This window comes from Apilactobacillus micheneri, from assembly GCF_006493595.1.
GTDB lineage: Bacteria > Bacillota > Bacilli > Lactobacillales > Lactobacillaceae > Apilactobacillus > Apilactobacillus micheneri.
The window spans coordinates 57672-173014 of record NZ_QUBI01000003.1 but is presented as its reverse complement, the minus strand read 5'-3'; the positions used below and the strand labels follow the sequence as shown (position 1 = coordinate 173014).

Below are 115343 nucleotides of genomic sequence, written 5' to 3'. Positions count from 1 at the left end.
TTTTTAAGTCTGCTTGGCTTTTTGATCCTAATAATTCTTTGAAATTACCCTGTTTTACCTGATTAATTTCATATTGAAAATTATGATTGGAATCATTATTTTTATAATGATTCCATGAAATAAACAGTATAAAAATCAAAATAACTGAAAATATTAATCTTTTCATATCAATATTCCTTTCTATTATTTAGAATAATTGCGATTATATATTAATTCAGCTATTTTTTAAATAAATAAGTTGTAAAAGAATGATGTAAGAAGTAAGATGTAAGAGAGGTGATTAATATGCTAAAGCACAACACAATTACTGCAAAAATGTCTAGTAAAGGACAAATAGTTATTCCTGCTGATATCAGAAAAAAATTAAACATTAATAATGGTGATACCGTATCTATTACTCAAAATAATGATGAAGTTCTTATTAAAAAGATGCCTTCATCATTAAGTTGGGACAATTTAATTAATGATATTCCCAATGAAAAAGTCGACATAGATAAAAATGGCAATTATGATCCCAAAAAATCTCCTAATTTTAATAACTGGATGAAAGAGAGATAAACTATATATGCAAGAAAAAATGGATATATATATTGCTAATGTCCCCTTTGATGATTCCAATAAAAGTAAAATTCGTCCTGCATTAGTTGTCTCTGTTGATAATAAATATGTATATGTTTTTAAAATAACTTCAAAATATAAAAATAAATCTAAAAATATTAAAAAAGTCTATTATCCTATTATGGATTGGTACAAAGCTGGTTTAAAAAAACAGTCTTTTGTTGATACTCACATAACATATGGTATTACTAAAGAAATAATTTTTCAGCATAATCCAATTGGAAAATTATCTAAAAACGACACTGTAAATTTGTTTGAATTTATATCAAAAAACAAATTAAATAAGTAACTTTATTGTATAAAAAATAGAGCAAAAACATTGAATGTTTTGCTCTATTTTTATTTCATATTTTATTTAATTTTTAAAGTTAAAGCATTCAAAGCAACAATCACTGTACTTAGTGACATGATAATAGCTCCAACCATTGGATCTAGCATAATACCAGCAAATGATAAGATTCCAGCAGCTAATGGTAAAGCTACAATATTGTAACCAGCACCCCACCATAAGTTTTGAATCATCTTAGTATGTGCTTTCTTAGCTAATTTCACTAAATTCACAACATCCAATGGATTACTATTAACTAAGACTACATCAGCTGAATCAACGGCAACGTCAGTTCCTGATCCGATTGCAATCCCCATATCAGATTGAGTTAGACTAGGTGCATCGTTGATTCCATCACCAATGAACATTACTTTGCCATCTTTTTGATAATTAATAACATTCTTTTGTTTATCTTCTGGAAGTAATTTTGCTTTTACTTCTGTAATTCCTAGTAATGAAGCTACTTTGTTAGCAGCTGATTCGTTATCACCAGTTAACATCACTGGAGTAATACCTTGGCTTTGTAGATATTGAATCATAGCTTTTGATCCAGATTTGATTGAATCACCTTCAGCAACAAAACCAATTACATTGTTGTTTTCAACCACATAGCTTAGTGAATTACCTTTTTCTAAATATTGTTTAGATACACTAGCATCATAATCAATGTTATTGGCATCTAAATAAGCAGCTGAAACAACTAGAAATTCATGATTATTAACAGTTCCACGCATTCCGTATCCAGTAATTTGATTATCATTATTTACTTCAGATAACGATAATGCTTTTTGTTTAGCAGTTTCCATAATTCCAGTCGCCAAAGGATGATTAGAATTTTGTTCAACGCTAGCAGCAATCTGCAAAATATCATCTTTGGAGTAACTATTATCTAGGCGATCGTAACCATTAACTTGGAATTTACCTTCAGTTAAAGTTCCAGTTTTATCCATTAATGCATATTTAATATCATTGATTTTTTCTAAAGAATTTTTATTTCTAATCAATAAACCATTAGTAGCAGCAATGGAAGTTGTTCTAGAAACAATTAGAGGAACAGCCAAACCTAATGCATGCGGACATGCAATAATTAATACAGTTACAGTTACTGGAATGGAGAAACTAACCCCTTTAATAAATGACCAAGCAACGAAAGCAATAATTGCGACCAGTAGTGCAGCATAGAATAAGTAACTTGCAACTTGGTTAGCCAAATTTTCAGTTTTGGATTTAGCTGATTGGGCTTCTTGGACCATGTTCATAACTTTTGATAAATAACCACTATTACCAGTTCCAGAAATCTTAACTTTAATCGTACCATCACCATTTACAGAACCACCGATAACTTTATCAGAAGCTTTCTTGTTAACACTTCTAGATTCACCAGTTACTAATGATTCATTCACTGCCGTTGAACCATCATAGATAGTACCATCAGCCGGAATCTTTTCCCCAGCTTGAATTAAAATTGAATCCCCAACTGATAATTCACTTGTGGAAACATCTTTAGTTTGATTATCAGTAATTAAATGTGCGTTATCAGGCAATAATTTAGATAATTTATTAATTGCAGAACCGGCATTCATCACTGAATTCATTTCAATCCAGTGTCCCAATAACATAATCACAATTAATGTGGATAACTCCCAAAAGAAATCATTAACCATTGGAGTCACATGTAAAATGTCATTAGCAATTACCGCGTAAATACTGTAAATATAAGCAACTGAAATTCCTAAGGTAATTAGCGACATCATTTCAGGTTTTTTATTTTTCATTTCACCTTTAGCACCGTTGAAAAATGGTGTACTGCAATAGAAGAATAAAATACTACCTAAAATTAATACAATAAAATCAGAACCACTGAAAGTTAATTGAAATGGTAATTTCATACCCATCATTGGTGACATCAGAATAATGGGAATCGTTAGGATTAATGAAATCCAAAACTTCTTTTTTAAGTCTCCCATGTCCATCATGTGGCCACCATGATTCATCATCATATGGCCATGATCATGGTTCATGCTCCCCATATCCATGTTGTGATCCATATGTCCCATGTGACTCATATCATGGTTCATGTGACCTTCATGATTATGTTCCATATTGCTCATGTCATGATGCATATCACCCATATCATGATCCATATGTTCTTGATCATCATGTTCCATATCACAATTCTTCATATCTTTATGATCATTATCACAGCAATCCATATTTTCATGGTTCATCTTACTATGATCCATGTCTTTCATATCTTTATGACTCATAAATCTTACCTCCTAAACAATGACATTCAACTTTTTCTGGTGCATCCACCATTTTTTTATCTAAGGTTTTAATCAACTTACTAATATCAGATTTGCTTAAATCAACATTATTGATTAAATAATCAAGGGTTGAACCATATTGCATACAACAAATTTCATCAAACAAGTGTTTAATTTTCATTTTGTAAGCATCTTGTTCATTAATTAAACAATAGTAATAATTTTTTTTATCAATTTTTTTAACGCCGATGATTTTTTTGTTCTTTAATCTGGTAATTAAAGTTTTAATTGTTGATTCACTCCAGTCACTTTTTTTAGAAAGCAAATCAATAATGGTCTTACTTCTTGAATCACCAATTGTCCACAAAACACGCATTAGTTCCCATTCAGCATCGGAAATATTACTAACTTTGTTATCGATGGTTACCACCTCTCAAATTTATTATTTATATTTAGTCTACACTTGTAGACTAAAAAATCAAATAAAAAGATTTTGTCTTAAGTTTTGTTTAAGATTTCATTGTTATATTATTAATAATCTTAAAGGAAAGAGGGGTTTACAATAATGAAAAAACATTTAGTTAAGAAAAATCAATCAAATATTAATCAGAATCATAAATATAGACTGAACTTATGTGTTAATCAGGATTGGAAAGCTGCATCTTTAAGATGGATCAATAATTGAAGTTAATAAATACTCCTGCAAATTAACTATCTCCTACACTCTACAAATAAATTTATAACAAAAAACAGCACTTAGAACAGAGCTTCTAAGTGCTGCTTTTTTAGTGTTAATTATATAAATATTAAAATATAATATAATTAATAAGAAGGAGAAATTTTTTATGAAGATAAAATATATAATGAAATTTTTATCAGATAGTCTAGCATTTATAATTTTTATAGTATTGGAATCAATTATTGAATTATTCATTATGAATTCGAATGAGACTCATATGTCATTATTGGGCATAAAATTGATTAAAAATATATTCAAAGATGGTGGTTTCAATTTTGGTATATCAATGCATTTCAACATTAAAATATTCATGCTTTACATAATCTTTTTATTAATTTGTGTCTTAATAAGATTTTGGAATAATAAAAGGAGTGCTAAAAATGCAATTTAGTTATGATCAAGAAAATATTTATTTAATAGATAATGATTATGCAATTGCTAAAGCTAATTTCACTGTCAAAAATAATATTTTATCTATTAATCACATTATTGTTGAAAAACAATATCGTGGTAAAGGGATTGCAAGGCAATTAATGTTAGAAGTAATAAAATATTCTGAAAAAAATAACTTATTGATTTGTCCTATTTGTGAATATGCAAAAATGTTTTTTAAACATAACAGTAAATATGATCATTTATTAAACAATTAAGTATAAAATATGTAAGCAACTCCAAATTTAAGAATTTATTATTAATGTTTGTTGCTTTATTATGAAAGCGCTTTTATAATATAAGAAGAAACAATATTAATAAACTCATTTTGCTCATTTAAGTATTATGATATTGCTCCTAAAAATTCATGATTTCAGAGGAGGAAGCATCTTGAATACTATTGCATTGTTAATTGGTTTATGTCCGTTAATAGGTTGGGGGTTATATCCAACGATTGCTTCAAAATTTGGAGGTAAACCTACCAATCAAATTGTTGGATCAACATTCGGAACTCTTATATTTGCCTATATATATTTCCTAATCACAGGACTTTCAATGCCAACCGGAATCAAATTTATTTTGTCATTATTATCTGGTGCTGGTTGGGCTTTTGGTCAGATTATGTCTTTCAAAGCTTTCAAATTAGTTGGTTCATCTAGAGTTATGCCCATTACAACTGCATTGCAATTAATCGTTACAGCATTATGGGGTGTATTTGCATTAGGTAACTGGAATGGAATTTCTAATAAAATAATTGGCTTCATTGCTTTAATTATTATTATAATTGGCGCCACAATGACCAGTTGGCAAGAACATTCAGACAAACAAGAATCATCTAAAATGAAAAAAGCAGTTTTATTTCTTGTTGTTGGTGTTATTGGATATTGGTTATATTCAGCCGCACCACAAGCAACCAATATTAGTGGTAAATATGCCTTCTTACCACAAGCATTAGGTATGTTTTTAACTGCTGTAATTTATTGCTTATTCCATATCAAAGAAAATAATGTTTTTAAACAAAAAGTTTCTTACTTACAAATCATTTCTGGATTTTTCTTTGCTTTTGCAGCCTTAACATATTTGATTTCTGCACAACCAAATATGAATGGTTTAGCTACTGGATTCGTTTTATCTCAAACATCAGTAGTTTTAGCAACCTTAACTGGAATTTACTTTTTAAATGAAAGAAAAACTAAAAAAGAAATGATTGTAACAATCTTAGGATTATTATTAATAATTTTAGCTGCTGCATTTACTGCCTTTTTATAATAAAAAGTTATAAACCTTATATAGAAAAGATATCCACGGATTTTTAAAATTTGTGGATATCTTTTTTAAATTTTTCCTTGCACGAAAAATTTTAATTCACTATAATTACAAACACTAATGTATTTTATAATACAAATTTTATAGGAGACGAAATATAATGACTATTTAATGAAAGAGAGAATATCAACAAACGTATTATTAGCAATAATTGCTGTCGGAGTTATGACATTCAGTGGGGTGACTGTTGAAACCTCGATGAATATCACATTTCCAACTTTAATTTCAGAATTCCATATTGGACTAAATGTAGTCCAGTGGATTACAACGATTTATCTATTGGTTTTATCAAGTGTGATTCCACTTTCCAAATTCCTAAAAGAAAGGTTTAAGACTAGTCATTTATTTATATGTGCTAGTATTTTATTCCTAATTGGTTTGGTTGTTGATGCGATGGCACCAGAATTCATTTTCTTATTACTAGGAAGACTGATTCAAGGAATTGGAACTGGAATTGCATTACCATTAATGTTCAACATTATTTTGGAAAATGTTCCAAAAAGTAGACTTGGTTTTATGATGGGCTTTGGCTCATTAATAACTGCTGCCGCATCAGCTGTGGGGCCTACATTCGGTGGAATTATTGTTAATACGCTAGGTTGGCGTTATATTTTTATCATTTTAATTCCAATTTTAGTTTTAGCTTTTATATTGGGAATTATATCAGTTCCAAAATTACCACAAAGTGAATTAAGCAATAATAAATTTGATGTGTTTAGCTTTATTTTAATTTTCTTAACCTTTGCTGGCTTAATTTTTGGAATTAGTAACATCAGTAGTAAACCACTACTTAGTGTTAATGTTATTTTACCAATCATAATTGGAATTATTGCTTTAACTATGTTTATAAAAATACAAAATCGAAAAGAAGAACCTATTCTAAACGTTAAGATTCTTAAGAATTTGGCTTATTCAAAATATGTAATTGCATTCTTTATAAATCAATTAATTATCTTAGGATTATCATTCATTGTTCCTAATTATGTCCAAATTATTAATCATAGTTCATCAAGTATTGCTGGATTAATATTATTACCTGGTGCTGTCGTTGGTGCTATCATTTCACCATTCTCAGGATCACTATTAGATCATCTAGGTGCTAAGAAACCAATTCTAACTGGAATTGGGGCTATTGTTATTTCATTACTTTATTTAGCAGCTACTTCTTATAATTTAAGTGATACCATTTTCACAATCTTCTACACAATTATTATGATTGGAATTGGATTATCATACGGAAACATTATGACCAAAGGTTTAGACTACTTAGCAGCTGATATTAAAGCAGATGGTAATGCGATCTTAACCACAGTTCAACAATTTGCTGGTGCAATTGGAACTGTCATTGTTTCCACAATTATTACTAAGATTACTGCTATTTCAGGAACAAATAATGTAATTGGTTATACTTTTGCAATCTTATTTTTAGCTATATTAAGTATCATTCAATTTTTAGTAGTTTTTTCAACAAAAGAATAATTAAAACTTTGAGAACAGAATTTATTTCTGTTCTCTTTTTTTAATATGTTAATATTAAATTATGGTTAAATTAAAATTATAAAATGATTGGAGTACGAAAATGAAAATATCTCTAAAAAAAATAAAGAAAATTGATTTGGAAGATTTCTGGAATGTTGCATATAAAGATAAAAATGCCGCATGGACAAAATTTAATGGTCCATATTTTAAAGATAAATTGCCTGAAAAAGAAGGTTTTATTCATGGAGAAGCTTCTAAAAAGCATTTAAATAACAATATGTATAAAGCAATTTGGTGTGACGGTGAAATTGTTGGATCAGTTTCAGCGTATTATGAAGATGGAAATTTAAAAAGATGGTTAGATGTCGGAATTTGTATTTATGATGACTCTAATTGGCATAAAGGCATTGGAAAAATTGCTTTAAAGAAGTGGATTGATGAAATGTTTGCGCTAGTTGATTTACCTCATATTGGATTAACAACTTGGTCTGGTAATCAAAGTATGATGCATTTAGCAAAAAAGATTGGTTTAAATAAAGAAGCTGAGATTCCAAAAGTAAGATATTGGGAAAATAAGTATTGGGATTCTATAAAATACGGAATTTTAAGAAATGATTGGAATAATTTAAAAGGGGGAGAGGAGAATATAATTTTATAAATAAAAACAGGGAGCATCTAGGTGCTCCCTGTTCAACGCATATCTATAATTGATAATTAATTTATCAACAACTTAAACATATAAAAGATTACAAAAATAATCAAGCTAGTAATTAAAAATAGACAAATATAAGGGTTACATTCATAAAAATATTTAATAGTAAAATGCTGTTATATCAATGTCTTGGCGTGTCTATAGACATGATTTTTAAATAATATCCACTACTATTTACCATTTCTATAGTTAGTTATGATGAAGAAGCTGGTTGTTAATATTAGTGAGTGAAAAAGAACACCTATATATAATGGCATTTCTTCAAAAAAATTAGAAAAGTTATATTGAAATTCCAAATTATTCATAATAATTATAAAGAAAATTACAAAGATAAAAAGATATAAGTATATTCCTTTACCTTTATTTTTTATTTTTATAAATACATTTATTTTATAACTTATACATAAAAAAGAAGTGAAAATAAATTGCAAAATAGATATTTTTGCTAATTTACCAGTATATAAGTTATATAAACAAAGAATAAATAATATTAAATTAATAAAATACATGACATTAAAATATTTATTGTTAGTTTCATGTTTATTTTGTGTATAATGTAATTGGAGATTGGTATCATATATGGAATTCAGTTGTTTCAAATATGTAGAATTAGGTTGTCCACGACCATTTTCCCAACTTGAAATAGTTTTTCTAGAAACATTAATTTTGTTAGCTACATATTCTTGGGTTAATTTTTTATCTTTCCTAACTTTTTTTAATTGACTAGATATTTTCATATTATTACCTTCTCTAAAAATAATTGGAGTGTGATTATGTTGAAAAAAATATTAACTGCTTTCGCAATCGTTGTCATGTCATTATCATTTAGTTATGGTTCATTTAATGTAATTAGTAATAGTAATAATGTTTACGCTGCAAGTAAACATCATAAAAAAAATGGCGATGATTTAACATTTTGGCAAAAAATTTATGCAGGGTTCAATGTCCAAGATTAATTATAAATGAAAATTAACCAATAAAAAACAGACACATTTTTGTGTCTGTTTTTTATTTTACTTGAATGCACCTTGGTAAATCCAACCCAAATATTTACCATTATAATAACATTGATAGTAATAACTATGCCAGCCATCTTTTTTAGCTTTGGCAGTTATCTTTAATTTTTTATTAGCATATTTATGCCCATGATAAGTCATTTTAATATTACTAAAATGACTATTGGTTACATGGTTGTAAAAATTATTGAGTGTGTTATGTTTAACCTTTTTATATTCGTTAGCTTTGCCATAATTAATATGGAGACCTAAAGTATCACTACTAATCCAACCTAATAATTTTCCTCGATAGTAACAACGATAAAATGTTTTACCATTAACAATTGCTCTACAATCTATATTAATAGTTTTAGCACGATATTTTGCTCCATAATTTTTTAATTTAAAATTATGTGCATACTTATTATCTAAAGCTACATGATCATAAAAGTTCTCGTTAAATTTACTTTTAGTAGTAAATTGTCCACTATCACGATAATATTTAGTATTCACAATTGGTTTTGGATTCCCAATAAACCAATTACTCTTTTTAGAGGTTAAAAGACTTGAATCAATATATTTACCTAATGCTGGTGAATAAAAATGATCAGTATATTGCCATAAAACATGTTCTCTTTCAGGTTCATTCGACTGGTATGCAGCCAACCAATAACCATCGTATGAACTAATCGCCTCTGCTGCATATTGCAACATAAAACTTTGGTATGAATAGAACAATATCTTTTTGTTTTTCGCTAATGGTCTAAGTTCATTTACCCATGATAAAGTCGCTGCATTAGTATCACCAGATTTAACAGTTTGATCTTCATAATCATTTACATAAAATTTGGCATTAGGAGCACGCTTATAGAGTGCTCTAGCTTCTCCTTTAGCATCGTTCACACTTTCATACTGACTAAATGAATAAACTCCATATGGAACCTTATACTTATCTAATAAATTTCGATTATGTTGAAAAGTTCGATCATAATAAGCACTTCCATATTGAACTCTTAAAATGACAAATGGCACTTCATTTTTTAACTGTTTAACTTGTGAATCAGTAAAATTACCTTGCCATTCGGACAAATCATAAACATTTCTTTGATTTGCATTTACATTAGTTATATTTATGTATATAAACGATACAAATATAGCAGCAATAATTATAAATAAATATTTAAATCTAAAATTTTTCAAAACAAATATCCTCCATTTACAATTACTTATTGTAGTAGAGTAATGTTTCATAAATGATATAGTTAAATTACAGTTTAAAATCAAATTATCACAGATAAATTACATGGGAGAATTTATGAAACAATTTTTAGAAGGATTCATATATGTAATATTGGGAATCATGTTATTCAAATTGCTGTATTATTTCATTGCGCAATTAAATTTAAACACCATAGTTTCAATATTATTAACTTTACTAGCTACTTCTATAGCAATAACTTTAGCGCTTATTTTAATAGTAAATATGAAAAAATTTATTTTTCACAAGCATAATACATGACATTAAATTCAAAGCGTGTTAATTTGTATCTTGTAAGATATAAATAAAATATTAAATGAATTTGGAGGTACAAGTATGACAGTAAAAATTGGTATTAACGGTTTTGGTCGTATTGGTCGTTTAGCATTCAAAAGAATTCATGAATTAAAATCTGATGGTATCGAAGTAGCAGCTATTAATGATTTAACTACTCCTTCAATGCTAGCTTACCTATTGAAATATGACTCAACACATGGCAAGTTCCCAGGTGAAGTTTCATCAACAGATAAGGGAATCGTGGTTGATGGTCATGAAATTCCAGTTTACGCTGAAAAAAATGCCGCTGACCTTCCATGGGTTAAAAATGATGGTGTTGACTTCGTACTAGAATGTACAGGTTTCTACACATCAAAAGAAAAGGCACAAGCTCACTTAGACGCTGGTGCAAAACGTGTTCTAATCTCAGCTCCTGCTGGTGATATGAAGACTGTTGTTCCTGGTGTTAACTTGGACACATTGAACTCAGATGATCAAATTGTTTCAGCTGGTTCATGTACAACTGGAAGTATTGCAGCTACTGCATACTTCTTAAACAAGGACTTTGGAATTAAAGTTGGTTCAATGACAACTATCCATGCCTTTACTTCTACTCAAGCTATCTTAGATGGCCCTCGTGGTAAGAAGTTCAGAAACAACCGTACTGCTTCAGTAAACACTATTCCTCACTCAACTGGTGCTGCTAAGGCCATTGGTTTAGTTGTTCCTGAATTAAACGGTAAATTAGATGGTGTTGCACAACGTGTTGGTATTATTGATGGTTCATTGACTGAATTGACAGCCATCGTTGACAAGAAGAATGTTACTGCTGACGAAATCAATGAAAAGATGAAGAGTCATGCGGACGAAACATTCGGTTACAATGATGAACCAATCGTATCAAGTGATATTATCGGTGATACTCACGGATCAGTATTTGATGCAACTCAAACTAATGTTTCAACTGTTGGTGATGACCAATTAGTTAAGGTTTGGAACTGGTATGATAACGAATGGGGCTTTACTTGCAACATGGTTCGTACTTTATTGAAGTTCTCACAACTATAAAATTAATTAAAAGTTCTTGGATAGTATTCAAGGACTTTTTTATTACATAACTTTTTGTTGTCATGATTTTATCCACATATAATTAAAATTATTCATGTTTTAATAAATTTAAGAACATATTTAGTATAATTTATCCACAATCTTATTAACAGGTCTTAAAAATCAATTTTTGGCTTTATTTAAATATATAAAAAGAGCACTGATTAAAAATATCAGTGCTCTTTTTATTCTCTATTATTTTTAAAATGTACGAACTGGTGTTATTAGTTCGACAAAGTTTTCTTGATCTTCTGAAGGAACCAATGTAAATGGTCTTAATGGTGATGTAAATGAAACATTAATCATCGTTTGACCAAATGCACGAAGCGCATCTTTCATATAATCAGGATTAAATGAAATCTCTAAATCTTCACCGCTAACTTCTTTAGTATCAAGTTCTTCTTCAACATTACCAACATCAGGTGAATTACCTGAAATAGTAACTTTTTTATCATTAGCATTAATTGTTAATTTAACAACGTTATTTCTAGATTCATGTGAAAGTAATGAAGCTCTTTCAATTGAACCTAATAATTCACGAGCATCAAATTGAACATTAGTTTCTGATTCTTTAGGAATCAAACGTGAAGTGTCAGGGTAAGCACCTTCTAGTAAACGAGAGTAGAAGTAAGTATTACCAATTGTGAATAAAACTTGGTTTTCTGAAATCTTCATTTTTACATCTTCATTATCATCAGAAATCATTTTTGATAATTCTGACAAACTGCTTCCTGGAATAATTACATCATATTCACCATTATTATCTGGTAAAGCAACTTTACGTTGACTTAAACGATGTGAATCAGTTGCAACAGCAAATAACATTTGATCTTTTAAAACAAAGTGTACACCAGTAAGAATAGGGCGACTTTCTTGTTTTGAAACTGCAATAACAGTTTGATTAATAATTTCTTTAAAGACATCACCAGATAATGAAATTTCATTTTCATTATCAATTTCTGGTAGGTGTGGATAATCATTAGCATCTAATCCATTAATCGTAAATGATGATGAACCAGAAGTAATTTCCGTTTGGAAGCCATTACTTACTGATAAAGTCATTTTATCGTTAGGAAGTTTTTTAACAATTCCACTGAAGAATCTTGCTGGTAGTACAATTCTACCAGTTTCACTGATTTCTAATTCATTATCTTCATCACTAGCTTGAATTTGAGTTTCAATTGAAACATCAGCATCACTACCTGTAAGAATAATTTCATTATCGGTTACAGTTAATTTTAAACCAGTAAGAATAGGGATAGTTGTTTTAGATGATATTGCTCTTGATACAGTATTAATTCCTTGAATAAATGATGATCTTTTAATTGAAAATTTCATTTTTAATTTCCCCCTGTTATTAATAATAATTAATATATAGTAAATATAGTAGTAGTAGGGCCTGTGGATATGTGTATAACTAAGCTAATCACTTGATATCATTGACTTTCGTCCTGTGGATAACCTGTGGATAACTTTGCCTTTTTTCCACAAACGATAAAATTACCTTTTTAGTTCTTCTTTTAATTCATCAACTTTATTTTGTAAATTGACGTTATCTTTTAGTGACTCGGATATTTTATCATAGGCGTGGATTACGGTGGTATGATCTTTTCCTCCAAATGCAACACCAATTTTAGGTAATGAATTATTAGTCATGATTCTTGCTAAGTACATTGCGATTTGCCTTGGAATGACAATTTTTTGGATTCTTTTTTTACCTTTAATATCGTCAATCGATAAATTAAAGTACGAAGAAACAGTTTCAATTATTTTATCAATGTTTACTTCGATTTTATTTTCACCTTTATTAAGTCCTTTTAATGCGTCTGATACTAAATCCGTTGTAATTTTAACATTTTTGAATTTAGCAAAGGCCTGAACTCTTGATAAAGCTCCCTCTAACTCACGGACATTTGAATCAATTTGTCCAGCAATATAATTTAATGTATCAGTTGGTACATCAATATTATCAGCTTCAGCTTTGGTTTTTAAAATAGCAATTCTAGTTTCTAAGTCGGGTGGAGTTATGTCAACTGATAAGCCCCATGCAAATCTTGAAACTAATCGATCTTGCAGTTTTGATATTTCATTTGGTAGCCGATCAGAAGTTAATACGATTTGTTTACGATTTTCATATAAATCATTAAATGTGTGGAAAAACTCTTCTTGGGTACCATCCTTGTCTGCAAAGAATTGGATATCATCCACAAGTAAAACATCCACATTCCGATATTCTTGTCGAAAACTTTCTGTTTTATGATTTTGAATAGCGTTTATAAAATCGTTCGTAAAAGATTCACTAGTAATGTATTTAATGTTTGCCTCAGGATTATCTTGAATAATCTTGTTACCAATTGCATGCATTAGATGTGTTTTACCTAATCCAACACCTCCGTACAATAGTAGAGGATTATACATCTTACCAGGGTCTTCTGATACAACTAATGCCGCAGCGTGCGCCATTTGGTTACCTTTACCAATAACAAATGATTCAAATGTATAGTTAGTATTTAAATGGGTATTCTTCATTAAATTGTTACTATTTTTTTGATCGTCGTTTATTGGTTCAAAACTACTTTGTTTTTCATTCCTTAATTCATCTTCTAAAACAAAATTAGGAATAATATCTTTTTTAGTTATTTTATAAGCATATTCGACTAATTGGTCAGCTAATTTATCTTTCCAATAGTCTCGATGAAGAGGGGAGGGGAGTTCTAAAGTTAGTTGATTGCCTTCTAGACTAACCGGTTTAACGGTTTCTATCCATGTTGAATAAGTCGTAGTTGAGACATTATCTTCAAAAGCATCACGGATTTTTTCCCATAATGTGTCTTTATTCATGAATTATTTCCTCCCACTTGAATTTCTTAAATAATTTTACCATTATGAAGTTAAGTTTTCCACAGATATTTATAACTAATATAAAATGTTCCACAGGCTGTGCATAAAGTTATCCACAGGGTGTAGATAACTTTATAAAATAATAATAATCTTTAGTTATTAACAGCCAAATGTGAATAAAAAACATTGTTTAATTATTGATATAATAGGATTTTAAAGTAGTTATGCACTGGTTGTGGATAACTTTATGCACACCCTGTGATTATGTGGATAAAATGTGGATAACTCTGTGAATTAATATTTTTTAGTCCACAAATTAATCCACAAAAATATGCATGAAACAAATTAAAATGTGGATAACTTTATAATTTGAATAACTCCCCTATTTTTAAATAGATGTTTCATGATTTTAGTTTTTATGGTATTATGTTTAAGAAATGTATTTAGCATAGAAAAGAAACATTTAAATAAGCAAGGAGGGTTAGTAATGAAAAGAACTTACCAACCAAAGAGACGTAAGCATGCTCGCGTACACGGTTTCCGTAAACGTATGGGTACAAACAACGGTCGTAAAATTTTAGCTAATCGCCGTAGAAAAGGCAGAAAGTCATTAACTGTCTAGTATACTAAAGACCACTGACCAATTAATCAGTGGTCTTTTTCATTATATTGATAGAAAATTAACGGAGATGGATTATGCGTAAGTCATATCGTGTGAAGAAAGAAGCAGAATTCCAAAAGGTTTTTGAAAAACATGATTCAGTAGCCAACCGGATGTTTGTTGTCTATCAAATGGATAAACCTGATCAAAAACATTTTCGTGTTGGAATTTCTGTGGGTAAAAAAGTCGGTAATGCTGTACACAGAAACTGGGTAAAAAGAAGAGTTAGACAAACTTTGCTAGAGTTAAAGCCTGATTTAAAACAAGATGTTGACTTCTTAGTTATTGCTCGTCCACGTGTCGATGGTCTTTCAATGAAAGAAGTTAAGCAAAACCTAGTTCATGTTTTGAAGTTAGCAAAATTACTTGATGAGGGAGAAGAATAAATGAAAAAATTCAAAAAATATTTTTCATTAGCTTCCATATTAGGTCTAGTATTCTTTTTAAGTGCATGTAGTAATAAACCTATTACTTCCCACAGTACTGGATTATGGGATGGAGTAATTGTTTTAAACTTCTCTAGAGCAATTATTTGGTTGTCAAAATTCTTTGGTAATAATTACGGAATGGGAATTATTATTTTTACCATTATCGTAAGAATCATTATCCTACCTTTGATGATTTACCAAACTAGGAGTATGAAGAAAACTCAAGAAATACAACCTGAGTTAAAGAAATTACAAAAGAAGTATTCATCTAAGGATACTGAAACAATGCAAAAATTGCGTACTGAACAACAAAAGTTATACTCAGAAGCAGGTGTTAATCCGGTTGCTGGATGTTTACCTTTAATTGTTCAATTACCAATTTTATGGGCTTTATATCAAGGAATTTGGCGTACTGATATTTTGAAATCAGGTCATTTTCTATGGTTACAATTAGGACATAAAGATCCTTACTTTATTATGCCTATTTTGGCGGCCCTATTTACTTTTATTAGTTCATGGTTAGCTACTAAATCGCAACCTGAACAAAATGGAATGACTAAGTCGATGACTTATGGAATGCCATTAATTATTTTCTTCATGGCATTAAATATTCCAGCCGCTATTTCCATTTATTGGGTAGTAACTAACTTGTTCCAAGCTGGACAAACTTTAGTATTACAAAATCCTTGGAAAATTCAAAAGGAACGTGAAGAAAAACAACTTGCTGAAAAGCAACGTAAACATGCTGTTCAAAAAGCAATTAGAAAAGCAAAACGTTCACGTCGTAAATAGTATAATAAAAAGACTGACTTTTAAGTCAGTCTTTTTTATCGTCTTAAATTAAGATATCCTTAAATTAGCTATCTTTATTATTAAAATTTATGATAATATAGGTGAATATGATTAAAAATAAAGGGAGAAAGCTTAATGTCAACATTTACTGCGAAAACAGTCGATGAAGCAATTAAAAAAGGATTATCAGAATTAAACCTTAATAAAGATAATTCAAAAATTAATATTGTTCAAAATAGTCGCAAGGGATTCCTTGGGATTGGTAAAAGAGATGCTATTGTTGAGATTGATAAAATTGTTACCTCTCAGCCTAAACAAGTTAATAATGATGAACAAACAAATAATAATTCAAAATCAGAAGCTCATTTTGATGAAGAAACTAAAGTAAAAACAAAATCTAGAAAGGATGCTAACGAAGAAGCAATTGAAGATTTGATTGCATATTTAGCACCAATTGTTAAAGAACTAGGAATTGAAGCAAAATTAGATTATGAAGTTATTAATCGTAAATTTGCACGAATTAATTTTCAAACTGATCAAGAAGGCATTTTGATTGGTAAACATGGTTTAACAATTAATGCATTACAATCATTAGCACAAATTTACTTAAATCATTTAGGCTTTAGTCGTTTATTGATTCAATTAGATACTGCTGACTATCGTCATCGTCGAGTTGAAACATTAAAAAAATTAGCTGAAAAAACCGCGCGTGAAGCGGTAGCGACTGGACTACCAGTTTATTTAGATCCAATGCCTTCATTTGAAAGAAAAGTTATCCACACACAATTAGAAAATAGTTCACACGTGGAAACCTACTCTTCAGGTCGTGATCCATATCGCTCAGTAGTGGTGGAAGCAAAAATTATTTAGTTTAAAAAATTGACAAATTTAAATAAAATTCTTATTATTATATTTAATAAGAAAAAACGAAAACTTAGATGAAGTAGTCAAAGTGCTTTGTCCATGCTTATTTATTGTGGCGTGGAGTGGGCACTTTTTTTGTGCGCATAGCTACGTTTTATTGACATAGAAAGGAAGAATAACATGGCAACAACGACAGATTTTGATACAATTGCCGCAATTTCAACCCCACCTGGTGAAGGTGGAATTTCAATTATTAGAATTAGTGGTGAAGATGCTTTACAAGTTATTTCCAAACTTTATCGTGGAAAAGATTTAAGTAAAGTGGCTTCTCATACTATTAATTATGGACACATTATGGATCCTGAAACTAAAGAAGACATTGATGAAGTAATGGTTTCTGTAATGCTAGCGCCTAAAACTTATACTTGTGAAGATGTAATTGAAATTAATTGTCACGGTGGAATTGTTGCTACAAATACAATTTTACAGCTAGTCCTTAGCTATGGTGCTCGTATGGCTGAACCGGGTGAATTTACTAAGCGTGCCTTTTTGAATGGTCGAATTGATTTATCACAATCTGAGGCCGTTATGGATATTATTGATGCCAAAACTAATCGTTCAATGAAAGCCGCCGAAGGTCAATTAGATGGTAATTTATCACGTCTAATTAGAACCCTTAGACAACAAATCCTTGATGTATTAGCTAACGTTGAAGTTAATATTGACTATCCAGAATATGATGATGCTGAAGTTGTTACTTCCAATTTATTGATGAAAAATGCTAAAGATATCAAAGAAAAAATTATTAAATTACTTAAAACTTCAAAACAAGGTCAAGTTTTACGTGACGGTTTAGCTACTTCCATTGTAGGTCGTCCTAATGTTGGGAAATCAAGTATTCTAAATCATTTACTACATCAAGATAAAGCAATTGTGACTGATGTTCCAGGAACAACTCGTGATGTTTTAGAAGAATATGTCAATGTACGTGGGGTACCTTTGAAATTAGTCGATACTGCTGGAATTAGAAAAACTGAAGATAAAGTTGAAAAAATTGGGGTCGACAGATCCAGAAAAGCAATTCAAAGTTCAGACTTAGTTCTACTAGTGTTGAATTCATCAGAAGCATTATCAGATGAAGATAAAAAGTTAATTGAATTAACTGATGATGCCAAAAGAATTGTTATTTTAAATAAAACCGATTTACCACAAAAAATTGATATTGATGAAATTAATCAATTAATTGGTAAAGAAAATGTAATCACCACTTCAGCTATTAAAGACGATGGAACTGAACCATTAGAAGAAATGATTGCTCATTTATTCTTTAATGAAGGGATTCAAAGCTCACAAGCTGATGTTATGGTTACTAATGCTCGTCATGTCAGTTTATTGCATAAAGCTAAAGAATCATTAAATAATGTCATTAGTGGCTTAGATGATGGAATGCCCGTTGATTTAGTTCAAATGGATATGCGTGATTGTTGGGAATCATTAGGTGAAATCACTGGTGATAGCTATAATGGTGAACTGTTAGATCAACTATTTAGCCAATTCTGTTTAGGTAAATAAATATTGTTTCACGTGAAACAATGATTAAAAATAAAATGTTTTACATGAAACATTTATGTTTATGGAGGAAAAACGAATGAGTGAAATCGTAAGCGAAGAAAACATCCAATACGATGCCGGCGATTATGACGTAATCGTTGTCGGAGCTGGACATGCTGGTAGTGAAGCTGCCTTAGCTTCAGCCAGAATGGGCAATAAAACAATGCTAATTACTATTAATGTTGATATGGTTGCATTTATGCCATGTAATCCATCATTAGGTGGCCCTGCCAAAGGAACCGTTGTCCGTGAAATTGATGCCCTTGGTGGTGAAATGGGTCGTAATATTGATAAAACTTACATTCAAATGAGAATGTTGAACACTGGTAAAGGCCCTGCTGTGCGTGCTTTACGTGCACAGGCGGATAAGCATGCTTACCATCGTGCGATGAAACAAACTATCGAAGAACAACCAAACTTAACCTTACGTCAAGGAATTGTTGATTCTTTAATCGTTGAAGACGGTGTATGTAAGGGAATCGTTACTTATACTGGTGCTAAATATAGTGCTAAATCAGTGGTTGTTTGTGCAGGAACTGCTGCCCGTGGTCGTATTATTATTGGTGAACTAAGATATTCATCTGGTCCTAATAATTCACAACCAGCTTTAAAATTATCAAAGAATTTAGAAGACTTAGGCTTTGATCTAAAACGTTTCAAAACTGGAACTCCACCTCGTGTTAATGGTCGCACTATTGATTTCAGTGAAACTGAAGAACAACCAGGTGACCCAGAAGTTAACCACTTTAGTTACGAAACACCTGATGAAGACTATATTCCTGTTAAAGACCAATTATCTTGTTGGCTAACTTATACTAATGAAACCACTCATCAAATTATTCGTGATAATCTAGACCGTGCTCCCATGTTTACTGGTGTAATCGAGGGAGTGGGTCCAAGATATTGTCCATCAATTGAGGATAAGATTGTGCGTTTCGCTGATAAGAATCGTCATCAAGTATTCTTAGAACCAGAAGGTCGCGATACTAATGAATACTATTGTGATAGTTTATCAACATCATTGCCTGAAGAAGTTCAACAAAAGATGTTGCATTCAGTTGAAGGGTTACACCATGCTGAAATGATGCGTCCTGGTTACGCAATTGAATATGATGTGGTAGCTCCTTATCAATTAAAACCAACTTTTGAAACTAAACTTGTTAAGAACTTGTATACTGCCGGTCAAACCAACGGAACTTCTGGTTATGAAGAAGCTGCTGGACAAGGATTATATGCGGGTATTAATGCTGCTTTGCGTGCACAAGGTAAAGATCAATTTACTTTAAAACGTGATGAAGCTTATATCGGGGTATTAGCTGATGACTTGGTAACTAAAGGTACTAATGAACCTTACCGTTTATTAACTAGTCGTGCTGAATACCGTCTATTGTTAAGAAATGATAATGCTGACTTTCGTTTAACTGAAAAGGGTCATGATTTAGGCCTTATTTCTGATGAAAGATATAACAAATTCTTAGACAAGAAAAAGGCAGTTATGGACGAATTAGCTCGTTTAGATAAAATTAGAATCAAACCTGGCGAAGAAGTTAACAAATTTGTTGAAGAACATGGTGATAAACCATTGAAAGATGGGATCTTAGCATCCATCTTCCTACGTCGTCCATATGTAACCTATCAAACATTATTACAATTTATCGAACCAGCACCTCATCCATTAGGTCGTCGTGTAATCGAACAAGTTGAAATTAGAACTAAATATGCTGGATACATTAAGAAAGCTGAACAAAACGTTGCTCGTATGAAGAAAATGGAAGCTAAAAAGATTCCAGAAGATATTGATTACAAAGCTATTGATAGTTTGGCTACTGAAGCTCGTCAAAAACTTGAAAAAATCAGACCACAAACTGTGGCTCAAGCTTCAAGAATTTCGGGTGTTAATCCATCTGATGTTGCTATTTTAGGTGTTTATATTCAACAAGGACACATTGCAAAAATTAATTCAGAAGAGAAATAATGAAAAAAGAGCTAAGTAATTAATGATTACTTAGCTCTTTTTGTTAGTTATTAATTATTTTAAATAATGTTATAATTTTGTTAATTGAAATTAGGAGAGCTAATTATGAATAATAGGCTATTGAAAAATTCTTTGTATCTTTTAGTATATATAGTTATTGGAGTTATTTTGTATTTTATTATAAGCCACTTTGTCACAACCGTAAAAGTTGAGGGAAACTCAATGTATCCCAATCTAGTAAATAAAGAACGAGTGATTTTATTTCCACAAGCAAAGGTTAAAAGAAATAGTGTAATCGTATTTGATGCACATAGTGAAGATTCTAAGGCAGTAAGTAATGATGATTATGTAAAACGAGTAATTGGGATGCCAGGCGATCATATTTCATTTAAAGACCATCAAATATATATCAATGGGAAAGACGTTAAACAAAACTATATTAGTAAATTCCAACAACAACAGGGTTCTGAATATAGTAATGACAATGGACATTTAAAGGATTGGAATATTGCAAAATTATCAGAAACTAAATGGGAATATAATAAAAATGCCACGGTTGTGCCTAAAGGTGAATATTTTGTAATGGGGGACAATCGAGCAATCTCAAATGATAGTCGTTATTGGGGCTTTGTGAAAAAAGATAAAATTTTAGGAGTTGCTCATACTTTACCATGGTCAACTAATAAAACTACTCGTCACAACATTAATGACTTAGCTGAATAATAATTAAAGCCATGTTTTAACTCATAACATGGCTTTTTTACATAGTTTTAATATTTAAAATTTTAAAATAGTGATACAATATTAATATAATTGTGAGGAGAATTAATTATGAGTAAGAGATTTTTTAAAGAAGCTTTAAGTATCTTAATATATATTGCAATTGGGGTACTTTTATTTTTGATTTTGAATCATTTTGTTACTAGAGCTAATGTTGATGGTGATTCAATGTATCCAAACTTGGAAAATAATGAAAGTATCCTTGTTTTTCGCCAAGCTCAAGTAAAAAGAAATAGTGTAATTATTTTTGATGCACATGGTGAAGATCCTACAGCAACTCAAAAAATTAATTATGTAAAACGTGTAATTGGGATGCCCGGAGATAAAATTTCCTTTAAAAATGAACAATTATACGTTAATGATAAGCCAGTTGAACAAAATTATATTAGTAAGGAACAGCAACAAAAAGGTTCTGAATATAATTACAACGGTGAAAACATGAAGAACTGGGATATTTCTAAATTGTCTAAAACAAAATGGACATATAATAAAAATGCTACAGTTGTGCCTAAAGGCGAATATTTTGTAATGGGGGATAACCGAGAAATTTCCAATGATAGTCGTTATTGGGGATTTGTTAAAAAAGACAAAATTCTAGGCGTTGCTCATACATTCCCATGGTCAACCAATAAAACTGCTCGTCATAATATTAATAATTTAGCCGAATAATAAAAAGGTTCACTTGGATTTACCAAGTGAACTTTTTTTAATAAATAGTTGGAGCAACTTTATATTTATTTACATTTTTAATGTGTTTATGTTTTTTAATCTTTTTCATTTGATTAAAGGGCACATAACCATTAACTTTTGGAATATAACAGAACATAACTCCATTAAAACTTACGGAACGACCGATTTTTGTCTTTCCCAGTCTTTTAAAATTGTGAAAATGAATCATTTTATTTCCACGATTAGAAGCGATGTATTTATAAACATTAGTATAGTCATTACGATTAGTATATCTACTATTTGCTGATGCTTGATTGTTAGTGAAAATCAAGCAAAATGTAAGTGCGGTAAACAGGGATAATGCAATTGCAAATCTCTTCATGATAATATTATTCCTCCAAAAAACTATAAGCATAACTAATTACTAATTTACCAGTAATATAAAAAATATCAATAAATTTTCAAAAATTTAATACAATGTTAATAAATTGAAATCATTTTTAAAGCAGATTGGTTTCAAATAATTTTTCTTGTGATAACCTAATAATTAAAGAAAATAATTGGAGGTCTACTTATGGCTGATTCAAAATTAACTAAACAAGATTTTGATGCAATGCGTGAACAATATGCAAAAAATAAACGTGCAAATGTAATTCAAAGATCCATTATTCAAAATGGAATTAATAATACCGCAAAAGATAATACCGTGCCTGCTAAATTAAATCGTAGCTTCTCTGTTGAAATTGATACCGGTAAAGTAACTGATCAAAAACGCTCAGGTCGTTGCTGGTTATTTGCCTTACTTAATACATTAAGACATGATTTTGCTAAACGTTATGATGTAAAAAATTTCGAATTATCACAAAGCTATCTATTTTTCTGGGACAAAATCGAACGTGCTAATATTTTCTTCGATAATATTATTGCGACTGCTGGCAAACCAGTTGATGATCGTGAAGTACGTACTTACTTAGATGGACCCGGTAGTGATGGTGGTGAATGGGCAATGGCGGTTGCTTTAGTGCAAAAATATGGAGTAATGCCTACCTATGCTTTTCCTGAAAGTAAAGTTACTGATGATACATCTGATCTAAACGATGTATTGGATCTTACCATGCGTCGTGATGCTAAAATCTTGCGTGACATGGTTAATGGTGACGCATCTGATGATGAAATTAATCATAAACGCGATGAATTATTACGTGAAATCTTTAAAATCGCAGGTTATGCTTGTGGTGTTCCACGTGAAACATTCAACCTAGAATATCGTGATGACAAGAAAAAATATCATTTAGATCAAGATATTACCCCTAAAGAATTCTTTGATAAATATTTTGAAATTGATCTTGATGATTATGTTGTAATTGAAAATGCACCTAATAAGAAATTTAAGCAAAACTATATTAATCCTGCATCTGATAACGTTGTAGGTGGTCGTCATGTTGGCTTCTTAAACATGCCAATGGACGTTTTGAAAAAGACTGCTATTAATCAATTAAAAGATGGTGAAACCGTTTGGTTTGCTAATACTGTTACTACTCAATCTGATCGTAAAAATGGTATTTTAGATGCTGATTTATATCACTATGATCAATTATTTAATATTTATATGGATATGACTAAAGGCCAAAAATATGAATATTTAGATAGTATTTCTAATCATGCGATGACTTTAACTGGAGTTGATTTGGTAGATGATAAACCTACTAAATGGAAAGTTGAAAACTCATGGGGCGCAAAAGTCGGTGAAAAAGGTTACTTCGTAATGGCTGACAATTGGATGGATGCTTATGTTGATGAAGTAATTGTAAACAAAAAATACTTAACTGACGAACAACGACAATTATTAGACCAACAACCAATCGTATTAAAACCTTGGGAATAATGATAGGAGTGTATCTAAATGAATGATTCAAAATTAAGCATGGATTACTTAAATGATTTAAGAAAAGAATATGACAGTAATCCAGAAAATAAAATGTTAGAACGAGCAGTTACGCAAAATGGTATTAATAATGTTGCTCGTGATCCAGAAGCTAAAATTAGAATGAATCCAGTGTTCTCGGTGGAAGCAGATACTGGTAAAGTATCAAATCAAAAACAATCTGGTCGTTGCTGGATGTTTGCATTATTAAATACTTTGAAACATGAATTTGGCAAAAAATATGGTGTTAAAGACTTTGAAATGTCCCAAAATTATTTATTCTTCTGGGATAAAATTGAACGTGCTAATATTTTTTATGACAATATTATTGCAACTGCTGATAAGCCTGTTGACGACCGGACTGTTGAATTTTATTTAGCAGGGCCTGGTACTGATGGTGGACAATGGGCAATGGCGGTTTCATTAGTACAAAAATATGGAATAATGCCAAAAAGTGAATTTCCAGAATCATCAGTTTCTGAAAACACTAGTGATTTAAACACAGTCTTAAATTACAAATTACGCCAAGATGCCATGAAATTAAGAAATATGGTCAATGATGGTGTTAGCGATGAAGACATCAAAGAAGCTCGTAGCCAAATGTTGTCAGAAGTTTACCGTATCACTGCATATTCATTAGGTGTTCCACGTGAAACATTTGACTTTGAATACCGTGATGACAAGAAAAAATACCATATTGATCGTGATTTAACTCCTAAATCATTCTTTGATAAATACTTTGCTGATATTGATTTAGATGATTATGTAGTCTTAAGTAATTCACCTGATAAGGATTACGCAAAAGTTTATAGCATGAGTGCTCAAGACAATGTTGTGGGTGGTCGTAATATTGAATTCTTAAACTTACCAATGGAAGATTTGAAGAAAGCATCAATTGCTCAATTAAAAGACGGCCAAGCAGTTTGGATTTCTAATGATATTGCGCAACAATCAGAACGTAAGGCTGGATATTTAGATTCTAATTTGTATCGTTATGCCGACTTATTTAACATTGATTTATCAATGAGTAAAAAGGATCGTTTTGAATATCATGATGCTGAAGTTTCACATGCAACGGCGTTAACTGGCGTGGATTTAGTTGATGATCAACCACGTCGTTGGAAGATGGAAAATTCCTGGGGTGCCAAGAATGGCTTTGATGGTTATTACACCATGGACGATAGTTGGATGAATGACTATGTATATGAAGTGGTTGTTAATAAAAAATATTTAACTGATAAACAAAAAGAAATGTTAAATCAAGCTCCAATTGAATTGAAACCTTGGGATTCATTGGAATAATTAGATAAAAAATAAGCTACCAAAAATGGCAGCTTATTTTTTATACCTAATTATTTAGTTAAAGCACTATATTTAGATTTAGCAACTTTTAGATTATGATTAGCCTTAGATAATGATTTCTTATTCTTTTTTGAATGATGCTTTTTGAAATTATATTTAGCCTTATTATATCTTGATTTAGCAATTTTTAAATTTTTTTTAGCTCTAGAAATTTTTACTTTTCTATTGGAAGCATTTTTTCTATTAATGCGGGCTTGTTTTTTGGCCTTATTTTCTTGTTCTTTAGCATTGTTTTCTTGTATTTCTCTTGGTGAAGGTGCTACATCATCAAATTGCTTACCCCAATTTTGTATAGCTTCTGCTAAATTCATAGCTAGGTCGCAATAATTATCTATATTCGTATCTTTATAGTATGATGATAAAATTCCTTGAGTTGTAGAATCAAATCTATTATAAAAATGATTATATAGATAAATCAGTGCATTATATGAATCTGGATATTCATAATCATCATCGTCATCCTTATAATCATTAGTTATTCCACTGATTAATCCGGCAAAAGAATCTTTATTATCATTGTCAGTGTACGCAGATAACCTATTACCATCATCTGCCTTTAATCCATCTAGATCTCCAACAGTAAAGCCATTTCCTTTGTTTATTGATACAGCCATTGCTGCAGCATTAGCATCAGAATCAAATTGTTCATTGCTTATTTCATTTTTACTATCAGCATTTACAATTATCAAATTTGATTCTATGTTACTTATTGTTGAAAAACTTGTAGCAATAATTGTTACACTCGCAGTTATTGTTATCATTTTTCTTAAATTCATGTATATTCTCCTAAGTATGTATTATTAGTCATAATTTATTAATATGTAACTTGAAAATTATCACAATACTTAGTTTATCATTTATTTTATATTTTTTGGATTAAAATTAAATTAAAAAACACTTGCAATTTTTATAACATCGTTATATGATATTCACCAATTAAACAAGACGTTGAACAGGAATTCTAATTATCAGATATTTCACAGGAAGCTTAGGGTTGTGAAACTAAGCAATATCCTAATTAGATCGTACCTGAGAGTCATTTTTCGAAATGAGTAGAAAAAATCGTTAGCTGCGTTAATTGCTGAAGTTTTATACTTCGTAAGTTAATATCTGTGAAGATATTAAAAATTGAGGTGGCACCGCGGTTGATTCGTCCTCTTGGAATTTTATTCCAAGGGGACTTTTTTATTTAATTAAATATTTTAAAAGCATCGACAGAAATTTTATTAGAATTGTTATTTACAGAGAATTTAGTAATTGATGAGAGCTAAAGATAATATCTAGTAAATCGTATCTGTAAGTTTAACTTTGAAATGAGTAAAAGTTACGTTCGCAGCGTTATTGCGGAAGTTATTATAACTTCTTGAGTTAGTATTTGTGAGAATACTAAAAATTGAGGTGGCACCGCGAGCAATCGTCCTCTTGGATTAATTTCCAAGAGGACTTTTTTATTTTGTAGAAGAAGGGAGTAGTTTCACATGAAACATTTTAAGTTTATTGCAATTATGTTTATATTTTTCATCGGATTATTAGGAATGTTTAGCACTACTAACGTGAATGCAGCTAATACTAATGATCATTATTTAGCTAACATCAAAAAGAAGGGTACTTTGGTAATGGGGACTTCCCCTGATTATCCTCCTTATGAATTTTTAGGTAATAAGGATGGTCAAAATGAAGTCGAAGGTGCTGATGTTCAATTAGGCCAAAAAATTGCTAAAGACATGGGAGTTAAACTACAAGTTAAATCCATGGGATTTGATTCATTACTAGTTGGATTACAAACAAATAAAGTTGATATGGTAATCGCAGGGTTAAATAAAACTCCACAAAGAGCGAAGAGTGTTAGCTTTTCAAATAGTTATTACAAATCTGGAACTGGACTAATTATCAACAAAGACGACAAAAATAAAATAAAAGATTATCATGACTTGAAAGGTAAAGCAGTTGGAGCTCAAGTTGGATCTGTTCAATATGATTCAATTAAAAAATTATCTGGTGTTTCTACTAAAGGTATGGAAAATGCTAATGATTTAATCATGGCTTTGAAATCCAATAAAATTTCTGCAGTTGCGATGGATCAATCAGTTGCCCAAGCCTATGCAAATCATAATAGTGGAATTGTCACAATTCCATCGGGACTTCACTCAGGTGATTCAGATAATAATATTGCTTTTTCCAAAGGAGCTAATTCATTAGTTCAATCAGCAAACAAGACAATTACTAATTTACAAAAAGACAATCAATACACTAATAAATTTATTCCAACGGCAATTAATGAAATGCCTAATAATAAGAATCAATCAACCGTCAATTCAATGTGGCAGTATAAAGACTTCTTTATTTCAGGAATTGAAAATACAATCTTAATCTCAGTTATTTCAGTTATTTTTGGTATTATTCTTGGTGTTATTTTCGCACTAATGAGATTAAGTCATAATTGGTTATTACATGCAGTGGCAGTTTGCTACATTGAGTTCATTCGTGGAACTCCTCAACTAGTGCAAATTATGTTTGTATACTTTGGCCTAGGAGCTGTTGTTAACGTCCCAGCATTAACAGCTGGAATTGTTGCTATTTCAATTAATTCTGGAGCTTATGTAGCCGAAATCATTAGAGGTGGAATTACTTCCATTTCAGTTGGTCAAAACGAAGCTGCACTTTCATTAGGATTATCTAGTAAACAATCAATGAGATACATTGTTTTACCTCAAGCTTTCAAAAATATTTGGCCAGCTCTTGGGAATGAATTAGTGACTTTGATTAAAGATAGCTCATTAGCATCTGTAATTGGAGTAGGTGAGTTAATGTATCAAATGAGAGCCGTTCAAGCAGACACTTATAAAGGGGTTGCCCCAATCGCAATTATTATGGTGATCTACTTTATCATCACATTTACTATCTCTAGAATGATGAAATACTTTGAAGGGAAGTTTAACCATGGAACCAATGATTAAGATTGAAAATTTAACTAAAAAATTTAAAAACAATGTTATCTTTGAAAATTTAAATGCTGAAGTTAACAAAGGTGATGTAATTTCATTGTTAGGGCCTTCAGGTGCCGGTAAAAGTACTTTCCTACGTTGCATTAATATGTTGGGGGAACCAACTAGCGGAAAAATTTTATTAAATGGCAAAGATTTAGTTTCTAGTTCTGCTAAAGAATTAATCCAATTAAGAACTAAGATTGGAATGGTTTTCCAAGGTTTTAATTTATTCGAAAATAAAAGCGTTTTAGATAATATTACTTTGGCACCAATTAAAGTTAAAGGCATGACTAAAGAAGCTGCTGAAAATAAAGCGCATGAATTATTAAAAACAGTTGGCTTAGATAATAAAGCTAATGTATTTCCGGCTAGTTTATCTGGTGGTCAAGCACAACGTGTGGCCATTGTTAGAGCTTTAGCGATGGATCCAGAAGTTATCTTGTTTGATGAACCTACTTCTGCTCTAGATCCGGAAAAAGTAGGGGAAGTTTTAAATGTAATGAAAGAACTTGCTAAACAAGATATGACCATGATTATTGTTACTCATGAAATGGAATTTGCGAAGAACGTTTCTGACCAAATCTGGTTTATGGATGAAGGTAAGTTACAAGAAAAACAAACTCCGGATGGTTTCTTTAATCAACCACAAACTGAAAATGCTAAAAGATTTTTAAGTAAAATGATATAGAAAAAAGGACTAGATTATTAAATCTAGTCCTTTTTATTAATCATCTTCGCCTTTTTTCTCGTAATGACGTTTTAACATTTTAGTTACTAGTGAGAGTAAATTTAGGAATATTACAGCTAATAAGAACGTCATTGTGATAGAAATTAAGATGATAACATCATTTTCTCTGTATTTATGAAAACTGAGTTGTGGAAAATATCTACGATAACTCATTGTCGCAATGCCAAAGATAATGGGAATGACAAACGTTGTTATGGTTTTAGAATAACTTAAACGGTATAAAGTTTTGTTAACGATATTGCTGAGCAAAAAAATAGCAATTGGTAAATTTGATGAAATTAAAAAGAAAAGGATAACCTTACGATCAGTGAAATTTTCATAAGAAGCAAAAGATGCAATACTAAAAACAATCCCAAACAATACTAAACCAGTTGCGAAAATAAACCATAATCTTAAATAGTTATCTAGTTCATTTTTCCTATCTTGACGTTTTTTATATGCTTGGATATTTTCTCGAATATCTTGATATAGTTCAAAAGTTAAATAATCTTCAGCGACATATAAAGTTTGGCTTTCATTTAGTTCTTTATTTTTATACATTTTAAATAAATAGTCCTGAAATTTTATTAGATCAAGTTTATTATTTTTTTCAACACTATATTTTTTTAAGTATTTTCGCATATATGGTCGCACTAACTGTTTAGCTTTAAATTCATCGTAATTAATAGTTTGCACCTCCTTCAATAATAATATATCAAAATAATTTATATTTGCCAGTCTAATGCTTTTTTGATTATTGATGCTTTATTATGTACAATAGAATAGATTTATAATTGTATAGTTATTGACGAATTCAAGGAGGCAGTTTTATTGTCTAAAAGATTTAAATTAGTTGAAGAATCATTTACAGGAGTTTCCATTTATATCGATCAACGTACAGGAGTGGAGTATGGTGGTTATGGTAGTACTTTAACCCCTTTACGTAATTCTGATGGTTCATTGTTTGTAGACCAATCTGAAATTGATGACGATTATAAACATGAATCTAAGTAGTTGATGGATTTTTATTGAATTTAATGGGAGTGTTTAATTTATATGTATTTGTGGATTCATTTAATTTTCGCAATACTTTTAATAGTTTTAGTATCATTATCAATTTTTAAGAAAAAAGGATTTATGCCTTACATGATGATTAGTCGTGTAACTTATTTAGTTTTTATTGTTACGGGATCACTTTTATTTTTTAAGGCATATGACCGTAATCCAATTTTTGCAATTTTAAAAGTTTTAGCAGCAATAATGTTTATTGGATTGCTAGAAATGACGTTTGCCGAAAAGAATAAGGGACGTATCACTAAGGGTATGATAATAAGCTTATATTGTGCATTAATTTTGTTATTTATTATTGGTTTTATTACTGCAGGTGGCCGTCCATTTGTTTAAAAATATGTAAAAAAATAAGAGCATCCAATATTTGGATGCTCTTTTAATTTATTCAAAATCTTGTAATGCTAATTCAGCATATGTTAAACGTGCAAAAGTTTCATCTGTTGATACACCAGCATGAGTAAACATGTTAGCGAATAAAACAAATTTAGGTGTTTCTCTAAATTCACCACATAGTTCAATTAATCTTCTTAGTTGAGTAGTACGATTTTCTAAATCATCAATGTGATTTAGTTCAAGATCATTTTTAGCAGCGTCATAAATAATTTTATATGCCTCAGTGTTTGTTAACAAATCAAGTTTCTTAACTTGTTTCATGAAATCATCAAATTGTTCATCTGATAGTTGGTCTCTAACAAAATCTAAATCAACAATTTCATCACTATAATCTTGTGCCCATTCCATTAAAATAGGTCTTAATTTTATGTCTGACATCTTTTTAAAATCCTCTCCTAAATCAAATAGCAATCATTTTATATATTATATAACATAAATATATGGATGTGATGCTTTTAGTTTTATTCTGAAGTGTCATATTTTAACTATTTATTTTTTATAAATAGCATAAATGTTATTATCTCACATTTATTGATTAAAATGCAAAAGTAATAGATTAGTCTAAACATTAAATTATTTTTAGAAAAATTTGACAAAGATGAGAAAAGTATTAGGATTTAAATTGTTGGCAAATAAATATATCAAAAGCGTTGAAATAGAAAGAGTAATTTTTACATGATTTTTTAGAGAGATTCCGTTTGGTGAAAGGAATTAATGAGTGTAAAAATGAAAATCATCTATTAGCTGCTGGGCAAAATAAAGTAGTCCAAGCTGGGAATTCCCATTATTGAATCTGCAAATCAACAGGTTTGTTTGAGTGATATCGTTTTGCCATATTAAAAATGAAATTAAAAACGGTATAACAAAAGGTGGTACCGCGCGCAAGCGTCCTTTATTTCGTGTATGCGAAATATGGGGCGCTTTTTTTATACATAACTTTAAGGGGGTGATTTTTATGAAACATGACATTAGTGGCATTCAAAATGCGAATCGTAATTAGTTATAAATTTCATAAAAGTAGACTTCCAATGGAGATATTAAAATAATAAATGATTTCTTCATTGGGTAGTCACTATAAACATAGGGGGATTATAAAATGAAGAAATCAGTATTGTCAGTTTTGGCTTTAACGGCCTTATCAAGTTTAGGATTAGCCGCTTGTGGTAATCAAGCCAGTGGTAGTCATAATGGAGTTGTAAATATGTCAGAGCCATCTAACTTATTAACACTAGATCAATCAAAATTAGTTGATCAAGTGAGTGATGTAACTTTGAATAATTCCAACCAAGGGCTTTTGGTTATGACTAAAAACAGCCAAGTTGTTCCAGGTGTTGCTAAAAACTATAAAGTATCGAAAGATGGTAAAACTTATACATTTAATTTAAGACATTCTAAGTGGAGTAATGGGACTCCAGTAACTGCTAAAGATTTTGTTTATGGATTTCAAAGAAGTGTGAATCCTAAAACTGCTGCTGCTTATCAATATTTATTTGATAATGTACATAATGCTGGAGCTGTCGCTAAAGGTAAAATGCCAGTTTCTAGTTTAGGTGTTAAAGCTGAAGGTGATTATAAATTTGTTGTTAGTTTAGACAAACCAGAAACTTACTTTAAATACGTTGCAACAATGCCACCAACTTATCCACAAAGTAAATCTGAAGTAGACAAATATGGTAGTGGATATGCAACTACAAGTGATAAGCAATTATATAATGGTGCTTTTCAAGTTAAAGGTTGGACTGGAACTAACGATAATTGGCAATTAGTAAAAAATCCTTATTATTGGGATAAAAATAACACTAAATTATCAACTATGAAATTTAGTGTTGCTAAGGATCCACAAACTGCTTTAGATCAATATCAAAGCGGCAATTTAGATGAAATGCAATTAAGCGGAAAAAGCCAAGTATCAAGTTTTAAGGGTAATTCTGAATATCATCCTAGAAAAGAAGCAGGCACTTATTATCTAGAAATGAATCAAAAGAAAGTTGCAGCACTAAGAAATGTTAATGTTAGAAAAGCATTGTCACTAGCTGTTAATCGTAATGAACTAACTAATAATGTTTTAGGTAATGGATCGGTTCCAGCAAAAGGGTTTGTTGCTTCAGATATGTCTAAATATAAAGGAAAAGATTTTACTGATGATGGTTATGTTTCATCAGCTGTATCAAGTAATCTAGAACAAGCGAAGAAATTATTTGTTAAAGGGATGAAGGAAGTAGGCCAAAACAAATTAAATCTTTCTTTATTATCAGATGATTCATCAGATTCCAAATCAATGACTGAATTTATGCAAAATGAATTTCAAAAGTTACCTGGATTAACAGTTAATGATGTTAATGTGCCAGCAAAAGTTGCTACTTCAAGAACTGAAAAAGGTGATTTTGATTTAACTGTTGATGCTTGGATTGCTGACTTTCCAGACCCAGTTAGCTTTATGAGTTTAATGACTACTAATAATGGTTATAATCATGGTGGTTGGAGCAATTCTCAATATGATAGTTTAATGAAAAAAGCAACTACTAACGATGCAAATAATTATGCAAAACGTTGGAATGATATGGTTAATGCACAAAAAGTAATGTTAAAAGATCAAGCAGTAGCACCTTTGTATCAATTAGTCAGTCCACAAGTATTAAAAAATCGTGTTCAAGGAGTTAACTACTATCCAAGTGGTGGTAATTATGACTTTAGATATGTTCACACCAACAATTAATATTGCTATGTATTTCTTATAACATTAACTATTCAACTAATGTTAAAATAATATTGTTAGTTATTTTAATTTATAGATTGGAGTTATTAATATGTTAGATAATGTGATCTCAAAAGTTAAAAATATGATGAATAACTATGAAGATGGCGAAAAAGATAATGTTTCCAAAGATACAATTAGAGAAATCAGAGAAACAAAAGCTGCTAACCAATATCGTCATATTCAAGAACATACTAATTTAAGATATAACCGAAGAATGCAAAATAATGTTTATAGTGAATTAAATAAAGATAGAATGTACAGATTGGCTCTTGCCAACAGCCTACCAAAGTCTATTAAAAAAATTACAAGTGCTCATAATTAATAATAAAAAATTTTTAGATCCATTAATTATTGAAAAATAATTAATGGATCTTTTTTTGCTATATTTCATTTATCATGATCATTCAGGAGTTGTAATGGATAGAAAAACAAGTATTGTGCAAAATGATTAATTAAAAATGTTGTCACAGCGGTCTTGCAACCGAAAGTTGCGTGACATTTTATCTCCTAATATAGTAATTTAATGAATATAGGAGGCGTTGGAATGAATTTAAGTGAAAAAATAAAAGATGGTCGCAAGAAATCCAATTTTACTCAGCAAGAATTAGCTGATCGACTTCATGTAACTAGGCAAGCATTATCTAAATGGGAAAATGATCAAAGCTATCCTAACTTAGATATTCTAGTTAATATTAGTAAAATCCTACGTATTTCATTAAATGAACTATTGGGCGAAAATCACGAAATGGTTGAACAAATTAGTAATGATGTAAGGAGTAAACATAAGTACATGAAATATCTTTATATTGTTAGTGGTGCTTTTGTATTATCGTTATTAATATCGTGTGCTATGTTATTTTTTGCATATGGTGAAGAAACGCATTCTGTTGCTTTTGATAGATTTAATCCATCATTAAAAACAGAGCAGGGATATGCTATTTTGCCTAAGAAAACGCCAAGTCAAATTATCAAGAATAATTATAATAAGAAAGATTATAGAAAATATGTTAATCATCCTGAAAAGATTTATTCTTATGTTCATGATGCTGATGGAAAAGGTGAATATCTAAACTTTGCTACTGGTTTTTACGATGCTAATCATCGCTGGGCCAAAGTTGTTCATAAGGGATCATATGTTTCTAAAGCTGAATTAATTAGCAAAGATGAAATTCCATCGAATATCAGAAAAAATATTAGTGACTCTTATGAAAATTATGGAGTTAAAAACTAAAAAGCCTACTAAAATGAGTAGGCTTTTTACTATACATATTGTCGATTGATGACTGCACAATTAGCATTAACTGGCATATCTTCTTTAGAAAGAACAAACACTTCTCCAGCAAAACCAATCGTTGTAATCGCCAAATCATTATAAAGCTTTTCATAGTTATCTTCATTGATAAATAAAGTATCAATTTTACCTGCAGTGGCATCATAAATGATTTCATTTAGGTCATCTGAAGCAGCATTATCAGCTTTAGCTTTTTCATAATTGAATTTATTATTAGCAGTGCCAGCTTTATAAAATTGTTGATTAACTTTATCAACGATGTCATTTAGATTGTCTTCATTAACATCATCTTCATAAGTTATATCTTTTAATAACTTAGGTTGTTTAGCGATTTTCGCATATAGATTATGATTTTCATCGTTAGCGATTAGGACAGTTGGTAAATAATCATCATCTTTGAACATATCGGTAATATATTCATCAACTAATTGATAAAATTTATTTTGATCATTGTCTAATAGAATAGAAATAGGTTTATTAACCAAATTGAATTCATTAATTTTTCCATTATCAACACGATATAATCTAAAACTATTTTTTTCTAATACCAATAATCGATAATGTAATTCAGTTTCTATTTCTTTTATTAGTGGAATAATATCCATAGTATCTGACATCATAACCTTAGTATCAGTATTTTTAGTTAATGTGAATGAATGAATAGCTTTAACGCTCACAAATAATGCAAATCCAGTTCCATTATCAACGTGTTTAGCACGGTCAAAATTGAATTTTTTAAGTTTACGTTCATATCTAGACCATAAACTTTCATCATATTTGTTAATAAATTTTGTTTTTATATTTTGAATTAAATTTAAGTATTCATTTTTGTTACTTATTTCTTTAAAGGTAACATAAAGTGAAATGAATGGACCCATTTCATAGTCCAAAGTCAACATGTTTCTTAGTTCAGTAGTGGACGTCAATTTATAACCCCCTTGTTTAATATATTAACAGTATATCACGATACACATTTGTAGAAATATTATATGCTATAATATTATTATAAATACATTAAAAAAAGAGGATTTTAAATGAGTATAAAGGCTATTATTGATTTTGTTATTTTAGCCAATGAAGTATTAGCGTTAATCACTGTTTTTAGGGAAGAACGAGAAATATCTGCCACCTGGGCATGGTTATTAGTTTTATCTTTCTTACCAGTAATCGGTTTTTTAATTTATGCTTTCGTTGGTAGAAAATTGCCTAAAAAAAGATTATTTCGTTTCCAAGATAGGGATAATGAAAGAATTCATCAAGTGCTCGAAGAACAACTCAGATTACATAGTAATCCCAGGGGGATTAAAGCAGATGAGGTTTCTTATTCTGCTAGAAATTTAGTTAAATTATTTAAAAATTCTGATATTTCAGATTTATCCAGGCGTAATCATATTAAAATTTTCATTGAGGGTAATGATTTATTTAACAAGATGCTTAGAGATTTAAATAAAGCCAAATCATCAATAAATATTGAATTCTATACATTTTATAACGACGAAATTGGTAATCAAGTTTTAGATATGTTGGTTAAAAAAGCTAAACAGGGTTTGAAAGTCCACGTTATATATGATAGTTTTGGTTCTCTAGGAACCACTCGTTGCTTCTTTAAGCCACTAACTAAAGCTGGTGGGATGGCCGAACCTTTTTTACATACTCGTTCCGCAATTACTGACTTTCGTGTAAATTTTAGAGATCACCGCAAAATTGTTGTAATTGATGGAAAGATTGGTTATATTGGTGGATTCAATATTGGAGACCAGTATTTAAATCGTAAAAAGAAATTTGGTAAATGGCGTGACACCCACCTAAGAATAATTGGGAGTGCCGTTTATAATTTACAAGCTCAGTTTATTTTGGACTGGAATGTTACTGATATTCATCGCCAAATTGATGACGTTAATAATAAAGATTTCTATTTTCCACCTACTTACCAAGATGGCAGTACGAATGTGCAAATTGTATCTAGTGGTCCTGATACTAGCTTGCAACAAATTAAATTGGGATATATTAAACTAATTCAAACTGCTAAAAATTATTGTTGGATTCAAACGCCATATTTAATTCCTGATGATAGTACTACTGATGCTATTAAAAGTTCCGCAATGTCGGGAGTAGATATTAGAATTATGATTCCTTGTAAGCCCGATCATCCATTTGTATATCGAGCAACGCAATATTATGCTAAACAATTGGCTAAATATGGTGTAAAAATTTACTTCTATAGAAAAGGATTTTTACATGCTAAGACAATTGTTGTTGATGGTAAGGTTTCATCAGTAGGGTCAGCAAACTTTGATTTTCGTAGTTTTAAATTAAACTTTGAAATTAATGCTTTCTTATATGATGAGGCTATTAGCAATCAATTACGTTCGATTTACATTAAGGATATGAGAGATAGTACTTTAGAAACTGTTGAAAGCATGAATAACCAACCAATATGGTTAAGATTTAAGCAGGTATTTAGTCGTCTATTCTCGCCAATTTTGTAAGTTTAAAGGAGATCCTATTATGAAAAATATTTATAAAATAATGATTGCTGCTATATCTTCACTTGGATTATTATTTATTTTCAATTTAAATAATGATGTTAACGTGCATGCATTTGTGCATTCAAAACAAGAAATGCAAAAAAATTCAGAATTGTTTGATGGTGCAGATTATTCTGCCTCAAGAACTACTGATAAAGCTAATAGTTATGTTTCAAATCACTTTTTAGACAATAAAGCTAAGAATTATATTTATAATCTATATCGCAAAAATGCAGAATATTTAACTAAAAATTATGAGTTCTATGATGAATTAGGTGAATCGTATTTTTACAATGGTACTCCTAAGGGATTTAATGAAAACTTTACTAATTATTATCAATACGCTAAATACGCAGCAGACTTGCTAATCAATAATAATATAAAAACACAGCATCATTTTAAATTTAGTATTAAGCATCGTTCAAATAATGATTATTTTTCTTATAATAAATGGGAAAAAGGTTATATAAATCCAAAATGGATGCATTACTCTTATTCTTCAGAGGCTGATGGATATTCTGATGTTCCTTTATATGACAGTTTATCAAAAGCAAATAAATTCATGAAAAACTCTAATTATTACGGAACTAAAACGAGATTAGATTTTTATTACAATGCTAATCAAATGCTCGGATCATTTTACATTAAAAAGAAGAATAAAAATGTTTTCATGATAAAAATAGACAATAAAGTTTATTATGTACCTAGAAAATTATATTCTAGCAATAATAAAAAATATACAATTTTCGAAAAATATAATACTTATGTCGACAAAAATATTATTTGGTCTAGTATTGATATTACAGATCAAAAGAATGATGATATGATGGTGTTTAATAAAAATGCTAAATTAAATAATCAACGTATTTGGAATATGTCTAATGGAAATATTTATTATAAATATCGTAATAATATGTGGCAGGCAAATTCTTTAACTTATGGATAATATTTAACATAAAAAAGGAATCTTTGAGAAGATTCCTTTTTTATAATAATTTTTTATCTTTTCCAATTCCATGGATTTTGATGCCACTTACTTAATGAAACAGATTCTTCTTCAGAAATTAAATTGTCTATTTTTGCTTGTTCAATAATTGTTGGATAGTCGGTTAAAGTATCAAAATCAATGCCAGCTTTTTTGAAATTAGCAAAACTATCAGGTAATCCATAAGTGAAAATAGCAGCTACACCTAGAACTTTAATATGATTATCAGTTAAATATTTGGCAGCATTTAAAACACTATGACCTGTTGATAACAAATCATCGATTAAGACGACTTTTGAAGATTCATCAACAACGCCTTCCATTTGTTTACCTTGTCCATGGTCTTTAGGCTTAGAACGTACATAAATCATTGGTAAATTTAACTTTTCAGCGACTAAAGCGGCATGTGGAATGCCAGCGGTAGCGACTCCACCAATGACATTCACTTCTGGGAACTTGTTTTTGATTAAGTTAGCTAAACCTTCAGCGATATCATCTCTTACTTTAGGATAGCTGATGGTAATACGGTTATCAGTGTAGATAGGAGCTTTAATACCAGATGACCAATTATATGGTTTATTGGGTGATAATGAGACCGCCTTTACTTTTAATAAATCTGTTGCAATTTTAGAACTAATTGATTGAGTCATATTATTTACCTCCATTAATTTCTGCAAAAATCATTTTGTAAGTTTCAACCGGATTATCTGCTTTAGTAATACTACGTCCAACAACAATGCCATCACTACCTAATTGCCTTGCTTTAATCGGAGTAACGACTCTTTTTTGATCGTCATTGTTATTACTATTGAGTCTAATTCCAGGGTTAATACATAATAAATTTTTGTTAACCTTTTTATGAATAAATTCATCTTCTAAAGCTGATGCAATAACACCATCAGCACCACTTTGATAAGCAATATTGGCTAAATGAGATACTGATTCTGGCATACTAACATCTACTTGTTCCTCAACTTTTAATTGTGCTTCTGAAGTAGAGGTTAATTGAGTAACGGCTAACAATTTAGTTGTTTTAGTATGATATTGTTTACTGCCTGCATCTAAACCATCTCTAGCGGCTTGAATCATTTTGCCACCGCCAAGTGCATGAATTGTGGTGTATTGCACATCTAGTTGAGCTAATTGGAAAGCAGCTTTTTCAACAGTATGTGGAATGTCATGTAATTTTAAATCTAAGAAAACGTTGATATTCTTTTGTCTTAGTTTTTTTATTATTTCGGGACCTTCACGATAGAAAAGTTCCATGCCCACTTTTACTGACAGATTGTTAATCTCGCTAAAAGTCTGTAAGAATTCAAAAGTTTTTGCGGCTGTCGGAAAATCTAATGCAATAAAAACTGGTTTCATTAATTACCCTCCAAATAAAAAATCGTCTAATCAAAGAGACTAGACGACGAGTGTTGGGTACATTTATTCCGTTCATCGATTTGCTAGTCTCTCTGGACTAATTTAAAATCATTTATTACTTTTACTATACATTAAATTAAATTTTATGCAAACTTTAAAATTGAACTTGCAATCTAAAAAAATATAGTGCATAATTTTTTTAAGAATAAAATATCTTAGTCATAGATATTTCAAAAAAATAATGAATGTCTGCGAGCATTCGTTTTGGAGGAATTGAATATGGAAAATACGCAAAAAAGCCACGCTTTAACGTCGAAAAACCAAAAATGGGTGATTGCATCAACTTCGGTTGGTCAAATGTTGGAGAGTATGGATATATCATTTATCTCTTTTACTTTGACTTCAATCATTGCAAGTTTGCACATCTCTTCAGCAGCTGCTGGGATGTTGTCAACAATCACTACTTTTGGAACGTTATTGGGTGGTATTTTATTTGGACTTTTGGCTGATCGTTTTGGTCGAGTTAAAATCTTAACTTATACAATTTTCATTTTCGCTTTCGCCACTGCTGGAGTTGTCTTTGCCAAAGACTTTACAACATTATTAATCCTAAGATTCCTAGTTGGATTAGGTGCTGGTGGTGAATATGGAGCTGGAGTTGCGATGATTTGTGAAAGTTTCCAAAAGAAACAATTAGGTAAATCAGTATCCATCTCAACAATCGGCGGTCAACTAGGATCCATTGTGGCAGCATTATTGGCAGCATTTATGGTTCCCATGTTTGGGTGGCGAGCATTATTCTTAGTCGGCATCATTCCTATCTTCTTTGCATTTATAATCAGAAGACATTTAAAGGAAAGTCCTGATTTTATCGCAGCAATGTCAAATACTAAGAAACGTCCTAAAGTTTCAATTAAAAAATTGTTTGCAACACCTAAGATTACTTATCAAACTTTAGCATTAAGTACGATGGTTATTGTGCAAATTGCCGGTTACTATGGATTAATTAACTGGTTGCCATCAATCATGCAAAAACAATTGGGATTAAGCGTTTCTGGATCATCATTGTGGATGATTGTAACAATTACCGGAATGAGTGCGGGGATGTTAACCTTTGGAACTATCTTAGATAAATTAGGACCACGTAAAGCATTTGGAATCTTCTTATTAGTTGCTGCATTTGCAGTATATGGAATTACGATTGCAGTTAATGGATTTACATTATTGCTAGCTTCGACAGTTGTAGGTTTCTTTTCAAATGGAATGTATGGTGGTTATGGAGCAATCATTAGTAGACTATATCCAACCGAAATTAGATCAACCGCTAACAACTTTATTATGGGGATTGGTCGTGCAATTGGAGGTTTTTCGCCATTCGTTATTGGATTGTTGATGGAAAGTCATTCACTATTCATGATTATGGGAATGCTCTCATGCTTATACATCTTTAGCTTTATCGTCATGATGTCCATCTCATCTTTAAAGAATTTAGCTAAAAACTAATATCAAATAAATAACCACTTAGGCATACACCTAAGTGGTTATTTTTATTTATTAAAGTATTTATCAATTGAATGACCAACTTGATTGGCAACAGTTTCTTGATAAGCGTTGCTTCTAATGTACTGCAAGTCATGGTCACTATCCATAAAGCCCATTTCTAATAAAATAGCAGGTTGTTTATTTTCACGTAAAACATAATAATCGCCCATTGAAACTCCACGACTATGTAGTGGTAAGTCAAAACCATCATTAACTGTATTAGCAATGCCATCGGCATTAGGGTGGTACTTGTAAACTCCAAAGCCACTAGCACTACCATTACCATTGGCAGAATCAAAATGAAAACTAACGAATAAATCAGCTTTTATATTATTGGATAATCTAGTTCTTTGACCTAAACTAATATATTTATCTGAATCACGAGTCATAATTACATTAGCATTTAAATTTTTTAAGCGACTAGCAACTTTATCTGCCATTTTTAAAGTATAAGTTTTTTCCATGTATTGTTGATTAGCGGATAAAGTTCCAGAATCTGATCCACCATGACCAGGGTCAATAACAATGGTAGCTTCCGCCATTTTATTACTATGCTTAGGATTATAATCTTTTTGATCTAATAACCAGGATGCAATCCAACCTTCGTGATTGTTATATTTGACGTACCACCAATTATTTTCACTACTTTTGATTATTTTTAAATGTTGACCATGTGGTATTTGTTCAATAATTTGCGATTGGTCATTTGGGGCGTTTCTTAAGTTCAAACTTTCAGCTTCCACTTTTGGCAAAGATATCAGTCTAGCCAATTCAATAATTAGCAATATTAGTAAAATTACTGATATAATTCCTCTGATAAGCCAAATTTTGAACGGGGCATTTTTAAAATCTATCCAGATTTGTTTCATCATTTGATTTACCTCGAATACTATTTAAATCTAAATCGTCATTAGAATAATTGTAATATATATATGTTAAAATTATGTATCAATTATGTATAATTATCAATTAATTATATTTGAAATTATAAGGAGTATCTAACTTTGAAAAGTTTTCGGAACTTATTGTGTGTTGTGATGATGCTATTTTTCACTGGCATCATTTTAGTGGGATGTGGTAATAATCAAGCTACTAAATCAAATAAAATGAAAATTGTCACCTCAACTGATATATATGGGCAAGCCGCTAGAGCGGTTGCTGGAAATAAAGCCCAAGTGACCTCAATTATAAATAATCCCAATGTCGATCCTCATGATTATCAACCGACAATTAAGGTGGCCGAAGATATTTCAAACGCTAATTTAGTTATCTACAATGGATTGGGTTATGATTCTTGGATTGAACCATTGACGAAAAATACTAAGGAACATACTAATTTGTTAAATGTTGGATCCCATCTACTTAATAAGAAAACAGGCGATAATCCGCACGTTTGGTATTTTAGTCAAACCATGATTAAATTAACGCATGAAGTTGCTAAAACTTTGAGTAATAATGATCCAGCTAATAAAACTTATTATTTGAATAATGCACGCAAATACATTAAAAGTTTTACCCCAATTCAAAATAAACTCGCGCAATTAAAAGCTAATAAAAGTAAAAAATTAGTTGATGTTTCAGAACCAGTTTTTGATTATTCATTAAATGAAATGGGCTATCAAATTAAAGATGGTGGATACTCCAAAGCAGTTGAAAATGGGACTGATCCAACTCCTGACGAAATTCGATCAGTACAACTTGATATTATTCACCATAAAATTGCCTTTTTTGTTGAAAATACTCAAGCGAGTGATTCAATCGTTGATAATTTAGTCCAATTAGCTAATAAGCATAATGTACCAGTGGTTAAGGTTACTGAAACAATGCCAAGTAAGACAACTTATCAACAATGGATGATTTCACAATACCAACAAGTAGAGAGGATACAAGATGGAAGAAAATAAGCAACCGCTTTTGTCGGTTAACAATTTAAACGTTGCAGTTCAAGATCGAACCTTGATTAATAATTTATCATTTCAAATTTTACCAGCTACTTTAACCTGTGTAACAGGAGAAAATGGTGTTGGTAAAACTACGATGGTTAAAGCCATTTTAAAAAATTTTAATAAGAATAATACAGTTAAGGCAACTATAAAACGCAGTCAATTTCAATACGTACCACAATTTAGAAATATTGATAATGACTATCCTTTAACGGTAAAAGATTTTATTAGTTTGGGATTACAACATTCAATGTTGCCTTGGCTAAGTAGAAAAGAGAAAGCTTCAGTTAATAAAGTTATTAAAATGACTAATTTAGAAGCTTTAGCTAAAACTCCATTAGGTAATTGTTCTGGTGGGGAACAGCAACGAGTGTTCTTAGCTCAAGCATTAGTTTCAGATCCTAAATTACTTATTTTAGATGAAAGTACTGCTAGTCTAGATAAAGAAGCTAAATTTTTATTACTAGATGTGGTTAAACAAGTTATTAAAAAAACACATACGGCAGTTATTTTTATCACCCATGATCCAGTCTTGGTACAAACTTATGGTGATTATGATTTAAATATTGATAATCATCAAGGCACCATTTCTAAGATAAAGGGGGTAAAATAATGTTAGATATGTTCAGTTATCCATTTATGCAATATGCATTTATTGCAAGTTTCTTTATATCTATTTTATGTGGATTAATGGGAGTATTCGTTGTTGCTAGAAAAACAGCATTCTTTACTCACACTTTATCTGAAATCAGTTTCTCAGGAGCTTCATTTGGAGTATTCTTAGGAACCAACCCCATTATTGGGATGTTAATATTTACGGTGTTAAGTTCACTGATGATTGGGACGGTTGGTTCTAAAGTCAGTCGCCGTGAATCATCAATAAGTGTATTTTCGGTATTGTTTATTGGTTTGGGGATTTTATTTTTATCACTAGCTAATAGTCAATCTAGTTATGCTACCAATATTTTATTTGGTAGTATTGTGGGAATAAGTTTGGATAATGTAACAACTTTAGTTGCATTAAGTATTTTAATTATTTTGGTAATTGTCTTAATTTATCGTAAGTTAAAATATAATTCATTCGATGACATTGGAGCTGGTTTTAATTCTAGAGCCAACACTTTTGTTTCAATCGTATTTTTGATATTGTTAGCTTGTACAGTTAGTGTTACCGCACAAATCGTTGGTTCTTTATTGATTTTTGCTTTATTAACCATTCCAGCATCATCAGCTAAATACTTTGCTCATAGTATTTGGGGGATGACGTTATTGTCATTTATATTTTCGCTGATTGGAACTTGGGTTGGTTTATATTTAAGTTTTATTACAAACTTACCTGTCAGTTTCTTTATCGCTTTGATTGAAACCATTATTTATATTATTGCAGTTCTTTACGATAAAGTAACAAGAATTTAACCTAAACTTTAAACAAATTGGAGTATACATTTGTTATACTGAATTTAAGAAATAGTTTTACAAGGAGATGCTAAATTTTATATGAAAGCATGGAAAAAAATTGTACCTGCAATTGCTGTTCTAGGATTAGTTTTAACTGCTTGTGGTCAAGGTAACTCAGATAAATCATCAAACAGTAGCTCACAAGAATCTAGTTCAAGTGTCAAATCATCTAATTCTAGCTCAAGTGATTCAAATTCAAGTTCTAGTAAATCATCTTCAGATGAAAGTTCTAGCAATTCTGCTAGTTCCAGTCATACTGATAACAAATTAGGCAACGAAAAATTACCAAGACAAAACTCAGCTGCATCAAAAATTAGTGGTGACAAAGCTAACTACAATGTTAGATATTCTACTGATGGTGCAACATTTAATAAGAAAACTTATAGCAATGCTAGTTCTGCTAGTCAACAAGTAAATTATCAAAGTAGTGACAGTACTAAAGGATTGCCTTCAGTAGACTTAGGTTACAGTGTTAAGGGACATGAGGATCGTGGTGCTGGTCAAGCTTATGTAAGCACTAACTTTGGTAATTGGTCACTAGTATCACATGCTAATATGGAAAATGGCAGTGACAAAGCGGTAGAAAATGCTAAATCAGCTGTTAAATTTATTCAAAGCAATTCATTACCTATTCCTCAAAGTAAGGGGAATATTCAAATTGAAAGTGATACTGAAAGCTCAGTTACTTGGCAAGAAGGAAATTCTGTTTACACAGTTAAAGCTCCTAATGCTACAGCTGCCTTAAAGATGGCAACTTCAATTAAATAATGATATTTTTAATAGTCTAAAAGCCTTAGTGGTTTTTAGACTATTTTTTTGTTATAATTTCTTACCAATAATACTAAAAGGGACGTTGTAAATAATTATGGATAAAAATAATAAAATTTTAGTTTTCATTTCAACTTTATTTTTATGTATGTTTTTATTTGTATTTTTTGGTGAAATGAATGTTAAAGCTAGTGGCCAACGATATTCACCTGTTGCATATGACATATCGCAATATCAAGGTTACTTAACTGATAGTCAGGCTAAAAATCTTAAAAAAGAAGTTAAATTTGTTATTTTACGAGTTCAAGATGGAAGTTACAAAGATATAAAATTTGAACATAATGTTAAATTAATGGATCGTTATAATATAAAGTATGGAGTTTACGGATATAGTGAATATACTAACCCATATCAAGCACGGCAAGAAGCACGTAGACTATATTATTCAGCTAAGGGTGCATTATTTTATGCCAATGATTTTGAAATTGGGTTCAAAAATAATACAGATGCTTCTACTTCAGCCTGGGCTAATGAGATGCGAGCTGTAAATGGTGGCAAACCAATTGTATTATATGGTTCTAAAAGTACATTGGATTTATTTAAGAAAAATACCTTAAAAATTTATAATAATATTTGGCTGGCATCCTATTCTAAGTACATGCCTAATCCATCATATAAGTATGATTTGTGGCAATATACTAATTCTTATCCTAGTGTATCGTTGAGTCAAAAGCTGGATGGTAATACTATTCCCTATGGTGGTAGAATTAATGATTTATTGTATAGAAAAAACAATAAGAAACTTAATTTGAATCTTTATTATCACATCAAAAATATGAGCTACATGAAAGTTATTAACAAAAAGGGTGTTAATCTATACATTAACGGTAAAGTTATACGTAGAGCCAAATATGGCGAAGTTTTACCAATTAAATCCTTTAAGATTAAACATAATCGTGTAATGGCCAAAGGTAACTTAGCAACGTATACTGCTAACAAGAAATCAGTAGCTATTTATAAATAAAAGGAGATTCTTTTTATGAAGAAAAATATTTATCGCAATTTATTATTAAGTGGATTGATTATGGGATCATTGATTGTATCTGTTAATCCTTTAGTTTCAGCTTTAAATAAACACCATATTGAACAAAATCACCAACGAAAAGTGATTCATTCAACTAAAAATTGTAAAAGAACTATTAAGTTAGAAAATGAAACTGTTACTTTAAAGCCTGGTGGCTACTTAATAACTAACAAGCATAAAAAAATAGCTTTAAAGAAAATTATTGTGAACAATCCATCAAACTATGCTGCTCAGGTTTCTAAAAAACATATGGATACCAAATTTTATAAAGTAACTAAACATCAAAAACGTCGTTTTAGTCAATCTGTTACTTATTATGTAAACATTTATGGAAAAGGCTTTAGCCAAAAAGGTTGGGTTGCTAGTAAATACGTTCACTTTAACCAAAAAGATGCAATGAACAACGCTAAGAAAACACCATTGTATGCTACACATCCATAAAATAGAATAAAAAAATAACCTCCCAACAGGGAGGTTATTTTTTTATTCTATCAAATATTATTTAATGATTTGGCAGAATTCAATTTTTTCATGGTTAGGACCTTGAATATTGAAGAAACGAATACCATTATCCCAGAAAGTAGGGATTGATTGGATTTCGTCATCTAAAACATTGAAACCTTGTTCTTTAGCAGCTTCAAATGCTTTATCAACATCAGTACAGTTCATAGAAAGATGGTTGATAGCACCATTTTCCATAGCAACTGGATCGCCTTCCCATGTTTCAATGGTTAAATTACCATATCTCATGAATGCACAACGGTTTTCACCATTGTGGAATGCGCCAGCTTGGTCAAAGCCTAATGCTTTGTAGAATTCAATTGTCTTATCTAAATCTTTTGAAGGGATTCCAACATGTTGTAATCCATCAAAGTAATCGTTTAAAGCCATAATTTTATCCTCCAAATAATTAGTCAGAAACTTTAACTACACATTTACCTTTAAGATCTGAAGTACCGTTTAGAACGCCTTCAACATCTTCTAGGCTGATAACATTATCAATAATGTCAGCAACATCTACACCCTTGCTTTGTAGTAATGCAATAGCATCTTCGAATGAGTTAGGATTGATGAATGCACCTTGGATAGTTAATTGTTTTTGGAATACTTCGTAAGTGTTCATTTCGAATTTTTGGTTAGGAGCACCAACACCGAACATTAATACTTGAGCACCCTTAACTGTTGCTTCAACAGCTTGTTCTTGAGTAGCTGGTTGACCAACAGCTTCGATAACAACATCATATTCTGAAGGAATCTTTTCTTTAGTAGTGTTGATAACTTTATCAGCACCAGTCTTTTCCTTTTCAGTAGCTAATTTGTCATCATGACGACCAGTTAGAGTAACTGATTTAACACCATATGATTTTAGTAATTGAGCAAAGATTAGACCCATGAAACCATCACCAATAACTAGAGCGTTTTGGTAAGGTTTGATGCTTAATAAGTCCATACCGTGAACGGCACATGAAATTGGTTCACATGTAGCAGCTGATTTTAAATCAACATTTTCAGGTAATTTGTATACAACTTGTGTAGGAGCAGTGAAGTATTCTTCTAATCCACCGTTTCTAGTAACACCAACGGCTGATAAGTTTTCACATAATTCAGGACGTCCAGTACGGCAGTACTTACATTTACCACAGTAAATGTTAGGGTCAACAGTTACACGGTCACCAACTTTGTAATCAGTAACGTCTGATCCAACAGCTGAGATAACACCTGAGTTTTCATGTCCTAAAACGATTGGAGGAACAGCTGGAGCTGAACCTGGAAGTCCATTGTATAATGCGTAGTCAGTACCACAGATACCAGCGTACTTAGCATTTACAACAACTTCGTTAGCCTTTGGTTCAGGTTTTTCAGTATTTTGAATTTCTAATTGTTTCTTACCAGTTAAAACTAATGCTTTCATAATTCAAGATCCTTTCATATTGAATTTCAAGTTTATTAATTTCTTGTGTAAAATGATTAATTAATCATTTCACAATCTTACAACTATTATGATAACTCATTTTTCAAAAAAAGAAAGCATTTTGTGGAAAATTTATTGAAAAATAATCGATAAAAAATAAGCACATCAAGTAAATCTTTGCTATGAAAGGGTTTACAAGTTGTGCTTATTTTTCAATTATTTTTATATTTTTTTAATTAATAATTATATTGTGCATAAATGCACTTAGTTTTTATTTATTAATGATGATGCTAATGCAAAATTACCATAAGTTGCTGAACCATTATCGTCAATTAATGGCATGATAATATAATCGTCTACATTATCAATTGTGATATATCCATTTAGTAGCTTTTCAAATTCTGCTCTTACTTTTTTAAGGAATGTTTCACTGACTACTCCGCCACCAAAAATGATTTTTTCTGGACGAAAAGTCAAAGTCATTTGAACAGCTGCTTGTGCTACATAGTAAGCCATGATATCCCAAACATGGTTATTTAATGGAACATCTTGACCTTTTTTACCCACCCTTTTTTCAAAAGTAGGGCCAGATACTAAGCCCTCTAAACAATCTTTATGATAAGGGCAAATACCTGCAAAATTAAGATCATCGGTATGACGCTTTAATTTTACATGGCCTAGTTCTGGATGTCCCATATCACCGATGAATTTACCATTAATGATGATTCCAGCACCAACCCCAGTTCCAATTGTATAGTAAACGATGGAATCTAAATCTTTACCATGTTTTTTAAAGTTAATATATTCACCATATACAGACCCATTAACATCAGTTGTCCAATATATAGGAATATTAAAAGCATCCTTCATAGTTCCTAAAAAGTTAACATTAGACCATCCTTCTTTAGGTGTATCAGTGATATATCCATATTTTGATGATTTTTTTCTAATTTCAATGGGACCAAAAGAGGCAATACTTAAAGCCACCAAATCTTTATATTTTTTAAAAAAGTTAATTGTTTTTTCAAATGTTTCTTCGGGCGTCGTTGTTTTGATCACTACACTATCAACAATTTGATAATCGTTATTACCAACGGCACAAACGAATTTAGTGCCGCCCGCCTCAATGCTGCCAAGTAGCATATTTGAGTACTCCTTATGTATTTTTTAATTATCTAATAATATTATTTTAATTATATTAATACCTACTTTAATAATAATAGTTATCGAAAGTACAAATGTCAAAAGAAAAATGTAAATTGGTATAGTATGAATTGAATAGTATTTCATGATATATTATGAAATATTACATATTGAATACGAAAGAAGTGCGATTTGGTTATGCGTAAAGTTATTTATATTTTTATTTTTGGCTTTGTTGGTGGTATTTTACGTGGTTATTTTACATTTATATCTGGGAATAATCATTTTATTGCCACCGCTATTATAAATATAGTTGGTTCTTTTTTATTAGCTTTGATGACAGGAATGTTGCCAAAAGTGATGAATTTGTCTGAATCTTTTATCAGCGGAATGAGTATGGGGTTAATTGGAGGTTTTACCACTTTTTCAACATTTTCATTTGATAGTATTAACTTATTAATAAACCATGAAATTGGTCTAGGTGTTTTATATATATTAGTAAGTTTAATAGGCGGATTAATCTTTGCTAATTTAGGAAATTCATTAGGAAACTTGATTATGTTTAGAGGTGAAGTCAGATGATAATAAATGTTTTGACAGTAGGGTTAGGAGCCGCAATTGGCTCTGTGTTAAGATTTTTAGCAACTACTTTCTTTAAAACTTTTTTTAAAAATATATCTTTTCCAATAGGGACACTATTTATTAATGTTTCAGGATCATTCTTATTAGGATTAGTTAATGGACAGCTGCCTAAAATAAACTTTTGGATAACCTTTTTTATTGCGATTATTGGTGGCTACACAACTTTTTCTACATATATGAATGAAATCGTTCAGATGAAGATGAAAAATAAAATGATGGCTATGATTTATTATTTTATAACTGCTTTGTTTGGGATAATTGCTGCTTTAATAGGATATGTGATCTTTTAGATTAGGTAATTTAATACCTAATCTTTTTTTAAAACAATGTTGACACGGTGTCATCATGAATGTAAAATATAAAACATAAATTAAGTGACACTGTGTCACAATGGGAGATGGAAACATGGCTACTAAAACTTTTGAGAATTTAAATAAAGAAAAAAAGGACCAAATTTTTAACTCGTTGTTGAATGAATTTTCAGAATATAGATTGTCTGAAGCTCAAGTTGCAAGAATTATAAAAAATTGTGGTATTGCCAGGGGTTCATTTTATAAATATTTTAATGATATTAATGATAGTTATGATTATGTTTTAGATGTAGTTTTGCATGAAGTACATTTTGATGTTTTTGAACGAATCAAAAAAGAAAAGAATAATACTTTAAATGCATTTTATGAATCAACAATTGATTTTATAAATAAGATTGATAATTCTAAATATAGAAATTTCTACAAATTATATGTTGAGTACAATCAATATAGTCTAAAGCAAAGCAACTATAACTATCATAAATTAAGTAAAGACAATTTAATTTTATTAGTTGATGGTCAAAAGATAAGTGATTTTAATAAGATAATATCTGTTTATAAGTTTGTCACAATGGCTGCACATGCAACTATTAAATCTATATTGATGAATGAAGACAAAAATCAAGAATTATCTGATTTTAAATTATATTTAAATGTAATTAAAAAGGGCTTAATTGATTAAGGAGTTGTTCAAACATGTTCTTATCTATTAAAGAAATGAAGAAAAATAAATTAAGATATGGATTAATCGGATTAGTAATTATCTTAATTGCATACTTAATTTTTGTATTAACAGCTTTAGCTAATGGTTTAAGTAGTTCTAATCGCCAAGCAATTGATACTTGGAATGCTAGTAATATTGTTTTAAATGCGGATGCTAATGGATCATTGAATCAATCTACTTTAACCAATAAACAAGCCAATTCAACTAAAGCTGGTAAAAATCAAGCACGAATTACTCAATTATCAGCAAACGTTCAAAATCTTAAAAAGGGCGATAAAACGGGTGCACAAATTTTAGGTATTAACAAGAAACAATATATCTACGATGATTTAAACATTGTACAAGGACGTAAATTTAAAAATGCTAAAGAAGTGGTAGTTGACCAAAGTTTGATTAACGAAAATCATTATCATCTAGGACAACTAATTACTATGGGTAATAATTCACCCAAATTTAAAATTGTTGGTGTTACTAAAAATGCTAAGTTAAATGTTGCTCCAGTAATTTATGGAGCTGAAAATGATATCCAAGCATTTAAATTTGGCAATAATAAAGTTAAAAATATTAGTGCAATCGTAACCAAAAATAATGTTTCCAATTTATCAAACGGTACTCAGGTATTATCAATAAATGATTTTATTCAAAAATTACCTGGATATAGTGCTCAAAACAATACTTTTACCTTTATGATTATTTTCTTACTATTAATTACATTATTCATTATTGCAATTTTCTTATATGTATTAACAATGCAAAAGATTCCATTCTTTGCAGTGATGAAAATCCAAGGAATTGCAAATAGTTATCTAATTAAAAACATTGTTAGCCAAGCAGTTATTTTGTCTGTCATTGGTGTAGCAATTAGTGGACTACTAACACTTATTACTGCAGTCTTAATGCCAGCAGCAGTTCCAATGACATTTAATACTTTATTAATTTCAGGAACTGCATTACTTCTAGTATTAATGGCAATTATTGGCGCTATTATTCCAATGCGTACAGTAACCAAAATTGATCCAGCAACCGTGATTGGAGGTTAATTAAAATGAAAATGATTGAACTAAACAACATTAATAAAATTTATGGAACTAAATTAAGCAAGACAACTGCTTTATCTGATATTAACTTTAGTGCTGATCAAGGTGAAATGATTACAGTAACTGGGCCTTCTGGATCAGGAAAGAGCACTTTTATCAAAATTTTGGGCGGCATCTTATCACCAACATCAGGTGAAGTGAAGATTAATGGTCAAGATTATGAAGCATTATCTAAAAAAGAACAAAGTAATTTTAGATTAAATAATATCAGTTTTGTGCTCCAATCATATAATTTACTTCCATACCTTAAAGTTAAAGATCAATTTGAATTGGCCAATCGTGTAAAAGACCATAATAATATTACTGAATCTTCATTTAAGCAACTTATTAATGAATTAGGATTGAAGGATTTATTAAATCACTATCCTGATGAATTATCTGGTGGACAACAACAAAGAGTTGCAATCGCTCGTGCAATTTATACTAATCCCAAAATTATTTTGGCAGATGAACCTACTGCTGCCTTGGATGGTAAAAGGGCAATTGAAGTTATGAAACAATTTAGAAATTTAGCGCATGAACAAAATAAATTAATTATTTTGATCACACATGATGATCGATTAATCAAATATGCTGATAAAAATTATCAAATTGTTGATGGAAAAGGTACATTTATTAGCACTGAGGAAAAAAGTTTAGTTTAAAAACAAAAGCCTTGCAAAATAATTTTTGCAAGGCTTTTAATATTATTTAGGTTCAATTTCCACAGTTGCAGAAATTGGTCCAGCTTCTAACATTGGAGGACAGTAAGAACTATTACCATATTTATTTTGATATGCTTTATTAATTTGTTCATCTAAATCTTTATTACCAGAGGCATCATTAAATGAAACCTCGTATTCATGACCATTTAATTTAATTTTGCCAGCATGTTGTTTCGTTGCTGATTGATACCAACGTGAATTTTGGCCATTATATGCTCTGACATATAATTTATCATTATTTACAACTGACCAAATCCAAGTAGGAGTTCCATATGTTTTACCATCATCATAAAATGGTGAAACATGCATATCATCAGCTGTAGCAAATCCTTTGAGTTGTTCTTTACTCCATTGCGCCATAATAAAATAACCTCTTTTCTTTAACATAAGTACATTTAAACATCTAAAGCATACTATAAGTCAAATAATTAGTCGCTTAATTTTAATTTATAAACAATCATTTGACTTTAATCGAATGATCGTTTATTATAGACGTGAATTAAGCGATAAACATTTCATTTAACACAATTATATATATATATATATTTAATTATTATTTTCATTGATTATAATCGAATGATCGTTTATAATCCAACACATGAGATATAAAGATAAGAACAAATTAAAACGTATTTTTAAAGCAACATTAGATTTAGTTAATCAACAGGGTTTATCTGAGACTTCAGTTTCTAAAATTGCAAACAGAGCAAGTACATCATCATCTACAATTTATGTATATTTTGAAAATAAAGAAGATTTATTAATTAAACTCTATACAAATGTGAAAAAGGAAATGATGCGAGAAATATATGATGGTGTGGATAATTATAATTCATTTAAAAAACAATATGAGAATTCATTATTAAAATTTATTCAGTATATTTCAGAAAATCCAAGTATTTTTTTGTTTATTGAACAATTCAATAATTCACCAGTAAGTAAGAAAATACCTAAAAATGATTTAAAAGAAATATTACAACAACATTATGATTTTTATAAAAAAGGTAAAGACAAGGAGATATTAAAAAATATCGATATTGAATTATTAATTATATTTACACACTATCCTGCAATGCAATTTGTGAAAGAAGTTTTAGCAGGAGAAAAGGAATTAAATGATAATAATATATATAATATAATTACTATGAGTTGGAATGCAGTAAAAGCTTAATTTCTTTAAAAAGAAAGAAGGACTTTTCTATGTATGAAAATTTAAAAAAAACATTTGAACCTATTAATTTAAACAATGGCGATACTATTAAAAATAGAATTGTTATGGCCCCGATGACAACTTGGTCTAGTAATGATGATCATACTGTTTCCGATGAAGAAGTGGCTTATTATGAAAGAAGATCTAAAGGAGAAGGAATAGTAATTACAGGTTGTACACCAGTGTCCCCAAATAGTTTAGGCTTTACAAATGAGTTTGAAGCTTCTGATGACAAATTTCTGCCTAGCTTAAAAAAGTTAGCTGTTGCTTCTAAAAGTGGTGGAGCAAAATCTATTTTACAAATTTTTCATGCTGGTAACAAAACACTTCCACAACTTGTTGATAAAGAGAAGATAGTTAGTGCTAGTGCTGTTCCTACTAAAGCAACTTCTTTTGTTGATTCCTTAACACCTCATGAATTATCTGAATCAGAAATTTTAGTTATCATAAAAGATTTTGGAAAAACAACTAAAAGAGCTATAAAAGCAGGATTTGATGGAGTTGAAATACATGGTGCTCATGGTTTCTTAATTCAAAACTTTTTATCACCATACTATAATCGTAGAAATGATAAATGGGGAGGATCTTTAGAAAATCGTATGCGTTTTGCATTAAGTGTTATTGATGAAGTTAAATCAGTAATTGATAAGTATGCGGAAAAACCATTTATTTTAGGGTATCGTTTTTCTCCTGAAGAATCTATAGATGGCGGATTAAGAATTGAAGATACCTATGTGTTACTTGATAAATTAATTGATAGAAATGTAGATTATGTTCATGCTTCGTTAGCAGATGTATTATCTTCAACCCCAGTTGATAATAAAAATGAAACGTATCTTAGTTTATTTGTTAAACATATAAACCATAGAATCCCATTTATGGCAGCTGGTTCTTTATCAACCCCTGATAAAGTTGAAAAGGCATTAAGACAAGGTTTAGATTTAGCAGCTATAGGCCATGGACTTATTATTAATCCAGATTGGGTTCATGATATAGAGTCAGGTAGTTCTAATAAAATTAGGGAATCATTGAGTGTTTCAGATATAGATGATTTAAAATTACCAGAAAAGCTTTGGAATACAATTCAAAATTCTGGAGATTGGTTTAATATTGTAGATTAAGTGACAGTTTAATATATAAATAGGGCACTCTCAAATTATATTATTTTTAAATAATATAATTTGAGAGTGCTTTTTATATTTCTATAGGAATAAGTATTCATATAAAATTAAGGTAGGAGATGAATTGTTTCAATTTAAATTTCACGATAATTTGATAAGATTCTATTTTTCTATTTTAGCACCTAAACAGTTTTTAAAATGGTTTAAAGCAAATTTTTGTCCATCATCATTAGTTGCTGCAACGCCGCTTTCATGAATGACTACATTGTAATTTAAATTGTAAGCATCAATTGCAGTATGAAGTACACAAATGTCAGTACATACTCCAACCAAGTGTAATGTTTTAATATTTCTTTCACGTAATCTTAAGTCTAAATCAGTTCCGGCAAAGGCACTGTATCTAGTTTTATTGTACATATAAACCTGATTATTACTTTTATTTTGATCATACCAAGTTTGAAGTTTGCCATAAAATTTTCTTCCCCAAGTATTAGCTAAGTTATGTGGAGGGAATAATTTTGTTTCAGGATGATAAGGGTCATTTTTATGATGTAAATCAGTTGGTAAAATGACCCAATTATTATTTTTAACAAATTGGTCTGCTAAATTAACAATACTATTTTCCAGTAATTGACCAGGTTTGCCAACAGTTAAAGCACCCTTATCAGCGACAAAATCATTTGTATAGTCGATTATTAATAATGCTTCTTTATCCATAATATATGCCTCCTTAATAAACTGTGTTTATTATAAATGTTTATACTAAAAAAGACTTTCTATTTGCTTAAACAGAAAATCTTTTAATATTGTTATTCACTTAATAACCAGAAGAAGATAATGAAAATAACAGCTAATGAATACATAAATGCATTAACTTCTTTACCACGTTTAGCGGCAATCATAGCTAGGGGATAAGTAATAAATCCTAAAGCAATTCCATCTGAGATACTGTATGAAAGAGGCATTCCTAACACAATCAAAAATGAAGGTGCAGCCAATTCGAATTTTTCCCAATGGATATCTTTTAGTGAACTAGCCATTAATACACCAATAATGATTAATGCAGGCGCAGTAACTTGATCAGTAATGACACCTAATAATGGGGAGAAGAAAGTTCCTAAGATAAATAGAATTCCAGTAATAATAACGGTAAAACCAGAACGACCACCGACTGCAATTCCAGCAGATGATTCAACGAAAGCCCCCATAGGAGAAGTTCCTAATAATGAACCACCTAACATAGTAGTGGAATCAGCAGCTAGGGCGCGACCAATTCTTGGAATTTTGTTATCTTTAATAAAACCAGCTTGTTGTGCTAATCCAACTAAAGTTCCGGCAGTATCGAAGAATGATACTAGTAAGAAAGTAAAGACAACAATCCATAATTTCACGGTATTAATATCACCAATATGTGAAACTCCAGCTAAGAATACTGGTTTGATACTTGGGATGCTTGAAACGATTTGATCAGGCATTGCGATTAATCCAGTAACCATTCCTAAAATCGCAGTGGCCACCATCCCGATAAAAATGGCTCCTGGCACTCTAGCACTCATTAAAACAATTACTAAAATTAAACCAAAGATGGTAAGCCAAGTTGTTCCAGTGTGGAATGAACCTAAAGTAACAAGGGTACTTTTATCAGCAACAATCATGCCACCTTGATTCAAACCCAAAAAAGCAATGAATAAACCAATTCCACCGGCAATCGCACTTTTTAAATCGGTAGGAATAGAATCAATAATTTTTTCTCTTAATTTAAATGCGGTTAAAATAATGAAAATAACAGCGGCAATAAAAGTACCAGCTAAAGCAGTTGGCCATGGCACTTTCATGCCGACACAGACTGAATATGCAAAGAATGCATTCATTCCTAAACTAGTCGACAGTGCAATGGGATAATTAGCGATAATTCCCATCAAGAAACAACCAAGTGCAGTTGCTAAAGCAGTTGATGTAAAGACAGCTCCTTTATCCATTCCTGCTGCACCTAAAACATTAGGGTTTAGGAATATGATATATACCATTGAAACAAAAGTGGTAATTCCAGCTAATGTTTCTCTTTTATAATTGGTTCCTAATTCGTCAAATTTAAAAAATTTAGCTATTTGACTAACCATTATGTAATCTCTCCCTTTATAGTTCGTGTTTTTGTTATAACAACTATTAATTTTAGCACATTTTTATAATTTGTCTACAATTTACGAACTATATATGAATAGATGTAAAAAATAGCATACAATTTGTATGCTATTTAATCAATTATTTTTATAATGGTAGTCGTTTTACATTGAAGTTTATTGAAAAATTTTTGTTGTCGTCAATAACATTAAATATATCAAATTTAGCGCCTAAAGCTCCTAAATAACTTATAAATTTTTCAATATCAGGAAAGTTATCTTTGTTATCTAATATAAAATCTTTAGGGTCTTTAAATGAAAAAGAAATATACTCGTCATTGCTTTCATCAATGTATAAGGAATCTTATCCTTATTGAAATAAAAATATACGGCTTTAACTTGTTCAGCCAAATCATTTATTTTTACCTTAGTAACTGATTCTAATGTTTCGATATCTGGAAGGATATTGTTCATATTTTTGCTCCTAATTATAATTGGATATTTCTACTAGATTTTTATCAGGATCTCTTAGATAAATTGATGTGATTTTACCTAGAGCACCATGCTTATCTTCGGGACCTTCAATAATCTGAATATGTTTATCATTTAATTCTTTAATAACTTCTTTAATAGGAGTTTTAGTTATTAAGCAAAAATCTTCTGAACCAGGAGTTGGAATTTTCGCTTTTGGATCAAATTCGTTATCTGTTTCGTGTAAATTTATTTTCATGTTACCAAATTGTAAAGCATATCTTTTATCATTTCCTGTTTGAAATGATATTTCTTTCATATTTAAAACATTTACATAAAATTCCAAACTTTTTTCAATACTTTTTACAGTTAATACAATATGATCTATTGAGTCAATGTTCATATTTATTCCTCCTCCATACATATGCTAGTATATTATTTGTATATATTAAAATAATTTAACTTTAAAAGGAACATATTATATGAATACAGTTAACTTTAAAGATTACTCATTTTATTATAATAAATTAAATGCAAAATATATTATGGATAATAATAGTCTTGTGTTTTTCAAAAAAGATAATGATAAAGAAGTAATGATTCATTTTAGTTTTAAAGATAATCAACTTGTGATTAGGCCTAGATATGGGGTGACTTTTCAAAGACTTAATAAACATATTTATAAAATAATTTCGAACAGCTAAGGGAGTATATGATGTCCAATTTTTATAATTTAGGTGATGTGTATGTATATTATGATGCAAACATGATCCCAAGCATTAGGGATGAACGAAATAATTGTTTAATTTTTTTAGATACTGATTACGAAGAAGTTATATTAAAAATCCAATTAGTAGGTCAAAATTTGGTTTTTAAATCAACTGAGTCAGTAAACATTATTAGGCAAGTAGATGGTAACTATAAAATAATTAATACTGAGGAATAATACATGAAAATAGTAACTTTAGGTAATTTTCAATTTGAATATGATCCACAAAATATTTATTGTTTTGCGGATAATCACAATCAAAGAATTGCTTTTATCACACCAAGAGAAATTAATGTAGTTATCGATATTGTAGACGGTAATTTAACTTTTCATCCAGATAGAGCAGTGGATATTATTGAATTAGATACTCACAAGTATCGTGTGGTTTCATATTATTAGGAGTAGTAATGAAAAAATTATTAATTGATAAATATACATTCTATTATGAAAAGACAATGATTTATTTTTACGATCAAAGATATCATAATTTACTCTTTATTAAGAGAATTAATGATGATTCAGCAAAGATTAACGAATATGATGATCCACAAATAATTATCAATTTTGCTGATGATGGGATTGAATTTCATCCTAACTGGAACATAAAAATAAAAAATATTAGTAAGTTTGAATATGTATTAACACCTGAGTAAAAAAGACTTGATAAAAATCATCAAGTCTTTTTTACTATTCTTCAAATTTATTGTTTTTAAATAAATTACTATAAAAGCTTATTTTTTTAATACTTTGATTTAATTTATTCTCATAGAAATCTTTTGAAGGGGCATCTGCTAAGAAATTACCATCTTCGTCAAAGTTTTTTTGAATATTGCCAATGGCGACATTTTGAGGAATTACAAATGCATTTAGTCTAGTTAAAACAGCATTTAATTCCAAGCCACCAAATTGTCCACCACGGCCATTGTTAGCATAAGTCATGGTTAAGACTGCTTTATTAGAAATTTGGTTAGATAAATAATCAATCGCATTCTTAATTACAGCAGGGAAGGAATGATTATATTCTGGAGTTAAGAAAATATATCCATCTGCTGACTCCATATCATCGACCCATTGTTGTTGTTTTGCAGGTAAATGACGATTTTTATTACCCATTGGGGGTAGGGCTTCATAGAAAAATGGTAATTCATATTGACCAATTTCAATGAAATTCAATTCTGCATCAATTTGTGATTCATACTTTGTTTTATTATTTTTTAAATATTTAAATAAATTTTTACCTAGTGAAGCTTTTCGAGAACTTCCTAAAATAATGTTAATTTTTGTCATAATTATTCCTCCGCTTTTTTAATTTTTATAAAATGAAATATAGAAATTATTAATGATATGAGTATTAAAATACTACCCAAAATGTATACAAACTTTTGTCCTGATATATATAATAATTTGTGTGTTCCATTAAAATTATTTACTTGCGTATTTGATATTTTACTCATTGCAATAAATAATAATGAAGTCGCCAGAGTATTTCCTAAAACCATTCCAATATTTCTAGAAAGTGAATTCATACTACCAGCAATGCCTAATTCACTTTTATTAATTGAACCCATAATCATCGAGTTATTAGGTGATTGAAAAATTGAATTCCCTAATCCTAATATACCAATTGATAATACGTAAAATTCGATGTTTGTATCAAGATTACTAAAAGCTAAGAACATTTGAGCAATCAAAATAATCGCTAGACCAATGATTGTTAATTTTATTTCTCCAAATTTATCGGATAATTTTCCAGTTATTGGGGATGTAATAATTTGAACGATTGGTAAAACCATCATAATTGCTCCAGAAATACCAGCACTTAAATTTCTAGCATTTTCTAAATAAAAGGGTGTTAACACCATATAAAAATTATTAGTTATAAATATAATAATTGCTGTGATTATTCCAACTGAAAAATCTTTGTTTTTAAATATATTCATGTCCACCAAAGGGCTTTTACATTTTCTTTCTAATGAAATGAAAGCAATTAACATGATTATTGATAAAATAATGATTATTAATAGGATTATGTTTGTATATCCCAATTGTTGCCCTGAATATATATAAATAAATATTCCCAAAATCGAAAGCATAGATAAAATTATACCTGATTTATCAGTATCTATATTATTCTTATTTTGTTTATTTGGTAATATATTCATTCCCATTATTATCATAATTATACCAATAGGAACATTTATCCAAAAAATATACTCCCATGATAAGTATTGGAGAATCATGCCACCGATACCTGGACCTGCAATCATACCTAATGCAACGAATGAACCAATCCAACCTAAAGCTTGGCCACGTTCGTTATCTGGAAAAACTTCGGTTATAATTCCATTATTGGTACTCATGGTCATAGCAGCTCCTATACCCTGAATAATTCTTGAAGTTATTAAAAACGCTATATTGACACTTATTCCACATAGCAATGATCCAATTACAAAAAGTATAACTCCTGCGTTGAATATTTTGTTTTTACCTATTTTATCGCTTAATTTTCCAAATGGTAATAGTGCAATGCAAATAATTATTAAATAAGAAGAAACTATTAGTTCTGCGACACTCATGTTGATTGATAATGATTTACTAATTACTGGTAAAGCAATATTAACAACACTTGCATCTAAATCGGTCATGAATGTGACAATACCAATACATATTAATATTAACCATCTTTTTTTACTCGTAATACCACTTCTTTTGCAATATTTATTCACGTGAATATAAAATGATTATAACACTTTATATGTTATAATCAACATTAATAATTCTAATGAATAAAAGGTGAAAAGACATGAATGAAAATGTTAATACAATAATTAATTATATAGGTGATATGTTAAATCGTGATTCAATAAACGATGAAGAAAAATTATGGATGGAATCGCATATTAAAGATCATGAAAAAGCCTATAATTTATTAAAAAAATTAAAGACTAGTGATATTCATTTGATCTCTATAATTAATCGAAAAGGTACTATTTCAGTTAAAAAATTGCCAAAATTATCTAAGATGTCACAACCAACGGTTTCTCGAACCATTAAAAGATTTGCTGAAAATGATATATTAAATCGATACTACAAAGTGCAAAATAGTAAGGAAACAGTAGTCGCTTTAACTATTACTGGAAAAATAATAGCTATGGCACATGTCGATTTAGAAAAACAGATTTATAAAAACCTAGATAATATATTAAGCTCTTATCCTAAGAGGGATGTTGATACTTTTATTGAAATTTTAAATAAAATAAAAAACTTAAGGGTTTAAATTAATCCCTTAAGTTTTTAGAAAAATGCTTTGATAAACAAATAGATTGATAACAAAACAGCGAAAATTCCAACACCATTTTTCATAATTTTAGTTGGAATATATCTGACGATGATTGGACCAATAAAACCACCAATGAATAATCCAATGGCTAAGATAATGATTTCTTTCCAGTATAAATTAGCTACTAAAATAAATACAATAGATGCCATTAAATTAGATGCCAAAGTGGCAACATTTCTAGTGGCATTATAAACATTATATGAACTGTTAGTAATTCGAGACAAAACCGCAATCATAATAACCCCGGCACCAGCACCAAAGTAACCAACATAAATCCCAACTAATCCTAAAAGCACATATTCCCAAAATGTACTTTTAGCGGTTGTCTTTTTATCTTGGTGCTTAGTTGGAATTAAAATGGTACATGCGGCAAAGAAAATCAAAAATGGAATAATTTTTGAAAATGCTTCATTGGAACTATGCAATAACAAGATAGATCCAATAAGTCCACCAACGGCATTTAACAAAATGACAGGGCAAGCGGATTTCCAATGACCTTTTAATTCTCGTAATGATGATATTGTTGAACTAATTCCACTAGAGATTAGGGCCACTGTATTTGAAGCATTAGCTAGTACTGGTGGAATCCCAACTGAAATTAATGCTGGATATGAAATTAAAGAAGCCATGCCAATAATACTATTAATAATTCCAGATATTACACCAATAAAAATTAAAAAAATGATCGTAGAAATTGTGATAGATATCGCTTCCTTTGATAAAAAAGCCAGATTCCAATTTAGAATCTGACTTTTTAATATTATCTATAAATATAATTATAGATTTTTAAATTTTTCATCAATTTCTTGGTAATCAGCATCACTAATAGATGTGTTTAGAGCCTTAGCGTTACTTTGAACTTGTTCTGGCTTCTTAGCACCAGGAATTACAACAGTAATGTCTGGGTTCTTCATGTACCATGCAAGAATTAGTTCAGCCATAGTAACACCATGCTTGTCAGCTAATGGTTTTAAGCTATCAACTGTATCCACGATCTTTTCAAAACGTGAGCCTTCAAAATCAGGGTTACCGTGTCTGATATCATCTTCCGGGAAAGTAACTTCCTTAGAATATTTACCAGTTAGTAATCCAGATGCTAGAGGGAAGAATGGTACAAATGAAATATTGTTTTCTCTTAAGTAAGGGAATAATTCTTTTTCAGCATCACGGTGTAATAGACTGTATTGGTCTTCAACAACATCAACTAATCCATCTTTGTTAGCTTCTTTAATTTGATCTAGTGAGAAGTTTGAAACTCCAATTGCTTTGATCTTACCTTCTTTTTTCATTTCATTTAATGCAGCAACTGCTTCATCTTTAGGAGTGTTGTCATCGGGGAAATGAATATAGAAAATATCAATGTAGTCAGTTTGAAGACGCTTAAGCGCATCGTTAACTGCTTGTTTTAGGAATTCTGGACTGTTATTAATAGTAACTTCGCTACCAGAAGTGTCTTGAGCAGCTTTAGTAGCAATGACAAATTTACTACGGTCATAGCCTTTAATAGCCTTACCAATTAATTCTTCTGAATGGCCCATTCCATATGCAAAAGCTGTATCTAGTAAGGTAATACCTGATTCTAGAGCAGTTTTAACAATTTGAATACCAGTATCATCTTTTAAGTTTGGGAATAAGTTATTTCCACCAACTGCATTAGTACCTAAACCAAGTGCAGTAGATTCAACTGTTGATTTACCAATTTTAACCATAAAATTTGCCTCCTCAATTTTTATTAACATAATAATTATGAACTAAAAATAAGTAATTTTAAAGTATTTTGTAATTCACTCCCTTAATAATGTTTGTTACACTTAAGTTGTGAAAACTGGGGTGGTAAATATGAAGAAAATTTTAGTATTAGGTGGCAACAATTCAGTTGCCAAACAAATGATTACAATGTTTCATGACAATGCATCATACGATGTGAAAGTTCTTAGTGATATTGACTTTGATAATGAAGGTTCATATATTGATGAAGTCAAAGATGTGAACATTATTTATTCATTTTTAGGACCAATGGATGTTGATTTAAACTTTGAAGCATTGTTTTCAGCTTTAGATGAAGTAAATCCACCATTAGAGCAATTTATAATGCTATCAACTGCCGGCATTGATAATGAACTAAATGAAAAAGTTACATATAATAATGTCGATAATGCAAAAGAATATTTAAATGAACAACGATATGCTGTGAAATTGGTCGATGAATATGAAATTCCCTATACAGTTTTAAGACCAGTTGAAATGACACAACAAAATAATGGCAAATTGAAAATTATTGATGAAGGAAAATCAATGGATTATGGTAAAGTTTCTTTTGATAACGTTGCGAATGTAGCTTACAATGTGGTTGTGAAGAAAGAATTTCTTAATCAATCTATTGGATTAATTGAGGAATAATAAATTATTCGAGGTGTAGATTATGGCATTACAATTAAACAAACAACAATTATCCCAAATTAAACAACAATTATCAGCAACTAGAGAAGAATCACACTTAGTTATCTTTAAGAGTGTTGCTAAACAAGGTGGATATATGCATATGATCACCGATTATAATACTTTTGAGCAATTAAAGAATTCTCGTCCAAATATTGAAATGGAAATTGTTAGAGATATCATTCCAGTAACTGATAACTTAGCATATTGGGCAGTGGCACAAGATACTGCTGGACATATGGATCCTAAAGATCAAAATATGCAACAAGTTGCTATGGATATTGAACAATATACTAATAAAGTATTAAAGGAAAATAAGTTACCAGAAAACAAATTACCAGAAGCATAATTAGCGATTTCAAACGTTGTATTTTGAAAATGTTTCATGTGAAACATTTTTAGAATATGGCGTTTTCTTTTTGCAAAATATATAATGATAGATACTATTTAATGAAAAAGAAGGGATAATTTAATGGCACTACAATTTATTTTAGGAACTGCTAGTTATGACCATGAAGCAGTTATTATTGAACAACTTAAAAAATCACTAAATGAAAATCCCAATGATCAGTATTTTTATCTGGTGCCTAACCATATCAAATTTGAGTCTGAAGTTCAGGCCTTAAAAAAGTTAAATTTTAACGATGAATCAATCTATGCGGAAAGTAAATTTCAAACTTTTTCAATCACCCGTTTAGTTTGGTATTACATGAAAAACAATCCTGAATATCAACGTACCCGTTTAAGTGAATCAGGAATTAACATGTTAATTTATCAAATTATTTTAGATCATCAAGATGAATTAACAGTTTTTCGTGGCGAAAGTGGACAGCCAGGATTTATTCAAAAAATTTCCCAACAAATTTCTGAAATGCAAGCAGGTCAAATTGCTGCTGACGATTTAAATACTATTTATGAAAATAATGAACATTTAAAATCTAGTTTACATGATAAAATGCATGATTTTATTATTATTTATCGTGCTTTTGAAGAACAAACTGATGGTAAATATTTATATAAATCGGATGTAATTAATTCATTCTGTGACTATTTGTTAGCAGGTAATCTAGATTTATCTAACAGTCATTTTTACTTTAATGGTTTTAACCAATTTACTGCTCAAGAACGCCACTTAGTTGAAATCTTAATTCAATATGCTAAAAGTGTGACGATCTCTTTAAATTTAGACCGAAAATATGCCAATCAACTACCAGAAAGTCCCAATCTTTTTTATCAATCCGCCAAGTTATACAATCATTTTTATAATTTTGCGCGTGATAATGATACCCATATATTAGTGGATCAAATGGCTAAGCGACAACTTGTTAGCGATGACTTAAAAACATTTGATAAGTATTGGCAACAATCAACTAAATTAGGTGCAATTGATAATGAACCATTAAAAAACAATGAATCCATTCAAGTATTTCTCGCGGATAGTCCATTTTCAGAAGTAGAACATATTGCAACTAAGATTCGGCAGATGGTAGCAACTCAGCATTATCATTATTCTGATTTCTTAGTAATGACTCGTCATCTAGACCGTTATCAAAATGTGTTAGCACCCATTTTTGATTTAGAAGATATTCCTTCTTTTAATGACGTTAGTCGTTCAATGGAAGATCATCCGTTAGTGGAACTAATTAATTCATTATTCAATATTGATCCAGTTAATAGTAAACGCAGTTATCAATATGCCGATGTCATGCGTTTATTAAAAACGGAATTATTTATTCCTAAAGATGAAAATGGCGATTATGTTTCGATTGAAGATTATCGCAGAGCTATAGCTTTAACTGAAAACTTAGTTTTGAAAAACGGCTATGAAGGTAATCGTTGGCTACAAGATGAGGACTGGCAATACGCATGGTTCTCCGATAGTGATTTTGGAGTAAAAGCAGATAAATTTGTGGAAATCGATCAACAAATTAATATGATTCGCCACTTTATTAAAGATAATTTACCTCCATTCTTTAAACGGATTAAAAAAGCTAAAACTGGAGTAAAAGCAGCTCAAATTTTATATGAATTCTTAATTAAGATGGGGGTTGCTGACCAATTAAAAGCATGGCGTAAGCAATCGATTGATGATGGAAAATTAGTTGAAGCTTCGCAACCAGAACAAGTTTGGCAAACATTTTGTAACTTGCTCGATGACTTCGTTTCAATTTTAGGAGATCGTGAATTTAAACTAGAAGACTTCCTATTGTTACTACAAAGTGGTTTTGAAGGTGCTAACTATTCGCAAATTCCTTCAACATTAGACCAAGTTGCGATTTCTGAAAGTGGAATTGTGCAAATGAACAATCGCAAAGTTATTTTTATGATGGGTTCAACTGATGATGTGATGCCTGATAAAGTAACTAATGAAGCTTTATTTAGTGATGCTGATCGTGATGATTTAGAAGATAGTTTTGCTGATGGTCAATATTTGCGTGAAACATCAGAAAAACAAATGGCTAATGATCCATTTTTAAACTATTTAGCATTTTTAGCAGGTAGTGATAAATTAATCTTTTCATATACTTTAGGTGAAGATGATGACAGTTCCATCAATCTTTCTCCATATGTATCACGAATTGTGGATCACTTTAATTTAAATGTGGAACATTTAAAGAGTATGCCCAAAGCTGATGACCCAATCATCAGCCAATTTATTGGAACTAAACGTGCGACTCTAAGGCATTTAGTGCAAGCTAGTCAAAATAGTAAAGCTACTAATACTAAATTAGCACCCGTTTGGCACTATCTTTATAATCAATTAGTTAAAGATAATAATTTAGCGGCATTAACTGATAAATTATTAGGTGGTTTGGATTACAATAATACGCCCACTAAATTAACCGATGATATTATTACTGGACTTTACGGTGATCAAATAAATACTTCGATTTCTAAATTGGAACAATTCTACAGTAATCCTTATGAATATTTCTTGAAGTATGGTTTAAATTTAAAAGAACGTGATGTCTTTGATTTATCACCAGCAAGTACGGGGCAGTTCTATCATGAAGCATTAGACCGCTTAATGCGTGTAGTGAATGAAGAACACGTGGACTTATCAACACTAGATAAACAAGCGATGAATGAATTAGTCGATACAGTCACCGCTAAGATGCTAGAAGATCCTAACGATATGCAATACACAATTTTACAAAGTTCTAGTCGTATGAATTACATTAAATCACAATTGATTAAAACGATTAAACACACGATTGAAACGATGCAAAAACAAAGCCAATTTACTCCAATGCGTCCACGCAAAACTGAAATATCTTTTGGCCAAGTGGGACATAAAAATGATTTAAAACCATTGAAATTTGATATTCCAGAAGATAAAGAAATCAAAACACCAAAATTAATTAATGTACGTGGTCGAATTGATCGGATCGACTATATGAATGTGGATGGCCATGATTATTTAGGAATTGTAGATTACAAATCGAGTGAACGTAAAATGGATTTTGGTCGAGTTTACGATGGAACGTCAATGCAAATGATGACTTATATTGATGTGTTGGCACATAATTTAGGTATCTTTGATGAAGAAGGTAAGGCTGAATTAGCCGGTGCGGTTTACATGCATATTTTTAATCCTAAATATTCCAAGAGTGATTTAAGAAAGACCTTTGAAGATGCAATTTTAAGTAAACAAAAATACCAAGGGATCTTAGTTAATAACGGTGACTTATTGCAAAAAATTGATGAAACGATTGCGGACGAAAAATATGGTAGCTCGAAAGTCTTTCCAATTAGAAAGAAAAAAGATGGTAGTTATTATAAAAGTAGTCCCATTGTGCAACCGGATGATTTAGATTTGTTGTTAAAACATAATGAAAAATTAATTACTAAAGCTGGGCATGATATTTTCTCTGGAGATATTGATATGAAGCCAGCTCGCTGGGGACAAAATCAAGACGCAATGCAGTACACACCTTATCGTTCTATCATGCAATTTGACCCATTATTAAATGAAAACAATTACCGCGATGTCGATGAATATAACCTACCAAGTATTCTAAAGAAGTTAAGGGGTGACAATTAATCATGCAATATACAAAACCACAAAAGCAGGCCGTCTTTGATAGATTTGATAAAAACGTTTTAGTTTCAGCATCTGCTGGATCTGGGAAAACGCGCGTGTTAGTAGATCGAGTCATTAACAAATTATTAAATGAACATATTGATATCGATGAAATGTTGATTTTAACTTTTACTAAAGCAGCAGCGAAAGAAATGCGTGATAGGATTCAAACGGCACTTCGTGAACAGCTTAATCAGACTGATAATAATGACACTAAGGTATTCTTAGTGAAGCAATTACGTCGCTTATCAGTTGCTGACATTTCAACCTTAGATGCCTTTTGTCAGAAAATTGTGCAAAATTACTACTATATTATTAACTTAGATCCGAACTTTCGTTTATTAGCAGACCAAACGGAAAGCCAAATGTTAAAAGAACAGGTCTGGGAAAATGTTAGAGAAGATTTGTATGCTAATGATAAAGATGGTAGTTTTGCTCAATTAACGGAAAACTTCTCGGATGATCGTTCTGACGATGGTTTAACGAACTTAGTTTTCAAAACCTATGATTATGCCAATGTTAATCAAGATCCCATCGAATGGTTGAAGCAAACGCCTAATATCTATGACATTGGTGCTGGTTCCATTACCGATAGTGATTTTTACCAAAAACATTTGTTACCCATTATTGAAAATGAAGTGGCACAACAAAAACTATCATTTGAATCAGCTAAAACAGTTGCTGAAGATAATGGATTAGAAAAAGAAGCTGCTTGCGTACAATTAGACATTGAAGCAATGCAACAACTTTTAGATTCATTAAAACAAAATAAATGGGACGATTTGAGAAAGACATTTAGCGAGGTTAAATTTAAGAGTTTCCCTCGCACCAATAAAGATTATGACGATGTGGATAAAGCTACTCATGACCGCATTAAAAATATTCGAAATGATGCTAAAAAAGCCTTTCAAAAATTACCTGATAAATATTTTGCATTAAATGAAGCTGATAATTTATCAATTATGCAAGCTTCTAAAAAATTAGTGGATAAATTAGTACGAGTAGTTCTAACGTTTAGTGATAATTATCAACAAGCGAAGTTGAAACGCCATGCACTAGAATTTATTGATTTGGAACATTACGCTTATGATATTTTGAGTGGTGATAATGCAAAATCAAAAGGTATTCGTGAAATTCTACAATCACAATATAATGAAATTATGATTGATGAATATCAAGACAATAATCGATTGCAAGATGCCATTATTTCAACGGTCGCTAAGCAAAATCCTAGCAATATGTTTATGGTGGGGGATGTTAAGCAATCCATTTATCGTTTCCGTTTAGCGGATCCTTCAATGTTTATTGATCGAATGGATAGTCAAGATGATGACACCATCGTGTTACCTGATAACTTCCGTTCAGCTAAAAACATTGATGAATTTATTAATTTAATTTTTACGCAAATTATGGATAAACAAATTGGGGACATCGACTATACAGACGCTGCTAAATTAAAAGCTGGTGCGAAGTACCCTGATGATTTAACGGCGAATGTTGATTTATTAATGTATGAAAGCAAAGATGCTGATGAAGAAGCAGTTGATGAACAATTTCAAATTCAAGATAGTGCGCATGGACAAATTGAAATTGTTGCACAAAAAATTGATGAAATGATTAATAAACAAATGCCAGTTTATGATCGTAAGCAGCAAACGATGCGTCCGGTTGAATATTCAGATATCGCCATTATTTCTTCAACTAGAAACAATAATTTAGTCTTATCTGATATTTTTGGTAGTCATAATATTCCATTAATTGTGAATGGAGCGCAAAGCTATTTCAAAACCACTGAAATTCAAATTATGATGGCACTATTGAGTATTATTGATAATCCATACCAAGATATTCCATTAGTCGCAGTGTTACGTTCACCGATTGTTGGTTTGAATGAAAATCAGTTAGCTTACTTAAGGATTAATGCTAAAACTGGTGATTACTTTAATGCAGTGCTTAAATTTATGCATGATTATCCAACAACTGCAGATACTGAATTTGGGAATCAAGTTTTCGATAAAATTAAAGTCTTTTTAGAACAATTAAATAAATTTAGAAATATTGCTCAACAACATGAAATTGTGGATTTAATTTGGCATATTTATCAAACAACTGGTTTCTTAGATTATGTAGGTGGAATGCCTGCTGGAAAACAACGCCAAGCTAATTTACATGCACTTTATGAACGCGCTTTTGACTATGAAAAAACTAGTTTTAAAGGATTGTTCCAATTCGTGCGTTTTGTTCGTCATATGCAAGAACGAAATGAAGATTTAGATGAAGCCAATGCTGATGAAAATACTAATGCGGTCTCTGTTATGACCATTCATGGAAGTAAGGGACTAGAATTCCCAGTGGTATTTTTGATTGATGCATCTCATGGATTTAATCAACAAGATAGCAAACAACCATATGTATTAAACGACCAATTAGGTTTAGGGATTACTTATTTAAATCCTAATAATCGAGTTAAAGAAGATACTTTGCAGCGCCAAGTTGTTACACAAGTGGAAAACAAAGGGCTATTAGCTGAAGAAATGCGTAAATTATATGTGGCTTTAACCCGTGCGGAACAACAATTATTCATTGTTGGAGCTACTAAGAATGGCAATGATCGTACTAAGATTATTGATGCCTGGCAAAAAGCTGCTCATAGTAATGAGCTCTTGTTATCCAATGCTTTAAGAAGTGGCGCCAAAAATTATTTAGATTGGATTGGGCCAGCATTAGTTCGTCATCCACGTTTTCGTGAAAAATTTGGGGATGATATTAGTTACACTGGTTTAAATGATGATATAACGCAATTTGATGTAAACTTTTATAATCAAAATGATTTATCGAAAAATCTAATTAGTGGTGATAACACTGATAATAAGGAGTGGTTAGCGGCATTTAAAAAATTAGCTAAGCAACCACTACCAGAAGATATTAATGTCGATAAGATTGATCAAATTATGGATTATCAATATCCAGATCAAGTGGCCACGCAAACAACTGCTTATCAATCAGTTTCCGAAATTAAACGTTTATTTGAAGATCCCGATAACATCACTTTAGGGAACTACGATGAAGACTGGCAAGAAAATAAACAAAGTAGTCGGTATGTAAATAGTGATTTTAATGAGCCACAGTTTATGCAAGCAGTTAGTCAACCTAGTCCGGCTGAAGTCGGAACGGCAACCCATTTGATTTTACAAGAATTAGACTTATCCAAACGACCATCTAATCAAGAAATTATTGATTTAATTGAAAGGTTAGTGGCAGATCAAGTGATTACTAAAGAAGTGGCTGCTAAGATTGATGTCGATGAAGTAGTTAAATTATTTGATACTGATTTAGGACAGTTAATCTTAGAAAATCATGATAAATTATCACGAGAAGCACCATTTTCAATGTTGATGAATGCTAATTTAGTCTTTAATGGCTTTGATAAAGATAGCGATGAAAAAATATTAATTCACGGAATTATTGATGGCTATCTAGAATTTTCTGACCATGTGGTGCTATTTGATTACAAAACTGATTATATTGGTAATCATAATGTTGATCAGCATGTCGCAAAAATTATTGACAAATACCGTGGTCAAATCAATCTCTATGCGAAAGCATTATCTAATATTTTAAATAAACCAGTGACTGGTAAATATTTATATTTATTATCAATTAACCAAGCTGAAAAAATTGATTAGATTCGTCTCAGAATAGTTGAATGCATTTTGTGAAATTTGTTACAATTTAATAGTAGTCATATATTAGGATTTTCTGAAGGAGGATGTTCTTAATGGTTCAAGTTGATGAAATGATTAATGAATTAGTAAAAAAATCAAATGATGCATTGAAAACGATGATGACTTTTGATCAAGCAAAAGTAGACAAGATTGTGGATGCAATGGTAAAAGCTGGTTTGGAACATAGTAAAGAATTAGCTAATATGGCCTATGAAGAAACTGGTCGTGGGGTTGCTCATGATAAAGCAATTAAAAATATCTTTGCTTCTGGTCAAGTCGGTCATCGCATTAAAGACCATAAAACAGTGGGAATTGTTGATAAGAACAGCGAAAGAAAGACTGTTAAAGTTGCTGAACCACTTGGTGTTTTAGCTGGAATTACTCCAGTTACTAACCCAACTTCAACAACTTTATTCAAAGCTATTTTGGCAATGAAAACTAGAAATCCAATTATTTTTAGTTTCCATCCTCAAGCTATGAAGAGTTCATCAAAAGCTGCTCAAGTGGTATTAGATGCTGCAGTTTCTGCAGGTGCTCCAAAAGAAAGTATCCAATGGATTACTGAACCAAGTATTGAAGCTACTAACAAATTAATTAATAATGACGGGGTCGCAACTACTTTAGCTACTGGTGGTCCTGCTATGGTTAAAGCTGCTTATTCAACTGGTAAACCAGCATTAGGTGTTGGTCCCGGTAATGGTCCACTTTATGTTGAAAAATCAGCTGATTTAGAAGCTGCTGCTAATGATATTTTGGCATCTAAGACCTTTGATAATGGGATGATTTGTGCCACTGAAAATAGTTTAGTTATTGATAATGATATTTATGATGACTTAAAGGGTAAATTAACCGATAAAGGTGTTTACTTTGTTAAAGAATCTGATCAAGAAAAATTAGCTAAAACTATGTTCAACGAAAAAACTGGTGGTGTGAATGGCCCAATCGCTGGTCGTCCTGCTACTAAGATTGCTGAAATGGCTGGAATTGAAGTGCCTGCTGATACTAAATTATTAGCTGCTGAATTAACTGGTATTGGTAAAGATTACCTATTATCAGGTGAAAAATTATCACCAGTTGTTTCAGTATATAAGGCAAATGACCGTAAAGAGGCCTTCAGAATTGTTGAAGCATTGTTGAACTATGGTGGTTTAGGTCATACTGCTGCTATTCGTACAACTGATGATGACTTAGTTACTGAATTTGGATTAACTATGAAAGCATGTCGTATTCTAGTTAATACCCAATGTGGAATTGGTGGTGTTGGTGACATTGTTAATGGCATGGATCCATCATTAACTCTTGGAACTGGTTCATGGGGTTATAACTCCATTTCTCATAATGTAACTGATTCAGATTTATTAAACTATAAAACAATTGCTTACCCACTAGAAAATAAGAATTTTGAACAATTAGTTGATAAGTATATGTAAGATAATAAAAGCTCGCTAAGAAAATTTCTTAGCGAGCTTTTATTTTTTCTAAATGACTTTTTCTCTAGAAGGGTGAGTACTTTCTAGTCTAACGCTTAATAAAGCATTGTCACCTTTTCTAAATATATCTACATATGGTGAAATTGATTTGTTGCCATTGTTTTTTTCTGCATTATTATTGATTTTGTTAATTAAATTAATTAATGACTTAGACAAGTTTTTTAAATCATCTTTGGTTAGAATGTTATTTCTGTCCAAATTGATTGAATTTTCTTCCTCTTCAATATAATGAAATATTTTATTTTTAATAGTTTTATCTTTAATCCAATAATCACACCTAATAATATTATGAATAAAATATCTTCTTCTATAGCTGTCTTTATATTTTACTTCAGCTTTTGATTTATTTTTATATGGATGTAATTGGACATTACTATATTTTGAATTTAATAATATTTTCTTTATTAAATCGTTGATTTTATTATCCCCTTATTAATTATTCTTCATTTTATTTTTATCAAATCTATGGTAACACTATTTTTTTATTATTATCACCATAATTTAGTGAGCTTTTTAAGATATTTTTAGTTTGAATTTTGCTACACTGTTTAACAACTAAACAATGTAGATAGAAGGAATAATAATTATGACTAAAAAATATGATGTTATGTTCATTGGTAGTGGCCATGCTACATGGCATGGAGCTTTGAAATTAGCTCAAAAAGGTAAAAAGGTGGCTTTGATTGAAGGGGACAAAATTTTTGGTACTTGTACCAATTATGGCTGTAATGCTAAGTTCTTATTAGATCGACCTGCTGACGTTGTACACCAAGTCGAAAATACTACTGGTCTAAAAGGCGAAGTGCAAATTGATTGGCCAACCTTAATGGATCATAAACATAAGATGTTAGATTCAGATCCTGATCATAAGGCTATCAGAAAATCATTCCCTAAATTAGGTATTGATATCATTGATGGCTGGGGTTCAATTAAAGATAAAAATCATGTGCAAGTTGGTGAAGATATTTATGAAACTGACTATATTGTGATTGGAACTGGTCTTCGTCCTTCTAAATTGAATATTGAAGGTCAAGAATATTTACATGATAGCCGTGACTTTTTAAGCATGCCTACGATGCCTAAACATATCACTTTTATTGGAACTGGGATTATTTCGTATGAATTTGCTGATTTAGCACGTGCGGCAGGAGCAGAAGTTGAAGTGATCGGACATTCGGATCAACCATTACGTAATTTCTACCCTAAATATGTTAAAAAACTAACAAAGAGAATGAAGAAAAACGGTATCAATTTTGATTTCAATCAAAATGTTGAATCGGTTACTAAGACTGATGATGGTTTTGTTTTGAAGACTAAAGAGGGCTTAGAAGTTAATACTGAATATGTATTAGATGCTACTGGTCGTATTGCTAATTATGAAAATCTAGGTTTAGATAAATTAGGGATTGAAGCTAGTCGTAAAGGAATTAAAGTTGATGATCATCTAAGAACTAGTGTTAAGAATATCTTTGTAAGTGGGGATGCAATTGATAAAAAAGAACCTAAGTTGACTCCAACTGCTACTTTTGAATCTAATTACATTGCCAAAGATATTTTAAATGATGATAATCCAGCTATTAAATACCCACCAATTGCTGAAGCATTATTCTCATTACCACGTTTGGCTCAAGTTGGACTAAAGGTTCAAGATGTTAAAGATAATGATGACTATGAAATTAAGAAAGTTCCATATGGAATGTTAGTATTTGAACCTGCTGATAGGAATACATCTGAAGCAACAATTATTCTAAATAAAGAACATCAAATTGTTGGAGCTACCATTTTAGGTGGTCAATCAGTTCAAATTGCTAATGCGTTGTCTATCATTATTAGTAAAAAAATGACTCCAGAAGAAGTGGACGAAGCTGCTATTATGGCATTTCCTGACGATATATACGGAATTGTGCAATTACTAACAGGAGCTTTACCAGGTTAAGATAAAAAATAAGCGGCTAAATTTATTTTTTAATTTAGCCGCTTATTTTTTACATTTGTTTATCTAACTGTTTTCTTGAACAATAAGTCTCTTTGTTGATCATTGCCTAATTGGAAAACGTGATCATCGAATTCTCTGAAGCCCATTCTTTTGTAGAAATGAATAGCGGCTGCATTATTTTCCCATACACCTAACCAAACATTACTTAGACCATTCTTTTTGGCTTGTTCCATTGCATAGTTGATTAAGAATGTGCCTAGACCTTTTCTTTTAAATTCTTTTTTGATGTAAATTCTTTCTACTTCTAAGGCATCTTTAACTTTAATTTCTGACTGGCTATCCCCAATGTTTAATTTTAAATATCCAGCTAACTTATGATCACAAAAAACAAATTTGAAATTACTATTTTGATCATTAATTTCTTTTTTTAGTTCATCAACATTGTAGGCTGTATCAAAGTAATTTTGCATATCTGCTTCACTATTATAGTCGCCAAATGTGTCTCTAAAAGTTTCAATACTGATGTCTCTTAATGTCTCAACATTATCGTTCTTTATGGGTGTCATATTAATATTCATAATTAAACCTCCACTTATCCATATTTTATCTTTATTCTAAACAAAGATTGTCATACGTTCAATCTAGGCTTAGTATTTGGTTAAGTGTTAATTTTAAATTTGGAGGATGTATTTATGAGATCACATAAAATTATTGCATTCATGACAGCAACATTATCAATATTTGTAGTTGCCTTTGCTTTAAATATTGGTAATACCAATGCTGCTCATAAAAATATTTGGCATAAAGGTAATCCTAAAGTGCTTGTTCGTAAGGGTAGTTGGAGTACTAATTATATAAAACATGGTGGTAATAAACATAGTAAATTTGCTTTGGAACAACCGGGATATAATAGAGCTTTTACTTCATTCACATCTGGCATGGGTTACAATCCAATGACTATTAATTATAATATGAAGAAAAAAGAGATTGGTAGTGGAGTTCCATATTCAGCAATGGCAGGAATGAATCCACATTATAAATATTTAGGCAATAATTATTATTTATTAAAAGCAGGTGCAATGCCATCTAAACAACATAGTGCCATGTATTATGAATTTAATGATTCTGGCATGACTGGAGTTACTAATTTAGTTAAAGTACATGATAAAAATCATATTTATATTTGGTCTTTTGATAGTAATAAAACCAAAAATAATAAATTAAACAGTAAAAAGAGTTACGATGGATACTTTATTTATAACAATAAACAAAAATAAAATTATTATTTAATAAAGACAAAAAATAACCGCTTCAGCTATGGCCAGCTAGCGGTTATTGTTACATTTAATCAATAGTATCCACCGTCTTAAACGGCTTTACATAGAAGTCCTGTACTAGCAGGACTTATTTTTATTTATAATTATATAATATCATAGACACTTAATATGCAATTATTTACTAATTTGCTTAACTATTTAATCTGAACATTTCTCAAATTCTTTAGCAATTCACCATAAGTTACACATTTAGGGACTTTAACAAAATCCTGCATATTAAAGGTAGTTCTATCGTTGGAGTTATTTTCGTAACCCTTTAAGTTCATGATTAAGTCATCATCAATCATTTTATTTAAAGCTTTATGTTGCTTAGGATACTTATTCATAAAGGCAACATCATCTTCATTAAATAATCTGAAATCTTTGGCCGCCATCATATGAGCATCTAATAGGATACTGCATAATAGCAATTTATTTTGTGCTTGATTACCTTTTAACAAGCTTAATAAAGTATTTCTGGAAGCCTTTTTATCAGGAACTTGAATGGCAATTTCAGAAATTAGCTCAATAAACTTATCTAATTGTTGATCTTCTTTATTTACATAATTATCAATGTTTGATTGATCATTTGTAACCACGTAATTTAAGTAATCTTTGACGCGGTAATCCAATTCTTTATAAGTTACTACTTTAGGTAAACCATTCTTGATCAAATTATCTAAAGTAAATTTAACACTGATACCACCAGTTTTATTAGGATTTTTATTAATGCTGCCAAACTTATCTAAATCAATTAACTCTCGTTTATTAGCATCATTTATTAGTTTATTTTTAAATTGTTTAGGTAACTTAATTGCATCATCATCACAAATTTTTAGTAATTTATTAGTTAAATCGCCAACTGTAACTAAGTTAAATTGGCCCTTAGTTTTAACATATTCATTAATCAATTTATTTTTATCTGGAATCTTAGTTTTTAAATCATTTTTTACATAATCTAAAATACTATCCAAGCTAACTGATTGGTTAGGGTAATCTTTCGCAATTTTTTGTACTAAAGATAAAATATTATAGTCAAACATAATAACTCCACCTTTCTCACAAAACCTTCTACTTAAAGTATAGTAGGATTAAATTAAAGACTATAATATTTTGTTTCAAAACTATGAAGTCATATAATTTGTAATAACAAAATATATTTGTTATATTATTCACAGTTGATCAGTTAATAATGATTATAAAGTAAAAAATGTTATAAACTGGTTTGAGGATGAAAGGTAGGTTTATATATTATGAAAGTTATCGTTTTAGGTTCTTCTCATGGTGGTTATGATGCGGTCAGTCAAATTTTATCAGACGCACCAGATACCGAAATTCAATGGTATGAAAAGGGAGATTTCATTTCTTTCCTATCTTGTGGGATGCAATTATATCTGGAAGGGGTAGTTAAACATGTTAATGATGTTAGCTATGCTAAACCAGATCAAATGCATAAAGCAGGCGTGGATGTTTTTGTAAAACAAGAAATCAGCGCAATTGATCCTGCAAATCATTCTGTTCACGTTTTAAACCACAATGATGGCACTGAACGTGATGAACACTATGATAAATTAATCATCAGTCCCGGTGCTAATCCAGCAAGCCTTGGCGTTAAAGGTGAAGACTTACAAAACATTTATAAAATGCGTGGTCGTGACTGGGCAATTAAATTAAAGGAAAAAACAGTTGATCCTACTGTTAAAAATGTTGCAGTGATTGGTTCTGGTTACATTGGAATTGAAGCTGCTGAAGTTTTCGCTAAAGCTGGCATGCATGTTTCAATTATTGAATTTAATGAACGACTATTAGGTGCTTATCTAGATCAAGAATTCACTGATACCTTAACCAAGGTTATGAAAGAACATAATGTTGATTTTTATGGAAACCAAGGAGTATCTGAATATCGTGGTGAAGATGGTAAAGTAACTACTGCAGTGACATCAAAGGGAAACGAAATTCCTGCTGATTTAGTAGTAGAAGCTGCTGGAATTCGTCCTAATACTGAATGGTTAAACGGAGTCGTTGATTTAGATGACCATGGCTTCATTAAGAATAATGAATATATGCAAACTAGTGAATCCGACATTTATGCAATTGGGGATGCAACTTTAGTACCATTTGCACCAACTGGTGAAAAATCAGTTATTGCATTGGCAACTAATGCTCGTCGTGAAGGTCGTACTGCTGCGATGAATGCATTAGGCCAAGAACATAAAATGGTACCAGTTTCTGGATCCAGTGCATTATCTGTCTTTGATTATAAATTCGCTTCCACTGGAATTAAGGAAGGTACTGCTTCACGTTTTGATGTTAAGACTCAATCAACAACAGTAACCGATACTTTTAGACCAGCTTTTGTGCCAGATGAAGCTGGAAACGCCAAAGTATTATTTAAACTAACTTATAATCCTGAAACTCATGAAATCTTAGGTGGCCAAGTTATGTCTAAACAAGATGCCACTCAAAATATGAATACTATTTCATTAGCAATTCAAGCTCACATGAAAGTTGAAGATCTAGCTTATGCTGACTTCTTCTTCCAACCAGGCTTTGATCGTCCTTGGAATATTATGAATGTGGCTGCTCAACAAGCACTTAAAGATTTAAAATAATTTAAAATTAAAACGACCAATCTTCAAAAAGATTGATCGTTTTTTATTGCTTTAATTTGGGTAAACTCAATACAATTGTATAGCATAAGTGGCATATAAATGTTGGCATGATTAGCGTGCCAATCATACATAGGAAGAATTCAAATATTAATAATAAGCTATTAAAAATAGTAATCGTTTTAAAGTAACTTACATAAAAGAATATAATTACTTGAATAATTAAAAACATAATCAAACAGACATTAGATATGATATAAGCATATATTCTTATTAGTTCATATAAAGTGAAATTTCCGCCTGCACTAAATAACATATTTAGGATTAAGCCTAATATCAGCATAATGTCTAAAAATGCCATAATAATGTTAGCTAGCTGCTTTAAAATATAGATATAATTTCTCCTTATTTTTCTTTTTTATATTTCAATCCTAATCCAACAAAGATTGCGACGATAGTTACTGCAAAAATTAGCATACCACCCATATCAGAATTATCATCGTCTGATTCATTTTTTATTTTTTGGACTAGTTGCTTAATTTCATTCTTGATCTTATTTTGATACTTTTCAGTTGCAGGTTCGATAACATGACCAGTGAATTTATCATTAACTTTATTTAAAATCATGGGTTCATTATCAAAGGTTAAATTATTATCCTTAATGAATTGTTTACCAGTATCACTATTGGCGATAACGATTGGTATATCTGGATAAATATCTTTGAAATAATTACTGTATACGTTGTTAGGAGTAACAATTATTTTCTTTTGATTTTTTAAATCATTGATATTATTGACTGGATTAGGAATCTTATTAGTGATTTTAATTCGATTATAGTAGCGCTTTAGTTCACGTAATCGATTGTGATTGTAACCATTAGAATCACTATTGTCTAAATTGTGATTACTTACAAAATACCAATATGGTAGTTGATTTTTATTACTATCACTTGGTTTTTTTATTTCATTATATTTTCCATAATCGTCATTATTATTAATATTTTTATTGTCGTTTTTATTTATCTTGGTTTGTTGATCAATATCCTTGTCAGAAGCATCTTCATTGGCATTATCCGACATTTCATCAGTATCCATATTATGCTTGGTATTAGTGTTAGTGGTTTCATCTTCATGTTCTGCGCCAGTAGTCTCATTTTCTTCATGAGTTGTTGTAGTTTCTTCATGGGGAGTGGTTTCAGTAACGTGCGCACCAGTGCTAAATGCAAAAGCATTAATTTCAAATGAATTGATTCCTATGAACAAGCTTGCGGCGATGCATAGTAAAAGTTTATTAGTTAATTTCATGATTACTATGCTCCTTTCAAATATGTATTTTAAAGACGAATGATATTTTAGCACTTTATATATGAAAGAAAACCCTTTATGAAAATTTCTATATAAAATGTATAATATATTTGTAATCTATATATAGAAAGAAGTATTCATTTATGTTGAAAAATAAAAAATCAATCATTGTCTTATTAATTGCAATGTTATTTATTCCAATGACACTAACTTCAATTAATAGCCAATCTGCAAGTGCTAATACTACATATAATCGTTATAAATTAAACGATAAAAAGTTAGGTATTATGATGACGTTTAAGTATTTATATTCACCTAAAATGGTTAAAGCATATTCAAAAGCAGGTGCAATGGCCTATGCTGATAGTAAGCATGCTAATATGCTAAAGGGATATTCATATGTGACTGGTCAAGGTGATCCTACTAGTTTTATTTATTACAAGCACAATGGGAATACTGCTTATTATAAATACTGGTACGTGGGTCCTAAGCAAGATGTTGCGCATGGTCATTTTATTAAGCAACGTCATGTATCAATTAAATATTTAGTTAATAAATATTATCATAGTAAATCCCAAAAGAATGCCGTTAATTACTATGCAAGTAAATTGAAAAACGATAATTATTAATTAGATAATGGGGATGTTAAAATCCTTCATTACATGCATATTCATACGGTCATGATAATCTAAAACCGCATCATCAAAAAACTTATATAAGGATTTTGCAATATAAGCAGTTTTGTTATGTAGTTTATGATTAGTTTTCGTTTGAATGATTAAATTACGCATCGTTTTAACTAAATTATCTTGCATATGACAATTAGTTTCAAAATGTAATGCTTTCCTAGCTTCAATGTAGCCGTGCTTTATTGCACGCTTCAGTGAAGTTTTTTTCGTTTTGAAAATGAGTTGTGCATATTGATATAAACAATGCGCATTCTCAGAATATTTCACTAAGACATTAATTAAGTCTGGTTCGAAGGCCGCTTTAGCTTTTAAACCATCGACCACATTTTGCATTAAATCAAATTCACTAATGTTTACCGGCTGATTTTGGTGATTAATATTAACACCTGCTGTAACAGTTGTCTTATTAGTGTTATGTTTAGAGTTAGTTTGATTAGAGTTGCTAGAATCAACTTGGGTGGGTTTAGAATCTACACTATCATCATGAAAATGTGGTAAAAAGAAACGCGTGGCGCCATTAAAGACTTTTTTCTTAATGACATAACCTAATTCCGCTAATTTCTTGTAAACGTTAATTACCGTATTGCGACTAACACCTAAATCTTTAATCATTTCTTCCACCGTATAAATCGCATAATAGGCATTCACTTTTTTATCAAAAAATTCACGACGCTTGATTGAAGATTGCATGCGGTCATATAAGTAAGCATAGGCTAATCTAGCATCATTATTTAAACGGTTATCTTTACGTAAATCAATATCAAATTTAATAAATTGTTTCATTATTATCCATCCTTTTTGGACAGAAAAAGAGGGCACAAGTAATAAACTTGTCCCCTCATATATGTAAGATATATTGAAACGAATCCTTAGCTCTTATATAATAACTAAGGAGCGTTAAAGGTTAACAAGTAGTCCGATTACTTTGTTAGCTGGTCGATAATTACTGGTAATAATTGTCGATCAACGCTCTTTTTCTATGTTTTATTTTTAGTATGTTTATAAGTATAGCGGTTTTTGGGTGGGGTGTAAATAAGAAGATTTTATATTGATATAACATTATTAATCATATAAAATAATATTTGTAGCATAATATGCTTCTTTTATTTAATTTTCAATAAACTCATCACAAGATAATCTATATTGATTGTCTTTTCTTTATTACATTAAGTGGTCATGAATTAAATTTCATGGCCACTTTTTTATTTTAAATAATTATGTATGAATAAATAATTATTAATGTTAATATAATAAAAGTAAATGTAATTTGCATTTATTAAAAATGTAATTGTTGTTATATCAGCTTTTTCTAAGTGTATATCCCGCAGACGCGGGAGTGATTCTAAAGATATTCATAAACTTAGTTAAGAAGTTGTGTATATCCCGCAGACGCGGGAGTGATTCTGATAAGTGGGTAGCAAGAATAACTAGATTAAGGTATATCCCGCAGACGCGGGAGTGATTCTTAATAGAAAGAAATGGAATGAAAATACCAAAAGTATATCCCGCAGACGCGGGAGTGATTCTATTGTTTTCCGTTTGTACATATCGACTGTGTTGTATATCCCGCAGACGCGGGAGTGATTCTTTTACAATTAACTAAGACAAAACCATTTTTCTGTATATCCCGCAGACGCGGGAGTGATTCTCATATAAAGATGGGCCATTAGCTCCAAGTTGAGTATATCCCGCAGACGCGGGAGTGATTCTTCTTTTCAAAATTATGCTGTGCTAAAGCTAAAGTATATCCCGCAGACGCGGGAGTGATTCTATATATATGAATCCTTAACTAAAATTGTAATTGTATATCCCGCAGACGCGGGAGTGATTCTTAAAGGAAGGCGTACAGGCTGGATTTGAGTATGTATATCCCGCAGACGCGGGAGTGATTCTGGATTTTGCTTTTTGTAGTCGGTATTTAGCTGGTATATCCCGCAGACGCGGGAGTGATTCTTGACCATACGGACGTCTTCAGGCTGGCAACCTGTATATCCCGCAGACGCGGGAGTGATTCTCCTTTAGTGGACGTCTGATACCAATTGTGTATGTATATCCCGCAGACGCGGGAGTGATTCTATATTTGAACCAAATGACACCAATGTGCGATTGTATATCCCGCAGACGCGGGAGTGATTCTTAGAATCTTGCAACTCTCCACTTTGAGTAAAAGTATATCCCGCAGACGCGGGAGTGATTCTGTATCCTTTACGATTTTAGTGTTAACAAATTGGTATATCCCGCAGACGCGGGAGTGATTCTGACCTGTCCAAAATTGGCAGTCATAAACAAGGGTATATCCCGCAGACGCGGGAGTGATTCTAGTTGACTATACATTGACATATGCTTTCTTTCGTATATCCCGCAGACGCGGGAGTGATTCTATGATTTGAATTCATACCATAGTCAACTTGAAGTATATCCCGCAGACGCGGGAGTGATTCTAAACAGAATTTTAAAATTTCAATTCCTTTGGAGTATATCCCGCAGACGCGGGAGTGATTCTGGTTATGTATCCGCTAGGAGGTATGAAAACAGGTATATCTCGCAGACGCGGGAGTGATTCTTGTAAATTTAAATTCTTACTTTGATTTTCATAGTATATCCCGCAGACGCGGGAGTGATTCTACGAGCCTTAAGGTTTAGATTTTTTCCATTCAGTATATCCCGCAGACGCGGGAGTGATTCTCATCAGTATTATATTTGTCTAAAAAACTATCAGTATATCCCGCAGACGCGGGAGTGATTCTGAACTTTTTTGAATTAAGTGTTGTTTTAAAAGGTATATCCCGCAGACGCGGGAGTGATTCTATCTTTCAAATTGCACTCAACTGGAAGAATTGGTATATCCCGCAGACGCGGGAGTGATTCTTCTTTTTGAAGATATTAATCCTGATGACATTCGTATATCCCGCAGACGCGGGAGTGATTCTGTCGATTGCAAGATTTTGGTATTAAACCATCTGTATATCCCGCAGACGCGGGAGTGATTCTTTTTATAAATATCCATAACACTCATATTTTGCGTATATCCCGCAGACGCGGGAGTGATTCTTACAGATGATAGTTTAAAAAACTCCTCATTTGGTATATCCCGCAGACGCGGGAGTGATTCTTATCATCCCCAGCGTTAGGCACATCAAAGTCAGTATATCCCGCAGACGCGGGAGTGATTTTTTTGACGGTTACGGAAATCAAAGCGAAATAGAGTATATCATATATAAATGAAAGGAGCTTTAATTTATGAGTTTACATTTAGAGTGGTTAATACCTATGATATTTGTTTTATTCTTTGATTATATTGTATTTTTTAAAATCATGAAGTGGAAATAATATTTGAATTTAATTGATTTGCATTAAAATTACAAGCGTAGTTTTAATTCTTTATTCATATTATTTGTATTTAAAATTTATTTATTGATTGGAGAAGTATATGGTAGACAAAATTTTATGGGCTAAAAAATCTTTAGGTAATGATGGGAATCCTAAATGGTTGCCCTTATATCAACATTTATTAGACACAAAATTTGTGATTCATATGTTATATAGATTTTATTTGAGTGATCATCAAAGAAATATTATAAAAGAGTCTTTGGAGTCTTCTTTCAGCAATTCAAATGAAGAAAATTTGATTCAATTTATTGGTATTACACACGATATTGGTAAAGCTACACCTGCTTTTCAAATGAAAAAAAGCTATCAGGGGATTAAAGATTTAGATCATACTCTGTTAGAAAGATTATTTAATGGTAATTATTTATCAGCTGATTTCATGGATTATCCATTATCTTATCCTGAACAATCTCCACATGCTTTGGCTGGAGAGGCAATATTAGAAAACTTTGGCGTCAATGATGATATTGGATCAATTATAGGCGGTCATCATGGTAAACCCATAGACCATAAAAATAATAATATAGATAAATTTTCGATGAACTATTATTTTGAAGAACAGTCTAACAATTCAGTACATAAAAAATGGGCAAGCACCCAAAAAGAGTTTTTTGATTGGTCATTATCTGAGAGTGGCTATTCTAATGTTAATGAAATACCTAAAATAAAAACTATTGCAGCTCAAGTCATTATAGAAGGACTTTTAGTTATGTCAGATTGGATTGCCAGTAATGAAAACTATTTTCCATTATTTGATGCAAACCAGTATGAATCATTAAATTTGGATAAGAGACTAGAAGAAGGTTGGCGCAAATGGTTTAAAAATCCTAGATGGATGCCAGAAGAACATGATTTTGTTGATGAATATTATAAAGATAGATTTAATTTTAAGCCTCGTGAATTTCAATCAAAAATATTTAATCGAATTAACGAAACTAATGATCCAGGAATAGTAATCATTGAATCAGGAATGGGATCCGGTAAAACTGAAGCTTCATTGGCCACAGTTGAACAATTAGCTAAGAAACATGGGTCTGATGGCATATTTTATTGCTTACCCACTCAAGCTACTACTAATGCAATGTTTGCAAGAGTAAATTATTGGTTAGAACACTTAGCTAAAGAAGACGATGAAAATAAAGATATCCAATTAGTTCATGGTAAAGCTGCGCTGAATGATGATTTTGCCGCTTTACCTCATAGTATTGATATTGGTGATGAAAATATTGATGCTGGTGTAATGGTTAACCGATGGTTTTTAGGTTCCAAAACTGCAATTTTAGACGATTTTGTTGTTGGAACGGTAGATCAATTATTATTGTTAGCACTAAAAAAGAAACATTTGGCACTAAGACATTTAGGATTTAGTAGTAAAGTGGTCGTAATTGATGAAGCCCATGGCTTTGATTCATATATGCAATCTTATCTTTGTAGAGCGTTAGAATGGCTTGGCAAATATAATGTGCCAGTGGTTATACTATCTGCAACATTACCTGCTAAAAAGCGAATGGAATTTATGGATGCCTATCTTGATAAAACTGATGATAATGTTAATCATAAAATCAAAAGCAATCTTTCATACCCATTAGTTTCTTATAGCGATGGAAATGATATCAAAACAATAGACTCCTTTAAACCAATTAGTAGGTCAAAAGAAATTAAAATTAATATTTTGGATGATAATAATTTGATATCTAAAGTGCAAGATTTATTATCTGGTGGTGGAGTCTGTGGAATTGTTGTTAATACTGTGTACAGAGCCCAAGAATTAGGTAAAGAATTAATTAAGATATTTGGTAAACAAAGTGTTGAGATTTTACATTCAAGTTTTATTGATACTGATAGAAGAGTAAAAGAAACAAAATTGTTAAACACTATTGGCAAAAATAATGAAGAAAGACCTAAACTAAAAATAGTAATTGGGACGCAAGTGTTAGAACAATCATTAGACATTGATTTTGATGTTATGATTACAGATTTAGCACCAATGGATTTAATCTTACAAAGGATTGGTCGCCTACAACGTCATTCAGTAAATAATGATTTACGTCCAGAAAAATTATCTACACCTAAATGTTATATATTAGGCATTTCTAAAGATTATGAATACGAATCAGGCGCATCTTATATTTATGGGGATGCTTTATTGATGAGAACTCAAAATTACTTAAAAGATACAATATCTTTACCAAGCGATATCTCACATTTAATCCAAGAAGTGTATGATTTTGATAAGGATATTGATTTACCATCTGAATTAGAAGATAAATATAATAAAACTTTTTCTGAGTATAAGGATAATATTAAAAATGAAAGAACAGCTGCTTCAACTTATATGATTGATAAATATTCTAATATGCATGATGATTTAATTGGATGGCTTAATAATCCTAATGAACAAGATTTAGAAAAAAGTGATGCTATGGGTCTAGCACAAGTGCGTGATGGTGAAGATAGTGTTGAGGTTATTATGGTCAAATCTATTGGTGATAATGACTATTCGTTATTAAGCAATGACATTCCATTGAAAGACAGCGTTTTAAACGGTGATTACGTTGTTACTAAATCATTAGCTGAAAATACTATTAAGTTACCTAATGTTTTATCTAAAACTTATAGTATTGAGCAAACCATTGATGAACTAGAAAAATTTAATAAAGATTACTTAGCTAATTGGCAAGAACAAAGTTGGTTAAAGGGATCATTGGGAATTATTTTAGATGAAAATAATCAATTTATCATTAATGGGCATATTTTAACTTACGATAATGATTTAGGGATGATGATTGATAAAGAAGAGTAGGCATTGTTAGAGTTAAATGATTCATGGTATGTTATTATTAATTGTTTAATATCTAATTTTGCAAACGCGAAAGTGATTCAGAAAGATATTAATTATTATTTTATTGTCTTTTTATTTCTTGCAAACGCGAGATAAGAAAATAAAAAGGAGGGCTAACTTTAGTGTTGGTCTTCTTTTTTTATAAGAAGATGTGTTATCTATTTTTAATTTTTATAATGAAAGATATTATTTATTTTTTTATTTTTGTAAATATAAAAAGTGTTGACTTTTTATAAAATGAAAAGTAATATATTAATTGTAAGAAAAATTATTTACATATAAGTTATACTTATATATTCAGAAAGGGTGAATAAAATTCATAGATATAATTTATTAAATGAATCATGGCTGAACGTTATTGATTCTAATAATGATATTCAAAAAGTTAGTTTGCTGGATATATTTAAAGATGCACATGAATATAAAAGATTGGCAAATGATACTTCTGCTCAGGATTTTGCAATTTTAAGATTGTTACTATCAATTTTAGAAACTACTTTTTCCAGATACGATTACAATGGACAAAAAAAAGATGTTTCATTGATTAATAATTGGATAAATATTTGGCAGAAAGGAAAATTTTCATTTGAAGTTGTACAAACATACCTGTTATCACAAAAAGATAAATTTTATTTGTATGACGACAAATATCCGTTTTTACAAGTTAGTAAGAAAGATTTGGATGACCATGGTATAAAAAAAACCGGTACAATTAATGGAAAATTAATTAACCGGTTAATATCTGAATCGAATAATAAGGAAGATCTCTTTACCCCTTCAACTAATAAAAATAAGTTGACTAATGATTCACTGGCACGTTGGCTGCTAGCCTTTCAGTCTTATTCTGGGACCTCGGACAAAGCTAAATATCCTAACATGAAGGCTTCTGCAAGTAAAGGATGGCTTCTAGGTCTTGGCGGTATTTATGTTGAGGGAGATAATTTATTTAAAACTTTGATGTTAAATTTAATGCCGAATGAACAAGCAAATCAAAAACCCATTTGGGAATCTGATTTCAATGATAAATTACATTTAGAAGCAAACTATGCTCCTGATAATTTATCTGAGCTTTATACTAATTGTTCTAGACTTCTTTATATTAATCCTAATACTGATTTAAATAAAGAGGACGTACAAATTGAAGCTGTTCAACTACCAGGAATGGATAAGGATATAGCTAATGGTATTGAACCAATGACTTTATTTCAAAAACCTAAGTCGGGAACTAATAAAGGGAAAATCATCCCTAAGATGCATGAAATGAATAAATCTTTATGGCGAAATTTTGGTTTGTTAGAAGGATTATCTGATGATAATAAAGATACAATACCTAAACCAGGAGTTATTTCTGACTTATATGATAAGCCAAAAATAGATAATATCAATACTTCTGATATAACAATTGTTGCAGTTGGAATGACTTATAATCATGACGCTTCATCGATGCCAAATGGTGAAATCTGTGATTCATTGAATATTAAAAGAGAAACTTTTAATGATATATCTAAAAATGGACGAGTTGCTCAAATTAATGTTGAATCTAAAAATACACAAAAAGCTGTCGGCATTTTTAAATATTTCATTCAAAATGTTATGAACATAAGGAATGTATCAAATCCTGATTTAGTCAATAAGTTTATTGAAGAAGTGTATTTTTCAATAGATGAACCGTTTAAACTTTGGATATCTAGTATTAATAATGAAACAGATATGAAACGTTATCCATTTGAATGGAGAATGAAACTAAATAGCATGCTTATAGATAAGGCAGAAGAATTTATGTATCCGTTATCTCCTCGTGATTTAGTTGGAGAAATGAATGCTAAAACTAATTCGATGGAAAATGTTATTACTAAATATGATTTGTTTAGACATAGTTTAAAAAATCACTTAAATCTTAAAAAATAAGGAGATTTGTTATGGAGGAAACAATTTATTCGGTAACAGCTGGTATTATTAAATCCTTAGATTCTGATTTAGAATCAAGTTATACAAAATCTATCTTGGCTGAACTAAGAAATTCAATTAATCGTGATAATGATTATTCAGGCATTGTATGGCAACTTTTATTCGACAAATTGCCTAAAGATTTCTTAAATAATCATAGAGATGGAAATTTAACAAAAGAGGAATCAGTTATCTTAAATACTTTACAACTGTATTCCGTTCATCAACAAGGAAAAAATGAATCTGTTAATTTAGAAGAAAAAGAATACGTTAACGATGCAGGACATTTTTGTGTACAATATGATGGCCATAATTATCATTTAGACATGAAAAAATCATCTGATGATCAATTTACTAATCATCGTGTATTCCAGGATGCATCTAAATTATCTAAATATGTTGAAGAATGGGCATCTAATTTCGACAAACATTCACCTAATTTCGACAAGTCTTCATCTAATGAAAAGAAATATACAATTAATTTTGGTGGCAGTTTAAGTAATTATCGAGCTAGATTAAATGATAAAACTGCTCTTGATCGAAGATTTAATACTATGATGGCAGCTAGTACTTATGAAGAGTTTTTAAATAATTTACGCCATATAATTAAAATAGTTAAATCAAAGAGTACTGTTCAAATAAATTACCCTAAATTAGCAAAAGATTTATATGAATTCATGGGTAGTGAAAAAGACAGAGAAAAACTTCAATTAATATGGTCTCAGTCATACTACTTTAAACACAATACAGGGGAGAATTCTAATGAAAAATAGAACATATGTAGACATTAATTTATTACAAAGCGTCCCATCTTCAAATCTTAACCGCGATGATGCAGGAAGTCCTAAGACTGCTCAATATGGAGGAGTTACCAGAGCACGTGTTAGTTCTCAAGCTTGGAAAAAAGCTATGCGTCAATATTTTATCGATCATTTAGAAGCAAAAGATTTAGGAACTAGAACTTTAGAATTAGTTAGCTTTGTTGCTGATAAAGTACAAAAATTAGATGATAGTATTACCCATACCGAAGCTATGGATAAATCCGAAAAAGTAATTAATAAGGCAGGATTGAAGACTAATCCTAAAAGTAAAAAACATCCAGAAAATGATCATAAACTAAAAGCTTTATTTTTTGTTGGTAATGAACAAGCTCAAAAATTGGCTCAAGCTGTAGTTGACGGAGAAACAGATAAAAAAGTATTACAAGCAATTTTAAATGATAATCCTGCTATAGATATTTCTTTATTTGGACGTATGGCAGCTGATGATCCAACTCTTAATGAAGATGCCTCTGCTCAAGTAGCACATGCTGTTTCCACTCATGCTGTTCGTACTGAATTTGATTTCTTTACTGCAACTGATGATTTTTCATCAAAAGATAATGCTGGTGCAGGCATGCTAGGTACTATGGAATACAATTCATCAACACTATATCGTTATGCAAATGTAGCAGGACACGAACTTGTTAAACAATTAGGTGATCCTAAAAAAGCTGCAAAAGCAATGGCTCTATTTATTGAGGCATTTGTTAAATCTATGCCAACAGGTAAATCAACAACTTTTGCTAACGAAACCTTACCTAGCGCAATTGTTGTAACCGTTAGAAATGATCGTCCTGTAAACTTAGTTAATGGTTTTGAGGAACCAGTTTCATCCACTAATGGATATTTAGAAAAGTCATTAAATAAGCTTAACAAAGAATTTAAACAAACTAACAAGTTTGTCAATGATCCTGAATTTATATTAACTATGGGAGATCCTAATCTAGATAAGGATAATCCTGAATCATTTAAAGAAAATGATAGTTTTAATGAACTTATTAATAAATTCGTAGAACAAGTAACACCACTATTATCAGAAGATTAAGGTGAATTTATGAAGACTATATTAATGAAATTTTCAGGTCCTTTGCAGTCTTGGGGAACGAATTCTCATTATGAAAATCGTCAGACTAATCGTTTTCCTTCGAAAAGTGCTGTTATTGGAATGATAGCAGCTGCTATGGGATACCGTAGAGATGAAAATGAAAAATTGAAAAAACTAAGAACATTATCTTTTGGTGTACGAGTAGATCAGCCTGGCAATATTTTGTCTGATTTTCAAATCGCAACTAGTTACAAACCTAACGGTACAAAAAATCGCAACTATGTAACCAATCGCTATTATTTACAGGATGCAGTTTTTGTTGTTGCTATTGGTTCTGAAGATGAAAAATTAATTTCAGAAATAAACAAAAGATTAGAATCACCATACTTTCAAATTTATCTAGGTAGAAAATCTTGTCCAATTAATAATGATTATTTAATTGATAATCATAAAATTGAAGAACAAGGATTGATTGAAAATCTTGAAAAAATACCTTGGCAAGCTGCCAAATGGTATCAAAGAAGATGTATAAATCAAGAATTAAATCCATTATATATTTGTGCAGATAGTAATTTACTAGATAATGAATATTATCAAATGATTAGAGATTCTCCTCAATCTTTTGCTCAAGGTAAAACATCATCTTCATATAATACTTCTGATAGAAGAGAATATGAGTTACGTTCAGTAGGTTATATTGATAATATTGATATTAATGCAATAATTTAAAATTATTTGTTAGGAGATTTGCAATGTATTTATCTAGGGTAGAGATTGATGTTAATAATCGTCAAAAGATTAGTGATTTGACTCATCTAGGGGCTTATCATAATTGGGTTGAACAAAGTTTTCCAGAAGAATTTAAAAATAATGAACGTACTAGAAAGCTTTGGCGAATAGACAAAGTTAATGAAAAAAAATATTTAATAATTTTGAGTAGTGAGAAGCCAGAAATTAATGAAAATGGTTTAGAAAAGTATGGAGTTAATGATAGCGGTAAGACTATTGACTATGATCAATTTTTAACAAAATTGTCTAATGGTATGTATGCTAGATTTAGAATGACTTTGAACCCTTCTGTTTCCAAAAGTACTGGCAAAAAATCTGGTAAAAGGGGAAAAGTTTTACAATGCTTAAAATATGAAGATCAAATTTCTTATTTAGAAAATAGATCAATTAAAAATGGTTTTGAGCTTATTGAATCAGAATATACTGTTACTAGTAAAAATTGGGAAGTCTTAAAAAGAAAAAAATCCAAAAGATGTTATATTCAACAAGTTTGTTATGAAGGAAGACTAGTAATAAAAGATTTAAACAAATTTAAAAAAGTACTATGTAATGGCTTAGGTAGAAAAAAAGCCTATGGTTGTGGATTAATTACTATTATTCCGGAGTAAATTATGAAGAATGTTGGAGCTAAAAAAACAGAGTTAACAGAATTACCACGAATTGGTGATCGAATAAGTTTTCTATACTTTGAACACGCTAGAATAAATCGACAAGACAGTGCTATAACTTTTGCTGATAAAAAGGGGACTATAAAAGTTCCGGCAGCTATGATTAGTGTATTAATGTTAGGTCCTGGTACTGAAATCACTCATCGAGCTATGGAACTTATAGGTGATACTGGTACCAGTATTATATGGGTTGGTGAACGTGGAGTTAGACAATATGCTAATGGTCGTGCACTTTCTCATAGTAGTAGATTACTAGAAAAACAAGCTAAATTGGTTTCTAATACTAGAACTAGGTTACAGGTTGCAAGAAAAATGTATCAAATGCGTTTTGATGAGGATGTAAGTGGATTAACTATGCAACAATTACGTGGTCGTGAAGGATCAAGAGTTCGTGGAATTTATCGGAATTTATCTCATGATTTTGGCGTTCCTTGGCATGGACGTACTTATGATCATGAAAATTTTGAAAATGGGAACACAATTAATAAAGCATTATCAGCTGCTCATACTGCATTATATGGATTAGTTTACAGTATTATTGCTGGATTAGGATTATCTCCAGGATTAGGTTTTGTTCACACAGGGCATGATTTATCTTTAATTTATGATATTGCTGATTTATATAAAGCTGAAGTTACAATTCCTATTTCTTTTGAAATTGCATCTAATGCATCTGCTAGTGATGATATTGGCAGAATTACTCGTTTAAAAGTTCGTGATGCATTTGTAGATGGTAAAATTATTAAGCAGATAGTTAAAGACATTCAATATTTACTTGATGTTAAAGAAAATGAAATGCTGAATTCTGAAATTATTAGTTTGTGGGATGATAAGGAACAACTGGTTAAACATGGAGTATCTTATCATGAATATAATTAATGGAGATTAAATTAATATGCCAATGACTGTTATAACATTGACTAAAGTACCTCCTTCTTTAAGAGGAGATTTAACAAAGTGGATGCAGGAAATTTCTACCGGTGTTTATGTAGGTAATTTTAATTCTAAAGTACGTTCAAATTTATGGGAAAGAATTACTCAAAATGTTGGTAAAGGTCAAGCCACTATTAGCTATGCCAGTAGAAATGAACTTGGATATAATTTTAAAACTTATCATACTTATCGTGAAATAGTTAATTATGAAGGAATTCCTTTAGTTAAAATTCCTAATAATGATAAAAATAGTTTAGAGCTAAAATCAGGCTTTAGTAAAGCTTCAAAAATATCTAAAATAAAAAAGATCAATAAAAGCAAGATGAAAAATAATAATATTCCTGAATATATTTTCATAGATTTAGAAACAGATGGATTAAATTTTAAGGATAATAATATAATTGAAATTGGAGCCTTAAAAGTTTCTAAAAATGGTGAAGAATATTTTGATCATTTAATCAAAAATGATTCTTTATTACCATCTAAAATTAAAAATTTAACAGGTTTAAATGACAAAATATTAAACGAACATGGCGAAGAATTGTTTTTAATCCTTAAAGATTTCAAAGCATTTATTAGCAATAAAGTTTTAACTGGATATAATATTAATTTTGATATCGACTTCTTGAATTATAATTTAAAGAAATTTGGTTTGGAACCTTTAAATAATAATATTGTAGATATTATTCCGTTAGTCAAAAAAGAAAAAATGTTTTTAAATAATTATAAGCTAGAAACAGTTCTACATGATTATGAAATTTTTGATGAAGTACCTCATCGGGCTCTTCTTGATTGTAAATTAATTAAATTATTATCAATAAAAGTGAATGGATTTTCCAGGAAAATAAAAAAGAAGTCTTGATCTATAGGCATTTTCCAAGTGTATATCCCGCATGCGCGGGAGTGACTCTTACTTGAAGAAATGATAGCAAATACTGTAATGGTATATCCCGCATGCGCGGGAGTGACTCTAATTCCTTTAGCAAGAGCATTCGCAGTTTTAGGTATATCCCGCATGCGCGGGAGTGACTCTTGTTCTTTTGAAATTAAAAGAGTTATCTATCCGTATATCCCGCATGCGCGGGAGTGACTCTATTAGTGATAATGCACGAATAGAAATTACTTAGTATATCCCGCATGCGCGGGAGTGACTCTTAGTTTGAACTTTTTGAAAATTTGATACGATAGTATATCCCGCATGCGCGGGAGTGACTCTACAATGATACGAAAAATATTAATGAATTAAGAGTATATCCCGCATGCGCGGGAGTGACTCTAAAAGATGCAAAAGACTGTTATGATGCTATAAGTATATCCCGCATGCGCGGGAGTGACTCTTCGTAAATGCTTTCTTTCCAATATTTATCACCGTATATCCCGCATGCGCGGGAGTGATTCTGCACAAGGCATTGGTTCAGCTAACACCTACGCGTATATCCCGCATGCGCGGGAGTGATTCTTTAGCAATTGCTGCTTGCGCTTGCTGCCTTTGGTATATCCCGCATGCGCGGGAGTGATTCTAAAAAAATGCTTAACGTTGGTGAACAATTAAAGTATATCCCGCATGCGCGGGAGTGATTCTGCTTCCATTGATGATGTCGTAACATCAATAACGTATATCCCGCATGCGCGGGAGTGATTCTAGTCTTCTTTTCAATTTCTTTAGCCACATTAGGTATATCCCGCATGCGCGGGAGTGATTCTCCATCTATTACCATTTGATTAAACATTTAATTGTATATCCCGCATGCGCGGGAGTGATTCTAGGTTCATTATACAACGTGAGATTCATTTTGTGTATATCCCGCATGCGCGGGAGTGATTCTAGTTGTACTAAATCGTAAGCTAACCAAAACTTGTATATCCCGCATGCGCGGGAGTGATTCTGGTGCTGATAAAAACAATGCTAATGATCTGGTGTATATCCCGCATGCGCGGGAGTGATTCTTAATATTCAAGCGACAGCCAATGTTCGAGTTCGTATATCCCGCATGCGCGGGAGTGATTCTTATCATATATGACTGGTTTATCATTAGATTCTGTATATCCCGCATGCGCGGGAGTGATTCTTCATCTGATGTGTTCTTCGAGTGGGCTAAGAAGTATATCCCGCATGCGCGGGAGTGATTCTAGACATCTTATTCCTCCTTATTTTTGAATATAGTATATCCCGCATGCGCGGGAGTGATTCTCAACAGCCATAGTTTTAACCTTATTTAAAACTGTATATCCCGCATGCGCGGGAGTGATTCTCAATCGTTGGTCCACCAGATGGAATAGTCCAAGTATATCCCGCATGCGCGGGAGTGATTCTGGCATCTTTCTTATGCCTTCTAACGGTTTTTTGTATATCCCGCATGCGCGGGAGTGATTCTTTACGAAGTTTTAAGTCCCCTATTTTGCATTAGTATATCCCGCATGCGCGGGAGTGATTCTTGGCTGATTATGAACGGATACACCTTTGATCAGTATATCCCGCATGCGCGGGAGTGATTCTATAAGGACAAAGTAAACTATGATGATTTAATCGTATATCCCGCATGCGCGGGAGTGATTCTTGGCATTAATTTCGTGAGTTCCTAGTAGATCTGTATATCCCGCATGCGCAGGAAAAAAATTTATCTTAATACTAAGGAGCGTTAACATGACCCTAATCATTTTTCCCATATTTATTTTGTTTTTGATCATATCTTTCTTCAAAACAAGGTTTAGAAAAATTTCTATTGCAATATGTATACTAACAGGGTTACTTTTATTTATGCTGGTTTTATCAGGAATTTCAATGGCTAGATAATTGATTTTCAATATATAAGCAAGGAGGAAACTAATGCGAATAATTATTTCTATAATTTTATTATTCTTTTTTGGCTATGCACTAATAACATTTCTTACTTAATTTTTATAAACTAATCTTGGAGGATACATATGGATTTCTTAAAACTACTATCATTTTTCGGTAATGGGATTGGTTTGATTTTTAGAATGTGGAAATTAATCTTCTTCATTCTATGTTGTATTGCGATGTTTAATTTATTAGGTGGCGATGATGTGGATTGGGAAACTGTTGGTCAATACACATTATTGATCGTTATCTTTATTGCTTTTTGTATTGGCATTCATTACGCTAATAAAAAGAATGACAAATAAAAAAGCAAACAGCTTGCTGACTGCTTGCTAATTGGTCTGGTTAGTATATTGAGACGTAAAAAATTATATACATACAACTAGTATGCTTAGCTAACAGTAACTGGATTAACAAAATAATTCAAACTATTACCTCATAATAAATAAAAGACCGCTTTAAAAGGTTAGCCTTTAAAACTAACTTTTTAAGGCGGTTTAATATTTAATTACTACATTTGGCGGCTTATCGACCAATCTTACTCATATAATTGTACTTGGTGTAATTATATGCATAGTCATGTTTAATCTTTTTTCTATTATATATATTGAAGCCTAATGAATTTTTATATGTTTTTAGGACTCGTCTACCATTAACTTTACGCCGTGATAACCAGTATGCTTTGGCATCTCCCATTGTGAAACTTTTACGAAATGTGTAATTGGTACCACCAAAGCCATGTTGATTTCCATAGCGAGAACTACCTTTTTTATATCTAGTAACATACATATAATTTTTATGATGTTTAACATAAAGCTTCTTTTGATTTAGATAAATCGAGTATTTATAGATATGCATATGATTAAATTTCTTTTTGTGTTTGTCCCATGCGTACCAATTTCCACGTAGTTCAGTAGGGGTTTGATGATGCCCTTTGTATTTTGCATGGACTAAATTAGCATCAGCACTAAAAAACAATAATAAAGCAAATAATATCGATATATTTAATCTTAAAATTGATTTTTTATTTGAAATCATAACTTTTCTCCTAATAGTTTATTCATAATAAATAATAGTCCTAGTTATTTTTTAATACAAATTAAGAATATGTTTCAAAATTGTTACTTTAGATAAAATAAAAAGACTTGCTGATAAGCAAGTCTTTTACTCTGTTATGATCATTATAGCTTTTTAGATTTTTATCTCTTTTATTATTTATTTTTCTTTGATTGTAAAGCCGTTCCAGTAATATGAACCAAAGCAGTCATCACGCTCTATGCATATAAACAATGTTATTTTTCACGGATGGTTCTGTCTAAGGGTATTCCAGTCTAAACTTTTAATTAAGTTAGAATATTTTTATTAAGTTAAAGTGTATGCTATAGCGACCATACTTGGCGCTATTCAGTGAGTTCAATTTTGAATCCATCACTAATTGAGCTTGAGTTGTAATTATACACTATTAATGTTAAATAAGGAAATCATTTCGCATTAATTCCAAATGTTTGAAATTTATTAGGTTAGGGATTATATTACTTAAACAATTAATATATTTAAGGAGTTTTAATTAATGATTACTAATAATGTTAGACTTACAATCGATCCTAATAAGCGTGCTGAATATTTATCATTCATTGATGATTTAGTGAACAAATCTTTGAAAGATAAAGGTAATTTATCATATGCTCATTATCAAGATGTTAATGATGAAAACCAATATTTGATTTTGGAACATTGGGAAAGTCAAGCTGCTTTAGATGCACACTCAAAAACTGATCATCTATTGAACTTTAAAAATCATATTGGAGAATATGTAACTAAGAAACCGGAAATTTTAGTTTTTAAAAATTAATTTAATAGGCCATCAATCATACATTAGTGATTGATGGCCTATTTTTATTGGTATAATATAGATAAATTAATTATAGGGATGATTTGTATGTTTTGGCGGATATTCACGACGATAGTTTTTATATTTACGATTATAGATGGCATTGTTTATTTCAAAAATGAACATAAATCTAAGCATTTAGTAGAAAAGATTTTACAAAATGATGAAAACAAACAAGCCATTATGCAAATATTATCAACTAATCAAGAAGATGCCGTAAAGGTTAAAAATTTAAGAAAACATTTTGACTTAAAATTAGGTGAAAGTCTGGATATATTCATTAAATATAAAAAACACGAAATTTAATCAATAACAAATGAACAGTTTACATAATAACCAATAATTTAAATTATCGTAGCCAGCCTTATTAATTTTTAAGGGTGGTTTTTATTTATAATTTTTTATAAGTGTCTTTTATCTTTTTCACATGTTGTTGAAACTCATCTTTACTGACATTGTGAATATCGAAAGCATCAAATGAATAAACATTGTTAATGATCATATCTTCATTAGCTACATTATCTCGCAAAATATTAATCGTAATTTGCTTCGTTGTTAAAGGCTTAAAATCAATATCAGTGTCATACAAAAATTCGTGAATAACATTATTAGCATTATCTAGATCTTCATTATTAAGATTGCTGATAATATTATTATCTAAGTCACATTTATCATCATCGATTAGACTAGCGATGTTTACTAATAAAGCATCCAATAAATTATCATAGTCTAAATAATCAATTGTGGATAACTTACCATTTAATTTTCTGGTTTGATTAATATCATTATTTTTATCTTTACTAGGCTTTTTACTAATCTTTATTTTATTAACATATTCATTAAGTGAAATTTCTGGTAACTTTCTTAATTCTTGTAAGGAATTTTTAAAGTTGTTTTGGTCTGCTAGTTGTTCAGCTTTTTTAATGGTTTGCATATTATTCATAATTTTATCCTCTTATTTATTATTTTATTGTTAGTATATCATGCAAAAATTAATGAAGGTGAAGTGAATCCTTAAAGTGAAACAATACTTTAGGGGTTTTTATATGACAAAATTTAGTTTTGATTTAAAGAAAAAATAGTCAAAGAATATTTTTCAACGGAAACCGATGTAATTTCACCATCAGAGATAAAGTATAAGCTATTACTCTTAGGATTATAGTTCATCTCTTGTGTATGTTGCCCTAGACCATTTTTAATAACTTATTTAATATCTTTAAGGCCAACCTTAATATCTAAATATTTAGCATATTAATTATGATAACTTTATAACTTTGTTAATCTTTTCACTTGCTTATTATTTAATCTAGAACTATTATTTACTTGTCAAGTTGATAAAGCGCTTTCATTAATGCTGACAAATTAATTTTTGTGGGGGTTAGAATTATGGCTTACGTTACTACTTATCCATATACAAACAAGGTTGTTAAAAAATATGATTCAATGAGTGATGAAGATGTTGATGAAGCTTTAAATAAGGCTGGAACATTATATCAGTCTTGGAAGAATGAACCGGTTGCCTCAAGAAAAAATTATTTGGAAAATGTATCTAAATTAATGTTGAAAAACTGTGATAGTTTGGCTAAAACTATCGTACAAGATATGGGAAAGTTATATACTGAGGCGGTAGCTGAAGTGAAATTAAGTGCATCAATTGCTAAATATTATGCAGATAACGGTGAAAAATTCTTGGAACCTAAGCCATTATTAACTGGCGCAGGCAATTCATGGATTGAAAATGATCCTGTTGGCATTATTATGTGTGTTGAACCATGGAACTTTCCATATTACCAATTGATGCGTGTTTTTGCACCTAATTTTATGGTTGGTAATCCAGTTATGGTAAAACATGCTAGTAACTGTCCAGGTTGTGCGTTAGCATTTGAAAATATTATTAAAAAATCTGGGGCACCTGAAGCTGCATATCAAAATTTATTTGTTAGTCATGATCAAATTGCTAAAATTATTGCCGATAAAAGAGTCCAAGGAGTAGCTTTAACCGGATCTGAAAAAGCTGGTACACATATTGCTGCTGAAGCCGGTAAGAACTTAAAGAAGAGTACCATGGAATTAGGCGGTAATGACGTTATGGTTGTTTTAGACAACGTAGATGTGAAGAAAGCCGCTAAATTAGCTGCTTATGCTCGATTATGGAATGCAGGTCAAGTATGTGTTTCATCTAAACGTTATATTGTTGAAAAGTCTATTGCCAGTGAATTTATGGACGCTTTGAAATCTGAATTTGCTAAATACAAGCCAGGTGATCCAATGGATAAAAATACTACTTTAGCTCCATTGTCATCAAAAGGTGCTCAAGCTAAATTAGATGAACAAGTTAACGAAGCCGTTAAGAATGGTGCTAAATTAGAATATGGTGGAGGTATTCCAGATTTAGATGGTGATTTCTATAATCCAACTATTTTGTCAAATATTTCACAAGATAATCCAGCATATCATGAAGAATTTTTTGGCCCAGTTGCCCAATTTTATGTAGCTGATGATGATGAAGATGCAATTAGAGTTGCTAATGATTCCAATTATGGTTTAGGTGGTTCTATTGTGGCTAAAGATCATAAGAGAGCTGCTAAAATGGCCTCAAAAATTGATACCGGAATGGTATTCATCAATGGAATTACTCAAGTTGCTTATCCTGAACTACCTTTTGGTGGAATTAAACGTTCTGGTTATGGGCGTGAATTAGGACCTAATGGGATTAAATCATTTGTAAATCAAAAATTAATTAGTATTACTAAATAGTTGTGATTTTAAGTAATTAAGGGGTTGTTTAAAAATGGCAAAAATATATGCTAGTCCTTCATCTTATGTTCAAGGAAAAGGTATTTTACTTAAAAGTAAAAAGTATATTAAAAGATTAGGAAAACGTGCATTAACTTTAGCGGGTCCTAATGCTTTAAAAATTATAGGTAATGAATATAATCAATATTTAAAAGACAGTGGTTTTGAAGTTCAGCCGGTAACCTTTAATGGTGAATCTTCTATGGATGAGATAAAACGAATTGTTAAGATAGGTAAAGATTTTAAGGCCGACATGATTATTGGCCTAGGTGGTGGTAAAACTTTAGATACAGCTAAAGCCATCGCTAACAAGTTGAAAACTAAAGTAGCTATTTTACCAAGTTTAGCATCTACAGATGCTCCATGTTCACGTTTATCAGTAATTTATCATTCTGATGGTTCATTTTCAAAATATTTGTTTTACGATAAAAATCCTGATTTGGTATTAGTGGATACTACATTAGTGGCTAAAGCTCCAGTTCGTTTTCTAGCATCTGGAATTGGAGATGCACTTGCCACAAATGTTGAAGCGCAAGCAGTTGTTAAACATGATGGGAATACTACACTGGGTGGAAAACAGACCTTGGTAGGTAATGCTATCGCTCAAAAATGTCAAGAAACGTTATTTAAATATGGTAAAGAGGCTTTGATTTCAGTAAAAAATGGTATCGATAGTAAAGCTTTGGATAACGTTATTGAAGCTAATATCTTAATGAGTGGATTAGGCTTTGAAAGTGGTGGATTAGCTGCGGCTCATGCAATTTATAATGGGATGACAGTATTACATGGTGATATTAGCAAAATGATGCATGGTGAAAAAGTCGCTTTTGGAACTTTAACACAATTATTTCTTGAAGGCGTTGATATAAAAAGATTTGATAAGTTCTTGGATTTTGAACTTCAGATTGGTTTACCAACAACATTTAAAGATTTAAGAATTCCAAATATTAAGGATGACGAGTTGTTAAAAGTTGCTCATGCTGCTAATTCTAGTAATGATACGATGGGTGAAATGCCATTTGAAGTTTCGGATGACGATATTGTGCAAGCTATGAAAGCAGTAAATGCATATAGTATTGATTACCAAAATCTTAAATAAGATAAAAATAGGGGCTGTGACATAAGTCTCTACAAAAACAGGATTTACGTTTGATATTTAACGTAAATCCTGTTTTTTATGAATTAATTAAGGAAATGGACGACTTTATTTATCTTCTTATATAATATATAATAATAAATATAGGAGTGATTTTTAAATAATATGTGGAATATACTAGCTGTTTTATTAGTTGTATTCGTTGTATATGCTGTCGTTAAAGAGGTCAGAGAACGTCGTATTTTGACTGATTTTCTTAACGACAAGGAGAATGTTTTGAAGGTCAATAAGATTATTCAAAACCAATCTGATGATAAAGATGCTGTTGATAAGATTAAAGATGACTTTGATCTTAATAACGCAGTTGCTACCGATGTATTTGCATTTGTGCAAAAGATAAATTAATCGTAAATATTTTGGAGTCCCAGTAAGCTATTTAGCCTGCTGGGACTATTTTTTATCAAAATATAATAATTATTATTGAAATTATATAAAAGTTTAATGTTATATTTTTTTAATTAGTAAAGTTTCCTTTAGTGCCTAGCTTTTCGTATTAAAAATTAAATTGTAATAATAATATTTCTCATTTACAATAACAATAATATTATATAATTATAAACTAAATGTATTAGTATTATAATGTAATTATTAAATCCTAATTGATATTTTTAAATAGGGAACACCTACCAATTATTTTTTAAAATATATTCAAATTTGAAGGAGCCTTTTTTACGAAGCTTAATAACAAATTATTTAATATTTCTTTTTTGTTGATATGTTTATTATTCTTCTTTTCCATATTTAGTATTAATGTTCATGCTGCTGGTTTTAGTTTCTCTGCCAGTCCGGTACAACCAGAAAATGAAAACAGCTCATACTTCAACCTTAAATCACAGCCCGATCAAACCCATCAACTAAAGGTCAAGCTTACTAACAGTGGTGACAGCAAGATGACTGTCCATGCGAAAGCTAACACTGCATTGACCAATGATGGCATGGATGTGAACTATGCATCTAATGATGTTACTAAGTTTGATTCCAGTATGCGTTATCCATTGAGTAAACTAACAACCGATGGTGATAAGCATGATATTTCAGTTCCAGCTAAGTCGGATGTGACAACTACTTTTAATATTAAAGCACCAGCATCAGATTTTAATGGGACTGTTCTAGGAAGTTTAACTTTCACTAGTGATCCTGAAAGTAGTGGTAACAAGGGGAATGTTAAGATTAACAATGCTTATTCTTATGTTATTCCTGTAGTTATCCATCAAGGATCGAAAGCTAAACCTCGTTTGAATGCTATCAAAGCCGATGGAAAAGTTATTAACGGGATTAATACTTTTTACATGCATTTTCAAAATAATCAACCAGTTTTAATGACTGGTGTTGAAGCTGATAATGCAGTTTACACTGCTGATGGTTACAGCAATCGTGATAAGCCATTATATTCTAACAAGAAGAAAAATGGTTCAATTGCACCTAATACTAGCTTTAACATGTTATTACCTACTAACAAGTCCTTTAAATCAGGTGATTATGTTTTTGTAAGTAAAGTCTATTGGGGCGATCATTTCTGGAAATACGTTAAGCATTTTCATATGAGTATTTCTAAAGCTTATGAAGATAATAAAAATGCCACCAATGCTAACAATAATGACATTTGGATGTGGATTATGGGAATAATCATTGCAATTTTAGTATTGATTATTGTAGTGATTTCAATTATTTATTTCCATAATAAGAAAAGAAAGTAATGTTTAAATAAATACGCAAGAAAAACGTTCGATATATGATATCGAGCGTTTTTTGATGAATTAATGTTATTATTTTATTAGCTTTTTATTATTATAGTTACCAAAATTTTAGCAAACTTTTATATAACTTATTTTTCCTTGTGCATCAGCTTGTATTTACCATAAAATAAGCCTCTATAATAAAAATATTTCTAATGTTACATAATCTAAGGCTTTAATGAAACACAACTTTTTTTGAAAAGAACTATACTGTCAGTGTAAAAACTTAATTGATTTATTTTCGACCAATAATCCTAAACAATATCAATTATTTAATAATTCTAATTGGAGGATATTTTTATGAAAATAAATAAGCTTATAAATGTTTCATTAGTTTCTTTGTGTGCCTTAGGTTTAGCAATGTTAGGATTTAATACTCATGCGGATGATAAAAATCCAGTTGTTAATAACCATCCAAGTGACGATATTCAAAATACTTCTACTACTGGGCCTCTTTCTATGAAAAGTGTAAATGGTATTCATCCTGGCAATTTAGACATTAGACAAGATGGTAATGTTAATGCTCCTGTCTCAATATCTAGTGGTGATGTTACTGCTAATTTTGATAATTTTACTGGAACTGATCAATTTAAAAACTGGTCACTGAGTGTAAGTGGAGAACCATTGACCAATAGTACAAATGGTAAAAAAGCCAATGCTGTAATTAATTTGGGTGATAAGATTGTTACTTTAGATGGTAAACAAAATGGTACTCAATTATTTAATAATACTGGTATCGCTGAAGGAAAGGGGACTTCTTTAAAAATTGCTACAAACCCAACAATGCATGTAACTGATAAATCCTTGCCTCAAGCTCCTAATACAACTAATACTTACAGTACAACTTTGAACTGGAATTTAGGTGCAGCAACCCCATCAAATCCTGGTAAATAATGATTAATATATTAACAATATAATGATACAAATTATTAAAACGTAAAAAAGAGTTCGATACATTCAATATCGAACTCTTTTTGATTATCATATATTTTAAACAGCTAAAATCTTTGAGAGGAATTCTTTTAAGCGTGGATTCTTTGGATGATTGAAGATATCATCAGGAGTTCCTTGTTCCATGATTTTACCTTCATCGACAAAGACTACTCGATCGGCAACTTCTTTAGCGAAGCCCATTTCATGAGTAACCACTACCATAGTCATTCCTTCTTTAGCCAAGTCTTTCATAACTTGAAGCACATCCCCAACCATTTCTGGATCAAGGGCAGAAGTAGGTTCATCAAACAACATAATGTCAGGATTCATTGCCAAAGCACGAGCAATCGCAATTCTTTGTTGTTGACCACCTGATAGTGAATCAACGGAAGCATTAAATTTATTTTCCAAACCAACTACTTTTAGTAGCTTTTTAGCTTGTTTTTCAGCATCTTGTTTATTTAATTTACCTAGTTCAACTGGAGCTAACATAATATTTTTGCCAACATCTAAGTTATGGAATAAATTGAAATGTTGGAATACCATCCCAATTTGTTCACGAATTTTATCAATATTAGCATTTTTCTTGGCAATATCTTCACCATGAACAACGATGGAACCAGAAGTAGGTTCTTCTAATTTGTTTAGTGAACGCAAAAGGGTACTTTTACCAGAACCAGAAGGACCGATTACAACAACCACTTCGTTATCTTTAACTTCCAGATTAATGCCTTTTAAAACATGGTTATCGCCATATTGTTTATATAGGTCAGTTACTTTTATTTTACTCAAATTTTAGTCCTCCTTTTACCCCAATTAGAAAGCCAAGTTAGTAGGGTGATTACGATTAAGTAAATTAATGCAACCATTGCCCAAACTTTAAATCCTTCTAAGTTTCTAGCGATGATGATCTTACCAGTTTGGGTAAGTTCAATAATTCCAATTACAGAAAGAATCGAAGTATCTTTCAATGTAATAATGAATTGGTTAATGAATGATGGCACGATTAACTTAATTCCTTGTGGTAAGACAACCTTACGCATAGCTTTACCGAATGGTAAACCTAAACTACGAGCTGCTTCCATTTGACCTTTTTCAACGGATTGAATTCCACCTTTAACGAAGGCTGCAATATAAGCACCTTCATCCAACATCAACGTAATAACTCCGGCAGTGAAAGCAGGAATCTTAGTACCAATTAATGTAGGAATTCCAGTATAAATGAATAATGCTAAAACAATTAATGGAAGTCCTCTAAATACATAAATGAAAGTAGTTGATAATCCTTGGAAGAATTTCATTGGAAGCACTCCTAATAATCCAAAGAATACTCCAATAATAGTAGCAAAGACGATTGAAACAATCGTTAACCATAATGTTTGTAAGAATCCTTGCCATAAGAAGACTTTGTTTTGATTTAAAATACCAAAGAATGAATGGTTATCAGTCGTACTCTTTTTAGCATTTAAGTATTTGTCTAAAATCTTTTTATATTGGCCATTTTTCTTCAAGTTGGCTAAACCAGTATTGAACTTCTTCAATAATTCTTGGTTTTGACCTTTTTTAACTCCAAAACCAATTGGTGTTCCAGCAGCAGGTTTAGTAACAATCTTTAATTGAGTGCCTTGATTAATACCATATTTAAGTACTGGTTGATCATCAAAACATGCGATTGAATTACCAGTCATAACATCTTCATAAACGTTATTGGAATCATCAAAAGTAGAGATTTTGAAGCCATATTTCTTTTGAATTGATTGGGCATATTGGGCACCAGTAGTACCAGTTTTCACAGCAACAGTCTTACCTCTTAAATCATTAAGATTTTTAGTACTGTTATTATTTTGAGCGACTCCCATTACGACTCCAGAATTATAGTATGGATTTGAAAAATCGAAGGTACCTTTACGCTCAGGAGTAACTGACATTCCAGCTAAAACTCCATCAGCTTGTCCAGCTTGGACCGCCTGAATTGCAGCATTAAAACCTAATGGTTTAATATCAACATTAAAATGCTGATCTTTAGCGATAGATCTAATGAGATCCATATCAATACCTACATATTTATTGTTATCATTTGCGTATTCAAATGGTGGAAAAGTAACATCTGTTCCAATTTCATAAGTTTTTTCAGCAGCATGTGTTTTAGTAGGTGCCGCAAACAAACTTAACGCAATGATAAGACCACAAGCCATTGCTAAGATGCAGCGGATGGCTAATGAATGTCTTTTCATCTGCACAATCTCCTTTAGTATGTAATGTTTTATAACATTGTATATTAAATATAATAACAGAAAATTATTTAAAAGTATATTTTATCTATTATAAAAACAGTTAATTAAGATTAAATGTCATTATTGTTCACATAGTCAAAATATTTTGAAAAAATTTGACCTTTGTATCCCTTGCTATGAAAAGGATAGGCGGACTTTTATAAAATAAAGGTCAAAAAAGGTCAGTAAATTACTTGTATTATGTAAAATAGATGCTATAGTATAGTTGTAATGAAGAAAGGGAATGAATAAATAAAGAAACTTTCTCCATCAATAAAAACTAAATAATAAAGAAAAGCGAGGGATGTACTATGGCTAGAGATCCATTCAATCCATTCAATGATGATTTTGATAAAATTTTCAATCAATTCTTAGGTGATACTGGGAGTTCAAACTCACAACGTCGCTACATGGTTAACGGTCAGGAGGTCACCCCAGAGCAATTAGAACAATTAAGACAATCTGGTCAACTCCAAAATGGTCAGATGAATCCACAACAAAAGCAAGGTAATAATGGTAAGAGCATTCTTGATAAACTAGGTCGTAACTTAACTAAAGAAGCTCGTGATGGGAAATTAGATCCTGTCATCGGCAGAGATAAAGAAATTCAAGAAGCTGCCGAAGTCTTATCAAGAAGAATTAAAAATAACCCAGTGCTAGTTGGTGATGCTGGTGTTGGTAAAACTGCTGTTGTTGAGGGCTTAGCTCAAGCAATTGCTAAGGGTGATGTTCCAGCAGCTATCAAGAATAAGGAAATTATCAGTGTTGATATTTCTGGACTTGAAGCTGGAACTCAATACCGTGGTAGTTTTGAAGAAAACATTCAAAACTTAATTAAAGAAGTAAAAGCAAAGAAAAATGTAATCCTATTCTTTGATGAAATTCATCAAATTTTAGGTGCTGGTAATTCTGGTGATGAAAGTGGTTCTAAAGGATTAGCTGACATCATTAAGCCAGCATTATCTCGTGGTGACTTTACCGTTATTGGTGCCACTACTCAAGATGAATATCGTAATACCATCATGAAAGATGCTGCATTGTCACGTCGTTTTAATGAAGTTAAGATTAACGCTCCTTCAGCCGAAACGACATTAGCTATCTTGAAGGGCGTTCGTAAACTATACGAAACACATCACAATGTAGTATTACCCGATGATGTTTTGAAAGCTGCTGTGGATTATTCAGTTCAATATATTCCACAACGTAGCTTACCTGATAAAGCTATTGATTTAGTTGATATGACTGCTGCACACTTGGCAGCTCAACATCCAGTTTTAGATCAGAAACAAGTAGAAGATCAAATTGAAACTGAAAAGAAAGCTCAACAAGCTGCTGCAGATAAAGAAGACTACGAAGCTGCTTTGAATCATAAAAACAAAATTGATGAACTCAACAAGCAATTAGATAACAAGAGTGATGCTAAGAAAGTCACTGCAACTATTAATGATGTTGCTCAATCTGTTGAAAGATTAACTGGGGTTCCAGTTGCTAAGATGAGTAATAATGATATTGAGCACTTGAAGAATATGGGTAGTCGTCTAAAAGGTAAGGTTATTGGTCAAGATGAAGCAGTTGCTGCTGTTTCTCGTGCCATTCGTCGTAACCGTGCTGGTTTTGATGAAGGTAATCGTCCAATTGGTTCGTTCTTATTTGTTGGACCAACTGGAGTTGGTAAAACTGAATTGGCAAAACAATTAGCTTTAGACATGTTTGGTAATAAAGATAATATTATTAGATTAGATATGTCTGAATATTCCGATCCAACTGCTGTGTCTAAATTAATTGGTGCATCTGCTGGTTATGTTGGATACAACGATAATAACAATACTTTAACTGAAAAAGTACGTCGTAATCCTTATTCAATTGTGTTATTAGATGAAATTGAAAAGGCTAACCCACAAGTATTAACATTGTTGCTACAAGTATTAGATGACGGTCGTTTAACTGATGGCCAAGGTAACGTTGTTAACTTCAAGAATACCGTTGTAATCGCTACTTCTAATGCTGGATTTGGTAATGAAAGTGTTACTGGTGATGACAACAAAGATAAGAAGTTAATGGATCGTTTGGCACCATACTTCCGTCCTGAATTCTTAAACCGTTTCAATGCCATTGTTGAATTCTCACATCTATCTAAAGATAACTTGAAAGAAATTGTTAACTTGATGTTAGATGATGTTAACAAGACATTAGCTAAGAAGAATATGGATGTAAAAGTATCTGAACCAGTTAAGGATTACTTAATTGATCAAGGATATGATGAAGCAATGGGAGCTCGTCCATTACGTCGAGTTGTTGAACAAGAAATCAGAGATAAGATTACTGACTTCTACTTAGACCATGAAGATATTAAGCACTTAGATGCTGATATGCAAGATGGTAAAGTAGTAATTAGCGCTGATAAAGCTGATTAATAGGAAAGGCTATCTGAATATTTCGGATAGTCTTTTTTTATTCTATTGGAATTTTAATTATTTATGTTATTGTTAATAATATATTAATTATGAGGTGATTATATATGAGTGTTAAGTCAAAATTATTTAAAGGATTAGCTGTAATTTCATTATTATTACCAATTGCTTTTAGTGCAAATATTAATAATGTTAATGCAAACGCAAAAAAATCACATGCTGTTAAAGTCGTTAAACATAATCATAATAATAAAACAACTGCAGCGTTTGCCGATGAAATTTATAATTTCAGTAGCTTTTTTAAGAAAGATTTATTACCAACAGTTAAGAACTATAAAGCTGAAACTAAGTCTGGTAGAGAAACTAAATCTGGCTTGTTAGCAATGCTAAATGATAAGATGAGTAAAAAACAATTCAGAAGTGAAATGGAAAAATCAATGAAATCAAACCCTGAATTTAAAAATACATCAGCCAAAGAACGTAATAAAATGTTTTCTGAAGCAACAAAACAAGTAAAAAATGTTAAGCTTTCAGATCTAAACAAAATTTCATCATTAGCTAAACGTTGGGTATTAGTTTTACTGCAAGTAAATGATGGTAAAACTACGATTCACTTACCAGCAATGAAATAATATTAAAATAACATTAGAAGAGGAACTACTTTAATAAGTAGTTTCTCTTTTTTTATGAAAACTTGCAAAGAAATTCTTTGTCTAGTATAGTTTGCAACTATTGTTTGATTTTGTAACCTTTGATTAATTTATAAATTGTTTTTACAAAACGTTTTTTGAATAACTAAATAATATTAAACATTAAAGCTATACAAGTAATCTTGCTTGTATAGCTTTAATGTTTAATGAAAATATATCTTAATAAAAATATTTTATTTCAAAAATGTCTTGTACTATATAAATTAATAGTGTAGTATATTTCAAACATTGATAACTAAATAATTATTGTAACTATTAGCTAGATGGAGGAATATATGAAGAAAAACTTATTAGCACTATTAGGTATCGCATTTTTGACTTTTACATCAATTTACAGCATGACACAAAATACCCTGGCAAGTTCTAAACAACAATCAATTGTTAAAAAGATATCTGCTGGTAAGGATAAAAATTTTAATTATTATGAATTTGTTAAAAAAGATGGATCGGTAGACTTTGTTAGCGAGGTCAATGCTAAGTATCCAAAAACTCATTTATTACCTTTTATAAAAGATAACAACACAGGTTTAAATATTAAACAAAAAATTAACGATGATGGAACTATTCATGTAAAATATGATGGGAATTCCAACTTAAAGAATAACTTTAAAAATGCAGTTGCAGCTTGGAATAAATTGGACGTAATTAAATTTAAAATGGTCGATGATTCATCAGCAACAGTTGATGTTCATGGAAACTCTAACGCAAAAGAAGACGCTAACAATCCAGATTACGAAAAAGGTAATTTAGGAGATACTAATAATTATGTAGATTATGATTCATCAACTGCATTAGCAGATGGAACTAAAATGAATTATATTTCAAAAAGTGACATTGTACTATATTCAGGAATAGCCAAAGCTTCAGATAACAATAAAGATCATGTTATTATTCATGAATTAGGCCATGCATTAGGTTTTGATGATCTATATGGTCAAAAAAATCGTGGATTAGTGATGTTCTCTACTTCTCCAATTGGATCTGTACTTTTAAACCATTTAGGATCAAGTGAAAAAATATCACTACAACATTACTATCAATAACAAAAAGGCCAGATCTTAGGATCTGACCTTTTTTATATACTGATTATGAATAACTTTAACAAAATATAATGTAATTCCTATTAAGAAGGGCAAAATATAATAAGTTACTCGATAAATAATTAGCCAAGTCAATGCTTGATTAACATTTAAGCCATTCGTTGACATTCCAGCAACCATAATTGAATCAAAGCTTCCTAGTCCCCCTGGAATAAAACTAATAATTCCAATCATTCCAGCAATCGCAACTAATGCGTAAATAGATGGGATGTTGAAATGATAATCTAAGAATAAACCAATTGATACAAAGAATGATAAACAACAAATCCATTCAAAGAATGATCCAGTTAATAGTAAAATAGTGTCATGACGACTTAAAGATTTAGCTCTAAAGAATACTAAGGTAATCAAATAAATAATAAATCCAATTAGAACTAACCAGTAAAATAAGTTTAATTTAATATGGAAGAAAAAATGCATGATAATCACAATAATTGCATTCATTGATAATCCAGTAAGAGTAAATAAAGCAATTTGTGAAACTTGCACAATTGTTTGTTTAACATCTTTAACTTTACCAAATAAATAAGTTCTTAAACTGCCACCAATTAGGCCACCACCACCAGCTAAATTGGTAACTGTGTTGATTACATAACTGTTGACTAAAATAGTTGATACTTTAAATTGTTTATGACTTTGTTTAACATATTCGTAGTCATAGATTGCCATGGGAACAACCGATAATAATCCCAATGTAATTAGCATAACGATTTTGGTAGTTGTTAAACTACCAAATGAGTGTAGTATTTGGTTCCATTCAACTTGTTTTCTAATTGAGTTAAAAGCAACAGCAACTAAAATCACAATTGCTATTATATATATACCCTTTAGAACCCGACTATGTTTATTAAAAAAGTTGGTTATTTTTTGACTGATTTTCATGAATTAATCATCTCTTTTCATAATTTTATATACTAATATTGTATAATAATTCATTTATAATATCCCGTAATAATGAAGCATAGATAGGCTTAATAAAACTAATAGTATCATTATTACTAATGTTCTATACATTTTTAATTTAATTAAGTAGTAAAATAATATTATAATTAATATAATAGCTTCAATAATATTAGCTTGTTGATCATGATGATTATTGAAATTGCTGCCAGATCCATGATTTATGCTATGATTTACAGTAAAATGTTTAGCAAGCGTTGCTCTAATATGAGTATGGATTAAATTAAGGATATTTAACTCCTTTCAAAAAATATTTTTTTATTTTAATTAACCTAGGGATGATATTTATAAAACTTAAAAAAATAACTTTAACGTTGTTAATAGTATTAATTATATTATTTTATTTTGCTGGATTATTATTTCATGCAAAATTTAAAAATTCGCATGATATTAATCCCACTAAGAATATTACATATAAAGATTTAACTAATAATAAATATATTAATCAAACTTATAATTTAAAGAATGTTTATGTAAATCAACAGTTCACTAAGGATAACACAAAACAGGCAACTGTTTCTGATAATCATAATCAATTGTATTTTATCATTTTAAATCATAATAGATTACCTAATGGGACAACTTCTTTATTTTGTAAGATTGAAAAATATAAAATTTTAAAAACTAATTTAGGATATAAATATCGCTATCCAGTTTTAAAATTAATCAATAAAAAATCCGCTGATTAATTAATAATCAGCGGATTTTTAAATATAATCTTAGAATTAATACTTACTAGTATTCAGGATCCCACTTAGTATTTTCGATGGCTTTATCAACGTCATCAATCTTTTCACGAGTTAAATCACGTTTTACAGCACTATCGGCAACAGCCTTAGCTACAGTAGTTGAGAATTGATCCAACTTAGATACTGGAGGTAAGACAGCAGCACCTGGTTTGTCAGTGTCAACAATACCACCAAGTGAGTGGGCAGCTGCAGAAATCATTTCATCGTCTAGTACAGTTGCAGTGGATGCAATTGCACCTAAACCTAGACCTGGGTAAACTAATGCATTATTAGCTTGACCAATTTGATAGGTGGTGCCATTGTATTCAACATCTTTAACTGGAATACCAGTACCGATTAATGCTTTTCCATCAGTCCATTTTAGTAAATCTTCAGCTTTAGCTTCTGCCAACTTAGTTGGGTTAGAAATTGGGAAGATAATTGGACGTTCAGTGTGAGCAGCCATTTCTTTAATAATATCTTGAGTAAAGCTACCAGGTTGAGTGGATGTACCAACCAAAATAGTAGGGTGAACAGCTTTAACAACTGCTTCAAGATTTGTTAATTCATCAGGATTTTCAAATTCATCACGTTTGTGAGCGAATGGTTTTTGTTGAGGAGTTAATGTTTCGTCATCATCAAATAGTAGACCTTGCTTATCTATTAAGTAGAAGTGTTTTTTAGCTTCTTTTGGATCCATCCCTTGTTGGATGAATTCATCATAAACACGAGAAACAATTCCAGTTCCAGCAGTACCAGCACCAAATGAAAGGTAAACTTGGTCGGTCATTTTTTCACCAGAAATATTTAGAGCACCTAAAATACCTGCTAAGACAATGATTCCAGTTCCTTGAATATCATCGTTGAAAACAGTGTATTTATCTTTGTAACGATCTAAAATTTCAGCAGCGTTACCACGACCAAAGTCTTCAAAATGTAAGTACATTTCTGGGAATAATTCTTCAGCATCTTCAACAAAAGTATCAACAAATTTATGGTATTTTTCGCCATAAACTCTTTCATGACGATTACCTAGATACATAGGGTCGTCTAATAGTTCTTTGTTATTAGTACCAGCATCTAAAACAACTGGAAGTACTTGGCTAGGATCAATGCCAGCAGCGGCAGTGTAAACCATTAGTTTACCAACAGCGATATCAACACCATTAGTAGCCCAGTCACCAATTCCTAAAATACCTTCAGCATCAGTAACAACGATTAAACGAATGTCACGACCAGCTGAAGCATTTTTCAATGAAGTTTTAATAGTATCTAAATCATCATCAATTGATAAGAAAGTTGCGTTTTGTGGTTGAACGAATAGTTCACTGTAATTTTCAATAGTTTCAGCAATTGTTGGATCATAAACAATTGGCATGAATTCTACAACGTGTTGTGAAAATAGTTTGTAGAATAGAACTCTGTTTTCATTGAAAATTTGCATTAAGAAAACACGTTTTTCTAAATCAGATGGTTTTGATTGAAATTGTGCGTATGTTTGATCTACTTGTTCTTGTAAAGTTTGTACATATGGAGGAAGTAATCCTTCTAATCCTAAAGATTTACGTTCTTCTTTAGTAAATGCAGTACCCTTATTCTTGAATGGGTCATTTAAAATATTGTATCCCATAGTCATAGTACATACCTCTTTTCTTAATTAATACATTGATAATAATACATAGTTTTTTGATAGTCAAAACTTAGTGTTATAATAAAAATAATTTATATGTAAAAAATGAATACCGTTATATCAATAATTAAAGGTGGTTAAAATGAATACTAGAGACCTCGAATATTTTATAAGCTTAACAGAAATAAAAATTTTTTCAAAAGTTGCAGAAGAATTTAATGTTAGTCAACCAACTATT

The 115343-nt window shown here is 30.7% G+C and carries 111 protein-coding genes, 1 pseudogene, 2 CRISPR repeat arrays and 2 other annotated features (2 of these 116 cut by a window edge); of the genes and pseudogenes, 74 read left to right on the top strand and 38 right to left on the bottom strand.

Annotation, left to right across the window (positions count from 1 at the left end):
- Positions 1 to 166, bottom strand: the 5' end (the start) of a protein-coding gene (locus DY123_RS04580) for a hypothetical protein (protein ID WP_140934465.1). Its footprint begins 254 nt before the window's first position; the window shows 166 of its 420 coding nt (coding positions 1-166); it begins with the start codon at positions 164 to 166; its stop codon lies beyond the left edge, outside the window.
- A 119-nt stretch (positions 167 to 285) separates the two neighbouring features.
- Between DY123_RS04580 and DY123_RS04575 the strand changes: the two genes are divergently transcribed.
- Both DY123_RS04575 and DY123_RS04570 read left to right on the top strand, forming a co-directional pair.
- Complete coding sequence (locus DY123_RS04575) at positions 286 to 558, top strand: AbrB/MazE/SpoVT family DNA-binding domain-containing protein (protein ID WP_140934464.1); 273 nt, start codon at positions 286 to 288, stop codon at positions 556 to 558.
- A 7-nt stretch (positions 559 to 565) separates the two neighbouring features.
- On the top strand, positions 566 to 907 hold the full coding sequence (locus DY123_RS04570; protein ID WP_140934463.1) for a type II toxin-antitoxin system PemK/MazF family toxin: 342 nt from the start codon (positions 566 to 568) through the stop codon (positions 905 to 907).
- A 62-nt stretch (positions 908 to 969) separates the two neighbouring features.
- Here the strand turns inward: DY123_RS04570 and DY123_RS04565 are convergent, their stop codons facing one another.
- Both DY123_RS04565 and DY123_RS04560 read right to left on the bottom strand, forming a co-directional pair.
- Positions 970 to 3213 carry a heavy metal translocating P-type ATPase gene (locus DY123_RS04565; protein ID WP_140934462.1) on the bottom strand — a complete coding sequence of 748 codons (2244 nt, stop codon included), beginning with the start codon at positions 3211 to 3213 and terminating at the stop codon, positions 970 to 972.
- Positions 3203 to 3643, bottom strand: a complete 441-nt coding sequence (locus DY123_RS04560) for a CopY/TcrY family copper transport repressor (RefSeq protein WP_140934461.1) — start codon at positions 3641 to 3643, stop codon at positions 3203 to 3205. The genes DY123_RS04565 and DY123_RS04560 overlap by 11 nt, the downstream gene beginning before the upstream one ends.
- A 689-nt stretch (positions 3644 to 4332) precedes the next feature.
- Here DY123_RS04560 and DY123_RS04555 point away from each other — a divergent pair.
- From DY123_RS04555 to DY123_RS04540, 4 genes are all read left to right on the top strand, one after another.
- Positions 4333 to 4602: a GNAT family N-acetyltransferase gene (locus DY123_RS04555; protein ID WP_140934460.1), complete on the top strand. Its 270-nt coding sequence runs from the start codon at positions 4333 to 4335 to the stop codon at positions 4600 to 4602.
- A gap of 172 nt (positions 4603 to 4774) precedes the next feature.
- Positions 4775 to 5653 (top strand): ribose/proton symporter RbsU, encoded by an 879-nt coding sequence (rbsU, locus tag DY123_RS04550; protein WP_140934459.1) that lies wholly within the window; start codon positions 4775 to 4777, stop codon positions 5651 to 5653.
- A gap of 168 nt (positions 5654 to 5821) precedes the next feature.
- Positions 5822 to 7189, top strand: coding sequence for an MFS transporter (locus DY123_RS04545; RefSeq protein WP_140934458.1), 1368 nt, complete (start codon positions 5822 to 5824; stop codon positions 7187 to 7189).
- Between the two features lie 100 nt (positions 7190 to 7289).
- The gene (locus tag DY123_RS04540) at positions 7290 to 7847 is read left to right on the top strand and encodes a GNAT family N-acetyltransferase (RefSeq protein WP_140934457.1); all 558 of its coding nucleotides are present in this window, start codon (positions 7290 to 7292) and stop codon (positions 7845 to 7847) included.
- 224 nt (positions 7848 to 8071) lie between these two features.
- Here DY123_RS04540 and DY123_RS04535 read toward each other — a convergent pair whose 3' ends face one another.
- Complete coding sequence (locus tag DY123_RS04535) at positions 8072 to 8638, bottom strand: helix-turn-helix transcriptional regulator (protein ID WP_140934456.1); 567 nt, start codon at positions 8636 to 8638, stop codon at positions 8072 to 8074.
- 36 nt (positions 8639 to 8674) lie between these two features.
- Here DY123_RS04535 and DY123_RS04530 point away from each other — a divergent pair, with 36 nt between their 5' ends.
- Positions 8675 to 8857 (top strand): hypothetical protein, encoded by a 183-nt coding sequence (locus tag DY123_RS04530; RefSeq protein ID WP_140934455.1) that lies wholly within the window; start codon positions 8675 to 8677, stop codon positions 8855 to 8857.
- A 57-nt stretch (positions 8858 to 8914) separates the two neighbouring features.
- Here the strand turns inward: DY123_RS04530 and DY123_RS04525 are convergent, their stop codons facing one another.
- Positions 8915 to 10096, bottom strand: coding sequence for a GH25 family lysozyme (locus DY123_RS04525; protein ID WP_225426752.1), 1182 nt, complete (start codon positions 10094 to 10096; stop codon positions 8915 to 8917).
- A 394-nt stretch (positions 10097 to 10490) separates the two neighbouring features.
- Here DY123_RS04525 and gap point away from each other — a divergent pair, with 394 nt between their 5' ends.
- Entirely contained in the window at positions 10491 to 11498 is a 1008-nt protein-coding gene (gene gap, locus DY123_RS04520; protein WP_105964329.1) for a type I glyceraldehyde-3-phosphate dehydrogenase, read from the top strand.
- Between the two features lie 240 nt (positions 11499 to 11738).
- Here the strand turns inward: gap and dnaN are convergent, their stop codons facing one another.
- The gene (gene dnaN / locus DY123_RS04515; RefSeq protein ID WP_105964328.1) at positions 11739 to 12875 is read right to left on the bottom strand and encodes a DNA polymerase III subunit beta; all 1137 of its coding nucleotides are present in this window, start codon (positions 12873 to 12875) and stop codon (positions 11739 to 11741) included.
- A 162-nt stretch (positions 12876 to 13037) separates the two neighbouring features.
- The gene (gene dnaA, locus DY123_RS04510; protein ID WP_140934453.1) at positions 13038 to 14378 is read right to left on the bottom strand and encodes a chromosomal replication initiator protein DnaA; all 1341 of its coding nucleotides are present in this window, start codon (positions 14376 to 14378) and stop codon (positions 13038 to 13040) included.
- 487 nt (positions 14379 to 14865) lie between these two features.
- On the opposite strand from dnaA, the gene rpmH reads away from it, so the two are divergent.
- The 8 genes from rpmH (at position 14866) to lepB (DY123_RS04470) (ending at position 22158) form a co-directional block, all read left to right on the top strand.
- Complete coding sequence (gene rpmH / locus DY123_RS04505; protein ID WP_105956880.1) at positions 14866 to 15000, top strand: 50S ribosomal protein L34; 135 nt, start codon at positions 14866 to 14868, stop codon at positions 14998 to 15000.
- Between the two features lie 74 nt (positions 15001 to 15074).
- The gene (gene rnpA / locus DY123_RS04500) at positions 15075 to 15425 is read left to right on the top strand and encodes a ribonuclease P protein component (protein WP_105964326.1); all 351 of its coding nucleotides are present in this window, start codon (positions 15075 to 15077) and stop codon (positions 15423 to 15425) included.
- Positions 15426 to 16259: a membrane protein insertase YidC gene (gene yidC / locus DY123_RS04495; RefSeq protein WP_105964325.1), complete on the top strand. Its 834-nt coding sequence runs from the start codon at positions 15426 to 15428 to the stop codon at positions 16257 to 16259. It begins immediately after the preceding gene.
- Positions 16260 to 16394: 135 nt separating this feature from the next.
- The gene (jag, locus tag DY123_RS04490; RefSeq protein ID WP_140934452.1) at positions 16395 to 17129 is read left to right on the top strand and encodes an RNA-binding cell elongation regulator Jag/EloR; all 735 of its coding nucleotides are present in this window, start codon (positions 16395 to 16397) and stop codon (positions 17127 to 17129) included.
- 174 nt (positions 17130 to 17303) lie between these two features.
- Positions 17304 to 18695: a tRNA uridine-5-carboxymethylaminomethyl(34) synthesis GTPase MnmE gene (gene mnmE, locus DY123_RS04485; RefSeq protein WP_140934451.1), complete on the top strand. Its 1392-nt coding sequence runs from the start codon at positions 17304 to 17306 to the stop codon at positions 18693 to 18695.
- Positions 18696 to 18771: 76 nt separating this feature from the next.
- A complete protein-coding gene (gene mnmG / locus DY123_RS04480; RefSeq protein WP_404799057.1) occupies positions 18772 to 20709 on the top strand; it encodes a tRNA uridine-5-carboxymethylaminomethyl(34) synthesis enzyme MnmG in 1938 nt (645 codons plus the stop codon).
- 105 nt (positions 20710 to 20814) lie between these two features.
- The gene (lepB, locus tag DY123_RS04475; protein WP_140934449.1) at positions 20815 to 21432 is read left to right on the top strand and encodes a signal peptidase I; all 618 of its coding nucleotides are present in this window, start codon (positions 20815 to 20817) and stop codon (positions 21430 to 21432) included.
- Between the two features lie 108 nt (positions 21433 to 21540).
- Positions 21541 to 22158, top strand: a complete 618-nt coding sequence (gene lepB / locus DY123_RS04470) for a signal peptidase I (RefSeq protein WP_108983028.1) — start codon at positions 21541 to 21543, stop codon at positions 22156 to 22158.
- 37 nt (positions 22159 to 22195) lie between these two features.
- Here the strand turns inward: lepB (DY123_RS04470) and DY123_RS04465 are convergent, their stop codons facing one another.
- Positions 22196 to 22540, bottom strand: coding sequence for a hypothetical protein (locus tag DY123_RS04465; protein ID WP_140934448.1), 345 nt, complete (start codon positions 22538 to 22540; stop codon positions 22196 to 22198).
- 192 nt (positions 22541 to 22732) lie between these two features.
- On the opposite strand from DY123_RS04465, the gene DY123_RS04460 reads away from it, so the two are divergent.
- On the top strand, positions 22733 to 24043 hold the full coding sequence (locus DY123_RS04460) for a C1 family peptidase (protein ID WP_140934447.1): 1311 nt from the start codon (positions 22733 to 22735) through the stop codon (positions 24041 to 24043).
- Positions 24044 to 24061: 18 nt separating this feature from the next.
- Entirely contained in the window at positions 24062 to 25384 is a 1323-nt protein-coding gene (locus DY123_RS04455; protein WP_105964317.1) for a C1 family peptidase, read from the top strand.
- 50 nt (positions 25385 to 25434) lie between these two features.
- Here the strand turns inward: DY123_RS04455 and DY123_RS04450 are convergent, their stop codons facing one another.
- Positions 25435 to 26220 (bottom strand): hypothetical protein, encoded by a 786-nt coding sequence (locus tag DY123_RS04450; RefSeq protein ID WP_140936415.1) that lies wholly within the window; start codon positions 26218 to 26220, stop codon positions 25435 to 25437.
- Between the two features lie 163 nt (positions 26221 to 26383).
- Positions 26384 to 26605: a binding site (T-box leader), on the top strand.
- Between the two features lie 317 nt (positions 26606 to 26922).
- Here DY123_RS04450 and DY123_RS04445 point away from each other — a divergent pair.
- Together DY123_RS04445 and DY123_RS04440 are read left to right on the top strand one after the other, a co-directional pair.
- On the top strand, positions 26923 to 28401 hold the full coding sequence (locus tag DY123_RS04445) for an ABC transporter substrate-binding protein/permease (protein WP_140936414.1): 1479 nt from the start codon (positions 26923 to 26925) through the stop codon (positions 28399 to 28401).
- Positions 28385 to 29119, top strand: coding sequence for an amino acid ABC transporter ATP-binding protein (locus DY123_RS04440; protein WP_318530561.1), 735 nt, complete (start codon positions 28385 to 28387; stop codon positions 29117 to 29119). Before DY123_RS04445 ends, DY123_RS04440 begins: the two co-directional genes overlap by 17 nt.
- Before the next feature lie 36 nt (positions 29120 to 29155).
- Here the strand turns inward: DY123_RS04440 and DY123_RS04435 are convergent, their stop codons facing one another.
- A complete protein-coding gene (locus DY123_RS04435; protein ID WP_140936222.1) occupies positions 29156 to 29800 on the bottom strand; it encodes a hypothetical protein in 645 nt (214 codons plus the stop codon).
- A gap of 189 nt (positions 29801 to 29989) precedes the next feature.
- Between DY123_RS04435 and DY123_RS04430 the strand changes: the two genes are divergently transcribed.
- Both DY123_RS04430 and DY123_RS04425 read left to right on the top strand, forming a co-directional pair.
- A complete protein-coding gene (locus tag DY123_RS04430; protein ID WP_105964301.1) occupies positions 29990 to 30172 on the top strand; it encodes a DUF6440 family protein in 183 nt (60 codons plus the stop codon).
- A 42-nt stretch (positions 30173 to 30214) separates the two neighbouring features.
- Positions 30215 to 30562: a DUF1516 family protein gene (locus DY123_RS04425; protein ID WP_105964300.1), complete on the top strand. Its 348-nt coding sequence runs from the start codon at positions 30215 to 30217 to the stop codon at positions 30560 to 30562.
- Positions 30563 to 30610: 48 nt separating this feature from the next.
- Here DY123_RS04425 and DY123_RS04420 read toward each other — a convergent pair whose 3' ends face one another.
- Positions 30611 to 31000, bottom strand: a complete 390-nt coding sequence (locus DY123_RS04420; protein WP_105964299.1) for a hypothetical protein — start codon at positions 30998 to 31000, stop codon at positions 30611 to 30613.
- Positions 31001 to 31263: 263 nt separating this feature from the next.
- Positions 31264 to 31518, top strand: a binding site (T-box leader).
- Between the two features lie 200 nt (positions 31519 to 31718).
- On the opposite strand from DY123_RS04420, the gene DY123_RS04415 reads away from it, so the two are divergent.
- The 3 genes from DY123_RS04415 (at position 31719) to DY123_RS04405 (ending at position 34611) form a co-directional block, all read left to right on the top strand.
- Positions 31719 to 33338 carry a peptide ABC transporter substrate-binding protein gene (locus tag DY123_RS04415; RefSeq protein ID WP_140934442.1) on the top strand — a complete coding sequence of 540 codons (1620 nt, stop codon included), beginning with the start codon at positions 31719 to 31721 and terminating at the stop codon, positions 33336 to 33338.
- A gap of 91 nt (positions 33339 to 33429) precedes the next feature.
- The gene (locus tag DY123_RS04410; protein WP_108983019.1) at positions 33430 to 33702 is read left to right on the top strand and encodes a hypothetical protein; all 273 of its coding nucleotides are present in this window, start codon (positions 33430 to 33432) and stop codon (positions 33700 to 33702) included.
- 222 nt (positions 33703 to 33924) lie between these two features.
- Positions 33925 to 34611 carry a helix-turn-helix domain-containing protein gene (locus DY123_RS04405; RefSeq protein ID WP_181398787.1) on the top strand — a complete coding sequence of 229 codons (687 nt, stop codon included), beginning with the start codon at positions 33925 to 33927 and terminating at the stop codon, positions 34609 to 34611.
- A gap of 29 nt (positions 34612 to 34640) precedes the next feature.
- Here the strand turns inward: DY123_RS04405 and DY123_RS04400 are convergent, their stop codons facing one another.
- Complete coding sequence (locus DY123_RS04400) at positions 34641 to 35597, bottom strand: baeRF3 domain-containing protein (RefSeq protein WP_140936221.1); 957 nt, start codon at positions 35595 to 35597, stop codon at positions 34641 to 34643.
- Between the two features lie 108 nt (positions 35598 to 35705).
- Between DY123_RS04400 and cls the strand changes: the two genes are divergently transcribed.
- On the top strand, positions 35706 to 37160 hold the full coding sequence (cls, locus tag DY123_RS04395) for a cardiolipin synthase (RefSeq protein WP_140936220.1): 1455 nt from the start codon (positions 35706 to 35708) through the stop codon (positions 37158 to 37160).
- Between the two features lie 19 nt (positions 37161 to 37179).
- On the top strand, positions 37180 to 38145 hold the full coding sequence (locus tag DY123_RS04390; protein WP_140936219.1) for a hypothetical protein: 966 nt from the start codon (positions 37180 to 37182) through the stop codon (positions 38143 to 38145).
- Between the two features lie 53 nt (positions 38146 to 38198).
- Here DY123_RS04390 and pyrE read toward each other — a convergent pair whose 3' ends face one another.
- Both pyrE and pyrF read right to left on the bottom strand, forming a co-directional pair.
- Entirely contained in the window at positions 38199 to 38834 is a 636-nt protein-coding gene (pyrE, locus tag DY123_RS04385; RefSeq protein WP_140936218.1) for an orotate phosphoribosyltransferase, read from the bottom strand.
- A gap of 1 nt (position 38835) precedes the next feature.
- Positions 38836 to 39552 (bottom strand): orotidine-5'-phosphate decarboxylase, encoded by a 717-nt coding sequence (pyrF, locus tag DY123_RS04380; protein ID WP_140936217.1) that lies wholly within the window; start codon positions 39550 to 39552, stop codon positions 38836 to 38838.
- A gap of 279 nt (positions 39553 to 39831) precedes the next feature.
- Here pyrF and DY123_RS04375 point away from each other — a divergent pair, with 279 nt between their 5' ends.
- A complete protein-coding gene (locus DY123_RS04375) occupies positions 39832 to 41055 on the top strand; it encodes an MFS transporter (protein ID WP_108982602.1) in 1224 nt (407 codons plus the stop codon).
- A gap of 44 nt (positions 41056 to 41099) precedes the next feature.
- On the opposite strand, the gene DY123_RS04370 is transcribed toward DY123_RS04375, so the two are convergent.
- The gene (locus DY123_RS04370; protein ID WP_140936216.1) at positions 41100 to 41966 is read right to left on the bottom strand and encodes an N-acetylmuramoyl-L-alanine amidase family protein; all 867 of its coding nucleotides are present in this window, start codon (positions 41964 to 41966) and stop codon (positions 41100 to 41102) included.
- A 165-nt stretch (positions 41967 to 42131) separates the two neighbouring features.
- Between DY123_RS04370 and DY123_RS04365 the strand changes: the two genes are divergently transcribed.
- The 6 genes from DY123_RS04365 (at position 42132) to DY123_RS04340 (ending at position 46788) form a co-directional block, all read left to right on the top strand.
- Complete coding sequence (locus tag DY123_RS04365) at positions 42132 to 42998, top strand: metal ABC transporter solute-binding protein, Zn/Mn family (protein ID WP_140934550.1); 867 nt, start codon at positions 42132 to 42134, stop codon at positions 42996 to 42998.
- Positions 42985 to 43650, top strand: a complete 666-nt coding sequence (locus tag DY123_RS04360; protein ID WP_140934436.1) for an ATP-binding cassette domain-containing protein — start codon at positions 42985 to 42987, stop codon at positions 43648 to 43650. The genes DY123_RS04365 and DY123_RS04360 overlap by 14 nt, the downstream gene beginning before the upstream one ends.
- A gap of 8 nt (positions 43651 to 43658) precedes the next feature.
- On the top strand, positions 43659 to 44453 hold the full coding sequence (locus DY123_RS04355) for a metal ABC transporter permease (RefSeq protein ID WP_140924816.1): 795 nt from the start codon (positions 43659 to 43661) through the stop codon (positions 44451 to 44453).
- Between the two features lie 81 nt (positions 44454 to 44534).
- Positions 44535 to 45263 (top strand): hypothetical protein, encoded by a 729-nt coding sequence (locus tag DY123_RS04350; protein ID WP_140934435.1) that lies wholly within the window; start codon positions 44535 to 44537, stop codon positions 45261 to 45263.
- A gap of 97 nt (positions 45264 to 45360) precedes the next feature.
- A complete protein-coding gene (locus DY123_RS04345; protein ID WP_140934434.1) occupies positions 45361 to 46287 on the top strand; it encodes a GH25 family lysozyme in 927 nt (308 codons plus the stop codon).
- Between the two features lie 15 nt (positions 46288 to 46302).
- On the top strand, positions 46303 to 46788 hold the full coding sequence (locus tag DY123_RS04340; RefSeq protein ID WP_140934433.1) for a hypothetical protein: 486 nt from the start codon (positions 46303 to 46305) through the stop codon (positions 46786 to 46788).
- 57 nt (positions 46789 to 46845) lie between these two features.
- Here the strand turns inward: DY123_RS04340 and DY123_RS04335 are convergent, their stop codons facing one another.
- From DY123_RS04335 to scrK, 3 genes are all read right to left on the bottom strand, one after another.
- The gene (locus tag DY123_RS04335) at positions 46846 to 47238 is read right to left on the bottom strand and encodes a VOC family protein (RefSeq protein WP_105956836.1); all 393 of its coding nucleotides are present in this window, start codon (positions 47236 to 47238) and stop codon (positions 46846 to 46848) included.
- 19 nt (positions 47239 to 47257) lie between these two features.
- On the bottom strand, positions 47258 to 48259 hold the full coding sequence (locus DY123_RS04330) for a zinc-dependent alcohol dehydrogenase family protein (RefSeq protein ID WP_108982607.1): 1002 nt from the start codon (positions 48257 to 48259) through the stop codon (positions 47258 to 47260).
- A 264-nt stretch (positions 48260 to 48523) separates the two neighbouring features.
- Positions 48524 to 49402, bottom strand: coding sequence for a fructokinase ScrK (gene scrK / locus DY123_RS04325; RefSeq protein ID WP_140934432.1), 879 nt, complete (start codon positions 49400 to 49402; stop codon positions 48524 to 48526).
- A gap of 198 nt (positions 49403 to 49600) precedes the next feature.
- On the opposite strand from scrK, the gene DY123_RS04320 reads away from it, so the two are divergent.
- The 5 genes from DY123_RS04320 to DY123_RS04300 all read left to right on the top strand — a co-directional run bounded on the left by DY123_RS04320 (position 49601) and on the right by DY123_RS04300 (position 52820).
- On the top strand, positions 49601 to 49984 hold the full coding sequence (locus DY123_RS04320; protein ID WP_140934431.1) for a fluoride efflux transporter FluC: 384 nt from the start codon (positions 49601 to 49603) through the stop codon (positions 49982 to 49984).
- Positions 49981 to 50334 carry a fluoride efflux transporter FluC gene (locus DY123_RS04315; RefSeq protein ID WP_140934430.1) on the top strand — a complete coding sequence of 118 codons (354 nt, stop codon included), beginning with the start codon at positions 49981 to 49983 and terminating at the stop codon, positions 50332 to 50334. Before DY123_RS04320 ends, DY123_RS04315 begins: the two co-directional genes overlap by 4 nt.
- Positions 50335 to 50449: 115 nt before the next feature.
- A complete protein-coding gene (locus DY123_RS04310) occupies positions 50450 to 51037 on the top strand; it encodes a TetR/AcrR family transcriptional regulator (RefSeq protein ID WP_140934429.1) in 588 nt (195 codons plus the stop codon).
- 14 nt (positions 51038 to 51051) lie between these two features.
- Positions 51052 to 52119 (top strand): ABC transporter permease, encoded by a 1068-nt coding sequence (locus DY123_RS04305; RefSeq protein WP_140934428.1) that lies wholly within the window; start codon positions 51052 to 51054, stop codon positions 52117 to 52119.
- A gap of 5 nt (positions 52120 to 52124) precedes the next feature.
- Entirely contained in the window at positions 52125 to 52820 is a 696-nt protein-coding gene (locus DY123_RS04300) for an ABC transporter ATP-binding protein (protein WP_140934427.1), read from the top strand.
- Positions 52821 to 52862: 42 nt separating this feature from the next.
- Here DY123_RS04300 and DY123_RS04295 read toward each other — a convergent pair whose 3' ends face one another.
- Complete coding sequence (locus DY123_RS04295) at positions 52863 to 53240, bottom strand: DUF2255 family protein (protein ID WP_181398786.1); 378 nt, start codon at positions 53238 to 53240, stop codon at positions 52863 to 52865.
- 238 nt (positions 53241 to 53478) lie between these two features.
- On the opposite strand from DY123_RS04295, the gene DY123_RS04290 reads away from it, so the two are divergent.
- Together DY123_RS04290 and DY123_RS04285 are read left to right on the top strand one after the other, a co-directional pair.
- Positions 53479 to 54051 carry a TetR/AcrR family transcriptional regulator gene (locus DY123_RS04290; RefSeq protein ID WP_140936215.1) on the top strand — a complete coding sequence of 191 codons (573 nt, stop codon included), beginning with the start codon at positions 53479 to 53481 and terminating at the stop codon, positions 54049 to 54051.
- Between the two features lie 29 nt (positions 54052 to 54080).
- Positions 54081 to 55211, top strand: a complete 1131-nt coding sequence (locus DY123_RS04285) for an NADH-dependent flavin oxidoreductase (protein ID WP_140936214.1) — start codon at positions 54081 to 54083, stop codon at positions 55209 to 55211.
- A 162-nt stretch (positions 55212 to 55373) separates the two neighbouring features.
- On the opposite strand, the gene DY123_RS04280 is transcribed toward DY123_RS04285, so the two are convergent.
- The 4 genes from DY123_RS04280 to DY123_RS04265 form a co-directional block, all read right to left on the bottom strand.
- Positions 55374 to 55928, bottom strand: a complete 555-nt coding sequence (locus DY123_RS04280) for a cysteine hydrolase family protein (protein ID WP_140936213.1) — start codon at positions 55926 to 55928, stop codon at positions 55374 to 55376.
- Between the two features lie 92 nt (positions 55929 to 56020).
- The gene (locus DY123_RS04275) at positions 56021 to 57331 is read right to left on the bottom strand and encodes an NCS2 family permease (RefSeq protein WP_140936212.1); all 1311 of its coding nucleotides are present in this window, start codon (positions 57329 to 57331) and stop codon (positions 56021 to 56023) included.
- A gap of 288 nt (positions 57332 to 57619) precedes the next feature.
- Positions 57620 to 57805, bottom strand: coding sequence for a hypothetical protein (locus DY123_RS04270; protein WP_140936211.1), 186 nt, complete (start codon positions 57803 to 57805; stop codon positions 57620 to 57622).
- 10 nt (positions 57806 to 57815) lie between these two features.
- On the bottom strand, positions 57816 to 58205 hold the full coding sequence (locus DY123_RS04265) for a VOC family protein (RefSeq protein ID WP_140934423.1): 390 nt from the start codon (positions 58203 to 58205) through the stop codon (positions 57816 to 57818).
- A gap of 546 nt (positions 58206 to 58751) precedes the next feature.
- Here DY123_RS04265 and DY123_RS04260 point away from each other — a divergent pair.
- On the top strand, positions 58752 to 58970 hold the full coding sequence (locus DY123_RS04260) for a hypothetical protein (protein WP_140924762.1): 219 nt from the start codon (positions 58752 to 58754) through the stop codon (positions 58968 to 58970).
- A gap of 8 nt (positions 58971 to 58978) precedes the next feature.
- On the top strand, positions 58979 to 59224 hold the full coding sequence (locus DY123_RS04255) for a hypothetical protein (protein ID WP_140934421.1): 246 nt from the start codon (positions 58979 to 58981) through the stop codon (positions 59222 to 59224).
- A gap of 34 nt (positions 59225 to 59258) precedes the next feature.
- Here DY123_RS04255 and DY123_RS04250 read toward each other — a convergent pair whose 3' ends face one another.
- Positions 59259 to 59858, bottom strand: a complete 600-nt coding sequence (locus DY123_RS04250; RefSeq protein WP_140924758.1) for an NADPH-dependent FMN reductase — start codon at positions 59856 to 59858, stop codon at positions 59259 to 59261.
- A 2-nt stretch (positions 59859 to 59860) separates the two neighbouring features.
- Positions 59861 to 61297: an MFS transporter gene (locus DY123_RS04245; RefSeq protein WP_181398784.1), complete on the bottom strand. Its 1437-nt coding sequence runs from the start codon at positions 61295 to 61297 to the stop codon at positions 59861 to 59863.
- Positions 61298 to 61374: 77 nt separating this feature from the next.
- On the opposite strand from DY123_RS04245, the gene DY123_RS04240 reads away from it, so the two are divergent.
- Positions 61375 to 61848: a MarR family transcriptional regulator gene (locus DY123_RS04240; protein ID WP_140934419.1), complete on the top strand. Its 474-nt coding sequence runs from the start codon at positions 61375 to 61377 to the stop codon at positions 61846 to 61848.
- Between the two features lie 17 nt (positions 61849 to 61865).
- Here DY123_RS04240 and DY123_RS04235 read toward each other — a convergent pair whose 3' ends face one another.
- Positions 61866 to 62579, bottom strand: coding sequence for a sulfite exporter TauE/SafE family protein (locus tag DY123_RS04235; RefSeq protein ID WP_225426758.1), 714 nt, complete (start codon positions 62577 to 62579; stop codon positions 61866 to 61868).
- Positions 62580 to 62687: 108 nt separating this feature from the next.
- Positions 62688 to 63620 carry an aldo/keto reductase gene (locus DY123_RS04230; RefSeq protein ID WP_438830213.1) on the bottom strand — a complete coding sequence of 311 codons (933 nt, stop codon included), beginning with the start codon at positions 63618 to 63620 and terminating at the stop codon, positions 62688 to 62690.
- A gap of 130 nt (positions 63621 to 63750) precedes the next feature.
- On the opposite strand from DY123_RS04230, the gene DY123_RS04225 reads away from it, so the two are divergent.
- The 5 genes and pseudogenes from DY123_RS04225 to DY123_RS04205 all read left to right on the top strand — a co-directional run.
- Complete coding sequence (locus DY123_RS04225; protein ID WP_140934417.1) at positions 63751 to 64311, top strand: NAD(P)H-binding protein; 561 nt, start codon at positions 63751 to 63753, stop codon at positions 64309 to 64311.
- A 22-nt stretch (positions 64312 to 64333) separates the two neighbouring features.
- Complete coding sequence (locus DY123_RS04220) at positions 64334 to 64699, top strand: hypothetical protein (protein WP_108982627.1); 366 nt, start codon at positions 64334 to 64336, stop codon at positions 64697 to 64699.
- 123 nt (positions 64700 to 64822) lie between these two features.
- The gene (locus DY123_RS04215) at positions 64823 to 68395 is read left to right on the top strand and encodes a PD-(D/E)XK nuclease family protein (RefSeq protein ID WP_140934416.1); all 3573 of its coding nucleotides are present in this window, start codon (positions 64823 to 64825) and stop codon (positions 68393 to 68395) included.
- Positions 68396 to 68397: 2 nt separating this feature from the next.
- The gene (addA, locus tag DY123_RS04210) at positions 68398 to 72120 is read left to right on the top strand and encodes a helicase-exonuclease AddAB subunit AddA (protein WP_140934415.1); all 3723 of its coding nucleotides are present in this window, start codon (positions 68398 to 68400) and stop codon (positions 72118 to 72120) included.
- Positions 72121 to 72203: 83 nt separating this feature from the next.
- Positions 72204 to 73583: pseudogene (locus DY123_RS04205) on the top strand (aldehyde dehydrogenase family protein); the annotation flags it as partial.
- Positions 73584 to 73637: 54 nt separating this feature from the next.
- Here the strand turns inward: DY123_RS04205 and DY123_RS04200 are convergent.
- Entirely contained in the window at positions 73638 to 73847 is a 210-nt protein-coding gene (locus DY123_RS04200; RefSeq protein WP_140934414.1) for a hypothetical protein, read from the bottom strand.
- A gap of 388 nt (positions 73848 to 74235) precedes the next feature.
- On the opposite strand from DY123_RS04200, the gene DY123_RS04195 reads away from it, so the two are divergent.
- On the top strand, positions 74236 to 75585 hold the full coding sequence (locus DY123_RS04195; protein WP_140934413.1) for a dihydrolipoyl dehydrogenase family protein: 1350 nt from the start codon (positions 74236 to 74238) through the stop codon (positions 75583 to 75585).
- Positions 75586 to 75644: 59 nt separating this feature from the next.
- On the opposite strand, the gene DY123_RS04190 is transcribed toward DY123_RS04195, so the two are convergent.
- Positions 75645 to 76163 (bottom strand): GNAT family N-acetyltransferase, encoded by a 519-nt coding sequence (locus tag DY123_RS04190; RefSeq protein ID WP_108982632.1) that lies wholly within the window; start codon positions 76161 to 76163, stop codon positions 75645 to 75647.
- A 114-nt stretch (positions 76164 to 76277) separates the two neighbouring features.
- Between DY123_RS04190 and DY123_RS04185 the strand changes: the two genes are divergently transcribed.
- Entirely contained in the window at positions 76278 to 76862 is a 585-nt protein-coding gene (locus DY123_RS04185; RefSeq protein WP_140936413.1) for a hypothetical protein, read from the top strand.
- 194 nt (positions 76863 to 77056) lie between these two features.
- Here DY123_RS04185 and DY123_RS04180 read toward each other — a convergent pair whose 3' ends face one another.
- Positions 77057 to 77944: a hypothetical protein gene (locus tag DY123_RS04180; protein WP_140936204.1), complete on the bottom strand. Its 888-nt coding sequence runs from the start codon at positions 77942 to 77944 to the stop codon at positions 77057 to 77059.
- 210 nt (positions 77945 to 78154) lie between these two features.
- Here DY123_RS04180 and DY123_RS04175 point away from each other — a divergent pair, with 210 nt between their 5' ends.
- A complete protein-coding gene (locus tag DY123_RS04175; protein WP_140936412.1) occupies positions 78155 to 79513 on the top strand; it encodes an FAD-dependent oxidoreductase in 1359 nt (452 codons plus the stop codon).
- Positions 79514 to 79915: 402 nt separating this feature from the next.
- On the opposite strand, the gene DY123_RS04170 is transcribed toward DY123_RS04175, so the two are convergent.
- A complete protein-coding gene (locus DY123_RS04170) occupies positions 79916 to 80815 on the bottom strand; it encodes a hypothetical protein (protein WP_140936411.1) in 900 nt (299 codons plus the stop codon).
- A gap of 143 nt (positions 80816 to 80958) precedes the next feature.
- Between DY123_RS04170 and DY123_RS04165 the strand changes: the two genes are divergently transcribed.
- Positions 80959 to 81444, top strand: coding sequence for an Lreu_0056 family protein (locus tag DY123_RS04165; RefSeq protein WP_140936202.1), 486 nt, complete (start codon positions 80959 to 80961; stop codon positions 81442 to 81444).
- Here the strand turns inward: DY123_RS04165 and DY123_RS04160 are convergent, their stop codons facing one another.
- Positions 81445 to 82287, bottom strand: a complete 843-nt coding sequence (locus DY123_RS04160) for a replication initiator protein A (RefSeq protein WP_140936201.1) — start codon at positions 82285 to 82287, stop codon at positions 81445 to 81447.
- A 532-nt stretch (positions 82288 to 82819) separates the two neighbouring features.
- Positions 82820 to 84678: direct repeats of the CRISPR family, unit length 29 nt; unit sequence GTATATCCCGCAGACGCGGGAGTGATTCT.
- Between the two features lie 256 nt (positions 84679 to 84934).
- Here DY123_RS04160 and cas3 point away from each other — a divergent pair.
- The 9 genes from cas3 (at position 84935) to DY123_RS04115 (ending at position 97086) form a co-directional block, all read left to right on the top strand.
- Positions 84935 to 87697 carry a CRISPR-associated helicase Cas3' gene (gene cas3 / locus DY123_RS04155; RefSeq protein WP_140934401.1) on the top strand — a complete coding sequence of 921 codons (2763 nt, stop codon included), beginning with the start codon at positions 84935 to 84937 and terminating at the stop codon, positions 87695 to 87697.
- A 345-nt stretch (positions 87698 to 88042) separates the two neighbouring features.
- A complete protein-coding gene (casA, locus tag DY123_RS04150) occupies positions 88043 to 89644 on the top strand; it encodes a type I-E CRISPR-associated protein Cse1/CasA (protein WP_181398782.1) in 1602 nt (533 codons plus the stop codon).
- Between the two features lie 11 nt (positions 89645 to 89655).
- A complete protein-coding gene (casB, locus tag DY123_RS04145) occupies positions 89656 to 90456 on the top strand; it encodes a type I-E CRISPR-associated protein Cse2/CasB (RefSeq protein WP_140934399.1) in 801 nt (266 codons plus the stop codon).
- Positions 90446 to 91549, top strand: a complete 1104-nt coding sequence (cas7e, locus tag DY123_RS04140; protein ID WP_140934398.1) for a type I-E CRISPR-associated protein Cas7/Cse4/CasC — start codon at positions 90446 to 90448, stop codon at positions 91547 to 91549. The genes casB and cas7e overlap by 11 nt, the downstream gene beginning before the upstream one ends.
- A gap of 9 nt (positions 91550 to 91558) precedes the next feature.
- A complete protein-coding gene (cas5e, locus tag DY123_RS04135; RefSeq protein ID WP_140934397.1) occupies positions 91559 to 92278 on the top strand; it encodes a type I-E CRISPR-associated protein Cas5/CasD in 720 nt (239 codons plus the stop codon).
- Positions 92279 to 92301: 23 nt separating this feature from the next.
- Positions 92302 to 92946: a type I-E CRISPR-associated protein Cas6/Cse3/CasE gene (gene cas6e / locus DY123_RS04130; protein ID WP_140934396.1), complete on the top strand. Its 645-nt coding sequence runs from the start codon at positions 92302 to 92304 to the stop codon at positions 92944 to 92946.
- Positions 92947 to 93885, top strand: coding sequence for a type I-E CRISPR-associated endonuclease Cas1e (gene cas1e, locus DY123_RS04125; RefSeq protein WP_140934395.1), 939 nt, complete (start codon positions 92947 to 92949; stop codon positions 93883 to 93885).
- Positions 93886 to 93901: 16 nt separating this feature from the next.
- Entirely contained in the window at positions 93902 to 94801 is a 900-nt protein-coding gene (gene cas2e / locus DY123_RS04120) for a type I-E CRISPR-associated endoribonuclease Cas2e (protein ID WP_140934394.1), read from the top strand.
- A 20-nt stretch (positions 94802 to 94821) separates the two neighbouring features.
- Positions 94822 to 96497: direct repeats of the CRISPR family, unit length 29 nt; unit sequence GTATATCCCGCATGCGCGGGAGTGATTCT.
- 367 nt (positions 96498 to 96864) lie between these two features.
- Entirely contained in the window at positions 96865 to 97086 is a 222-nt protein-coding gene (locus tag DY123_RS04115) for a hypothetical protein (RefSeq protein ID WP_140934393.1), read from the top strand.
- A gap of 220 nt (positions 97087 to 97306) precedes the next feature.
- On the opposite strand, the gene DY123_RS04110 is transcribed toward DY123_RS04115, so the two are convergent.
- On the bottom strand, positions 97307 to 97819 hold the full coding sequence (locus DY123_RS04110) for a hypothetical protein (RefSeq protein ID WP_140936410.1): 513 nt from the start codon (positions 97817 to 97819) through the stop codon (positions 97307 to 97309).
- Positions 97820 to 98351: 532 nt separating this feature from the next.
- Here DY123_RS04110 and DY123_RS04105 point away from each other — a divergent pair.
- Together DY123_RS04105 and DY123_RS04100 are read left to right on the top strand one after the other, a co-directional pair.
- Positions 98352 to 98633, top strand: coding sequence for a putative quinol monooxygenase (locus DY123_RS04105; RefSeq protein ID WP_140936325.1), 282 nt, complete (start codon positions 98352 to 98354; stop codon positions 98631 to 98633).
- Between the two features lie 87 nt (positions 98634 to 98720).
- Positions 98721 to 98978, top strand: a complete 258-nt coding sequence (locus DY123_RS04100; protein ID WP_105964248.1) for a hypothetical protein — start codon at positions 98721 to 98723, stop codon at positions 98976 to 98978.
- Between the two features lie 85 nt (positions 98979 to 99063).
- Here DY123_RS04100 and DY123_RS04095 read toward each other — a convergent pair whose 3' ends face one another.
- Entirely contained in the window at positions 99064 to 99615 is a 552-nt protein-coding gene (locus DY123_RS04095; RefSeq protein ID WP_105964247.1) for a hypothetical protein, read from the bottom strand.
- 443 nt (positions 99616 to 100058) lie between these two features.
- Here DY123_RS04095 and DY123_RS04090 point away from each other — a divergent pair, with 443 nt between their 5' ends.
- The 5 genes from DY123_RS04090 (at position 100059) to DY123_RS04070 (ending at position 105254) form a co-directional block, all read left to right on the top strand.
- The gene (locus DY123_RS04090) at positions 100059 to 101429 is read left to right on the top strand and encodes an NAD-dependent succinate-semialdehyde dehydrogenase (protein WP_105964246.1); all 1371 of its coding nucleotides are present in this window, start codon (positions 100059 to 100061) and stop codon (positions 101427 to 101429) included.
- 34 nt (positions 101430 to 101463) lie between these two features.
- Entirely contained in the window at positions 101464 to 102567 is a 1104-nt protein-coding gene (locus DY123_RS04085) for a glycerol dehydrogenase (protein ID WP_105964245.1), read from the top strand.
- Between the two features lie 162 nt (positions 102568 to 102729).
- Positions 102730 to 102969: a hypothetical protein gene (locus DY123_RS04080; protein WP_105964244.1), complete on the top strand. Its 240-nt coding sequence runs from the start codon at positions 102730 to 102732 to the stop codon at positions 102967 to 102969.
- A 362-nt stretch (positions 102970 to 103331) separates the two neighbouring features.
- Positions 103332 to 104321: a DUF916 domain-containing protein gene (locus DY123_RS04075; protein WP_105964243.1), complete on the top strand. Its 990-nt coding sequence runs from the start codon at positions 103332 to 103334 to the stop codon at positions 104319 to 104321.
- Between the two features lie 339 nt (positions 104322 to 104660).
- A complete protein-coding gene (locus DY123_RS04070) occupies positions 104661 to 105254 on the top strand; it encodes a hypothetical protein (protein WP_105964242.1) in 594 nt (197 codons plus the stop codon).
- A 96-nt stretch (positions 105255 to 105350) separates the two neighbouring features.
- On the opposite strand, the gene DY123_RS04065 is transcribed toward DY123_RS04070, so the two are convergent.
- Together DY123_RS04065 and DY123_RS04060 are read right to left on the bottom strand one after the other, a co-directional pair.
- The gene (locus tag DY123_RS04065) at positions 105351 to 106085 is read right to left on the bottom strand and encodes an amino acid ABC transporter ATP-binding protein (protein ID WP_105964241.1); all 735 of its coding nucleotides are present in this window, start codon (positions 106083 to 106085) and stop codon (positions 105351 to 105353) included.
- Positions 106082 to 107527, bottom strand: coding sequence for an amino acid ABC transporter substrate-binding protein/permease (locus tag DY123_RS04060; protein WP_105964240.1), 1446 nt, complete (start codon positions 107525 to 107527; stop codon positions 106082 to 106084). The genes DY123_RS04065 and DY123_RS04060 overlap by 4 nt, the downstream gene beginning before the upstream one ends.
- A gap of 350 nt (positions 107528 to 107877) precedes the next feature.
- Here DY123_RS04060 and DY123_RS04055 point away from each other — a divergent pair, with 350 nt between their 5' ends.
- The 3 genes from DY123_RS04055 (at position 107878) to DY123_RS04045 (ending at position 111730) form a co-directional block, all read left to right on the top strand.
- Positions 107878 to 109980, top strand: coding sequence for an AAA family ATPase (locus DY123_RS04055; protein ID WP_140925731.1), 2103 nt, complete (start codon positions 107878 to 107880; stop codon positions 109978 to 109980).
- 104 nt (positions 109981 to 110084) lie between these two features.
- Positions 110085 to 110609: a hypothetical protein gene (locus DY123_RS04050; protein ID WP_105964239.1), complete on the top strand. Its 525-nt coding sequence runs from the start codon at positions 110085 to 110087 to the stop codon at positions 110607 to 110609.
- A 353-nt stretch (positions 110610 to 110962) separates the two neighbouring features.
- Complete coding sequence (locus DY123_RS04045; RefSeq protein WP_157944954.1) at positions 110963 to 111730, top strand: M57 family metalloprotease; 768 nt, start codon at positions 110963 to 110965, stop codon at positions 111728 to 111730.
- 15 nt (positions 111731 to 111745) lie between these two features.
- On the opposite strand, the gene DY123_RS04040 is transcribed toward DY123_RS04045, so the two are convergent.
- Positions 111746 to 112669, bottom strand: coding sequence for a lysylphosphatidylglycerol synthase domain-containing protein (locus DY123_RS04040; protein ID WP_105964237.1), 924 nt, complete (start codon positions 112667 to 112669; stop codon positions 111746 to 111748).
- Positions 112670 to 113061: 392 nt separating this feature from the next.
- Between DY123_RS04040 and DY123_RS04035 the strand changes: the two genes are divergently transcribed.
- A complete protein-coding gene (locus DY123_RS04035; protein WP_105964236.1) occupies positions 113062 to 113436 on the top strand; it encodes a hypothetical protein in 375 nt (124 codons plus the stop codon).
- 46 nt (positions 113437 to 113482) lie between these two features.
- Here DY123_RS04035 and DY123_RS04030 read toward each other — a convergent pair whose 3' ends face one another.
- Positions 113483 to 115111: a malolactic enzyme gene (locus tag DY123_RS04030; protein WP_181398814.1), complete on the bottom strand. Its 1629-nt coding sequence runs from the start codon at positions 115109 to 115111 to the stop codon at positions 113483 to 113485.
- Between the two features lie 136 nt (positions 115112 to 115247).
- Between DY123_RS04030 and DY123_RS04025 the strand changes: the two genes are divergently transcribed.
- Positions 115248 to 115343, top strand: the 5' end (the start) of a protein-coding gene (locus tag DY123_RS04025; RefSeq protein WP_140925729.1) for a LysR substrate-binding domain-containing protein. The gene runs 783 nt beyond the window's last position; the window shows 96 of its 879 coding nt (coding positions 1-96); it begins with the start codon at positions 115248 to 115250; its stop codon lies off the right edge, out of view.

Excerpts from the sequence above, each read along its gene's own strand:
- DY123_RS04435 (WP_140936222.1), bottom strand. The coding sequence starts at position 29,800 with ATGCGAAAATACTTAAAAAAATATAGTGTTGAAAAAAATAATAAACTT.
- DY123_RS04405 (WP_181398787.1), top strand. The coding sequence starts at position 33,925 with ATGAATTTAAGTGAAAAAATAAAAGATGGTCGCAAGAAATCCAATTTT.
- DY123_RS04105 (WP_140936325.1), top strand. The coding sequence starts at position 98,352 with ATGATTACTAATAATGTTAGACTTACAATCGATCCTAATAAGCGTGCT.
- gap (WP_105964329.1), top strand. The coding sequence starts at position 10,491 with ATGACAGTAAAAATTGGTATTAACGGTTTTGGTCGTATTGGTCGTTTA.
- DY123_RS04070 (WP_105964242.1), top strand. The coding sequence starts at position 104,661 with ATGAAAATAAATAAGCTTATAAATGTTTCATTAGTTTCTTTGTGTGCC.
- DY123_RS04295 (WP_181398786.1), bottom strand. The coding sequence starts at position 53,240 with ATGGCGCAATGGAGTAAAGAACAACTCAAAGGATTTGCTACAGCTGAT.
- DY123_RS04575 (WP_140934464.1), top strand. The coding sequence starts at position 286 with ATGCTAAAGCACAACACAATTACTGCAAAAATGTCTAGTAAAGGACAA.
- DY123_RS04305 (WP_140934428.1), top strand. The coding sequence starts at position 51,052 with ATGTTCTTATCTATTAAAGAAATGAAGAAAAATAAATTAAGATATGGA.
- DY123_RS04190 (WP_108982632.1), bottom strand. The coding sequence starts at position 76,163 with ATGAATATTAATATGACACCCATAAAGAACGATAATGTTGAGACATTA.
- yidC (WP_105964325.1), top strand. The coding sequence starts at position 15,426 with ATGAAAAAATTCAAAAAATATTTTTCATTAGCTTCCATATTAGGTCTA.
- scrK (WP_140934432.1), bottom strand. The coding sequence starts at position 49,402 with ATGCTACTTGGCAGCATTGAGGCGGGCGGCACTAAATTCGTTTGTGCC.
- DY123_RS04330 (WP_108982607.1), bottom strand. The coding sequence starts at position 48,259 with ATGAAAGCATTAGTTTTAACTGGTAAGAAACAATTAGAAATTCAAAAT.
- DY123_RS04340 (WP_140934433.1), top strand. The coding sequence starts at position 46,303 with ATGAAGAAAAATATTTATCGCAATTTATTATTAAGTGGATTGATTATG.
- pyrE (WP_140936218.1), bottom strand. The coding sequence starts at position 38,834 with ATGACTCAATCAATTAGTTCTAAAATTGCAACAGATTTATTAAAAGTA.
- DY123_RS04160 (WP_140936201.1), bottom strand. The coding sequence starts at position 82,287 with ATGAAACAATTTATTAAATTTGATATTGATTTACGTAAAGATAACCGT.
- DY123_RS04365 (WP_140934550.1), top strand. The coding sequence starts at position 42,132 with ATGATGCTATTTTTCACTGGCATCATTTTAGTGGGATGTGGTAATAAT.
- casB (WP_140934399.1), top strand. The coding sequence starts at position 89,656 with ATGGAGGAAACAATTTATTCGGTAACAGCTGGTATTATTAAATCCTTA.
- DY123_RS04370 (WP_140936216.1), bottom strand. The coding sequence starts at position 41,966 with ATGATGAAACAAATCTGGATAGATTTTAAAAATGCCCCGTTCAAAATT.
- DY123_RS04250 (WP_140924758.1), bottom strand. The coding sequence starts at position 59,858 with ATGACAAAAATTAACATTATTTTAGGAAGTTCTCGAAAAGCTTCACTA.
- DY123_RS04545 (WP_140934458.1), top strand. The coding sequence starts at position 5,822 with ATGAAAGAGAGAATATCAACAAACGTATTATTAGCAATAATTGCTGTC.
- mnmG (WP_404799057.1), top strand. The coding sequence starts at position 18,772 with ATGAGTGAAATCGTAAGCGAAGAAAACATCCAATACGATGCCGGCGAT.
- DY123_RS04420 (WP_105964299.1), bottom strand. The coding sequence starts at position 31,000 with ATGTCAGACATAAAATTAAGACCTATTTTAATGGAATGGGCACAAGAT.
- DY123_RS04445 (WP_140936414.1), top strand. The coding sequence starts at position 26,923 with ATGAAACATTTTAAGTTTATTGCAATTATGTTTATATTTTTCATCGGA.
- DY123_RS04315 (WP_140934430.1), top strand. The coding sequence starts at position 49,981 with ATGATAATAAATGTTTTGACAGTAGGGTTAGGAGCCGCAATTGGCTCT.
- cas6e (WP_140934396.1), top strand. The coding sequence starts at position 92,302 with ATGTATTTATCTAGGGTAGAGATTGATGTTAATAATCGTCAAAAGATT.
- DY123_RS04310 (WP_140934429.1), top strand. The coding sequence starts at position 50,450 with ATGGCTACTAAAACTTTTGAGAATTTAAATAAAGAAAAAAAGGACCAA.
- DY123_RS04460 (WP_140934447.1), top strand. The coding sequence starts at position 22,733 with ATGGCTGATTCAAAATTAACTAAACAAGATTTTGATGCAATGCGTGAA.
- DY123_RS04290 (WP_140936215.1), top strand. The coding sequence starts at position 53,479 with ATGAGATATAAAGATAAGAACAAATTAAAACGTATTTTTAAAGCAACA.
- pyrF (WP_140936217.1), bottom strand. The coding sequence starts at position 39,552 with ATGAAACCAGTTTTTATTGCATTAGATTTTCCGACAGCCGCAAAAACT.
- DY123_RS04165 (WP_140936202.1), top strand. The coding sequence starts at position 80,959 with ATGTTGAAAAATAAAAAATCAATCATTGTCTTATTAATTGCAATGTTA.
- DY123_RS04265 (WP_140934423.1), bottom strand. The coding sequence starts at position 58,205 with ATGAACATTGACTCAATAGATCATATTGTATTAACTGTAAAAAGTATT.
- rpmH (WP_105956880.1), top strand. The coding sequence starts at position 14,866 with ATGAAAAGAACTTACCAACCAAAGAGACGTAAGCATGCTCGCGTACAC.
- DY123_RS04565 (WP_140934462.1), bottom strand. The coding sequence starts at position 3,213 with ATGAGTCATAAAGATATGAAAGACATGGATCATAGTAAGATGAACCAT.
- DY123_RS04375 (WP_108982602.1), top strand. The coding sequence starts at position 39,832 with ATGGAAAATACGCAAAAAAGCCACGCTTTAACGTCGAAAAACCAAAAA.
- DY123_RS04355 (WP_140924816.1), top strand. The coding sequence starts at position 43,659 with ATGTTCAGTTATCCATTTATGCAATATGCATTTATTGCAAGTTTCTTT.
- DY123_RS04195 (WP_140934413.1), top strand. The coding sequence starts at position 74,236 with ATGACTAAAAAATATGATGTTATGTTCATTGGTAGTGGCCATGCTACA.
- DY123_RS04415 (WP_140934442.1), top strand. The coding sequence starts at position 31,719 with ATGAAGAAATCAGTATTGTCAGTTTTGGCTTTAACGGCCTTATCAAGT.
- DY123_RS04465 (WP_140934448.1), bottom strand. The coding sequence starts at position 22,540 with ATGAAGAGATTTGCAATTGCATTATCCCTGTTTACCGCACTTACATTT.
- DY123_RS04345 (WP_140934434.1), top strand. The coding sequence starts at position 45,361 with ATGGATAAAAATAATAAAATTTTAGTTTTCATTTCAACTTTATTTTTA.
- DY123_RS04090 (WP_105964246.1), top strand. The coding sequence starts at position 100,059 with ATGGCTTACGTTACTACTTATCCATATACAAACAAGGTTGTTAAAAAA.
- DY123_RS04175 (WP_140936412.1), top strand. The coding sequence starts at position 78,155 with ATGAAAGTTATCGTTTTAGGTTCTTCTCATGGTGGTTATGATGCGGTC.
- lepB (WP_140934449.1), top strand. The coding sequence starts at position 20,815 with ATGAATAATAGGCTATTGAAAAATTCTTTGTATCTTTTAGTATATATA.
- DY123_RS04050 (WP_105964239.1), top strand. The coding sequence starts at position 110,085 with ATGAGTGTTAAGTCAAAATTATTTAAAGGATTAGCTGTAATTTCATTA.
- DY123_RS04260 (WP_140924762.1), top strand. The coding sequence starts at position 58,752 with ATGAAAATAGTAACTTTAGGTAATTTTCAATTTGAATATGATCCACAA.
- cas2e (WP_140934394.1), top strand. The coding sequence starts at position 93,902 with ATGCCAATGACTGTTATAACATTGACTAAAGTACCTCCTTCTTTAAGA.
- dnaN (WP_105964328.1), bottom strand. The coding sequence starts at position 12,875 with ATGAAATTTTCAATTAAAAGATCATCATTTATTCAAGGAATTAATACT.
- DY123_RS04170 (WP_140936411.1), bottom strand. The coding sequence starts at position 80,815 with ATGAAATTAACTAATAAACTTTTACTATGCATCGCCGCAAGCTTGTTC.
- DY123_RS04425 (WP_105964300.1), top strand. The coding sequence starts at position 30,215 with ATGTATTTGTGGATTCATTTAATTTTCGCAATACTTTTAATAGTTTTA.
- DY123_RS04215 (WP_140934416.1), top strand. The coding sequence starts at position 64,823 with ATGGCACTACAATTTATTTTAGGAACTGCTAGTTATGACCATGAAGCA.
- lepB (WP_108983028.1), top strand. The coding sequence starts at position 21,541 with ATGAGTAAGAGATTTTTTAAAGAAGCTTTAAGTATCTTAATATATATT.
- cas3 (WP_140934401.1), top strand. The coding sequence starts at position 84,935 with ATGGTAGACAAAATTTTATGGGCTAAAAAATCTTTAGGTAATGATGGG.
- DY123_RS04410 (WP_108983019.1), top strand. The coding sequence starts at position 33,430 with ATGTTAGATAATGTGATCTCAAAAGTTAAAAATATGATGAATAACTAT.
- DY123_RS04185 (WP_140936413.1), top strand. The coding sequence starts at position 76,278 with ATGAGATCACATAAAATTATTGCATTCATGACAGCAACATTATCAATA.
- mnmE (WP_140934451.1), top strand. The coding sequence starts at position 17,304 with ATGGCAACAACGACAGATTTTGATACAATTGCCGCAATTTCAACCCCA.
- cas5e (WP_140934397.1), top strand. The coding sequence starts at position 91,559 with ATGAAGACTATATTAATGAAATTTTCAGGTCCTTTGCAGTCTTGGGGA.
- DY123_RS04225 (WP_140934417.1), top strand. The coding sequence starts at position 63,751 with ATGAAGAAAATTTTAGTATTAGGTGGCAACAATTCAGTTGCCAAACAA.
- DY123_RS04110 (WP_140936410.1), bottom strand. The coding sequence starts at position 97,819 with ATGATTTCAAATAAAAAATCAATTTTAAGATTAAATATATCGATATTA.
- dnaA (WP_140934453.1), bottom strand. The coding sequence starts at position 14,378 with ATGAATAAAGACACATTATGGGAAAAAATCCGTGATGCTTTTGAAGAT.
- DY123_RS04530 (WP_140934455.1), top strand. The coding sequence starts at position 8,675 with ATGTTGAAAAAAATATTAACTGCTTTCGCAATCGTTGTCATGTCATTA.
- cls (WP_140936220.1), top strand. The coding sequence starts at position 35,706 with ATGAGTATAAAGGCTATTATTGATTTTGTTATTTTAGCCAATGAAGTA.
- DY123_RS04060 (WP_105964240.1), bottom strand. The coding sequence starts at position 107,527 with ATGAAAAGACATTCATTAGCCATCCGCTGCATCTTAGCAATGGCTTGT.
- DY123_RS04180 (WP_140936204.1), bottom strand. The coding sequence starts at position 77,944 with ATGTTTGACTATAATATTTTATCTTTAGTACAAAAAATTGCGAAAGAT.
- DY123_RS04440 (WP_318530561.1), top strand. The coding sequence starts at position 28,385 with ATGGAACCAATGATTAAGATTGAAAATTTAACTAAAAAATTTAAAAAC.
- DY123_RS04230 (WP_438830213.1), bottom strand. The coding sequence starts at position 63,620 with ATGGTTAAAATTGGTAAATCAACAGTTGAATCTACTGCACTTGGTTTA.
- DY123_RS04275 (WP_140936212.1), bottom strand. The coding sequence starts at position 57,331 with ATGGTTAGTCAAATAGCTAAATTTTTTAAATTTGACGAATTAGGAACC.
- DY123_RS04240 (WP_140934419.1), top strand. The coding sequence starts at position 61,375 with ATGAATGAAAATGTTAATACAATAATTAATTATATAGGTGATATGTTA.
- DY123_RS04115 (WP_140934393.1), top strand. The coding sequence starts at position 96,865 with ATGGATTTCTTAAAACTACTATCATTTTTCGGTAATGGGATTGGTTTG.
- DY123_RS04390 (WP_140936219.1), top strand. The coding sequence starts at position 37,180 with ATGAAAAATATTTATAAAATAATGATTGCTGCTATATCTTCACTTGGA.
- DY123_RS04055 (WP_140925731.1), top strand. The coding sequence starts at position 107,878 with ATGGCTAGAGATCCATTCAATCCATTCAATGATGATTTTGATAAAATT.
- DY123_RS04095 (WP_105964247.1), bottom strand. The coding sequence starts at position 99,615 with ATGAATAATATGCAAACCATTAAAAAAGCTGAACAACTAGCAGACCAA.
- DY123_RS04100 (WP_105964248.1), top strand. The coding sequence starts at position 98,721 with ATGTTTTGGCGGATATTCACGACGATAGTTTTTATATTTACGATTATA.
- rnpA (WP_105964326.1), top strand. The coding sequence starts at position 15,075 with ATGCGTAAGTCATATCGTGTGAAGAAAGAAGCAGAATTCCAAAAGGTT.
- DY123_RS04270 (WP_140936211.1), bottom strand. The coding sequence starts at position 57,805 with ATGAACAATATCCTTCCAGATATCGAAACATTAGAATCAGTTACTAAG.
- jag (WP_140934452.1), top strand. The coding sequence starts at position 16,395 with ATGTCAACATTTACTGCGAAAACAGTCGATGAAGCAATTAAAAAAGGA.
- DY123_RS04280 (WP_140936213.1), bottom strand. The coding sequence starts at position 55,928 with ATGGATAAAGAAGCATTATTAATAATCGACTATACAAATGATTTTGTC.
- DY123_RS04300 (WP_140934427.1), top strand. The coding sequence starts at position 52,125 with ATGAAAATGATTGAACTAAACAACATTAATAAAATTTATGGAACTAAA.
- DY123_RS04350 (WP_140934435.1), top strand. The coding sequence starts at position 44,535 with ATGAAAGCATGGAAAAAAATTGTACCTGCAATTGCTGTTCTAGGATTA.
- DY123_RS04360 (WP_140934436.1), top strand. The coding sequence starts at position 42,985 with ATGGAAGAAAATAAGCAACCGCTTTTGTCGGTTAACAATTTAAACGTT.
- DY123_RS04030 (WP_181398814.1), bottom strand. The coding sequence starts at position 115,111 with ATGACTATGGGATACAATATTTTAAATGACCCATTCAAGAATAAGGGT.
- DY123_RS04455 (WP_105964317.1), top strand. The coding sequence starts at position 24,062 with ATGAATGATTCAAAATTAAGCATGGATTACTTAAATGATTTAAGAAAA.
- DY123_RS04080 (WP_105964244.1), top strand. The coding sequence starts at position 102,730 with ATGTGGAATATACTAGCTGTTTTATTAGTTGTATTCGTTGTATATGCT.
- DY123_RS04535 (WP_140934456.1), bottom strand. The coding sequence starts at position 8,638 with ATGAAAATATCTAGTCAATTAAAAAAAGTTAGGAAAGATAAAAAATTA.
- DY123_RS04570 (WP_140934463.1), top strand. The coding sequence starts at position 566 with ATGCAAGAAAAAATGGATATATATATTGCTAATGTCCCCTTTGATGAT.
- DY123_RS04040 (WP_105964237.1), bottom strand. The coding sequence starts at position 112,669 with ATGAAAATCAGTCAAAAAATAACCAACTTTTTTAATAAACATAGTCGG.
- addA (WP_140934415.1), top strand. The coding sequence starts at position 68,398 with ATGCAATATACAAAACCACAAAAGCAGGCCGTCTTTGATAGATTTGAT.
- DY123_RS04320 (WP_140934431.1), top strand. The coding sequence starts at position 49,601 with ATGCGTAAAGTTATTTATATTTTTATTTTTGGCTTTGTTGGTGGTATT.
- DY123_RS04285 (WP_140936214.1), top strand. The coding sequence starts at position 54,081 with ATGTATGAAAATTTAAAAAAAACATTTGAACCTATTAATTTAAACAAT.
- DY123_RS04255 (WP_140934421.1), top strand. The coding sequence starts at position 58,979 with ATGAAAAAATTATTAATTGATAAATATACATTCTATTATGAAAAGACA.
- DY123_RS04085 (WP_105964245.1), top strand. The coding sequence starts at position 101,464 with ATGGCAAAAATATATGCTAGTCCTTCATCTTATGTTCAAGGAAAAGGT.
- DY123_RS04220 (WP_108982627.1), top strand. The coding sequence starts at position 64,334 with ATGGCATTACAATTAAACAAACAACAATTATCCCAAATTAAACAACAA.
- DY123_RS04045 (WP_157944954.1), top strand. The coding sequence starts at position 110,963 with ATGAAGAAAAACTTATTAGCACTATTAGGTATCGCATTTTTGACTTTT.
- DY123_RS04555 (WP_140934460.1), top strand. The coding sequence starts at position 4,333 with ATGCAATTTAGTTATGATCAAGAAAATATTTATTTAATAGATAATGAT.
- DY123_RS04335 (WP_105956836.1), bottom strand. The coding sequence starts at position 47,238 with ATGGCTTTAAACGATTACTTTGATGGATTACAACATGTTGGAATCCCT.
- DY123_RS04450 (WP_140936415.1), bottom strand. The coding sequence starts at position 26,220 with ATGAATTTAAGAAAAATGATAACAATAACTGCGAGTGTAACAATTATT.
- cas7e (WP_140934398.1), top strand. The coding sequence starts at position 90,446 with ATGAAAAATAGAACATATGTAGACATTAATTTATTACAAAGCGTCCCA.
- DY123_RS04540 (WP_140934457.1), top strand. The coding sequence starts at position 7,290 with ATGAAAATATCTCTAAAAAAAATAAAGAAAATTGATTTGGAAGATTTC.